At 62.4% G+C, this 113,220-nt stretch carries 107 protein-coding genes and 2 pseudogenes (2 of these 109 only partly in view); 57 read left to right on the top strand and 52 right to left on the bottom strand.

Going from position 1 to position 113,220, the window contains the following annotated elements; all coding sequences use genetic code 11:
* Nucleotides 1–518, bottom strand: partial view of an SURF1 family protein gene (locus IX761_RS05310; RefSeq protein ID WP_194788582.1) — the 5' portion only. Its footprint begins 226 nt before the window's first position; 518 of the gene's 744 nt are visible here — the first part of the coding sequence; it begins with the start codon at nt 516–518; its stop codon lies beyond the left edge, outside the window.
* A gap of 63 nt (nt 519–581) precedes the next feature.
* On the opposite strand from IX761_RS05310, the gene IX761_RS05315 reads away from it, so the two are divergent.
* Complete coding sequence (locus IX761_RS05315; protein WP_194788583.1) at nt 582–785, top strand: twin transmembrane helix small protein; 204 nt, start codon at nt 582–584, stop codon at nt 783–785.
* A 165-nt stretch (nt 786–950) separates the two neighbouring features.
* On the opposite strand, the gene IX761_RS05320 is transcribed toward IX761_RS05315, so the two are convergent.
* Genes IX761_RS05320 through coxB form a run of 4 tightly spaced genes read right to left on the bottom strand, consistent with a single transcriptional unit; the run spans nt 951 to nt 5,183 of the window.
* Nucleotides 951–1,838: a cytochrome c oxidase subunit 3 gene (locus IX761_RS05320; RefSeq protein ID WP_194788584.1), complete on the bottom strand. Its 888-nt coding sequence runs from the start codon at nt 1,836–1,838 to the stop codon at nt 951–953.
* 16 nt (nt 1,839–1,854) lie between these two features.
* Nucleotides 1,855–2,412: a cytochrome c oxidase assembly protein gene (locus IX761_RS05325; protein WP_194788585.1), complete on the bottom strand. Its 558-nt coding sequence runs from the start codon at nt 2,410–2,412 to the stop codon at nt 1,855–1,857.
* 10 nt (nt 2,413–2,422) lie between these two features.
* Nucleotides 2,423–4,012, bottom strand: coding sequence for a cytochrome c oxidase subunit I (ctaD, locus tag IX761_RS05330; protein WP_194788586.1), 1,590 nt, complete (start codon nt 4,010–4,012; stop codon nt 2,423–2,425).
* A 43-nt stretch (nt 4,013–4,055) separates the two neighbouring features.
* A complete protein-coding gene (coxB, locus tag IX761_RS05335; RefSeq protein WP_194788587.1) occupies nt 4,056–5,183 on the bottom strand; it encodes a cytochrome c oxidase subunit II in 1,128 nt (375 codons plus the stop codon).
* A gap of 382 nt (nt 5,184–5,565) precedes the next feature.
* Here coxB and IX761_RS05340 point away from each other — a divergent pair, with 382 nt between their 5' ends.
* Nucleotides 5,566–6,207: a hypothetical protein gene (locus tag IX761_RS05340; protein WP_194788588.1), complete on the top strand. Its 642-nt coding sequence runs from the start codon at nt 5,566–5,568 to the stop codon at nt 6,205–6,207.
* A gap of 133 nt (nt 6,208–6,340) precedes the next feature.
* Here the strand turns inward: IX761_RS05340 and IX761_RS05345 are convergent, their stop codons facing one another.
* From IX761_RS05345 to prlC, 5 genes are all read right to left on the bottom strand, one after another.
* A complete protein-coding gene (locus tag IX761_RS05345) occupies nt 6,341–7,876 on the bottom strand; it encodes a SulP family inorganic anion transporter (protein ID WP_194788589.1) in 1,536 nt (511 codons plus the stop codon).
* Nucleotides 7,877–8,064: 188 nt separating this feature from the next.
* A complete protein-coding gene (locus tag IX761_RS05350) occupies nt 8,065–8,784 on the bottom strand; it encodes a carbonic anhydrase (protein WP_194788590.1) in 720 nt (239 codons plus the stop codon).
* A 484-nt stretch (nt 8,785–9,268) separates the two neighbouring features.
* Nucleotides 9,269–10,324 carry a PA0069 family radical SAM protein gene (locus IX761_RS05355; RefSeq protein WP_228533252.1) on the bottom strand — a complete coding sequence of 352 codons (1,056 nt, stop codon included), beginning with the start codon at nt 10,322–10,324 and terminating at the stop codon, nt 9,269–9,271.
* A gap of 184 nt (nt 10,325–10,508) precedes the next feature.
* A complete protein-coding gene (locus IX761_RS05360; protein WP_194788591.1) occupies nt 10,509–10,793 on the bottom strand; it encodes a YheV family putative zinc ribbon protein in 285 nt (94 codons plus the stop codon).
* On the bottom strand, nt 10,790–12,841 hold the full coding sequence (gene prlC, locus IX761_RS05365; RefSeq protein WP_323744558.1) for an oligopeptidase A: 2,052 nt from the start codon (nt 12,839–12,841) through the stop codon (nt 10,790–10,792). Before prlC ends, IX761_RS05360 begins: the two co-directional genes overlap by 4 nt.
* Before the next feature lie 102 nt (nt 12,842–12,943).
* Between prlC and IX761_RS05370 the strand changes: the two genes are divergently transcribed.
* Nucleotides 12,944–13,492, top strand: a complete 549-nt coding sequence (locus tag IX761_RS05370) for a gamma carbonic anhydrase family protein (RefSeq protein ID WP_194788593.1) — start codon at nt 12,944–12,946, stop codon at nt 13,490–13,492.
* A 113-nt stretch (nt 13,493–13,605) separates the two neighbouring features.
* Nucleotides 13,606–14,253 carry an HAD family hydrolase gene (locus IX761_RS05375; RefSeq protein WP_194788594.1) on the top strand — a complete coding sequence of 216 codons (648 nt, stop codon included), beginning with the start codon at nt 13,606–13,608 and terminating at the stop codon, nt 14,251–14,253.
* 130 nt (nt 14,254–14,383) lie between these two features.
* Here IX761_RS05375 and IX761_RS05380 read toward each other — a convergent pair whose 3' ends face one another.
* Entirely contained in the window at nt 14,384–15,454 is a 1,071-nt protein-coding gene (locus tag IX761_RS05380) for an aminopeptidase (RefSeq protein ID WP_194788595.1), read from the bottom strand.
* An 88-nt stretch (nt 15,455–15,542) separates the two neighbouring features.
* Here IX761_RS05380 and IX761_RS05385 point away from each other — a divergent pair, with 88 nt between their 5' ends.
* Nucleotides 15,543–15,956, top strand: coding sequence for a hypothetical protein (locus tag IX761_RS05385; RefSeq protein ID WP_194788596.1), 414 nt, complete (start codon nt 15,543–15,545; stop codon nt 15,954–15,956).
* Between the two features lie 55 nt (nt 15,957–16,011).
* Complete coding sequence (locus tag IX761_RS05390; protein ID WP_194788597.1) at nt 16,012–16,425, top strand: hypothetical protein; 414 nt, start codon at nt 16,012–16,014, stop codon at nt 16,423–16,425.
* 140 nt (nt 16,426–16,565) lie between these two features.
* Here IX761_RS05390 and IX761_RS05395 read toward each other — a convergent pair whose 3' ends face one another.
* The gene (locus IX761_RS05395) at nt 16,566–16,799 is read right to left on the bottom strand and encodes a DUF1161 domain-containing protein (RefSeq protein ID WP_194788598.1); all 234 of its coding nucleotides are present in this window, start codon (nt 16,797–16,799) and stop codon (nt 16,566–16,568) included.
* A gap of 74 nt (nt 16,800–16,873) precedes the next feature.
* Nucleotides 16,874–17,299 (bottom strand): OsmC family protein, encoded by a 426-nt coding sequence (locus IX761_RS05400; RefSeq protein WP_194788599.1) that lies wholly within the window; start codon nt 17,297–17,299, stop codon nt 16,874–16,876.
* Nucleotides 17,300–17,450: 151 nt separating this feature from the next.
* Here IX761_RS05400 and IX761_RS05405 point away from each other — a divergent pair, with 151 nt between their 5' ends.
* A complete protein-coding gene (locus IX761_RS05405) occupies nt 17,451–18,455 on the top strand; it encodes an LLM class flavin-dependent oxidoreductase (RefSeq protein ID WP_194788600.1) in 1,005 nt (334 codons plus the stop codon).
* 64 nt (nt 18,456–18,519) lie between these two features.
* Here IX761_RS05405 and IX761_RS05410 read toward each other — a convergent pair whose 3' ends face one another.
* Both IX761_RS05410 and IX761_RS05415 read right to left on the bottom strand, forming a co-directional pair.
* Complete coding sequence (locus tag IX761_RS05410) at nt 18,520–18,741, bottom strand: DUF1161 domain-containing protein (protein WP_194788601.1); 222 nt, start codon at nt 18,739–18,741, stop codon at nt 18,520–18,522.
* Between the two features lie 101 nt (nt 18,742–18,842).
* Complete coding sequence (locus IX761_RS05415) at nt 18,843–19,058, bottom strand: dodecin (protein WP_012269893.1); 216 nt, start codon at nt 19,056–19,058, stop codon at nt 18,843–18,845.
* 152 nt (nt 19,059–19,210) lie between these two features.
* Here IX761_RS05415 and IX761_RS05420 point away from each other — a divergent pair, with 152 nt between their 5' ends.
* Complete coding sequence (locus IX761_RS05420; RefSeq protein WP_194788602.1) at nt 19,211–19,534, top strand: DUF883 family protein; 324 nt, start codon at nt 19,211–19,213, stop codon at nt 19,532–19,534.
* On the opposite strand, the gene IX761_RS05425 is transcribed toward IX761_RS05420, so the two are convergent.
* On the bottom strand, nt 19,531–20,427 hold the full coding sequence (locus IX761_RS05425; protein ID WP_194788603.1) for a LysR family transcriptional regulator: 897 nt from the start codon (nt 20,425–20,427) through the stop codon (nt 19,531–19,533). The genes IX761_RS05420 and IX761_RS05425 overlap by 4 nt on opposite strands.
* 224 nt (nt 20,428–20,651) lie before the next feature.
* Between IX761_RS05425 and trpB the strand changes: the two genes are divergently transcribed.
* Both trpB and trpA read left to right on the top strand, forming a co-directional pair.
* Entirely contained in the window at nt 20,652–21,869 is a 1,218-nt protein-coding gene (trpB, locus tag IX761_RS05430; RefSeq protein WP_194788604.1) for a tryptophan synthase subunit beta, read from the top strand.
* A complete protein-coding gene (gene trpA / locus IX761_RS05435) occupies nt 21,866–22,675 on the top strand; it encodes a tryptophan synthase subunit alpha (protein ID WP_194788605.1) in 810 nt (269 codons plus the stop codon). The genes trpB and trpA overlap by 4 nt, the downstream gene beginning before the upstream one ends.
* Nucleotides 22,676–22,766: 91 nt before the next feature.
* Here trpA and IX761_RS05440 read toward each other — a convergent pair whose 3' ends face one another.
* A complete protein-coding gene (locus tag IX761_RS05440; protein WP_194788606.1) occupies nt 22,767–23,099 on the bottom strand; it encodes a DOPA 4,5-dioxygenase family protein in 333 nt (110 codons plus the stop codon).
* A gap of 172 nt (nt 23,100–23,271) precedes the next feature.
* The gene (locus tag IX761_RS05445) at nt 23,272–24,171 is read right to left on the bottom strand and encodes a choline sulfate utilization transcriptional regulator (protein ID WP_194788607.1); all 900 of its coding nucleotides are present in this window, start codon (nt 24,169–24,171) and stop codon (nt 23,272–23,274) included.
* Nucleotides 24,172–24,280: 109 nt separating this feature from the next.
* On the opposite strand from IX761_RS05445, the gene betC reads away from it, so the two are divergent.
* The 3 genes from betC to IX761_RS05460 all read left to right on the top strand — a co-directional run bounded on the left by betC (nt 24,281) and on the right by IX761_RS05460 (nt 28,466).
* On the top strand, nt 24,281–25,798 hold the full coding sequence (betC, locus tag IX761_RS05450; protein WP_194788608.1) for a choline-sulfatase: 1,518 nt from the start codon (nt 24,281–24,283) through the stop codon (nt 25,796–25,798).
* A gap of 14 nt (nt 25,799–25,812) precedes the next feature.
* Entirely contained in the window at nt 25,813–26,736 is a 924-nt protein-coding gene (gene choX, locus IX761_RS05455; protein ID WP_194788609.1) for a choline ABC transporter substrate-binding protein, read from the top strand.
* 164 nt (nt 26,737–26,900) lie between these two features.
* Entirely contained in the window at nt 26,901–28,466 is a 1,566-nt protein-coding gene (locus IX761_RS05460; protein WP_194788610.1) for a SulP family inorganic anion transporter, read from the top strand.
* Between the two features lie 128 nt (nt 28,467–28,594).
* On the opposite strand, the gene aroE is transcribed toward IX761_RS05460, so the two are convergent.
* Both aroE and hemF read right to left on the bottom strand, forming a co-directional pair.
* Nucleotides 28,595–29,419 (bottom strand): shikimate dehydrogenase, encoded by an 825-nt coding sequence (gene aroE, locus IX761_RS05465; RefSeq protein ID WP_194788611.1) that lies wholly within the window; start codon nt 29,417–29,419, stop codon nt 28,595–28,597.
* A gap of 25 nt (nt 29,420–29,444) precedes the next feature.
* Nucleotides 29,445–30,356 (bottom strand): oxygen-dependent coproporphyrinogen oxidase, encoded by a 912-nt coding sequence (hemF, locus tag IX761_RS05470; protein WP_110994086.1) that lies wholly within the window; start codon nt 30,354–30,356, stop codon nt 29,445–29,447.
* Between the two features lie 132 nt (nt 30,357–30,488).
* Between hemF and IX761_RS05475 the strand changes: the two genes are divergently transcribed.
* Complete coding sequence (locus IX761_RS05475) at nt 30,489–31,466, top strand: NADPH:quinone reductase (RefSeq protein ID WP_194788612.1); 978 nt, start codon at nt 30,489–30,491, stop codon at nt 31,464–31,466.
* Nucleotides 31,467–31,628: 162 nt separating this feature from the next.
* Here the strand turns inward: IX761_RS05475 and IX761_RS05480 are convergent.
* The 4 genes and pseudogenes from IX761_RS05480 to dprA form a co-directional block, all read right to left on the bottom strand.
* A pseudogene (locus IX761_RS05480) lies at nt 31,629–31,817 on the bottom strand (hypothetical protein); the annotation flags it as partial.
* Between the two features lie 127 nt (nt 31,818–31,944).
* Nucleotides 31,945–32,256: a hypothetical protein gene (locus IX761_RS05485; protein WP_194788613.1), complete on the bottom strand. Its 312-nt coding sequence runs from the start codon at nt 32,254–32,256 to the stop codon at nt 31,945–31,947.
* A 435-nt stretch (nt 32,257–32,691) separates the two neighbouring features.
* Nucleotides 32,692–33,249 carry an L-threonylcarbamoyladenylate synthase gene (locus IX761_RS05490; protein WP_194788614.1) on the bottom strand — a complete coding sequence of 186 codons (558 nt, stop codon included), beginning with the start codon at nt 33,247–33,249 and terminating at the stop codon, nt 32,692–32,694.
* 39 nt (nt 33,250–33,288) lie between these two features.
* On the bottom strand, nt 33,289–34,386 hold the full coding sequence (gene dprA / locus IX761_RS05495; protein ID WP_194788615.1) for a DNA-processing protein DprA: 1,098 nt from the start codon (nt 34,384–34,386) through the stop codon (nt 33,289–33,291).
* A gap of 209 nt (nt 34,387–34,595) precedes the next feature.
* Between dprA and def the strand changes: the two genes are divergently transcribed.
* The 5 genes from def to IX761_RS05520 are packed head-to-tail and all read left to right on the top strand — an operon-like array spanning nt 34,596 to nt 39,123.
* Entirely contained in the window at nt 34,596–35,102 is a 507-nt protein-coding gene (gene def, locus IX761_RS05500; RefSeq protein ID WP_110994080.1) for a peptide deformylase, read from the top strand.
* Between the two features lie 60 nt (nt 35,103–35,162).
* A complete protein-coding gene (fmt, locus tag IX761_RS05505; protein ID WP_194788616.1) occupies nt 35,163–36,095 on the top strand; it encodes a methionyl-tRNA formyltransferase in 933 nt (310 codons plus the stop codon).
* On the top strand, nt 36,092–37,399 hold the full coding sequence (gene rsmB, locus IX761_RS05510; RefSeq protein WP_194788617.1) for a 16S rRNA (cytosine(967)-C(5))-methyltransferase RsmB: 1,308 nt from the start codon (nt 36,092–36,094) through the stop codon (nt 37,397–37,399). Before fmt ends, rsmB begins: the two co-directional genes overlap by 4 nt.
* 24 nt (nt 37,400–37,423) lie before the next feature.
* Complete coding sequence (gene trkA / locus IX761_RS05515; protein WP_194788618.1) at nt 37,424–38,797, top strand: Trk system potassium transporter TrkA; 1,374 nt, start codon at nt 37,424–37,426, stop codon at nt 38,795–38,797.
* 11 nt (nt 38,798–38,808) lie between these two features.
* Nucleotides 38,809–39,123, top strand: coding sequence for a tetratricopeptide repeat protein (locus tag IX761_RS05520; RefSeq protein WP_194788619.1), 315 nt, complete (start codon nt 38,809–38,811; stop codon nt 39,121–39,123).
* Nucleotides 39,124–39,284: 161 nt separating this feature from the next.
* Here IX761_RS05520 and IX761_RS05525 read toward each other — a convergent pair whose 3' ends face one another.
* A complete protein-coding gene (locus tag IX761_RS05525) occupies nt 39,285–40,172 on the bottom strand; it encodes a lysophospholipid acyltransferase (protein ID WP_194788620.1) in 888 nt (295 codons plus the stop codon).
* 41 nt (nt 40,173–40,213) lie between these two features.
* Nucleotides 40,214–40,765, bottom strand: coding sequence for a DNA-3-methyladenine glycosylase I (locus tag IX761_RS05530; RefSeq protein ID WP_194788621.1), 552 nt, complete (start codon nt 40,763–40,765; stop codon nt 40,214–40,216).
* Nucleotides 40,766–40,849: 84 nt separating this feature from the next.
* Here IX761_RS05530 and glyQ point away from each other — a divergent pair, with 84 nt between their 5' ends.
* The 4 genes from glyQ to IX761_RS05550 all read left to right on the top strand — a co-directional run bounded on the left by glyQ (nt 40,850) and on the right by IX761_RS05550 (nt 45,212).
* The gene (gene glyQ / locus IX761_RS05535; RefSeq protein WP_060507781.1) at nt 40,850–41,797 is read left to right on the top strand and encodes a glycine--tRNA ligase subunit alpha; all 948 of its coding nucleotides are present in this window, start codon (nt 40,850–40,852) and stop codon (nt 41,795–41,797) included.
* The gene (gene glyS, locus IX761_RS05540) at nt 41,794–43,845 is read left to right on the top strand and encodes a glycine--tRNA ligase subunit beta (protein ID WP_194788622.1); all 2,052 of its coding nucleotides are present in this window, start codon (nt 41,794–41,796) and stop codon (nt 43,843–43,845) included. Before glyQ ends, glyS begins: the two co-directional genes overlap by 4 nt.
* 3 nt (nt 43,846–43,848) lie before the next feature.
* Nucleotides 43,849–44,376: a D-glycero-beta-D-manno-heptose 1,7-bisphosphate 7-phosphatase gene (gmhB, locus tag IX761_RS05545; protein WP_194788623.1), complete on the top strand. Its 528-nt coding sequence runs from the start codon at nt 43,849–43,851 to the stop codon at nt 44,374–44,376.
* A 65-nt stretch (nt 44,377–44,441) separates the two neighbouring features.
* Nucleotides 44,442–45,212: a lysophospholipid acyltransferase family protein gene (locus tag IX761_RS05550; RefSeq protein WP_194788624.1), complete on the top strand. Its 771-nt coding sequence runs from the start codon at nt 44,442–44,444 to the stop codon at nt 45,210–45,212.
* A 362-nt stretch (nt 45,213–45,574) separates the two neighbouring features.
* Here IX761_RS05550 and IX761_RS05555 read toward each other — a convergent pair whose 3' ends face one another.
* On the bottom strand, nt 45,575–47,194 hold the full coding sequence (locus IX761_RS05555) for an MFS transporter (RefSeq protein ID WP_194788625.1): 1,620 nt from the start codon (nt 47,192–47,194) through the stop codon (nt 45,575–45,577).
* 97 nt (nt 47,195–47,291) lie between these two features.
* Nucleotides 47,292–48,941 (bottom strand): GMC family oxidoreductase, encoded by a 1,650-nt coding sequence (locus IX761_RS05560; RefSeq protein ID WP_194788626.1) that lies wholly within the window; start codon nt 48,939–48,941, stop codon nt 47,292–47,294.
* A gap of 297 nt (nt 48,942–49,238) precedes the next feature.
* Between IX761_RS05560 and IX761_RS05565 the strand changes: the two genes are divergently transcribed.
* Nucleotides 49,239–50,126, top strand: a complete 888-nt coding sequence (locus IX761_RS05565; RefSeq protein ID WP_194788627.1) for a LysR family transcriptional regulator — start codon at nt 49,239–49,241, stop codon at nt 50,124–50,126.
* Here the strand turns inward: IX761_RS05565 and IX761_RS05570 are convergent.
* The 3 genes from IX761_RS05570 to IX761_RS05580 all read right to left on the bottom strand — a co-directional run bounded on the left by IX761_RS05570 (nt 50,115) and on the right by IX761_RS05580 (nt 53,158).
* A complete protein-coding gene (locus tag IX761_RS05570) occupies nt 50,115–50,933 on the bottom strand; it encodes a sulfite exporter TauE/SafE family protein (RefSeq protein ID WP_194788628.1) in 819 nt (272 codons plus the stop codon). The genes IX761_RS05565 and IX761_RS05570 overlap by 12 nt on opposite strands.
* Complete coding sequence (locus tag IX761_RS05575; RefSeq protein WP_194788629.1) at nt 50,930–52,210, bottom strand: NAD(P)/FAD-dependent oxidoreductase; 1,281 nt, start codon at nt 52,208–52,210, stop codon at nt 50,930–50,932. The genes IX761_RS05570 and IX761_RS05575 overlap by 4 nt, the downstream gene beginning before the upstream one ends.
* A 63-nt stretch (nt 52,211–52,273) precedes the next feature.
* Entirely contained in the window at nt 52,274–53,158 is an 885-nt protein-coding gene (locus IX761_RS05580) for an MBL fold metallo-hydrolase (RefSeq protein WP_194788630.1), read from the bottom strand.
* 245 nt (nt 53,159–53,403) lie between these two features.
* Here IX761_RS05580 and IX761_RS05585 point away from each other — a divergent pair, with 245 nt between their 5' ends.
* Nucleotides 53,404–54,717, top strand: coding sequence for a sigma-54 interaction domain-containing protein (locus IX761_RS05585; RefSeq protein WP_194788631.1), 1,314 nt, complete (start codon nt 53,404–53,406; stop codon nt 54,715–54,717).
* Nucleotides 54,718–54,737: 20 nt separating this feature from the next.
* Here IX761_RS05585 and IX761_RS05590 read toward each other — a convergent pair whose 3' ends face one another.
* The 8 genes from IX761_RS05590 to dnaA form a co-directional block, all read right to left on the bottom strand.
* On the bottom strand, nt 54,738–55,550 hold the full coding sequence (locus tag IX761_RS05590; RefSeq protein ID WP_194788632.1) for a hypothetical protein: 813 nt from the start codon (nt 55,548–55,550) through the stop codon (nt 54,738–54,740).
* A 30-nt stretch (nt 55,551–55,580) separates the two neighbouring features.
* The gene (locus tag IX761_RS05595) at nt 55,581–57,176 is read right to left on the bottom strand and encodes an asparaginase domain-containing protein (RefSeq protein ID WP_194788633.1); all 1,596 of its coding nucleotides are present in this window, start codon (nt 57,174–57,176) and stop codon (nt 55,581–55,583) included.
* A gap of 22 nt (nt 57,177–57,198) precedes the next feature.
* Complete coding sequence (locus IX761_RS05600; protein WP_194788634.1) at nt 57,199–58,083, bottom strand: hypothetical protein; 885 nt, start codon at nt 58,081–58,083, stop codon at nt 57,199–57,201.
* Nucleotides 58,080–58,895, bottom strand: coding sequence for a hypothetical protein (locus tag IX761_RS05605; protein WP_194788635.1), 816 nt, complete (start codon nt 58,893–58,895; stop codon nt 58,080–58,082). The genes IX761_RS05600 and IX761_RS05605 overlap by 4 nt, the downstream gene beginning before the upstream one ends.
* A 406-nt stretch (nt 58,896–59,301) precedes the next feature.
* Nucleotides 59,302–61,722: a DNA topoisomerase (ATP-hydrolyzing) subunit B gene (gyrB, locus tag IX761_RS05610; protein WP_194788636.1), complete on the bottom strand. Its 2,421-nt coding sequence runs from the start codon at nt 61,720–61,722 to the stop codon at nt 59,302–59,304.
* A 4-nt stretch (nt 61,723–61,726) separates the two neighbouring features.
* Nucleotides 61,727–62,830 (bottom strand): DNA replication/repair protein RecF, encoded by a 1,104-nt coding sequence (recF, locus tag IX761_RS05615; RefSeq protein ID WP_194788637.1) that lies wholly within the window; start codon nt 62,828–62,830, stop codon nt 61,727–61,729.
* A gap of 14 nt (nt 62,831–62,844) precedes the next feature.
* Complete coding sequence (gene dnaN, locus IX761_RS05620; protein WP_194788638.1) at nt 62,845–63,948, bottom strand: DNA polymerase III subunit beta; 1,104 nt, start codon at nt 63,946–63,948, stop codon at nt 62,845–62,847.
* 40 nt (nt 63,949–63,988) lie between these two features.
* Nucleotides 63,989–65,521, bottom strand: coding sequence for a chromosomal replication initiator protein DnaA (dnaA, locus tag IX761_RS05625; protein WP_194788639.1), 1,533 nt, complete (start codon nt 65,519–65,521; stop codon nt 63,989–63,991).
* 584 nt (nt 65,522–66,105) lie between these two features.
* On the opposite strand from dnaA, the gene rpmH reads away from it, so the two are divergent.
* The 23 genes and pseudogenes from rpmH to IX761_RS05740 all read left to right on the top strand — a co-directional run.
* Nucleotides 66,106–66,240, top strand: a complete 135-nt coding sequence (gene rpmH / locus IX761_RS05630; RefSeq protein WP_003253163.1) for a 50S ribosomal protein L34 — start codon at nt 66,106–66,108, stop codon at nt 66,238–66,240.
* Nucleotides 66,241–66,253: 13 nt separating this feature from the next.
* Nucleotides 66,254–66,658: a ribonuclease P protein component gene (rnpA, locus tag IX761_RS05635; RefSeq protein ID WP_194788757.1), complete on the top strand. Its 405-nt coding sequence runs from the start codon at nt 66,254–66,256 to the stop codon at nt 66,656–66,658.
* Nucleotides 66,651–66,896 carry a membrane protein insertion efficiency factor YidD gene (gene yidD, locus IX761_RS05640; protein WP_011536514.1) on the top strand — a complete coding sequence of 82 codons (246 nt, stop codon included), beginning with the start codon at nt 66,651–66,653 and terminating at the stop codon, nt 66,894–66,896. The genes rnpA and yidD overlap by 8 nt, the downstream gene beginning before the upstream one ends.
* Nucleotides 66,897–66,898: 2 nt before the next feature.
* Nucleotides 66,899–68,584: a membrane protein insertase YidC gene (gene yidC / locus IX761_RS05645; protein ID WP_194788640.1), complete on the top strand. Its 1,686-nt coding sequence runs from the start codon at nt 66,899–66,901 to the stop codon at nt 68,582–68,584.
* 87 nt (nt 68,585–68,671) lie between these two features.
* Nucleotides 68,672–70,042 carry a tRNA uridine-5-carboxymethylaminomethyl(34) synthesis GTPase MnmE gene (gene mnmE / locus IX761_RS05650; RefSeq protein ID WP_194788641.1) on the top strand — a complete coding sequence of 457 codons (1,371 nt, stop codon included), beginning with the start codon at nt 68,672–68,674 and terminating at the stop codon, nt 70,040–70,042.
* 555 nt (nt 70,043–70,597) lie between these two features.
* Nucleotides 70,598–72,490, top strand: coding sequence for a tRNA uridine-5-carboxymethylaminomethyl(34) synthesis enzyme MnmG (gene mnmG / locus IX761_RS05655; RefSeq protein ID WP_194788642.1), 1,893 nt, complete (start codon nt 70,598–70,600; stop codon nt 72,488–72,490).
* Entirely contained in the window at nt 72,487–73,137 is a 651-nt protein-coding gene (gene rsmG / locus IX761_RS05660; protein WP_194788643.1) for a 16S rRNA (guanine(527)-N(7))-methyltransferase RsmG, read from the top strand. Before mnmG ends, rsmG begins: the two co-directional genes overlap by 4 nt.
* Nucleotides 73,138–73,155: 18 nt before the next feature.
* A complete protein-coding gene (locus IX761_RS05665; protein WP_028690024.1) occupies nt 73,156–73,947 on the top strand; it encodes a ParA family protein in 792 nt (263 codons plus the stop codon).
* 9 nt (nt 73,948–73,956) lie between these two features.
* Complete coding sequence (locus IX761_RS05670) at nt 73,957–74,829, top strand: ParB/RepB/Spo0J family partition protein (RefSeq protein ID WP_194788644.1); 873 nt, start codon at nt 73,957–73,959, stop codon at nt 74,827–74,829.
* A gap of 149 nt (nt 74,830–74,978) precedes the next feature.
* Nucleotides 74,979–75,386 (top strand): F0F1 ATP synthase subunit I, encoded by a 408-nt coding sequence (locus tag IX761_RS05675; RefSeq protein WP_194788645.1) that lies wholly within the window; start codon nt 74,979–74,981, stop codon nt 75,384–75,386.
* A 16-nt stretch (nt 75,387–75,402) separates the two neighbouring features.
* Nucleotides 75,403–76,272: a F0F1 ATP synthase subunit A gene (gene atpB / locus IX761_RS05680; RefSeq protein WP_194788646.1), complete on the top strand. Its 870-nt coding sequence runs from the start codon at nt 75,403–75,405 to the stop codon at nt 76,270–76,272.
* Nucleotides 76,273–76,416: 144 nt separating this feature from the next.
* Nucleotides 76,417–76,674: a F0F1 ATP synthase subunit C gene (atpE, locus tag IX761_RS05685; protein ID WP_194788647.1), complete on the top strand. Its 258-nt coding sequence runs from the start codon at nt 76,417–76,419 to the stop codon at nt 76,672–76,674.
* Nucleotides 76,675–76,731: 57 nt separating this feature from the next.
* On the top strand, nt 76,732–77,202 hold the full coding sequence (locus IX761_RS05690) for a F0F1 ATP synthase subunit B (RefSeq protein WP_194788648.1): 471 nt from the start codon (nt 76,732–76,734) through the stop codon (nt 77,200–77,202).
* A 12-nt stretch (nt 77,203–77,214) separates the two neighbouring features.
* Nucleotides 77,215–77,751 (top strand): F0F1 ATP synthase subunit delta, encoded by a 537-nt coding sequence (locus IX761_RS05695; protein WP_194788649.1) that lies wholly within the window; start codon nt 77,215–77,217, stop codon nt 77,749–77,751.
* 21 nt (nt 77,752–77,772) lie between these two features.
* Nucleotides 77,773–79,317 carry a F0F1 ATP synthase subunit alpha gene (gene atpA / locus IX761_RS05700; protein WP_194788650.1) on the top strand — a complete coding sequence of 515 codons (1,545 nt, stop codon included), beginning with the start codon at nt 77,773–77,775 and terminating at the stop codon, nt 79,315–79,317.
* A 48-nt stretch (nt 79,318–79,365) separates the two neighbouring features.
* On the top strand, nt 79,366–80,226 hold the full coding sequence (atpG, locus tag IX761_RS05705; protein ID WP_003253195.1) for a F0F1 ATP synthase subunit gamma: 861 nt from the start codon (nt 79,366–79,368) through the stop codon (nt 80,224–80,226).
* 27 nt (nt 80,227–80,253) lie between these two features.
* Nucleotides 80,254–81,630, top strand: coding sequence for a F0F1 ATP synthase subunit beta (atpD, locus tag IX761_RS05710; protein ID WP_016489910.1), 1,377 nt, complete (start codon nt 80,254–80,256; stop codon nt 81,628–81,630).
* A 44-nt stretch (nt 81,631–81,674) separates the two neighbouring features.
* Nucleotides 81,675–82,094: a F0F1 ATP synthase subunit epsilon gene (locus IX761_RS05715; protein ID WP_110994045.1), complete on the top strand. Its 420-nt coding sequence runs from the start codon at nt 81,675–81,677 to the stop codon at nt 82,092–82,094.
* 122 nt (nt 82,095–82,216) lie between these two features.
* On the top strand, nt 82,217–83,584 hold the full coding sequence (glmU, locus tag IX761_RS05720) for a bifunctional UDP-N-acetylglucosamine diphosphorylase/glucosamine-1-phosphate N-acetyltransferase GlmU (RefSeq protein ID WP_194788651.1): 1,368 nt from the start codon (nt 82,217–82,219) through the stop codon (nt 83,582–83,584).
* 228 nt (nt 83,585–83,812) lie between these two features.
* Nucleotides 83,813–84,580, top strand: a complete 768-nt coding sequence (locus tag IX761_RS05725) for a DeoR/GlpR family DNA-binding transcription regulator (protein WP_194788652.1) — start codon at nt 83,813–83,815, stop codon at nt 84,578–84,580.
* 12 nt (nt 84,581–84,592) lie between these two features.
* Nucleotides 84,593–86,428, top strand: a complete 1,836-nt coding sequence (gene glmS / locus IX761_RS05730) for a glutamine--fructose-6-phosphate transaminase (isomerizing) (protein WP_194788653.1) — start codon at nt 84,593–84,595, stop codon at nt 86,426–86,428.
* Nucleotides 86,429–87,024: 596 nt separating this feature from the next.
* Nucleotides 87,025–87,381, top strand: coding sequence for a type 1 fimbrial protein (locus tag IX761_RS05735; protein ID WP_194788654.1), 357 nt, complete (start codon nt 87,025–87,027; stop codon nt 87,379–87,381).
* Nucleotides 87,382–87,408: 27 nt separating this feature from the next.
* Nucleotides 87,409–87,519, top strand: a pseudogene (locus tag IX761_RS05740) (transposase); the annotation flags it as partial.
* Between the two features lie 43 nt (nt 87,520–87,562).
* On the opposite strand, the gene IX761_RS05745 reads toward IX761_RS05740, so the two are convergent.
* The 9 genes from IX761_RS05745 to IX761_RS05785 form a co-directional block, all read right to left on the bottom strand.
* Nucleotides 87,563–87,868 (bottom strand): hypothetical protein, encoded by a 306-nt coding sequence (locus tag IX761_RS05745; RefSeq protein WP_194788655.1) that lies wholly within the window; start codon nt 87,866–87,868, stop codon nt 87,563–87,565.
* Nucleotides 87,869–87,997: 129 nt separating this feature from the next.
* The gene (locus tag IX761_RS05750; RefSeq protein ID WP_194788656.1) at nt 87,998–90,478 is read right to left on the bottom strand and encodes a fimbria/pilus outer membrane usher protein; all 2,481 of its coding nucleotides are present in this window, start codon (nt 90,476–90,478) and stop codon (nt 87,998–88,000) included.
* Nucleotides 90,479–90,562: 84 nt separating this feature from the next.
* Nucleotides 90,563–91,312: a molecular chaperone gene (locus IX761_RS05755; RefSeq protein ID WP_194788657.1), complete on the bottom strand. Its 750-nt coding sequence runs from the start codon at nt 91,310–91,312 to the stop codon at nt 90,563–90,565.
* Nucleotides 91,313–91,384: 72 nt separating this feature from the next.
* The gene (locus tag IX761_RS05760) at nt 91,385–91,975 is read right to left on the bottom strand and encodes a fimbrial protein (protein ID WP_194788758.1); all 591 of its coding nucleotides are present in this window, start codon (nt 91,973–91,975) and stop codon (nt 91,385–91,387) included.
* Between the two features lie 105 nt (nt 91,976–92,080).
* The gene (locus IX761_RS05765; protein ID WP_194788658.1) at nt 92,081–92,728 is read right to left on the bottom strand and encodes a response regulator; all 648 of its coding nucleotides are present in this window, start codon (nt 92,726–92,728) and stop codon (nt 92,081–92,083) included.
* Between the two features lie 21 nt (nt 92,729–92,749).
* On the bottom strand, nt 92,750–95,917 hold the full coding sequence (locus tag IX761_RS05770) for a hybrid sensor histidine kinase/response regulator (RefSeq protein ID WP_194788659.1): 3,168 nt from the start codon (nt 95,915–95,917) through the stop codon (nt 92,750–92,752).
* Nucleotides 95,918–96,003: 86 nt separating this feature from the next.
* Nucleotides 96,004–97,191 carry an EAL domain-containing protein gene (locus IX761_RS05775; RefSeq protein WP_194788660.1) on the bottom strand — a complete coding sequence of 396 codons (1,188 nt, stop codon included), beginning with the start codon at nt 97,189–97,191 and terminating at the stop codon, nt 96,004–96,006.
* Nucleotides 97,178–99,991, bottom strand: a complete 2,814-nt coding sequence (locus tag IX761_RS05780) for an ATP-binding protein (protein WP_194788661.1) — start codon at nt 99,989–99,991, stop codon at nt 97,178–97,180. Before IX761_RS05780 ends, IX761_RS05775 begins: the two co-directional genes overlap by 14 nt.
* A 55-nt stretch (nt 99,992–100,046) precedes the next feature.
* Nucleotides 100,047–101,018 (bottom strand): fimbrial protein, encoded by a 972-nt coding sequence (locus IX761_RS05785; RefSeq protein ID WP_194788662.1) that lies wholly within the window; start codon nt 101,016–101,018, stop codon nt 100,047–100,049.
* A gap of 203 nt (nt 101,019–101,221) precedes the next feature.
* Here IX761_RS05785 and IX761_RS05790 point away from each other — a divergent pair, with 203 nt between their 5' ends.
* The 5 genes from IX761_RS05790 to hcnC all read left to right on the top strand — a co-directional run bounded on the left by IX761_RS05790 (nt 101,222) and on the right by hcnC (nt 105,160).
* Entirely contained in the window at nt 101,222–101,425 is a 204-nt protein-coding gene (locus IX761_RS05790) for an abortive infection family protein (protein WP_194788663.1), read from the top strand.
* A gap of 167 nt (nt 101,426–101,592) precedes the next feature.
* Nucleotides 101,593–102,063, top strand: a complete 471-nt coding sequence (locus tag IX761_RS05795) for a hypothetical protein (protein ID WP_194788664.1) — start codon at nt 101,593–101,595, stop codon at nt 102,061–102,063.
* Between the two features lie 138 nt (nt 102,064–102,201).
* Nucleotides 102,202–102,516: a cyanide-forming glycine dehydrogenase subunit HcnA gene (gene hcnA / locus IX761_RS05800; protein WP_194788665.1), complete on the top strand. Its 315-nt coding sequence runs from the start codon at nt 102,202–102,204 to the stop codon at nt 102,514–102,516.
* Nucleotides 102,513–103,907: a cyanide-forming glycine dehydrogenase subunit HcnB gene (hcnB, locus tag IX761_RS05805; protein ID WP_194788666.1), complete on the top strand. Its 1,395-nt coding sequence runs from the start codon at nt 102,513–102,515 to the stop codon at nt 103,905–103,907. Before hcnA ends, hcnB begins: the two co-directional genes overlap by 4 nt.
* A gap of 2 nt (nt 103,908–103,909) precedes the next feature.
* Entirely contained in the window at nt 103,910–105,160 is a 1,251-nt protein-coding gene (hcnC, locus tag IX761_RS05810) for a cyanide-forming glycine dehydrogenase subunit HcnC (RefSeq protein ID WP_194788667.1), read from the top strand.
* Nucleotides 105,161–105,293: 133 nt separating this feature from the next.
* On the opposite strand, the gene lpdA is transcribed toward hcnC, so the two are convergent.
* A complete protein-coding gene (gene lpdA, locus IX761_RS05815; RefSeq protein ID WP_194788668.1) occupies nt 105,294–106,694 on the bottom strand; it encodes a dihydrolipoyl dehydrogenase in 1,401 nt (466 codons plus the stop codon).
* Nucleotides 106,695–106,907: 213 nt separating this feature from the next.
* On the opposite strand from lpdA, the gene cfaB reads away from it, so the two are divergent.
* Entirely contained in the window at nt 106,908–108,095 is a 1,188-nt protein-coding gene (cfaB, locus tag IX761_RS05820) for a C17 cyclopropane fatty acid synthase CfaB (protein WP_194788669.1), read from the top strand.
* A 20-nt stretch (nt 108,096–108,115) separates the two neighbouring features.
* On the opposite strand, the gene cls is transcribed toward cfaB, so the two are convergent.
* Nucleotides 108,116–109,555, bottom strand: a complete 1,440-nt coding sequence (cls, locus tag IX761_RS05825) for a cardiolipin synthase (protein WP_194788670.1) — start codon at nt 109,553–109,555, stop codon at nt 108,116–108,118.
* A 129-nt stretch (nt 109,556–109,684) separates the two neighbouring features.
* Between cls and IX761_RS05830 the strand changes: the two genes are divergently transcribed.
* Entirely contained in the window at nt 109,685–110,212 is a 528-nt protein-coding gene (locus IX761_RS05830; RefSeq protein ID WP_194788671.1) for a DUF3617 domain-containing protein, read from the top strand.
* Between the two features lie 27 nt (nt 110,213–110,239).
* Here the strand turns inward: IX761_RS05830 and folE2 are convergent, their stop codons facing one another.
* Both folE2 and IX761_RS05840 read right to left on the bottom strand, forming a co-directional pair.
* Nucleotides 110,240–111,121: a GTP cyclohydrolase FolE2 gene (gene folE2 / locus IX761_RS05835; RefSeq protein WP_194788672.1), complete on the bottom strand. Its 882-nt coding sequence runs from the start codon at nt 111,119–111,121 to the stop codon at nt 110,240–110,242.
* A gap of 25 nt (nt 111,122–111,146) precedes the next feature.
* Nucleotides 111,147–111,524, bottom strand: coding sequence for a glutamine synthetase (locus IX761_RS05840; RefSeq protein ID WP_194788673.1), 378 nt, complete (start codon nt 111,522–111,524; stop codon nt 111,147–111,149).
* A 114-nt stretch (nt 111,525–111,638) separates the two neighbouring features.
* Here IX761_RS05840 and zigA point away from each other — a divergent pair, with 114 nt between their 5' ends.
* Both zigA and IX761_RS05850 read left to right on the top strand, forming a co-directional pair.
* Nucleotides 111,639–112,847, top strand: a complete 1,209-nt coding sequence (zigA, locus tag IX761_RS05845; RefSeq protein WP_194788674.1) for a zinc metallochaperone GTPase ZigA — start codon at nt 111,639–111,641, stop codon at nt 112,845–112,847.
* Nucleotides 112,844–113,220, top strand: the 5' portion of a protein-coding gene (locus IX761_RS05850; RefSeq protein ID WP_194788675.1) for a DUF1826 domain-containing protein. The gene runs 256 nt beyond the window's last position; only the first 377 of its 633 coding nucleotides appear in the window; it begins with the start codon at nt 112,844–112,846; the stop codon falls past the right edge of the window. Before zigA ends, IX761_RS05850 begins: the two co-directional genes overlap by 4 nt.

Here is a 113,220-nt window from a genome sequence, read left to right on the forward strand (position 1 = left end):
AGCTGCTGCCAGAGCGCGGCGGCATCCACTGCAGTCAGCAGGTGCGGCCACTGGCCGCCCGCGGGGTCGGGGTGAAGCTGGAAGGTCTTGCCTGGGGCCACATAGACCGAGGCATCCAGGGCCAGGGGCTGGTCGGGGGTGTCGAAACGTACTGGCACACGGCGGTCGGGCCAGGGCAGCCAGCCACGGTTGACCAGCAGCCACTGGCCGCTGGCCTGGTCGTGGAAGGGTTGCAGCAGCTCGACGCCAGCCTTGCCGTCGCGCATCTGGTTGTCCAGCAGCAGGCTGTGGCGGGGGTCGAAGCGCCCATAGAGGTGCACGCGGTAGAACGCCGGGTCGGCCAGTTGATCGAGCTGCGCGCTGGCCAGTGGCGCCTCCACCCGGCGCTCGGCGTAGCGTTCCATGAGCACACGCTTGTCATCGGCCCGCCCCAGTTGCCAGCAGCCGAGCGCGATCAAACCCGGCAGCAGCGCGAGCACCACCAGGGTCGGGATCCAGCCGGGGCGGAACGGCTTCACCGTGGCCCCGCAAGGTCGAACGCTATACTTGCACTCATCACCGCATCCCCCCGGAGTTTCGCCATGCTCAAGGCCGCGATTGTCCTGATGCTGCTGGCCACCGTTGCCAGCCTGTTCAGTGGCCTGGTGTTCCTGGTCAAGGACGACGACCAGTCGACCCGGCTGCTAAAAGCCCTCACCGTGCGCGTCACCCTGGCGGCCCTGACCATCGGGCTGGTGGCCTGGGGGTTCATCAGCGGACAGCTGGTTTCCCACGCGCCGTTCTAGCGTTATCACCGTCCTCTGTAGGAGCGGCCTTGTGTCGCGATGGGCTGCAAAGCAGCCCCAAAACAGGCGACATGGTTTATCTGAAATACCTCATTGCCTGACCTTGGGGCCGCTGCGCGCCCCATCGCGACACAAGGCCGCTCCTACAAAGGATCGCGCCGCCCGTCAAAGCACATACACAAAGATGAACAACCCCACCCACACCACATCGACGAAGTGCCAGTACCAGCTGGCCGCCTCGAAACCGAAGTGCTTGTCCGGGTTGAAATGCCCGCGCAGCACCCGGCAGAACATCACGATCAAGATCAGCGTGCCCATCGTCACGTGCGCACCGTGGAAGCCGGTGAGCATGAAGAACGTCGCCCCGTAGATGCCCGACCCCAGGGTCAGCCCCAGCTTGTTATAGGCCTCGTGGTACTCGTAGGCCTGCAACGCCAGGAACGCCAGCCCCAGCACGATGGTCAGCCCCAGCCACAGCTTCAGCGCCCCGCGATGCCCCTTGCGCAAGGCATGGTGGGCAATGGTCACGGTCACGCTGGAGCTCACCAGCAAAATGGTGTTCATCAGCGGCAGGTGCCACGGGTCGATGACCTCTTTAGGCGGCGGGAACAGCTTCGGGTCCGGCGTGTGCAGCAGCGGCCAGGCGAACTCGAAACTGGGCCAGAGCATGTGCGCCACGCCCTTGGCTCCTTCACCACCCAGCCACGGCCCGGCCAGCACGCGCACGTAGAACAGCGCGCCAAAGAAGGCCACGAAGAACATCACCTCGGAAAAGATGAACCAGCTCATGCCCCAACGGAACGAGCGATCCATCTGCGCGCTGTACAAGCCGGCATGGCTCTCCTTGATCACCGCGCCGAACCAGCCGAACAGCATGTACGCCAGGAACAACGCGCCGATGAAGAAGATCAGCGGCCCGTGGGAGTCCGGGTGCCCGGCCTTGAGGTCGTTGAACCAGGTGCCCAGGCCGAACACGGTGATGAACATGCCGATCGTGGCGATGATCGGCCATTTGCTCTGCGCCGGGACGTAGTAGTGCTCGTGGCTTGCCATGACGTATCTCCTTCCCTCAACGGGCGCCCTCGGTCGCGGCTTGGGCGACCGGGGGGTGGCGAGCGGTGATGTCGAACAGGGTGTAGGCCAGGGTCAGGTATTTCACCGAGTCCGGCAGGTCGCGGTCGACGATGAAGCGCACCGGCATCTCGATGCGCTCACCGGGCTGCAGCACCTGCTGGGTGAAGCAGAAGCACTCGGTCTTGTGGAAATACGCCGCCGCCTCGGCCGGGGTGATGCTGGGGATGGCCTGGGCGCTCATGGGGTGCTTGGTCGGGTTGCGGGCAATGAAGATCATCTGGTTCACCGCCCCCGGGTTGACCTCGATCTGGTCGGCGCTGGAGTGGAACTCCCAGCTCATGTCGCCGGCGTTGGTCGACATGAACTGCACCCGCACCGAGCGCGTTGGGTCGCTCACCTGCGTGCCCTCGTACTGCCCGCCGGTCTTGCCGTTGATGCCGAAGGCCTTGCACATCACGTCGTAGATCGGCACCAGGGCAAAGCCGAAAGCAAACATCACCACGGTCAGCATGACCAGGCGGGTGACCAGGCGTTTGAGCGACAGGCCGTCCATGGGCGGGCTCCTACTTCACTTCCGGCGGGGTTTGGAAGGTGTGATAGGGCGCCGGCGACGGGATCGACCACTCCAGCCCCTCGGCACCGTCCCACGGCTTGGCCGGTGCCGGCGCGCCGCCACGGATGCACTTGATGACGATGAACAGGAAGAAGATCTGCGTGGCGCCGAACATGAACGCACCGATCGACGAGACCATGTTGAAGTCGGCGAACTGCAGGTTGTAGTCGGGGATCCGCCGCGGCATGCCGGCAAGCCCGACGAAGTGCATGGGGAAGAAGGCCAGGTTCATGCCGATGAACGACAGCCAGAAGTGCAGCTTGCCCAGTGTTTCGTCGTACATGTGCCCGGTCCACTTGGGCAGCCAGTAGTAGGCCGAGGCGAAGATGCCGAAGATTGCGCCGGGCACCAGCACATAGTGGAAGTGCGCCACCACGAAGTAGGTGTCGTGGTACTGGAAGTCCGCCGGCGCAATGGCCAGCATCAACCCGGAGAAGCCGCCGATGGTGAACAGGATGACGAAGGCGATGGCGAACAGCATCGGCGTCTCGAAGGTCAGCGAGCCCTCCCACATGGTGCTGACCCAGTTGAACACCTTCACCCCGGTGGGCACGGCGATCAGCATGGTGGCATACATGAAGAACAGCTCGCCCACCACCGGGATGCCGACCACGAACATGTGGTGGGCCCAGACGATGAACGACAGGAAGGCGATCGCTCCGGTGGCGTAGACCATCGAGGTGTAGCCGAACAGCGGCTTGCGCGAGAACGCCGGGATGATCGAGCTGACCGCGCCGAACGCCGGCAGGATCATGATGTACACCTCGGGGTGGCCGAAGAACCAGAACACATGTTGGAACAGTACCGGGTCACCGCCACCGGCGGCGCTGAAGAAGCTGGTGCCGAAGTGGATGTCCATCAGCATCATGGTCACCACGCCGGCCAGCACCGGCATCACCGCGATCAGCAGGAACGCGGTGATCAACCAGGTCCAGACGAACAGCGGCATCTTCATCAGGGTCATGCCGGGGGCACGCAGGTTGAGGATGGTGGCGATCACGTTGATCGCGCCCATGATCGAGCTGATGCCCATCAGGTGGATGGCGAAGATGAAGAAGGTCACGCTGGCCGGGGCGTAGGTGGTCGACAGCGGGGCGTAGAAGGTCCAGCCGAAGTTCGGCCCGCCGCCCGGGCTGAACAGGGTCGAGACCAGCAGCAGGAAGGCCGCCGGCAGCAGCCAGAAGCTGAAGTTGTTCATCCGTGGCAGGGCCATGTCGGGGGCACCGACCATCAGCGGGATCATCCAGTTGGCCAGGCCGACGAACGCCGGCATCACCGCGCCGAACACCATGATCAGCCCGTGCATGGTGGTCATCTGGTTGAAGAACGCCGGCTCCACGATCTGCAAGCCCGGCTGGAACAACTCGGCGCGGATCACCATGGCGAACGAGCCGCCCAGCAGGAACATGGTGAAGGCGAACCACAGGTACATCGTGCCGATGTCCTTGTGGTTGGTGGTCAGCACCCAGCGCATCAGGCCCTTGGCCGGGCCGTGGGCGTGTTCATGGCCGTGGGCGTGGTCGTCGATCACTGCACTCATGTCCTGTCTCCTGCAATCCACTGACTGCCGCGAGTAACCCGGTTCATTGCGCTTCGGCCTGCTTGAGCGCCAGCACGTCCTTCGGCGTGACCATGTCGCCCTTGTTGTTGCCCCAGGCGTTGCGCTCGTAGGTGACCACGGCGGCGATATCGACTTCCGAGAGCTGCTTGCCAAACGCCGCCATCGCGGTGCCGGGCTTGCCGTGGAAGACGATGCTCAGGTGGCCTTCCTTCGGCCCGGTGGCGATCTTCGAGCCCTTGAGCGCCGGGAACATCGGCGGCAGGCCCTGGCCCTCGGCCTGGTGACAGGCCACGCAGGTGGTGTGGTAGACCTTGTCGCCACGCGCCACCAACTCGTCGAGGGTCCATTCCTTGCTGGTCAGCTCCTTGAGCTTGGCCGCCTCGGCCTTGCGCTCACCGAGCCAGGTGTCGTAGTCGGCCTTGGACTTCACCTCGACCACCACCGGCATGAAGCCGTGGTCCTTGCCGCACAATTCGGTGCACTGGCCGCGGTAGATGCCGGGTTTCTCGACACGGGTCCAGGCCTCGTTGACGAACCCGGGGATGGCGTCGCGCTTGACCGCGAAGGCCGGCACCCACCAGGAGTGGATCACGTCGGCGGCGGTCACCAGGAAACGCACCTTGGCACCCACCGGCAGCACCAGCGGCTGGTCGACTTCGAGCAGGTAGTGCTCGTCCTTGGGCGCCTTGTTGTGGATCTGGTCGGCGGGGGTGGCCAGGTTGCTGAAGAACTCGACGTCCTGGCCCAGGTACTTGTAGTGCCACTTCCACTGGTAGCCGGTGACCTGGATATCGATATCCGAGTCGGTGGCGTCATAGATGTCGATGAGGGTCTTGGTGGCCGGGATGGCCATGGCCACCAGGATCAGGAAGGGCACCACGGTCCAGAGGATTTCCACCCAGGTGTGCTCGTGGAAATGCGCGGGCTGCTGGCCGGTGGAGCGGCGGTGGATGACCATCGACCAGAACATCGCGCCGAACACCACGATGCCGATGATCACGCAGATCCAGAAGATGGTCATGTGCAGGTCGAACACGGCGTGGGAGACGTCCGTCGCCCCGGGTGCCATGTTCACCGTCCATGCCGCCTGTGCCTGACCAAACAGCGACCACAGCAGGAGGCCCATCCAGACATGTGGATGTCGCATCATTGCGGGTTCCCCTTCTCGTTCTTGTAGTCCCGGGAGGCGTGGACGACCTGCTACGACAAAGGAGGGAACGGTGGCCAAGACTGCCTGGCTTCGACGACCGAGCCCCCTGCTTAAGGCAGTCGGGCCTCATCAACGAATCACGTTTCACCGGGAGTATAGTCACCGACCAATGGCACGCAATGAACGCCATGAAATCACTTTCACGCAACCAAACGTTTGCGCTGAAAGCCGCATGGATACTGGCGCGGGACACAATGATGGCACATTGATATAGCTATTTTCCTACACGTGCCTCAGAGATATAACAAATGCGTCTTAGGCATTCTCGTAAGCAAGCTAACTTAGTGTCTTCCGTTTGTAACGCCTTGTCCCTGGAGTTGTCATGAACATCGCTGCTGTACGCGAGCAGATCGAAAATGCCCATCAACATGAGAGCCGCACAGGCCAACTGAAAGCCCGTCTGGAACAGCAACTGCCGCACCTGCATCCTTCGATCCAACTACCCCAGCAGGACGCCCAGGGTACCTTGGCGCGCTTCGTCGGCGCCTACATCAACGAAGTCCCGGAGCTGCTCGAAGCCGCACACAGCGTGGCGGTCGAGGCCGGTATCGAGTCGCAGATCAAACCGGTGCTGAAAATCGCCGAAGCCTATTTCCTGCAGCCGCCCAGCGTGATGGCCGGGCATGTCGGCCTGGACTGCCTGCTGGATGAAGCCTACCTGGCACACCGGCTGGTGGAGGAGGTCAACGACCTGTATATCCGCCACTTCCAGCAACCGCTGATTCCGGTGGATACCACGGTGGCCAACCTGATCGCCCATCAGCTGATTGGCGAGACGTTTGCCAACCAGCTGGATGAGGTGGTGCACCATTCGGTGGATGAGATGCTCAATGACGAGAGCTTTGCTGCGGAGTCGGTGGAGCTTTATCGCGACAAGTTGTCGAGCCCGGCGACGGGGGAGGCATGGAAACGCTGGCCGTGCCTGTCGCGCCAACTGGGCGTTGAGCTGGGCCAGTCGGCCTGAATTCAACATTGATGCAACCTGGGCCGGCCTCTTCGCGGGCAAGCCCGCTCCCACAGGTACAGCGTTGTCCTTGAGAACAGCGCCGTACCTGTGGGAGCGGGCTTGCCCGCGAAGAGGCCGCTACATACTCACGCTAAACCCCAACCCCCGCCGTAGTCCGCAACCTTCCCTCGACCCGCCGTTTCAACCGCCGCTGCTCCAGCACCAACCGCGTGCCCTTGGCCGCACTGCTGCGCCCCCAATCCTCCAGCAGTTCCAGGCAGGAATGGTCGATGTAGCTCAGGTTGCCCAGCGGCACGTGCAAGGTCGTCCCCTCCGGCACCGTATCGAGTACCTGGGTCAGCGCCGGTACCTTGAGGAAGGTCGCCGCCCCGCTCAGGCGCAGTTCCATGTGCCCCGGCTGATCCAGCGCCACCAGGTTGATCTTCAGCCGCGCCGCCTTCAGTGCCAGCTTCAGCAGCGTCAACGCAAAGCCCAGTAGCACGCCCGTCAGCAGGTCGGTGAAAACAATCGCCAGCGCGGTCGCGGCATAGGTGAACATCGGCATGCGCCCATAGCGGCTCAACCCGCGGAACGCTTTGAAGTCCACCAGTTTCACTCCGGTGTATACGAGCACGCCCGCCAGGCTGGCCACCGGGATCTGCTGCAGTATGCTGCTCAAGACAACGACGAAGGCCAGCAACCACACCCCATGCAAGATCGCCGACGCGCGGGTTTGCGCCCCAGCCTGCACGTTGGCCGAGCTGCGCACGATCACCCCGGTCATCGGCAACGCGCCGAGCACACCGCAGAGCATGTTGCCGATGCCCTGCGCCGACAGCTCACGGTCGAAATCCGAACGCTGGCCGCTGTGCATACGGTCTACGGCGGCAGCCGACAACAGGGTCTCGGCACTGGCGATGAAGGCCAGGGCGAAGGCCGCCACCAGCAGGGTCGGGTCGGCCAGCTTGAGCAGGTCGTCCGGGCGCAGCCAGTCGATGGCCTGGGACAGGTCCGACGGTACCTGCACGCGGTTGACCGGCAGCGCCAGCCACATGCTGATGGCGGTCATCGCCGCCACCCCCAGCAATGCGCCCGGGATGAAGCGCAGCCGCTGTGGGCGCAAGCGCTCCCAACCCCACATGATGGCAATCGTGCCCAGGCCCAGCGCGCCGGCCTGCCAGCCACTGCCCGCGCTTTCCAGCGGCAGCGCTGCGGCCAGCGTGGCCGGGAAGCCCAGCAAGTTATCCACACCCGACGGTTGCGGTGCGCTATCGAACATCACATGCACCTGGGACAGCACGATCAGCACACCGATGCCGGCGAGCATGCCGTACACCACCGCTGGCGCGGTCACCCGGAACCAGCAGCCCAGCTTCAATCGCCCGGCGAGCAACTGCAGCAGGCCCGCCAGCAGCAGGATGGGCCCGAGCATGGCCACGCCATGCTGGCGCACCAGCTCGAACACCAGCACCGCCAGGCCCGCCGCCGGGCCACTGACTTGCAGTGGCGAGCCGGCCAGAAAGCCCACCACGAGGCCGCCGATGATCCCGGTGATCAGCCCTTTGGCCGGTGGCATGCCGGAGGCGATGGCAATGCCCATGCACAAGGGCAGGGCCACCAGGAAAACCACCACTGAAGCGAGCAACTCGCGCGGCAATGCCGCTTTGATCTGTGTCTTGTTCACCATGACGCTCCTTTATCGATACACGGCCATTCCTCTGGCCGCGCGCACTGGGGACCCTGAATCGCGCGCAGGCGCGGGCCGCCAGCGGGTGTGCCGGCAAGGCGTTCAGGGGAATTCAAGGCAGGCGAAGGCCGCGCCGCACCCGTGGGGTGCAGCCGGCTATCAAGGTTTGTTCAGCGTGGTCGGGTCGCTTAGTAGCGGCCTCTCGGTGTAGCGCAAGGGATCGGCTGGCCTGCGGTCAGCGGCAGGAAGCGATCGCTGGCGGCATCGTAGGCTTCGATCTGGCTGGTCTCGATGTCGTACAGCCAGCCATGGATGTGCAGCTGGCCCGCGGCCAGGCGCGAGGCCACCGAAGGGTGGGTGCGCAGGTGATGCAGCTGGGCGATGACGTTTTCCTTGGTCACCAGTTGCATGCTTTCGTGCGGGGTGTCGCAGGAGCAGTTGTCTTCGACCACGGTCCGCGCCACTTCGGCGTGGCGCAGCCAGGCCGCGACGGTCGGCATCTTGTCCAGCGAGTGCGGGTTGAGCACCGCGCGCATGGCGCCACAGTCGGAGTGGCCGCAGACGATGATGTGGTGCACGCCCAGCGCCAGCACCGCGTATTCGATGGCACTGGAGACGCCACCGTTCATCTGCCCATACGGCGGCACCACGTTGCCGACGTTACGGGTAACGAACAGGTCGCCCGGCGAGCTCTGGGTGATCAGCTCGGGGACGATGCGCGAGTCGGCACAGGTGATGAACATCGCGCGGGGTTTCTGCGCGGTGGCCAGCTTCTTGAACAGCTCTTGCTGCTCGGGGAAAACCTCGGTGTGGAACCGCAGGAAGCCGTCGACGATATGCTTCAGGGCGGCATCGGCACTTTCGGTCGGTGCGGCCGGGACAACCTTGGATGGGTCCTTGATGGGCATGATTCATCCTCTTGACGGTTTGAAGGTAAGTTCCATGTTACCGGGGAAAGATTATGGCTATGCGGGGATTTAGATGACACGCACAGGCAATAGATCACAGTCGGGGTGGACTGGGGGCCTACGCTAGCGGAGAAAACTTAACTGAAACTTAATTTGGACGGCTCTAGAACGGGCGTTCCAGAGGTTTTAGGCGGGAGCTGGATAATAGCAAAAAAGCATCAGTTGCCAATAGCCATGACAGATTTTAGTACCTTGCATTAGCCACATTGGGGATAGCTGTGGGAGCAACTGTCTTGCACAGGTTTCTGTAGGAGCGGCCTTGTGTCGCGAAAGGGCCGCAAAGCGGCCCCGGCGATCTTGGGCGTACTCAAGAACCTGGGGGCGCTGCGCACCCCTTTCGCGACACAAGGCCGCTCCTACAGGGATCGCGCCAGGTTTTAAATTGTGAGCAAGACAGTTGCTCCTACAGCCATTGCGCAATGCGTCAGAACAACGCCATCTGCCCGCCCGGTGGGCAAAACGCCGTGCAATCGAGCGCCAGCTCCTCCCGTCCCTCGAACCCCAAGCGCCTCGCCGCCTTGCGAAACCGCTGCGCCAGCAGCTCGGCGAACACACCTTCACCGCGCATCCGCGCGCCAAACCGGCTGTCGTACAGCTCGCCGCCGCGGCTCTGGCGAATCAAGCTCAGCACATGGGCTGCGCGCTGTGGGTAGTGGTCCAGCAACCACTGTTCGAACAACGGCGCCACTTCCAGCGGTAGGCGCAGCATCATGTAGGCCGCGCTCTGGGCGCCGGCGTCCTTTGCCGCCTCCAGCAGGTGCTCCAGTTCACTGTCGTTGATCATCGGGATCATTGGCGAACACAGTACGCCCACCGGCACACCGGCCTCGCGCAGGACCCGAATCGCACGCAAACGCGCTTTCGGCGCCGCTGCCCGTGGTTCCAGCGTGCGCTTGAGCTCATCGTCGAGGGTGGTGAGGCTGATCATCACCCGTGCCAGGCGCTGGCTGGCCAGTTCGCTGATCAGGTCGAGATCACGCAGGATCAGCGAGCCCTTGGTGACGATGGTCACCGGGTGACGGTAGCGCAGCAGCACCTCCAACAGCCGCCGGGTGAGTTGCTGCTCACGCTCGATGGGCTGGTAGGGATCGGTGTTGGAGCCCAGGTTGATCGGTGCGCAGACGTAGCCCGGTTTGCTCAGCTGCTGTTCGAGCACCTCGGCGGCGTTGGTCTTGGCGATCAGCTTGGTTTCGAAGTCCAGGCCGGGGGAGAGGTCCCAATAGGCGTGGCTGGGGCGGGCGTAGCAGTAGATGCAGCCGTGCTCGCAGCCGCGGTAAGGATTGATGGAGCGGTCGAAGGGCAGGTCGGGGGAGGTGTTGCGGGCGATGATGGTCTTGGCCGTCTCGATGCGCACCTCGGTGCCTTGGGTGAGCGGGACTTCCTGGTACCAGCCGTCGTCCTCGGCCACCGAAATGCTCGGGGCGAAGCGGTTGTGGGGGTTGGCGGCGGTGCCACGGCCACGAAGAGGGGTTGGCTTCATGATGGAAAACCCGGATTACTGTATGCGCATACAGTAATCCGGGTTTTCCTTGAGCACCAGTGCCGTCAGGCGGATTGCAAAGGGCTGCTGCGCAGCCCATCGCCGGCAAGCCGGCTCCCACAGAAAAGCGCGATACCCTGTGGGAGCCGGCTTGCCGGCGATGGGCCGCAAAGCGGCCCCAGTCTCACTCAGGCTTCTTCAGCTTCGGATTGGGGAAGAACTGCACCGTCTGCACCTGCACTTTCACAGGCGCCGCCTTCGGTGCCAGGTGGTTGACCCGCGTACCGAGCTCAGTAGGTACCGACAACCCCTGTTCGTTCAGGGTATCGGTGAACCCGCAGCCCACGCACTCGCGGTGCGGCACGCCATCCACGCTCCACATCATCAGCTTGTCCATCTCGCTGCACGCCGGGCAGACTGCCCCGGCGATGAAGCGTCGCTTGGTTATGCTCACGGCTACCTCACTCATGCCGCTGCGTCCTCGCTCAGGCCGCAGTGGCGCAGCAGTGCATCGATGGAAGGCTCACGGCCACGGAAGTCGACGAACAGCACCATCGGCTCGCGGGAACCGCCCCGGGCCAGGATCGCCTCGCGAAACGCGCGGCCGGTCTCGGCATTGAGTACGCCTTCTTCTTCGAAACGCGAGAAGGCATCGGCCGACAGCACTTCGGCCCACTTGTAGCTGTAGTAACCCGCCGCGTAACCGCCCGCGAAGATGTGCGCGAAGCTGTTGGGGAAGCGGTTGTACGCTGGCGGGCGCATCACCGTGACTTCGTCGCGCACGCCTTCGAGCACCTGCAGCACGCTGCGGCCGTCGCCATGGGTAGCGTGCAGTTCGAAGTCGAACAGCGAGAACTCCAGCTGGCGCACCATCATCATGCCGGACTGGAAGTTCTTCGCCGCCAGCATCTTGTCCAGCAGGTCCTGGGGCAGCGGCTCGCCGGTCTCATAGTGGCCGGAGATCAGCGCCAGGCCCTCAGGCTCCCAGCACCAGTTCTCCATGAACTGGCTGGGCAGCTCCACCGCATCCCAGGCCACGCCGTTGATGCCGGATACGCCCGCATGCTCGATGCGGGTCAGCAGGTGGTGCAGGCCATGGCCGAACTCGTGGAACAGGGTGGTGACTTCGTCGTGGGTGAGCAACGCTGATTTGCCAGGCGTGGCCGGGGTGAAGTTGCACACCAGGTTGGCCACCGGGCTCTGCAGCGAGCCTGCTGCGGTGCGGCGATGATCGCGTGCGCCGTCCATCCAGGCACCGCCACGTTTGTTGGCGCGGGCGTAGAGGTCGAAGAAGAAGCGCCCGACGTGCTGGCCGTTCTCCTTGATCTCGAACAGGCGCACGTCCGGGTGCCAGCTGTCGAAGCCCTTGAGCTCGGTGATCTCGATGCCGTACAGGCGCTGGACGATGGCGAACAGGCCGGACAGCACCTTGTCGATCGGGAAGTAGGCGCGCAGGGTTTCCTGCGACACGCTGTAGCGCTGCTCACGCAGCTTCTCGCCGAAGTAGCCAGCGTCCCAGCTGGCCAGCTCCGGGGTGCCCTGTTCGGCGGCGTAGGCCTTGAGCTGCGCAAGGTCCTGGGCGGCGAACGGCTTGGAGCGCTTGGCCAGGTCGCGCAGGAAGCTCAGCACCTGGTCGCTGGACTCGGCCATCTTGGTGGCCAGGCTCAGCTCGGCGAAGTTCGCGTAGCCCAGCAGCTTGGCCAGCTCCTGGCGCAGGTCGAGGATCTGCTCCATCACCGGGCCGTTGTCGAACTGGCCGGCATTCGGGCCCTGGTCGGAGGCGCGGGTGCAGTAGGCGGCGTACAGCTCTTCGCGCAGGGCGCGGTCGCTGGCGTAGGTCATTACCGCGTAGTAGCTGGGGAACTCCAGGGTGATCAGCCAGCCGTCGAGGCCCTTGGCCTGGGCCGCGGCAGCCATCTGCGCCTTGGCCGAGTCGGTCAGGCCAGCCAGCGCGGCTTCGTCGGTGACGTGCTTGGTCCAGGCTTGCGTCGCATCGAGCAGCTGGTTGGAGAAGCGGCTGCCCAGCTCGCTGAGGGTGCTCTGCACTTCGGCGTAGCGCTGCTGCTGGTCGGCCGGCAGGTCGATACCCGACAGGCGGAAATCGCGCAGGGCGTGGTCGATGATGGTCTTTTGCGCCACATCGAAGCTCAACGCCTCAGGGCTGTTGGCCAGGGCTTGATAAGCGTCGAACAGGGCGCGGTTCTGGCCCAGCTCGGTGGAATAGGCGCTCAGCGCCGGCAGGCAGGACTCGTAGGCCTCACGCAGCTCCTGGCTGTTGCACACCGCGTTGAGGTGGCTGACCGGGCTCCAGGCGGCGCCCAGGCGGTCGTTGAGTTCATCCATGGCCAGCACCAGGCCGGCCCAGGTCGGGTTGTTGCCCTGCTTCTCGAGGATGTCGGCGATGGCCTTGCGGTTGTCGGCAAGGATCTGCTCGATCGCCGGCAGCACATGCTCGGCGCGGATGGCCGAGAAGGGCGGCAGATCATGGGACTGCAGCAGCGGGTTGTTCGCACTCACGGTTCGGGTACCTTGGCAGGAGAAACACGGGACCATCTTAATTACAATCGACGCCGACCGCAGCAGGCAGCCTGCCTATCGGCATTGCAGAGGAACACTATCATGGCCCTCCGGACGTTCCGGGAACACACGCCGAAAGTTGGACCGCGCGCCTTCGTCGACCGTTCGGCGGTGGTCATCGGCGACGTCGAGATCGGCGAAGACAGCTCGATCTGGCCGCTGACCGTGGTGCGCGGCGACATGCACCGCATCCGCATCGGCGCGCGCACCAGCGTGCAGGATGGCAGCGTGTTGCACATCACCCACGCCGGACCCTTCAACCCGGATGGTTTCCCGCTGATCATCGGCGACGAGGTGACCATCGGTCACAAAGTCATGCTGCACGGCTGTACCCTGGGCAACCGCATCCTGGTGGGCATGGGCAGCACCGTGATGGACGGCGCCATCGTCGAGGATGAAGTGATCATCGGCGCCGGCAGCCTGGTGCCGCCGGGCAAGCGCCTGGCCAGCGGCTACCTGTACATGGGCAGCCCGGTGAAACAGGTGCGGCTGCTGAGCGAGCAGGAGCACGCCTTCTTCGCCTACACCGCCGGCAACTACGTCAAGCTCAAGGACCAGCACCTGGCCGAAGGCTACGACCAACCGGAATGACCGCATCGCGGGGCAAGCCCGCTCCCACAGGCACCGCGAAACCCTGTGGGAGCGGCGGTTCGCCGCTGCGATTTACCCGCGAAGAAATGCACGACTTCAAGTGGAACCCTTACATGCACCAGCAGAACATCCTCTTCGACCTCGACGGCACCCTGACCGACCCACGCCTGGGCATCACCCGTTCGATCCAGTACGCCCTGGCCAAGCTGGGCATCGACGAGCCCGACCTCGCCCGCCTCGAACACTTCATCGGGCCACCCCTGCTGCAGGCGTTCATGCAGTTCTACAGCTTCGACGAGGTCAAGGCGTGGGACGCGGTGAATTTCTACCGTGAGCGTTTCAAGGTGACCGGTCTGTACGAGAACCTGGTGTTCGACGGCGTGCCGCAGCTGTTGCAGGCACTCAATGACCAGGGCCGAACGCTGTACATCGCCACCTCCAAACCCTGGGAGTTCGCCCGCGAGATCGCCCGGCACTTCGCCTTCGACCATCACTTCAAGGTGATCTATGGCAGCGAGCTGGACGGCACGCGCACCAACAAGGTCGAGTTGATCCGCCACCTGCTGGACGAGGAAGGACTCGACCCGGCGCAGACCTTGATGATCGGTGACCGCAAGCACGACCTGATCGGCGCGCGCAGCAATGGCTTGCAGGCGGTGGCGGTGGGGTATGGGTTCGGTAGCCGCGAGGAACTGGAAGCCGAGGCGCCGGCGTTCCATTTCGAAACTTTGGCCGAGATGCACCAAGCGTTCGTTCGCTGAAGATCTGGGGCCGCTTTGCGGCCCTTCGCGGGCAAGCCCGCTCCCACAAGTGTTGTGCCGCTGTTGAGGCCAGCGCCGTACCTGTGGGAGCGGGCTTGCCCGCGAAGGGCTGCAACGCAGCCCCAAAATCTCAAAGGCTGGCCATCAACCTTGCAAGCGCCGCCTTGCGCGCTTCGATCGGCAATCGTCCCAGCGCCTCAACCCGCTGATAAAACCGCAGCCAATCCCCACCAACCTCTTTGAACAGCTGCGAAAACGCCGGCACCCACTGGTCATACAGCCCGAACGGCAACAACTTCGCATTATTCATAGGCCCATACACCCAGGCATCGAAACGCCGATCCCCCGCCCAGTCCCACGCCTGCACCTCACGGTACTCGCGCCGCAACCGTTCGAACTCCGCCTGCTTGGCCACCCGCTTGCCCGCGTCATCCAACGGCCCGGCATAGATCGCCTGCAAACGCTCACGGCTGGCCAGCACCAGGCGGATGAACTGCTCGCGCTGTGCCGCCCCCACATCCTCCAGTGCAGCCAGGCCCCGCGCCGCGCGCCATTGCCGGGTGCCCTCCTGCTCGACGAACGAGGCGAACGACTCGTTGAACTCGGTATCGTCCTGCACATAGAAGCGCTGGTGCGCCAGCTCGTGGAAGATCACCGTGGCCAGACGCTCGTCGCCCCAGCCAACCATCGTCGACAGGATCGGGTCGTCGAACCAGCCCAGGGTGGAATAGGCCTCCACGCCCCCTACGTAGACATCCAGCCCATCCTGGCGCATCAGTGCCGCCGCACCTCGGGCCGCACCCTGCTGGTAATAGCCGCGATACGCCACGCAACCGGCGATGGGGAAGCAATGGGTGACCGGCTGCAACGACAGCTCCGGGGTGGCGAACACGTTCCACACCACATAGGGCCGACCCAGATCGGCGTAAAGCCGATAGCTGTGGTTGTCCGGCAACTTGAGCTGCTCACTGGCAAACACCCGCGCCTGCTCCGCAAAAGCCAGGCGCTGGCGTAACTGGGGGGTAGTGGCAGGGTCCGCGATCACCCGCTCCACTGGCTGGCGCGCCCACAACAACTGCCATTGACCCTCGGCCAACTGGCCGTAGTAGGCCACGCTGGAACAACCGCTCAGCAGAAGCCCCAATGCCACGGGAACAAAACGCCTGAAAACGCAGTCCAGAGCCCGACGGCTGCAGCGCATGAAAAGAAAAAGTCCAAACATCGAGGCTGTCTATCTCGCTCGTCGGCCGAATGCGACCAAGACTATCTTGCCAAGGGGAAGCTTCGCCATGCGTACTCAGTTTGCCGTCTGCGCGCTCATGCTGTTGTCCGGCTGCGCCACGTTGCCCAACCCAGACCCGAACCAGGCCTGGATCGACCTGGCGCCCGGTGACAACGACTCGCTGCATGCCGTCCAGGTGGACGAACGCGACTGGGCCGATACCCGCTTTTTCGAAGTACAGCCCGGCAACCACGAGCTCACCGTGCGCTACCAGTTCGCCGTGACACCGAGCAACATAGGCCCGGTAGACGAGCCGCTGTGGCGCGACTGCCAGCTCAACCTTACCTACAAGGACTTCGCCGCCGGCCAGCGCTACCAGATGCAAGCGGGCAGCATTGGCTTTCGCCCCTGGATCAAACTCTATGACCAGCAGCAAAAACTGATCGGCCTGGGTGAACCAGCAGGCTGCCAACGTACCTGAAGGCCCCGAACGGCGCTATGCTTGTAGCCTGTGAATCGCGAGCGGGAGTTTCACCATGCGCCAGCCCATGATGCTGATGGCCCTCAGTGCCCTGGGGGCTTGCGCCAGCCCCTTGCCCCCCGCCGACCCCGGCAAGGCCTGGATCGACATGTACACCATCACCCCCGGCCGCACCCTCATGGCCGACCGCCTCGACGGCAAGCGCCTCAACGATGGCCGCTACTTCCAAGTGACGCCGGGCAAGCACGAACTGGTGGTGCGTTTCGACTACGAGATCTATGCGAGCGGCTTCGGAACCGACCCCACCGAGCGAACCTGCTACCTCACCGTGCGCTACAACGACTTCAAGGCTGGCGAACGCTATCGCCTGGAAGCCCGAGCCCCGGCGATGCAGCCGCAGGTGCTGCTGTACGACGCCAGCCGCAAGGTGGTCGTTAACGAGCCGAGCAACGTGAGCTGCATTCCCTGATGATCCAAGGCTGGCTACGTCCTTGTAGGAGCGGGCTTGCCCCGCGAACACCGGCAAAGCCGGTGCCATGCACCACGTAGCCCGCCATCGCGGGGCAAGCCCGCTCCCACAGGATCGAGCGCAGCCTCGGTTATCGAGACCTACCGATCATTCTTCTGGTAAATGATCTTCTTCGTACCACCATCACAGCTGCCGACGACCATGTTCTGATCGCGGACATCACTGTTGGGCACGATCTCCAGCGTGTAGGAGGTCACCCCGCGCGCCTGGATCTTCGCTTCGATCTCGGCCTTCAGTTCTTCGCACGGCTTGGGTGCGGCCAGTGCGGCCGTGGCCAGCAGCGAGGCCAGCATGGCAATTGCGACGCGGATCATGGAGTACGGCTCCTGAAAGGGCAGGCGGGCTGCCGACGCTGTTTAGACTACCGCAAACCGCCGCCGTTGCGCGTTCAGGTCAACAAGGTGGCGTCCAGGCTGATGGTCGCGTTCAGTACCTTCGACACCGGGCACCCGGCCTTGGCCTTGTTGGCGATTTCCTGGAACTGCGCCTCGCTGGCACCCGGCACGCTGGCCTTGAGCGTCAGGTGAACCGCGGTGATGGCGAAGCCCTCGGCCTGCTTGTCCAGGCTGACCTCGGCCTGGGTGTCGATTCGTTCCGCGGTGAAGCCCGCCTCACCCAGCATCATCGACAAGGCCATCGAGAAACACCCGGCATGGGCCGCGCCGATCAGCTCTTCCGGGTTGGTCCCGGGTGAGCCTTCGAAGCGGGTGTTGAACCCGTAAGGCGCTTGCTTGAGCGCGCCGCTTTCAGTGGATAGCTGGCCTTTGCCGTCCTTCAGGCCACCTTGCCAGACCGCCGATGCTGTCTTCTTCATGTTGCCTCCTGGTCACAGGTTGGGTGTCTCTGGTTGTGAGGCCAGGCCCTACGCCAAGTTCAGATCAATCCACTGGCTGGCATTGAATCCTCCGAATATGCCCATACAGAGTCCCCAAGGCCCTTGGCCAACCACCTGCTGCGGAGGCTCCATGACGCACCTGTCCGACCTGAAGATTTCCACCCTCGACCTGGTGCCCGTGCGCGCCGACGGCGGCCCGGCGCAAGCACTGCGCAACTCGCTGGACCTGGCGCAGCATGTCGAGCGCTTCGGCTACAACCGCTTCTGGGTGGCCGAACACCACAACATGGACGGCATCGCCAGCTCGGCCACCGCCGTGCTGATCGGCTACCTGGCCGGCGGCACCTCGAGCATTCGCATCGGCTCCGGCGGGGTGATGCTGCCCAACCACGCGCCGCTGGTGATCGCCGAGCAGTTCGGCACCCTGGCCAGCCTGTACCCGGGCCGCATCGACCTGGGCCTGGGCCGCGCCCCCGGCTCCGACCAGATGACCGCCCGCGCCCTGCGCCGCGAGCGCTCTGGCAGCGCCGACGACTTCCCGGATGACGTCGAGGAGCTGTCGCGCTACCTCGGCCCGCGCACCGACGACCAGAAGGTCATCGCCGTGCCCGGCCACGACACCGAGGTGCCGATGTGGCTACTCGGCTCCAGCCTGTTCAGCGCCCAGCTGGCCGGCATGCGCGGCATGCCCTATGCATTCGCCTCGCACTTCGCGCCGCGCTACATGCACGAGGCGATCCGCATCTACCGCGACCATTTCAAGCCCTCGACCACTCTGGACAAGCCCTACGTGATGCTGGGCATTCCCATGGTCGTGGCCGAAACCGACGAAAAAGCCGAGTACCTGGCCACCTCGGTGTACCAGCGCATCCTGGCGTTGATCCGTGGCCAGAGCCTGATGCAGCGGCCACCGGTCGAGAGCATGAATGGCCTGTGGTTACCCCACGAGCGCGATGCGGTCAGCAGCTTCCTGGGCCTGGCGATGATCGGCAGCCCGCAGAAGGTACGGGCCAAGGTGGAGGTGCTGCTGGAGCAGACCGGGGCGGATGAGCTGATCTTTACCAGTGACCTGTATGAGCATGCAGACCGGATTCGGTCTTATGAATTGATGGCGCAGGCCTTGAAGGCCGAATAATCCATCGCGGGGCAAGTCGCAGCGGCGGTGCGCCGCTGCGACTTGCCCCGCGATTCGGGCCCGTTCAGCCTCGGCGATAGACGATTTCCTTGGCGCCACCTTCACAGGTACCCACCACCTTGCCCACCGGTTCGCCCTTGTTGACGATCTCCAGCGTATAACCCTTCACACCCTTGGCATCGAGCTTGGCAGCAATCTCTGCCTTGAGCTCCTCACACGGCTTGCCCGCCGCCATCGCCCCGCCGGCCACCACCATCAGGCCCACGGCCAGAATCAGTTTGTTCATCGATCGCGTTCCTTGTTCAGAGCAAAGACAGAAAGGGCGCGAAGCCTGCGCCCTGCACCCTTGTTACCCCTTTCGCCAGGTAAGCCTAGCTCAGCTTCGTTTCAGCTGTTGGCGATGCGGAAACCCACCTTCAGCGTCACTTGGAAATGCGCGGCCTTGTTGTCGCGGATATGCCCACGGGTGTCGACCACTTCGAACCATTCCAGGTGCTTGATGCTCTTGCCGGCTTCGGCCAGGGCATTGTTGATCGCGTCTTCGATGCTGGTGGGTGAAGACCCGACCAGTTCGATCTTCTTGTAGGTGTGATGATCGGTCATGAGCGCTCTCCTTGAGTGAAGTGTCAGTTGAGCCTAGCAGCGCAGGCCTGGTTTACCTGCGAACCGGGCCCGGTGCTGAAAGTTCGATCGCACTTTCGCCCGCCCGTGCAGTCGCAACCTGTACACCTCATCCACCGCGAAGGAGAGTCACCATGGCCCACAACTCGCTGCGCAAAGCGTCGCTGGAAAGCATGGAAGCCGAGATCGAGAGCCTGCTCAAGACCTTGGAGCACCTCAAACACGACGCCTCGGAAGAATCGCAGAAAACCATGAAGGCGCTGCGCGGCAGTGCCGAAAGCGCCCTCAAACACTCGCGCAGCCTGCTCAGCGATGCCTATGCGGATGTTAAAACCCGCACCCGCGAAACCAGCATCGCCACCCGTGACTATGCCCAGCAACACCCCTGGACCACCGCCGGTGTGGCCGTTGGTGCCCTTGGCCTGCTGGCCGCCTACCTGATGTGCCGCCGCAACTAACCCGCCTGCCGTTGCAGCTCCTGGCGCAGCCACTGCGCCAGTTGTTCGGCGCGCCCGTCATCGGCGCGCCGTGGTACCCACAGAGCCAAGGCCGCGCGGGTGGGTGAAAAGCCCCACGGCGCGGCCAGCCGCCCGGCCTTGAGGTCGTCCGCCACCAGTGGCTGTGGTGCGATAGCCACCCCCAGCCCGGCTACCGCTGCTTCCAGCAGGTAGTACAGGTGCTCGAAAGCCTGGCCGTAATTCAATGCTTCAGGCGCCAAGCCCTGCTGCTCTGCCCACGTCGGCCAAGCCTGCGGGCGCGAGGTGGTGTGGAGCACTGCCTCTCGTTGCAAAGCCACGGCTGGCGCGGCTTTCAAACGATCGAAGCCTTCGAAGTGCGGGCTCAGCACCGGACCGATTCGCTCCTCGGCGAGCACATGCACCTGCATGTCCGCCGGCCACGGTGGCTCGGCATACACCAGCAGGGCGTCCAGCCCCGGGCGCCGCGGATCGAGGTCGCCTTCACCCGCCGACAGGTGCAGGCGCAGCTCCGGCAGGTCCGCTTTCAAACGCCCGAGACGCGGGATGAACCAGCGCGCCAGCAGGCTGCCGGAGCAGCCGAGCACGAACGGCGCTTCGTCTGCCGTGCGCGAAAGCTCGGCACACACGCCGCGCAAGCGGTCGAACGCCTCGAAACTGGCATCGCGCAGGCGCACGCCGGCATCTGTGAGTTTGACGCCACGTCCGTCCTTGACGAACAGCGCTACCCCAAGGTGCTCTTCAAGCACCTTGATCTGCCGGCTGACCGCGCCGTGGGTCACATGCAGCGCTTCGGCGGCCTGGCTGACGCTGTTGAGCCGGGCCGTGGCCTCGAAGGCGCGCAAGGCGTTGAGGGGAGGGAGATCCTGGGCCATATGACTTGTGAGATTTCCTGACAGGTTTGCGCAATCTTATCGGTTTTCAGGGCGGCGTTGCATCGTTAGAGTAGAGCCTATCCACCGTGTTGGTTGCTTCGCGGGCAAGCCCGCTCCCACAGGTTCGGTACCAATTTCGGCATCTCGCCATTCCTGTGGGAGCGGGCTTGCCCGCGAATGAAGCCAACACGGTCTCAACCTCTGAATCGCCTATGGAGCGCCCCATGTCCCAGTCCCAATACCGCCCCGGCCCCGACGCCAACGGCCTGTTCGGCTCGTTCGGCGGCCGCTACGTGGCCGAAACCCTGATGCCGCTGGTGCTCGACCTTGCCCGCGAATACGAAGCCGCCAAGGCCGACCCCAAGTTCCTCGAAGACCTGGCCTACTTCCAGCGCGACTACATCGGCCGCCCCAACCCGCTGTACTTCGCCGAGCGCCTGACCGAGCACTGCGGCGGCGCCAAGATCTTCTTCAAGCGTGAAGAGCTCAACCACACCGGCGCGCACAAGGTGAACAACTGCATCGGCCAGGTGCTGCTGGCCAAGCGCATGGGCAAGAAGCGCCTGATCGCCGAGACCGGCGCCGGCATGCACGGCGTGGCCACCGCCACCGTCGCTGCCCGCTTCGGCCTGCCCTGCGTGATCTACATGGGCGCCACCGACATCGAGCGCCAGCAGGCCAACGTATTCCGCATGAAGCTCTTGGGCGCCGAAATCGTCCCGGTCACTGCCGGCACCGGCACCCTGAAAGACGCCATGAACGAAGCCCTGCGCGACTGGGTCACCAACGTCGACGACACCTTCTACCTGATCGGTACCGTGGCAGGTCCCCACCCGTACCCGGCGATGGTCCGCGACTTCCAGTCGATCATCGGCAAAGAGACCCGCGCCCAGTTGCAAGAGAAAGAAGGGCGCCTGCCCGACAGCCTGATCGCCTGCGTCGGCGGTGGCTCCAACGCCATGGGCCTGTTCCACGACTTCCTCGAAGATGAAAGCGTCAAGATCATCGGCGTCGAAGCCGGCGGCCACGGCGTGCACACCGACAAGCACGCGGCCAGCCTCAACGGCGGCGTACCAGGCGTGCTGCACGGCAACCGCACCTACCTGCTGCAGGACGCCGACGGCCAGATCACCGATGCCCACTCGATTTCCGCAGGCCTGGACTACCCCGGCATCGGCCCGGAGCACGCCTACCTGCACGAAGTGAAGCGCGTGGAATACGTCAGCATCACCGACGACGAAGCCCTCGACGCCTTCCACATCAGCTGCCGCCTGGAAGGCATCATCCCGGCGCTGGAAAGCTCCCACGCCCTGGCCGAGGCGATCAAGCGCGCCCCGACCCTGCCCAAGGACCACCTGATGGTGATCTGCCTGTCCGGTCGTGGCGACAAGGACATGCAAACCGTGATGAACCATATGGCTGCCCAGGAGAAACAGGCATGAGCCGTCTTGAACAACGTTTCGCCGAACTCAAGGCCGAAGGCCGCGCCGCCCTGGTCACCTTCGTCACCGCTGGCGACCCTGGCTACGACGCCTCGCTGAAGATCCTCAAGGGCCTGCCGGCCGCCGGCGCCGACGTGATCGAGCTGGGCATGCCGTTCACCGACCCGATGGCCGATGGCGTAGCCATCCAGCTCGCCACCCTGCGCGCCCTGGAAGCGGGCCAGACCCTGGCCAAGACCCTGCAGATGGTTCGCGAATTCCGCGTGGACAACCAGGCCACGCCGATCGTGCTGATGGGTTACTACAACCCGATCCACCGTTTTGGTGTGGACAAGTTCGTCGCCGAGGCGAAAGAGGCCGGCGTCGATGGCCTGATCATCGTCGACCTGCCACCGGAGCACGACGCCGAGCTGGCCACCCCGGCCCAGGCCGCGGGCATCGACTTCATCCGCCTGACCACCCCGACCACCGACGACGTGCGCCTGCCGCGCGTGTTGGAGCGCAGCTCCGGGTTCGTCTACTACGTGTCGGTGGCGGGTGTGACCGGTGCCGGTTCGGCGACCACCGAGCATGTGACCGAGGCCGTGGCCCGCCTGCGCCGGCATACCGACCTGCCGATCAGCGTTGGTTTTGGTATTCGTACGCCAGAGCAGGCTGCCGCCATCGCCCGCCTGGCCGACGGTGTGGTGGTGGGCTCGGCGCTGGTCGACAAGATCGCCCAGGCGAAGGATGCCGACCAGGCTGTGAATGACGTGCTGAGCCTGTGCTCGGCACTGGCTGAAGGGGTGCGCGCGGCCCGTAACTGAGAGCGAGGGCCTCGCCCTCGATCGCCGGCAAGCCGGCTCCCACAAGACCTGTGGGAGCCGGCTTGCCGGCGATAGGGCCCGTCAGAGCAACCTAGCCTTCAAAGATCGACAGATCCAGCGGCCTGATCGCCCCCATCCAGATCGCATGGTCGCGGTGATCCGCCAGTTCATCGCCGGTCTCCGGGTGCAGGAACACCACCAACCCCTTGCGATACAGCGCCAGCCACGGCAGCACCACCCCCACCACCTCCGGCCCGAATGCCAGCTGGCAGCTCCAGTCCGGGTGCGGCCCGACCGGCTTCTGGTGCATGCGCCCCATGGTCACGCCAAACAGCCGCGTTGCCTCTTCGCACAGCTCGCGGGCCTGCTCCATGGTCGACGCGTCGTAGTACACGTGGGCGTGGTAACCCTTGATCCTTTGCACGGTGGCTCCTGGTTGCGTTGAATACCTGAAGTCTACGCCATCCCTGTAGGAGCGGCCTTGTGTCGCGAAAGGGCTGCAACGCAGCCCCTGGGCTTCAGCGTTATCGCGAAGATTGCCGGGGCCGCTCTGCGGCCCTTTCGCGGCACAAGGCCGCTCCTACAGGCGACGCTTATCACTGGCTGCGCTCCTGCTCCAGCCAATCCACGAACCGCTCGATCAACGCCCCACGCCGCTTGCGCGGCGGCAGCACCACGTAATACCCGCGCTTCGAGCGTAAACTCCCCTCCAACGGCCGGCACAGCAAGCCTTGCTCGACCAGCCCGTCCACCAGATGCCCCCAGCCGATCGCCACCCCCTGGCCGGCAATCGCCGCCTGAATCAGCAGGGTGTAATTGTCGAACCGCAACTGCCCGGCCGGCGGCGGGCTGTCCACGCCAAACCCGCGAAAGACCCCCGCCCAGTCGAACCAGCGGCTGGCCTGCTCACCCCGCAAATGGAGCAAGGGCAATCGTTGCAAAGCCACGGCTGACAAGGGTTTGCCATGAATCAGCCGAGGGCTGCATACCGGGAAAACTTCCTCATCGAACAACCAGCGGCTCTCTCCCTGATGGAAGCGTCCATCACCGAACAACACCGCCACATCGATGTCCGGGCGCAGCATCGCCTGGCTGCGCTCGCCGGTCACCAGGCTCACGTCCACCTGTGGATAAGCCTCGTGGAAACGCTGCAAACGCGGCATCAACCAGAACGCCGCAAAGGCAAAGTCGGTAGCCACCTGCAGCACCTCGCGCTGGCCGCGCCCACTGGCTTGGGCAACGCCATCGTCCATCGCCTGCAAACCTTGATGCACCTGCTCGAACAACAGCAACCCCGCCTCGGTCAGCTCGATGCCCCGGTAGATCCGGTCGAACAACCGCGTGCCCAACTGCGCCTCCAGGCGCTTCATCTGCTGGCTGACCGCCGGCTGGGTGGTGCCCAATTCCACGGCGGCAGCGGTGAAGCTGCGCAGGCGGGCGGCGGCCTCGAACACGCGCAAGGTGTCGAGGGGCAGGTCGGCAAGGTGCTCAAACATAAGCTTGGCTTATCCCAGTCATTGCCCGGCATGGGCTTTACCCCTGTTATCCACAGCAGCATGCTGGATTGCAAGCGGTACCCATAACTCTCGACGATGGAAGGCACCCATGAAGCGACCCAACATCCTGTTCATCATGGCCGATCAGATGGCCGCGCCCTTGCTGCCGATCTACGCCCCATCGCCGATCAAGATGCCCCACCTGGCCCGCCTCGCCGAGCAGGCCGTAGTGTTCGACAGTGCCTATTGCAACAGCCCGCTGTGCGCGCCGTCGCGCTTCACCCTGGTCAGCGGCCAGTTGCCCAGCCGCATCGGCGCCTTTGACAACGCCGCCGACTTCCCCGCCGACGTACCCACCTACGCCCACTACCTGCGCCGCCTCGGCTACCGCACCGCGCTGTCGGGCAAGATGCACTTCTGCGGCCCGGACCAGTTGCACGGCTACGAAGAGCGGCTGACCAGCGACATCTACCCGGCCGACTACGGCTGGGCGGTGAACTGGGATGAACCGGACGTGCGCCCGAGCTGGTACCACAACATGTCCTCGGTGCTGCAGGCCGGGCCCTGCGTGCGCACCAACCAGCTGGATTTCGATGAAGAGGTGGTGTTCAAGACGCGCCAGTACCTCTACGACCATGTGCGCGAGGATGACGGCCGGCCGTTCTGCCTGACCGTCTCCATGACCCACCCCCACGACCCGTACACCATCCCCAGGCACTACTGGGATCTGTACGAGGCTGTGGATATCCCGCTGCCACGCGACGAAATCGCCCAAGGCCAGCAGGACCCCCACTCGCAACGCCTGCTCAAGGTCTACGACCTGTGGAACAAGCCGCTGCCCGTGGACAAGATCCGCGACGCCCGCCGCGCCTACTTCGGCGCCTGCAGCTACATCGACGACAACATCGGCAAGCTGCTGCAAACCCTCGAAGACTGCGGCCTGGCCGACGACACCCTGATCGTGTTCTCGGGCGACCACGGCGACATGCTTGGCGAGCGTGGGCTCTGGTACAAGATGCACTGGTTCGAGATGTCGGCGCGGGTACCGCTGTTGATCCATGCGCCCAAGCGCTTCGGGCCGGCCCGCGTAAGCGCCAGCGTGTCCACCTGCGACCTGCTGCCAACCCTGGTCGAACTGGCCGGCGGCGCTGTGGATAACCAGCTGCACCTGGACGGCCGTTCGCTGCTGGGCCACCTGCAAGGGCAGGGCGGGCATGACGAGGTGATTGGCGAATACATGGCCGAAGGCACGGTGGGCCCGCTGATGATGATCCGCCGAGGCCCCTACAAGTTCGTGTACAGCGAAGACGACCCATGGCTACTCTACGACCTGAGCCGCGACCCGCACGAGCGGGAGAACCTCACCGGCAGCCCGGACCACCAGGCGCTGCTGCAGGCATTTGCCGATGAAGCCAAACAGCGCTGGGACATCCCGGCCCTGCGTCAGCAGGTGCTGGCCAGCCAGCGGCGGCGCCGCCTGGTGGCCGAAGCGCTGGCCATCGGCAAGCTGAAAAGCTGGGACCACCAACCGCTGGTGGACGCCAGCCAACAGTACATGCGCAACCATATCGATCTCGACGACCTCGAGCGCAAGGCACGTTATCCACAGCCCGCACCCATGGATTGAGAAGAGAGGCCGCCATGCACAAGTTCTCCACCGCCGTGTTCGCCCTGGCCCTGAGCCTGGGCACGGCCCACGCCGCCGACAGCGACGCGCAATGCAGCACCGTGAAACTGGCCGACCCTGGCTGGAGCGATATCGCCAGCACCAACGCCGTGACCCGGCTGCTGCTGGAAAGCCTGGGTTACCAGGTGAAGATCGACAGCCTGGCCGTGCCGATCATCTACGGCGGCCTGAAGGATGGCCGGGTGGATGCTTTCCTCGGCAACTGGATGCCGGCGCAGCAGGGCTTCCATGACAAGTTCATCGCCAACGGCGATGTGCAGCAACTGGCGAAAAACCTCGAAGGCACTGAGTTCACCCTGGCAGTGCCCGACTATGTGTGGAACGCGGGCGTGAAGGACTTCGCCGACCTGCAAAAGCATGCCGAGCAGTTCGACAAGAAGCTCTACGGGATTGGCTCGGGCGCGCCGGCCAACTTGTCGCTCAAAGAAATCATCGACAAAAACGAGTTCGACCTGGGGCAGTGGAAGCTGGTCGAGTCCAGCGAGCAGGCGATGCTGGCGCAGGTGGACCGGGCGGTGAAGAAGGGGCAGTTCATTACCTTCCTGGGCTGGACCCCGCACCCGATGAACGTGAAGCTGAAGATGCATTACCTCACGGGTGGAGAGAAATGGTTCGGCAGCAAGGGCGATGTTTACACCCTGACGCGCAAAGGTTATCCACAAGCGTGCCCGAATGCGGCAAAGCTGCTGGGGAATTTGAAGTTCTCGCTGGAGATGGAGAACAGCATCATGGCCGAGGTTGTGGATAAGAAAGTGAGCTTCGATGAGGCGGCCAAGGCTTGGGTGAAGGCGCATCCGCAGCTGCTGGAAGGGTGGTTGGCTGGAGTGACCACTAAGGCCGGCGGTGGGGCCTCCGAAGCGGTGAAAGCCAAGCTCTGATGTTCATCTGTTAGGCTGCTGGGGCCGCGTTGCGGCCCTTTTGCGACACAAGGCCGCTCCTACAGGAGAGCGCGTGCCCCTTGTAGGAGCGGCCTTGTGCCGCGAAACGAGGGCGAAGCCCTCGCCTGCAATGTCGAATGTTGCTCGGATACCAGGACCGATAGATGCCTCGCCTTGCTTACCTGCTGCCCTTCCTCACCTGGCTCCCCCGCCAATCGGGCCGCAGCCTGCGCCAGGACCTGCTGGTGGGCCTGAGCGGCGCCATCCTTGCCCTGCCGCAGTCCATCGCCTACGCCCTGATCGCCGGCCTGCCCGCCGAATACGGCCTGTACGCCGCCATCGTCCCCGTGCTGATCGCCTGCCTGTGGGGCTCGTCCTGGCACCTGATCTGCGGCCCCACCGCCGCCATCTCCATCGTCCTCTACACCAGCATCAGCCCGCTGGCCGTGGCCGGCAGCGCCGACTACGTGACCCTGGTACTGCTGCTGACCTTCCTTGGCGGCATCTTCCAGTTGCTGCTGGGGCTGTTGCGCTTTGGTGCGCTGGTCAATTTCGTTTCCCACTCGGTAGTGCTGGGCTTCACCCTCGGCGCCGCCATCGTCATCGCCCTTGGGCAGCTGCCGAACCTGCTGGGGATGGACCTGCCGAGCCAGGCCACGGCGTTGAAGACCGTGCAGGACCTGGCCGGGCACATGGGCGAAGTGGATGTGCCATCGCTGGCCCTGGGGCTGGCCACGCTGGTCATCGGCATTGCCCTGAAACTGTGGCGCCCGCGCTGGCCAAGCCTGTTGATAAGCCTGCTGCTGGTCAGCGTGACGGCCTGGCTGCTGCCCGGCTACTTCGCCCATGTGCCCAGGGTGGCTGCGTTCACCGGGCAGCTCCCGCCGTTCAGCCCGCTGCCTCTGCTGGACGTGGAACTGATGCTGCGCCTGCTGCCCAGCGCTGTGGCGGTGGGCATGCTGGGGCTGGTCACCAGCCTGTCGATTGCCCGCTCGTTGTCGGCACGTTCGGAGCAACTGATCGACCCAGACCAGGAAATCCGCGCACAGGGCCTGTCGAATATCGGCGGCGCGTTTTTCTCCGGTTACCTGTCCGCAGGTTCCTTCACTCGCTCGGGCCTGAGCTACGACGCCGGTGCCCGCTCGCCGCTGGCCGGGGTGTTCTCGGCGCTCTGGGTGGCACTGTTCGCCGTGACTGGCGCTGGGCTGATCGCTCACCTGCCGATCCCGGCGATGGCGGGGAGCATCCTGCTGATCTGCTGGGGGCTGGTGGATTATCGCGGCATTCGCGCGCTGTTCCGGGTCAGCCGTTCGGAGTTCCTGGTGATGGCGCTCACCGCTGCCGCGACGTTGCTGCTGGAGCTGCAGACGGCGATTTATGCCGGGGTGCTGGCGTCGCTGTTCTTCTACCTCAAGCGCACGTCGCGGCCACGGGTGCAACAGAGCAGGGAAGGGGAGTCGGATGTGTTGCGAGTTGGCGGGTCAATCTTCTTTGGCGCGGCGCACTACCTGCAAGTGCGTTTGCAGCGCTGCCAGGGACCGCATGTGGTGATCGATGCGCGGCAGGTGAACTTCATCGATTACTCGGGTGTGGATATGTTGCACCGCGAGGCGCGGCGGCTGATGCGCAGTGGCGGGAGCCTGACGTTGCAGCGGGCAAGGCCGCAGGTGGTGGAGGAGTTGCAGAAGCTGGAAGGGGTTGAACTGTGCCCCATTCGATTTGAGGAATGATCTTCAGATCATGGGGCTGCTGCGCAGCCCTTTCGCGACACAAGGCCGCTCCTACAGGGGACCGCGATTTCCTGTAGGAGCGGCCTTGTGTCGCGAAAGGGCCGCAATGCGGCCCCAAAATCTCGAATTCAGCCGCGAGCTAGCTGCCGACGCAGCTCATCCAGCACCGGCCCGGTCTCAGGCCGAACCCCACGCCAAATGAAGAACGCCTCGGCCGCCTGCTCCGCCAGCATCCCCAACCCATCCAGCACCTTAGCCGCACCCAGCTTGCTCGCCCACTGGCAGAACGGCGTCGGCTCCTTGCCATACATCATGTCGTAGCAAACGGTACGCCCCGCCTCGACCAGGCTGTCGGCAATCGGCGGCAGCTCGCCCGCCAGGCTCGCCGAGGTGGCGTTGATGATCACGTCCACCGGCTCCTGCAACCAGGCAAAACCGCTGGCCACCACCGGCCCCAGCTCGTCGAACTCACGGGCCAGTTGCTCAGCCTTTTCTACGGTACGGTTGGCGATCACCAGTGACTGCGGCTTGTGCGCCAGGATCGGCTCCAGCACGCCACGCACCGCGCCACCGGCACCCAGGATGAGGATGCGCTTGCCGGCCAGCTCGACCCCGGCGTTGACGGTAAGGTCGCGCACAAGCCCGGCGCCATCGGTGTTGTCACCCTGCAGCGTGCCGTCGGCCAGCTTGCTCAAGGTGTTCACCGCGCCGGCACGCTGGGCACGCGGGGTGAGGCTGTCGCACAGGCGGTAGGCCTCTTCCTTGAACGGCACGGTGACGTTGGCGCCGCTGCCTTGCTTGAAGAAGCCCCGGGCGCAGTCGCTGAACTCGTCCAGCGGCGCCAGCAGGGTGGCGTACTCCAGGTCCTCGCCGGTCTGGTCGGCGAACAGGCGGTGGATCAGCGGCGACTTGCTGTGGCCGATGGGGTTACCGAAAACGACGTACTGGTCCATGGGTGATCCTCGGGTTTCCACAGGCTTACTGGGCGAGCCAGTCGCGGTCTTGCAGGAAGTACTCGGTCAGGCGTGCTTCTTCGCTGCCAGGCTCGGCTTTCCAGTCGTAGCCCCAACGCACTTGCGGCGGCAGCGACATGAGGATCGACTCGGTGCGGCCACCGGACTGCAGGCCGAACAGGGTGCCACGGTCGTAGACCAGGTTGAACTCCACATAACGACCCCGACGGTATTCCTGGAATTCACGCTGAGCCGGGGTGTACGGGGTGCCCTTGCGGCGCTGGACGATCGGCAGGTAAGCCTCGACGTAGGCGTCACCGATGGCGCGGATGAAGGCGAAGCAGGTGTCGAAGTCCCACTCGTTCAGGTCATCGAAGAACAGGCCGCCAATGCCGCGCGGCTCGCCACGGTGCTTGAGGTGGAAGTAGCGGTCGCACCAGGCCTTGTAGCGCGGGTACACGTCGGCGCCGAACGGCGCGCAGGCCTGCTCGGCCACGCGGTGCCAGTGCACGCAGTCTTCTTCGTTGCCGTAGTAGGGGGTCAGATCGAAGCCGCCACCGAACCACCACACGGCTTCTTCGCCTTCTTTTTCGGCGATGAAGAACCGCACGTTGGCGTGGGAGGTCGGCACATGCGGGTTGTGCGGGTGGATCACCAGCGACACGCCCAGCGCCTCGAAACCACGGCCCGCCAGCTCCGGGCGGTGGGCACTGGCCGACGGCGGCAGGCCGCTGCCGAACACGTGGGAGAAGTTCACGCCGCCTTTCTCGATCACCTTGCCATCGCCGATCACCCGCGTGCGACCGCCGCCGCCGGCATCGCGCACCCAGGCATCCTCGACGAAGCGGGCGCCGCCGTCTTCGTTCTCGAGGGCAGTGCAGATGCGGTCTTGCAGGTCGAGCAGGTAGGCTTTCACGGCCTCGGTGCGGCTGGTCATCGGGTCACCTGGAAGGAGCGGGGAAAATTCGCCGCGTAGCATACCACCGGCAAACCCCGCGCCGCAGTTGACGGCGATCAAGCAAAGGCGTCCGATAGAAAGCCTTTGCAGCCCGAATGACAGGAGTGTGTGATGGCCAAGCGTATCCAGTTCAGCCAGCATGGCGGCCCGGAAGTGTTGCAGCTGGTGGAGTTCGACCCGGCCCCGCCCGGCCCGCAGCAGGTGCGCGTGCGCAACCATGCGATCGGCCTGAACTTCATCGACACCTATTTCCGTGGCGGGTTGTATGCGCCACCGTCACTGCCTTCCGGGCTGGGTACCGAAGCGGCGGGGGTGGTCGAGGCGGTGGGCGAGGGGGTCAGCCGGATCAAGGTCGGCGACCGCGTGGCCTATGCCGGCGGGCCGCTGGGGGCTTACAGCGAGGTGCATACGCTGCCGGAGGCCAACCTGGTCAAGTTGCCCGAGGCGATCAGCTTCGAGCAGGCCGCGGCGGTGATGCTCAAGGGGCTGACCACGCAGTACCTGCTCAAGCAGACCTACGCCGTGCAGCCGGGGGATTTCGTGCTGTTCCATGCGGCTGCCGGTGGGGTGGGGTCTCTGGCTTGCCAATGGGCCAAGGCGCTGGGGGCCAAGCTGATCGGGACTGTCAGCTCCGCCGAGAAGGCTGAACGGGCCAAGGCGCTTGGGGCCTGGGCGACCATCGACTACAGCCGTGAAGACGTCGCCAAGCGCGTGCTGGAACTGACCGACGGTCAGAAATGCCCGGTGGTGTATGACGGCGTAGGGGCGGATACCTGGCTGACTTCGCTGGATTGCCTGAAGCCGCGTGGATTGATGGTCAGCTTTGGCAATGCCTCTGGCGCGGTGACCGGGGTGAACCTTGGCATCCTGTCGCAGAAGGGCTCGTTGTATGTCACCCGGCCGACGCTGGCGAGTTATGCCAACAACGCCGAGAACACCCAGGCCATGGCCGATGACCTGTTCGCGATGATCGCCAGTGGCAAGCTGGTGGTGGATATCCAGCAGCGGTATCCGTTGAGTGAGGCGGCCAAGGCGCAGAGTGAGTTGTCTGCGCGACGGACTGTCGGTTCGACTGTTCTTCTGCCTTGAGATCCTGGGGCTGCTGCGCAGCCCTTTCGCGACACAAGGCCGCTCCTACAGAGGATCGCGATCACCTGTAGGAGCGGCCTTGTGTCGCGAAAGGGGCGCGCAGCGGCCCCAGCAGACCCAAGTCAAACGCAAGTTCAAAACATAGCCCGCGATAGCGCCAACTTAGTCACTAGAACCTTGGTTCACTGGCGCCGACTCAATGCCCTCAAGCATCGCCTCCACCACCCCCTCCGCCATTTCCAACGAATGCAGGCTGGACCAGAACATCCCCCGCCCCTCGTCCCGCAGGTGGTCGAGCGCCTTGATGCCGGTGTCGTAGGCGCAGCGCAAGTAGAGCGCTACATGCACCNCAAGGCCGCTCCTACAGAGGATCGCGCTCACCTGTAGGAGCGGCCTTGTGTCGCGAAAGGGGCGCGCAGCGGCCCCAGCAGACCCAAGTCAAACGCAAGTTCAAAACATAGCCCGCGATAGCGCCAACTTAGTCACTAGAACCTTGGTTCACTGGCGCCGACTCAATGCCCTCAAGCATCGCCTCCACCACCCCCTCCGCCATTTCCAACGAATGCAGGCTGGACCAGAACATCCCCCGCCCCTCGTCCCGCAGGTGGTCGAGCGCCTTGATGCCGGTGTCGTAGGCGCAGCGCAGGTAGAGCGCTACATGCACCAGGGCGTCGTGTGGGGAGACGTCGGGGTTCACGGAAAAGAGGGGCGGATGACCGGCATCGCAGCGGCCGAAGGGGTGGGTGGAGGTATTGGGGAGAGGTGGATCGGGGACGATCTTTTTCATCATGAGATCTCGCATCTAGGCCGGCACGCATCCGTTACCACACGGATGGGTGGCAGCTGCATACGGGGTGGTAAACCGGGAGAGATCTCAAAACCCGGCAGGCACGAGGCCTCCCGCATGCAGCCACCATAGACTGCCAAGATCTCTCCCTGCTCGGGTTACCACACCCGATCGCCAAGTTATTCGGCGACGGTCTGGAGCCTAGAGGCAGGAGTTCCCACTGAGAAGGTAATGGCGGTCGACAGGCTGCGTAGGATATTTCTCTGAATTCGAGATGGGCAGCCTTGGGAATCAAAATCAGAAAATGCTGAAGCTAGCACGGACCCTGTGGGAGCTGGCTTGCCAGCGATAGGGCCAGTTCAGGCAATGAGGTTGCCCCTGCTGGCCTCATCGCTGGCAAGCCAGCTCCCACAAAGGTTGCTCACAGGGCTTGGGGTCTCACCCCGGACGAACGATCTCGCCGGTCGCCAAATCCCGAATCACACTCGGATTCTTCCGCCCCCCCAACGCCCCACCCAGCACCATGTCCAGCTGCTTGTGGAAATACTGCTCCACCCGCAACCGGCTCTTGGCCGCCGGGCGCCCAGCCGGGTTGCAGGACGTGGAAATCAACGGCCCGACCAACGCACACAGCTCCCGTACCTGTGGATGATCACTGACCCGCAGCGCCACGCTGTCATGCTGCCCGGTCACCCACTCGGGCAGCAGGTCCTGGTGCGGCACCAGCCAGGTGTTCGGCCCCGGCCAGGTGGCGGCCATGCGGTCGATCCAGTCCTGGGGGAAGTCTTCGAACAGGAAGTCGAACTGGTGAATGCTGTCGGCGACCAGGATCAGGCCTTTATCCACAGGCCGCGACTTGAGCGCCAGCAGGCGATACACCGCGTCTTCGTTCCATGGGTCGCAGCCCAGGCCCCAGACCGCTTCGGTTGGATAGGCGATCACCGCACCCGCCTTGATCTCACGCGCGGCTTGTTGCACACGCCAACTGCTCACCATTTGATATCTCTCCGCCTATAAGCCTTGGGCGCAGTGTACTTAGGCCGACCTTGCAAACCAACGCCCGGCTTCATTGCTGACCCGGCCCTCGAGCTCCAGCTCGGTGAGGCTGGCCAGCACCTGGGCCAACGGCTGGCCGCTGCTGTGTGCCAAGCCTTCGGTGGTGTGGGGCGCGGCGTGGAGCAAGGCCAGCAGCGGATGGTCGGATTTGCCCACAGGGGCAGCAGGCAGGTTCTGCCAACCGCGCAGGCTGTCGAGGATCTGTTCCACGCTCTCCACCAGTAGCGCGCCGTCGCGGATCAGCTGGTGGCAGCCCTTGGCGCCGGGGTGGTGGATGGAGCCGGGAATGGCATACACCTCGCGCCCTTGTTCGGCGGCAAGCCGGGCGGTGATCAACGAGCCGCTGGCAATGCTCGCCTCGACCACCAGCACACCCAGCGACAGCCCACTGATGATCCGGTTGCGCCGGGGGAAGTTGCCGGCCAACGGCCCGGCATCCAATGGGTACTCGGAAACCAGCGCGCTACCGCTGTCGAGCATCGCCCGGGCGAGGTCGCGGTGGCGCTGTGGATAAAGTTTTTGCAACCCCGTGCCGAGCACCCCGATGGTGTGCCCGCCGGCCTTCAGCGCGGCCCGATGAGCGGCACCGTCAACGCCCAGCGCCAGCCCGCTGGTGATAGTGAAGCCGGCTTGCGCCAGGCAACGCGAAAACGCACCTGCGGTATCCAGCGCCGGCGGTGAAGCACGCCTGCTGCCCACAATTGCCAACTGAGGGTGCTCCAGCAAAGCAGGGTCACCGGCGACGAACAGCAGCGGCGGCGGGTCGTCGATTTCACCCAGCAACGCGGGATACCCAGGCCCGTCCCACATCAGTAAATGCTGCCCCGAGCGCTCTAGCCAGGCCATTGCAGCCAATGCACCGTCGCGCACCTCGGGGCTGCGCCGGGCCTCGATACTGGCCGCCGACAGCCCCAATGCGCGCCAGGCACTGGCCGGCGCACTGAGTGCCGACGAGGCATTGCCAAAGGCTTCGATGAGGGTATGAAAACGCCGCAGGCCAGTGTCGGGCAGGCGATGCAGACGCAACCGCGCCTCCAGTTCGGCAGGTGGGCAAGGCGACGAACGGGGTGTAGTCATAAAGGATCATCCTTGATCGAAAAGGGGCCATCGGCGTGGCACAAGCTGTGGATAACTGTGTTGATAACGCTTTGAAAAGCTGTCCATCAAATCGGCAATAAGCCGCCCTTTCACACCCTAGCCGAGCTTTCACAGGTGCCTTGGCCACCTTTTCCCTTTATTATGTGTGCTCAGTTTTCAACCGACCGCACAGTGACTGCCTGACCCCTATGGCCATTTTGAACATTCTCGAATTCCCCGATCCGCGCCTGCGTACCATTGCCAAACCGGTAACGGTGTTCGACGACGCCCTGCGTCAGCTGATCGACGACATGTTCGAAACCATGTACGAGGCCCCGGGCATCGGCCTGGCGGCGACCCAGGTCAACGTGCACCAGCAGGTCGTGGTGATGGACCTGAGCGAAGACCGCAGCGAGCCGCGCGTGTTCATCAACCCCAGCGTCGAAGAGCTGACCCACGACATGGGCCAGTACCAGGAAGGCTGCCTGTCGGTGCCGGGCTTCTACGAAAACGTCGACCGCCCGCTGCGTGTCCGGGTCAAGGCCCAGGACCGCGACGGCAAGCCCTACGAGCTCGAAGCCGAAGGCCTGCTGGCGGTGTGCGTGCAGCACGAATTCGATCACCTCAACGGCAAGCTGTTCGTCGACTACCTGTCGCAGCTCAAACGTGACCGGATCAAGAAGAAGCTGGAAAAGCAGCACCGCCAGCAAGCCTGATCCCTCCCTTCCAGAAGGCTTGCTCCGGCAAGCCTTTTTCTTTTTTGCAGCGAGAACTCCATGCGCATCGTCTTTGCTGGCACCCCAGAGTTTGCCGCCGAACACCTCAAGGCCCTGCTCGACAGCCCGTACGAGATCGTGGCCGTCTACACCCAGCCGGACCGCCCAGCCGGCCGTGGCCAGAAGCTCATGCCGAGCGCGGTCAAGGCCCTGGCCGTGGCCCATGACATCCCGGTGTACCAGCCGCAGACCCTGCGCAATGCCGACGCCCAGGCCGAGCTTGCCGCGCTGAAGCCGGACCTGATGGTGGTGGTCGCCTACGGCCTGATCCTGCCGCAAGCGGTGCTGGATATTCCGCGCCTGGGTTGCATCAACAGCCACGCCTCGCTGCTGCCACGCTGGCGCGGTGCGGCGCCGATCCAGCGCGCCGTGGAGGCGGGTGACGCCGAGAGCGGCGTGACCGTGATGCGCATGGAAGCGGGCCTGGATACCGGCCCGATGCTGCTGAAAGTGGTCACGCCGATCAGCGCCGACGACACCGGCGGCAGCCTGCACGACCGCCTCGCCGAAATGGGCCCGCCTGCGGTGATCCAAGCCATCGCCGGCCTGGCCGACGGCAGCCTGCAAGGCGAAGTGCAGGACGATGCCCTGGCCACCTACGCACACAAGCTGAACAAAGACGAAGCGCGCATCGACTGGAGCCGCCCGGCGGTGGAGCTTGAGCGCCTGATCCGCGCCTTCAACCCTTGGCCTGTGTGCCACAGCACCCTGGACGGCGAAAGCGTGAAGGTGCTGGCCGCCAACTTGTCCACAGCCCAGGGCGCCCCGGGCGAAATCCTGTCGGCCAGCAAAGATGGCCTGGTAGTCGCCTGCGGTGACCAGGCCCTGAGCCTGACCCGCCTGCAACTGCCGGGTGGCAAAGCGCTGAACTTCGCTGACCTGTTCAACAGCCGTCGCGAGAAATTCGCCAACGGCAAGGTGCTCGGCCAATGAATCCACGCCTGGCTGCCGCCCGTGCCTTGGCCGCTGTGCTCAGCGGCAAGGCTTCGCTGAACAGCTCGTTGCCGGCGCAACTGGACAAGGTCGATGAGCGCGACCGTGGCCTGACCCAGGACCTGGCCTTCGGCACCGCCCGCTGGCAGCCGCGCCTGGACCTGCTGGCCGCGCAACTGCTGCAGAAGCCGTTCAAGGCCGCTGACGCCGATGTGCAGGCGCTGCTGCTGGTCGGCCTGTACCAGCTGTTCTACACCCGCATCCCGGCCCACGCCGCCATCGGCGAAACCGTCGGTTGTGCCGACAAGCTGAAGAAGCCGTGGGCCAAGGCCCTGCTCAATGCCGTGCTGCGCCGTGCCCAGCGCGAAGGCGAGGCACTGCTGGCCGGCATGGAGCGCGACCCGGTGGTGCGCACTGCCCACCCGCGCTGGCTGCAAAAGGCGCTCAAGGCCTTCTGGCCGGAGCAGTGGGAAGCCATCTGCGCCGCCAACAACGCCCACCCGCCGATGATCCTGCGCATCAACCGTCGCCATCACAGCCGCGACGCTTACCTCGCGCTGCTGGCCGAGGCCGGTATCGGCGCCAGCGCCTGCCAGTACAGCCGTGACGGCATTGTGCTGGCCGAAGCCTGTGATGTGCGCGGCCTGCCGGGCTTCGCCGAGGGTTGGGTCAGCGTGCAGGACGAAGCCGCGCAGTTGTCGGCCGACCTGCTGGAACTGGCCCCCGGCCAACGTGTGCTCGACGCCTGCTGCGCCCCGGGCGGCAAGACCTGCCACCTGCTCGAAGCCGAACCGGGCTTGGCGCACATGGTCGCCATCGACCTCGAGGCCAAGCGCCTGACCCGCGTGCGCGAGAACCTCGACCGCCTCAAGCTCGATGCCGAGCTGATCGCCTGCGATGCCCGCGACACCGCCAGCTGGTGGGACGGCAAGCAATTCCAACGCATCCTGCTCGACGCCCCCTGCTCGGCCACCGGCGTGATCCGCCGCCACCCGGACATCAAGTTGACCCGCCAGGCCGACGACATCCCGGCCCTGGCCGCGCTGCAAGGCGAGCTGCTCGATGCCCTGTGGCCGACCCTGGAAGTGGGCGGCATGCTGCTGTACGCCACCTGCTCCAGCCTGCCGACCGAGAACACCGAAGTGATCGACGCCTTCCTTGCACGCACCCCGGGTGCCCGCGAGCTGGACCTGGCCACCGAGGCCGGCCTGCGCCAGCCCCACGGCCGCCAGTTGCTGGCCCAGGAAGGCGGCCACGACGGTTTCTACTATGCCAAGCTGATCAAGATCGCCGCCTCGCGGTAAGCACAAGAACGTAGGGAGTAGTGGATGAAGATCATCATCCTCGGCGCAGGGCAGGTAGGCGGTACGCTGGCGGAACACCTGGCCAGCGAAGCCAACGACATTACCGTGGTCGACACCGACAGCGAGCGCCTGCGCGACCTGGGCGATCGCCTGGACATCCGCACCGTGCAGGGCCGCGCCTCGCTGCCGACGGTGCTGCGCCAGGCCGGCGCCGACGACGCCGACATGCTGGTGGCGGTGACCAACAGCGACGAGACCAACATGGTCGCCTGCCAGGTGGCCTACTCGCTGTTCCACACCCCGACCAAGATCGCCCGGGTACGCGAGTCGGCCTACCTCACCCGCGAAGAGCTGTTCGACAACGACCATATCCCGGTGGACGTGCTGATCAGCCCCGAGCAGGTGGTGACCAACTACATCAAGCGCCTGATCGAACACCCAGGCTCGCTGCAGGTGATCGACTTCGCCGAGGGCAAGGCCCAGCTGGTGGCGGTCAGGGCCTATTACGGCGGGCCGCTGGTGGGCCAGCAACTGCGCCAGATCCGCGCCCACATGCCCAACGTCGACACCCGCGTGGCGGCGATCTTCCGCCGCGACCGGCCGATCACGCCACGGGGCGACACGGTGATCGAGGCCGACGACGAGGTGTTCTTCATTGCCGCGAAGAAGGACATCCGCGCGGTGATGGGCGAGCTGCGCCGCATCGACGAGACCAACAAGCGTGTGGTGATCGCCGGTGGCGGGCAGATCGGCGAGCGCCTGGCCGAGGCCATCGAAAGCCGCTACCAGGTGAAGATCATCGAGATGAACCCGGCGCGCTGCCGGCACCTTTCCGACACCCTGGAAAGCACCGTGGTGCTGCAGGGCAGCGCCTCGGACAAGGACCTGATGCTGGAAGAGAACATCGCCGACGCCGACATTTTCCTGGCCCTGACCAACGACGACGAGGCCAACATCATGGCGTCGCTGCTGGCCAAGCGCCTGGGTGCGCGCAAGGTGATGACCATCATCAACAACCCGGCCTATGTCGACCTGGTGCAGGGCGGCGACATCGACATCGCCATCAGCCCGCAGCTGGCCACCATCGGCACGCTGCTGGCCCACGTGCGCCGCGGCGATATCGTCAGTGTGCACTCGTTGCGCCGTGGCGCGGCCGAGGCCATCGAGGCGGTAGCGCATGGTGATTCGAAGTCGAGCAAGGTGGTGGGCAAGGCCATCGAGGACATCGCCCTGCCGCCGGGCACCACCATCGGCGCGATCATCCGCGACGAGGAAGTGCTGATCGCCCACGACGACACGGTGATCGAGTCGGGCGACCATGTGATCCTGTTCGTTGTGGATAAAAAGCATATTCGGGACGTGGAGAAGCTGTTCCACGTGGGCTTGAGTTTCTTCTAAAGGAGCAGGGCATGCGCGAATCGCTGGAGAAGATGCTGGCCAAGGGTGTGGATAACCCGCTGCTGCGCTTTGGCCTGGGCAAGGCCTGGCTGGATGAAGGCAATGGCGCCGAGGCGGCGGTACACCTGGCCAGTTGCGTGAAGCAGGACCCCAAGTATTCGGCGGCGTGGAAGCTGCTGGGCAAGGCCTATCAGCTGCAGGGTGACCTGGCTGGGGCGCGCAAGGCCTGGGAGGAGGGGATCGAGGCGGCGCAGGCCCATGGGGACAAGCAGGCCGAGAAGGAGATGACGGTGTTTCTGAAGAAGTTGAACAAAACCTCAAGCTGACGCGGTCCCTTGTACACACCGCAATCCCTGTGGGAGCGGGCTTGCCCGCGAACACCGGCGCAGCCGGTGCCATGCACCGCGGTGCCTGCTTCGCGGGCAAGCCCGCTCCCACAAGGTTCCCTGCTATAGCAAGCAGAGCTGCTGGAAGAGCAGTGGATTTCTCAGTACCAACGCGCCTCACCGGCCGGGCGCTTCTTGAAGCGCTTCATGCTCCACATGTACTGGCTCGGGTACTCGCGCACATAACGCTCGACCACCTTGCTCATGGCCGCCGCCGATTCATTCACATCGGTGCTGTACATGGCCTCTGGCGCCGCTTCCAGGAACACCTTGAAGCCCGAACCATCCGGCAGGCGCAGGGCATGCAGGAACACCCCGACAGCCTTGCCACCGGCCAGCATGTTCGGCACGAACTTGCTGGTCAGCGCCTGGGTACCCAGGAACGGCACGAACACACCTGCCGACTCGGCCGGCTCCGGGTCGGCAGGAATCCCCACCTGGCCACCCCGGCGCACTTCCTTGATCACGCTGAGAATGCCTTCCTTGGTCGAAGGCGCCACGCGGTTGCCCATCTGCACCCGCTGCTCGCGCAGCAGATCATCCACCGCCTTCAGCTTCGGCGGGCGGTAGAAGATGATCGGTTTGCACTGGTTGCAATAGAAGTGGTTGAGCACTTCCCAGTTGCCCAGGTGGCTGGTGATGCCGACCACGCCCTTGCCCGAGGCCAGGGCCTGCTCCAGCACTTCCAGGCCGTGCACTTCCTTGACCAGGTCGAGCGAGCGTTGCGGCGGCCAGATCCAGGCACAGGCGCTTTCGACGAACGATTTGCCGATGTCTTTCAGCGCACGCCCCACCAGTTGCTCACGCTCGGCCGGGTCCATCTCCGGGAAGCACTTGGCCAGGTTGATGCGCACCACGTTGCGCGAGCCGTTGGGGACTTTCCACATCAGCCAGCCGATGCCGGCGCCAACGCGCTGCACAGCGCCCCAGGGCAACTTGGCGAACAGGCGCAGCACCCCGACCATCAGGGCGCCCTTGAACTTTTCCACAGGCGAATTCCTTATTTCAGCAAGGCGCGCATTGTAACCCCTCAGCGCAGCAAGGCGGCGTAGCGATCGCAATCGGTGGTGTGGTCCATGACCATGCCGGTGGCCTGCATGAAGGCGTAGCAGATGGTCGGGCCGACGAAGGTGAAGCCGGCTTTCTGCAACGCCTTGCTCATGGCCTTGGCTTCCTCGGTCACCGCCGGCACGTCGCCCCGGCCCTGGAAGTGGTTGATCTTCGGCTGGCCACCCACGAACGACCACAACCATGCTGCTGGGTTATCCACAGCCAGCCAGGCCAACGCATTGCGGCGAACGGCCTTGAGCTTGAGGCGGTTGCGGATGATGCCGGGGTCAAGCATCAGTTCTTCGATGCGCTCGTCGCTCAGCTGCGACAGTTGCACCGGATCGAAACCGTGCAGCACCTCGCGATAGCGCTCGCGTTTCTTCAATACCGTGATCCATGACAGGCCCGCCTGGAACCCTTCGAGCAAAAGCATCTCGAACAGCAACGCCGGATCGCGCTGCGGCGTTCCCCACTCCTGATCGTGGTAGGCCTGGTACAAGGGGTCGTCGGAACACCAAGAGCAGCGTGGCATAAGGCTCCAATTACGTAGAGGGCGAGGCGAATCGGGTTATACTCCCGCTCTTTACATCCGCATCCCCAGATACAGGTGAATTTCGTGAGCCAGCCTACGCCAGCCGTGCGTACCTTCCAAGACCTGATCCTCGCCCTGCAGAACTACTGGGCAGCTCAAGGTTGTGTGGTGCTTCAGCCCTACGATATGGAAGTAGGCGCCGGCACTTTCCATACCGCCACGTTCCTGCGCGCCGTCGGCCCGGAAACCTGGAACGCCGCCTACGTGCAGCCTAGCCGTCGCCCTGCCGACGGACGGTATGGCGAAAACCCCAACCGCCTGCAGCACTACTACCAGTTCCAAGTGGTGCTCAAGCCAAACCCGGCGAACTTCCAAGAGCTCTATCTTGGCTCGCTGAAGGCCATCGGCATCGACCCGCTGGTTCACGACATTCGCTTCGTCGAAGACAACTGGGAATCGCCAACCCTCGGCGCCTGGGGCCTGGGCTGGGAAATCTGGCTGAACGGCATGGAGGTGACCCAGTTCACCTACTTCCAGCAGGTCGGCGGCATCGAGTGCTACCCGGTCACCGGTGAAATCACCTACGGCCTGGAGCGCCTGGCCATGTACATCCAGGGCGTGGACTCGGTCTACGACCTGGTGTGGGCCGACGGCCCGTTCGGCAAGGTCACCTATGGCGACGTGTTCCACCAGAACGAAGTGGAGCAGTCGACCTACAACTTCGAGCACGCCAACGTCGAGAAGCTGTTCGAACTGTTCGATTTCTATGAAAGCGAAGCGAACCGCCTGATCAAGCTCGAGCTGCCGCTGCCGACCTATGAAATGGTCCTGAAGGCGTCGCACACCTTCAACCTGCTGGACGCCCGCCGCGCCATCTCGGTGACCGAGCGCCAGCGCTACATCCTGCGTGTACGCACGCTCGCCCGTGACGTGGCGCAAAGCTATCTGCAAGCCCGCGCACGCCTGGGCTTCCCGATGGCCACCCCTGAACTGCGTGACGAAGTGTTGGCTAAGCTGGAGGCTGCACAATGAGTGCTCAAGATTTCCTGGTTGAACTGGGCACCGAAGAGCTGCCACCCAAGGCCCTCGCCTCGCTGGGCGACGCCTTCCTGGCCGGCATAGAGAAAGGCCTGCAGGCCGCCGGCCTGAACTACACCGCCAAGCAGGTGTACGCCGCGCCGCGCCGCCTGGCCGTGCTGATTCGCCAGCTCGACGTGCAGCAGCCGGACCGCAGCATCAATATCGATGGCCCGCCCATGCAGGCGGCGTTCAAAGACGGCGAGCCGACCCAGGCCGCCCTGGGCTTTGCCAAGAAGTGCGGCGTGGAGCTGTCGGACATCGACCAGAGCGGCGCCAAGCTGCGTTTCTCCCAGCACATCCCGGGCAAGGCGACCGCCAGCCTGCTGCCGACCATCATCGAAGACTCGCTCAACGACCTGCCGATCCCCAAGCGCATGCGCTGGGGCGCCAGCCGTGAAGAGTTCGTGCGCCCAACTCAATGGCTGGTGATGCTGCTCGGCGACCAGGTCGTCGACTGCACCATCCTCGCCCAGAAGGCCGGCCGTGAATCCCGTGGCCACCGCTTCCACCACCCGGAAAACGTGGTGATCACCACCCCGGCCAACTACGTCGAAGACCTGCGCAAAGCCTACGTGCTGGCCGACTTCGCCGAGCGTCGCGAGCTGATCAGCAAGCGCACCGCGGAACTGGCCATGCAGCAGGAAGGCAGCGCGATCGTGCCGCCGGCGCTGCTGGACGAAGTGACCGCGCTGGTCGAGTGGCCAGTGCCGCTGGTGTGCTCGTTCGAGGAGCGTTTCCTCGAAGTGCCGCAGGAAGCCCTGATCACCACCATGCAGGACAACCAGAAGTACTTCTGCCTGCTGGACAGCGAAGGCAAGCTGCTGCCGCGCTTCATCACCGTGGCCAACGTCGAGAGCCGCGATCCCAAGCAGATCGTGCAGGGCAACGAAAAGGTCGTGCGCCCGCGCCTGACCGACGCCGAGTTCTTCTTCAAGCAGGACAAGAAGCAGCCGCTGGAAAGCTTCAACGAGCGCCTGAAGAACGTAGTGTTCCAGGCTCAGCTGGGCACCGTGTTCGAAAAGGCCGAGCGCGTCTCCAAGCTGGCCGCGTTCATTGCCCCGTACCTCGGTGGCAGCGCCGCCAACGCCGGCCGTGCCGGCCTGCTGTCCAAGTGCGACCTGGCCTCGGAAATGGTCGGTGAATTCCCGGAGATGCAAGGCATCGCCGGCTACTACTACGCCCTCAACGATGGCGAGCCTGAAGACGTCGCCCTGGCGCTGAACGAGCAGTACATGCCGCGCGGTGCCGGCGCCGAGCTGCCGCAGACCCTCACCGGTGCTGCCGTGGCCATCGCCGACAAGCTCGACACCCTGGTCGGCATCTTCGGCATCGGCATGCTGCCCACCGGCAGCAAGGACCCGTACGCCCTGCGCCGTGCCGCCCTGGGCGTGCTGCGCATCCTGATCGACAAGCAGCTGGACCTGGACCTGACCGTTGCGGTCGAGTTCGCGGTCAAGCAGTTCGGTGCCAAGGTCAAGGCCGCCGGCCTGTCCGAGCAGGTGCTGGAATTCATCTTCGACCGCCTGCGTGCGCGCTACGAGGACGAAGGTATCGACGTTGCCACCTACCTGTCGGTGCGTGCCCTGAAGCCGGGTTCCGCCCTGGACTTCGACCAGCGCGTACAGGCCGTGCAGGCGTTCCGCAAGCTGCCGGAAGCCGCGGCCCTGGCTGCGGCGAACAAGCGTGTGTCGAACCTGCTGAGCAAGGCCGAAGGCGCCATCGCCGAACAGGTCGAACCCAAGTACTTCGACAACGCCAACGAGTTCTCGCTGTACTCGGCCATCCAGCAGGCCGACCAGGCCGTGCAACCGATGGCGGCCGCGCGTCAGTACAACGAAGCGCTGGCCCGCCTGGCCGCCCTGCGCGACCCGGTCGACGCCTTCTTCGAGGCGGTGCTGGTCAACGCCGAGGACGCCAAGGTGCGCGCCAACCGTTATGCCCTGCTCAGCCGCCTGCGCGGTCTGTTCCTGGGCGTGGCCGACATTTCTCTGCTGGGGTAAGCCTTGAAACTGCTGATTCTCGATCGTGACGGGGTGATCAATCACGACTCCGACGCCTACATCAAGTCGCTGGAGGAGTGGGTCCCCATTCCCGGCTCGATCGAGGCCATCGCGCAGTTGAGCAAGGCCGGCTGGACGGTGGCCGTGGCCACCAACCAGTCCGGCATTGCCCGCGGCTATTACTCGCCGGCAACCCTCGAGGCCATGCACGCGCGCCTGCGCGCGCTGGTGGCCGAGCAGGGGGGCGAGGTCGGTTACATCGTGCATTGCCCGCATGGGCCGGATGAGGGCTGCGAATGCCGCAAGCCCAAGCCCGGCATGCTGCGGGCGATTGCCGAGCACTACCAGGTGCCGCTGACCGGCGTGTGGTTCGTCGGTGACAGCAAAGGTGACCTGGAGGCGGCGCTGGCCGTCGATGCACAACCGGTGTTGGTGAAAACCGGCAAGGGCGAGAGGACCCTGGACAAAGGGGTTCCGGAAACTACGCTGATTTTCGACGATCTGGCAGCTATCGCCAGAAAAATTATTTAAATGAGTGCGCCAGGACCGGCGCACTTTTCATCAGGCGGGCACGCCCCGCAACGGTACTTGCCACTATGTCGATCCTGCAGGCGATCAGAATCTTTCTTTTTTACCTGCTGTTGGGCACCAGTTCGCTGCTGTGGTGCTCGCTGAGCTTCTTCGTCGCGCCTTTCCTGCCGTTCGCCAAGCGCTACAAGTTCATCAACGTGTACTGGTGCCGCTGCGCGCTGTTCCTGGTGCGCACGATCCTGGGCATCGACTACAAGATCACCGGCGCCGAGAACGTGCCGAAAGTGCCCTGCGTGATCCTGTCGAACCACCAGAGCACCTGGGAAACATTCCTGCTCTCCGCGTACTTCTCGCCGCTGAGCCAGGTGCTCAAGCGCGAGCTGCTGTACGTGCCGTTCTTCGGATGGGCCATGGCCATGCTGCGGCCGATCGCCATCGACCGGAAGAATCCGAAAGAGGCCCTGCGCCAAGTCGCCAGCCAAGGTGACGAGCTGCTCAAGCAGGGCACCTGGGTGCTGATCTTCCCCGAAGGCACCCGCGTGCCTCACGGCCAGATCGGCAAGTTCTCCCGCGGCGGCACGGCGCTGGCGGTGAACGCCGGCCTGCCGGTACTGCCGATTGCTCACAACGCCGGCAAGTTCTGGCCGCGTGAGGGCTGGGGCAAGCGCCCGGGCACCATCGAGGTGGTGATCGGTGAACCGATGTATGCAGTGGGCACCGGGCCACGCGCCATTGCCGAGCTCAACGACCGTGCCCAGGGCTGGAACGAAGCCACCCAGCGGGCCATGGGTTCGCTGCCGCCGGTGGCTGAAAACCCTGAGCAGCAGCCGGCCTGACGATCTGTGGATAACTTGTTAGCAAGTTTTGCATGAGTCGCCTGAAATAATCGCTAAGTTATTGAATTAGCTGTTTATTTCTCTGTATGACGTTTTTCTGAAAATCGTGCATAAGTTTTTTCGCGCTATAAAAAAACCGGCTTTTACGCCGGTTTTTTTGTGCTTGAATGTTCATTGATCCATCGCTGCGGTCCGAAGCTTGCACATCCTCTGTAGGAGCGGCCTTGTGCCGCGAAAGGGCTGCGCAGCAGCCCCCGATATTGGCGGCGCCTCATAACTCGCGGGGCCGCTTTGCGGCCCTTTCGCGGCACAAGGCCGCTCCTACAGAGCTCGTGCAAACCCTGCAGAGCGGCCCCAAGCCATCAGACCTTATCGATATCCACATCCTTGGTTTCTTTCAGGCAGAAAATGCCCACTACCAGGCTCACCCCGGTGATTAACACCGGGTACCACAGCCCATAGAAGATATCCCCGGTATACACCACCAACGCGAACGACACCGTCGGCAGGAAGCCACCGAACCAGCCGTTGCCGATGTGGTAGGGCAGGGACATCGAGGTGTAGCGGATACGTGTAGGGAACAGCTCGACCATCACCGCCGCCAGTGGCCCGTAGGTCATGGTGGCGATCAGGATCATGGCGACGATCAGCACCACCACCATCACCTGGTTCACCTGGGCGGGGTCGGCCTTGGCTGGGTAGCCGGCCGCCTCGATGGCGCTGCGCATGGCCGCTTCGTCGAAACCGTTGATGGTCTTGTCGCCGATGCTCACCGACACGTCGCTACCCGTGGCTGCAACCGAGCTGTAGGGCAGGCCCTGCTTGACCAGGAAGGTCTTGACCTTGTCGCACGGGCTGTCGAAACGCGCCTTGCCCACCGGGTCGAACTGGAAGGTGCAGCCCTGCGGGTTGGCGCTGACCACGATGGGTGCTTGACGGCTGGCGGCATCGATCTGCGGGTTGGCGTAATGGCTCAGCGCCTTGAACATCGGGAAGTAGCAGACCGTAGCCAGCAGCAGCCCGATCATCAGGATCGGCTTGCGCCCGACGCGGTCCGACAGCCAGCCGAAGAACACGAAGAACGGCGCGCCGATAATCACACTGATGATCAACAGGGTGTTGGCTTGTGCCGGGTCCATCTTGAGCATCTGGGTCATGAAGAACAGCACGTAGAACTGCGCGGTATAGAAGGTCACCGCTTGCCCGGCGTTGATGCTGAACAGCGCAGTGAGCACCACCTTGAGGTTGGGCCACGAGGTGAACGACTCACGGATCGGCGACTTGCTCACCTTGCCCTGGGCCTTCATTTTCACGAAGGCCGGCGACTCGTGCATGCTCATGCGGATCCAGGTGGAGATCGCCAGAAGGAAGATCGACAGCAGGAACGGCAGGCGCCAGCCCCAGGTTTCGAACTGATCGCCGCTGATGTAGCGGCTGGCCAGCACCACGGTCAGCGACAGCAAAAGGCCAAGGGTAGCGGTGGATTGGATGAAACCCGTGTGGAAACCGCGCTTGCCGTGGGGTGCATGCTCGGCCACATAGGTGGCGGCGCCGCCGTACTCACCGCCCAGGGCCAGGCCCTGGAGCATGCGCAGGATCACCAGGATGATCGGTGCGGCGATGCCGATACTGGCGTAGGTGGGCAGCAGGCCGACCGCGAAGGTCGACAGGCCCATCAGCACGATGGTCACCAGGAAGGTGTACTTGCGCCCGATCATGTCACCCAACCGGCCGAACACCAGGGCGCCAAACGGCCGCACCAGGAAGCCGGCGGCGAAGGCCATCAGGGCGAAGATGAAGGCGGTGGTGTCGTTGACCCCAGCGAAGAACTGCTTGCTGATGACCGCGGCCAGTGCGCCATAGAGAAAAAAGTCATACCACTCGAACACCGTCCCGAGGGATGACGCGAAAATGATCTTGCGTTCTTCACGACCACTGGAGCTGCTGGCAGCCGCCCCCTGTTCCTGGATGTAATCCGACATCGTTGCTGTCCTCGGCCCGAAGGCCACAGTGATTATTCTTGTTGTTCCACTGTCGACGGCCTGCGACCACGCGCCGTCGCTGTTGCACACACCCGGGTCAGGGCGTCGGTATCGCGCTGGTGTCGTTGAGGTTGGTCTGGGTGTGAGCCCCCTTGAGGATCAGTTGCGCCGCCTTCTCGGCGATCATCAACGTGGGTGAACAGGTATTGCCGGAGACGATCTGCGGCATGATCGAAGCGTCGGCCACGCGCAGGCCGGGAATGCCGTGCACACGCAGCTGGTTATCCACAACGTCCAGTGCGCCATTGCCCATGCGGCAGGTGCCCACCGGGTGGAAGATGGTGGTGCCGATCTGGCCGGCGGCCTGATGCAAGTCTTCTTCGCTCTGCAGGGCCGGGCCCGGCAGGTATTCGCGAGGGTCGAAAGCGGCCAGGGCAGGGGCCTGGACGATGCGCCGGGTCATACGAATAGCGTCTGCCGCCACTTGCAGGTCTTCGGGCGCACTGAGGTAGTTGGGGTCGATCAAGGGGGCGGCGCTCATGTCCGCCGAGCGGATATCGATACGCCCACGGCTGACCGGGCGCAGGTTGCACACCGAGGCGGTGAAGGCCGGGAAGCGATGCAGCGGCTCGCCGAAGCGCTCCAGCGACAGCGGCTGCACGTGGTATTGCAGGTTGGCGGTGGCCTGCTCCGGGCTGGAACGGACGAACGCGCCCAGTTGGCTCGGTGCCATGGCCAGCGGGCCACTGCGGTCATAGGCGTAGCGCAGGCCCATGCCCAGTTTGCCCCACAGGCTGTTGGCCATCTGGTTGAGGGTGCGGGTGTTGTGGATCTGGTAGATCAGCCGCAGTTGCAGGTGATCCTGCAGGTTACCGCCGACGCCAGGCATATCGTGGCGCACAGCGATGCCCAGCCCTTCGAGGAGCTTGCGCGGGCCGATGCCTGAGCGCTGGAGGATGCCGGGGGAGCCTACGGAGCCGGCGCAGAGAATGATTTCGCGGCGCGCCGCAAACTCATGCCATGCACCTTGCCAGCGCGCCTTCACCGCCCGAGCGCGGGTGTTGTTGAGCAGCACCTGGTCGACCTCGACGCCGGTCAGCACCGTCAGGTTGGGCCGTTTGAGGATGGGCTTGAGAAAGGCTTTGGCCGAGTTCCAGCGCACACCGCTACGCTGGTTGACCTGAAAGTATCCACAGCCTGCGTTGTCGCCAGTGTTGAAGTCATCGACCTTGGCGATGCCACTCTGCTCGGCGGCGTCACGGAAGGCATCGAGAATCGGCCAACTGTAGCGCTGCTGCTCGACCCGCCATTCGCCATCGCCGCCATGGCTGTCGCTGGCGCCGGCGAAGTGGTTTTCGCTTTGCTTGAACAACGGCAGCACGTCCTTCCATGCCCAGCCGTCGTTGCCAAGGTCTGCCCAGCGGTCGTAGTCGGCGGCCTGGCCGCGCATGTAGATCATGCCGTTGATCGAGGAACAACCGCCGAGCACCTTGCCCCGTGGATAACCCAGGGCGCGGCTGTTCAGGCCGGGCTGGGCCTCGGTCTTGAAGCACCAGTCGGTGCGTGGGTTGCCGATGCAGTAGAGGTAACCGACAGGGATGTGAATCCAGGGATAGTTGTCGCGCCCACCGGCTTCGAGCAGCAGGACGCGGCAGGCAGGGTCGGCGGACAGACGGTTGGCCAGCAGGCAACCGGCGGGCCCGGCACCCACGACCACGTAGTCGTAGACAGAATCGGCTGATGGCATGTGCAACCTCGCGCCTGATTATTATTCTTGTCCCGGTCCATCTTATTGATTAATTTCGCCGAGGAAACACGAGATTTTGCGCAGCCGCTGTGCGTTTTAGCACAGCAATCAATGCCACAGCACGAATCCCTGTAGGAGCGGCCTCGTGTCGCGATGGGGCGCGAAGCGGCCCTGATAATGCAGACGCGGTCTACCTGAAACACCGCGTGCATCATTTGGGGCCGCTGCGCGCCCCATCACGACACAAGGCCGCTCCTACACAAGATTTCGCGGCGTCTGAAATGCACAGGGATCAGCATGTTCGACTGGAACGATCTGCGGTTTTTCCTCGAGTTGCAGCGCAGCGGCCGGCTGCTCACCGCCGCCAAGCGCCTCAACACCACCCACAGCACCGTGGCCCGGCATATCGAGAGCATCGAAAAAAGCCTGGGCACCGCGCTGTTCGTCCAGCACGCCCAGGGCTACGACCTCACCCCCTCCGGCCAGGCCCTGCTCAAGCACGCCGAGGCCATGGAAAACGTCGCGCTGCTGGCGCAGGAAGAAATCACCCAGGCCATCACCCCGCTGGGCAAGGTGCGCCTGGGGGTGACCGAAGGCATCGGCATCATGTTCTTCACCCCGCGGATGAACGCCTTGTTCGAGCGCTACCCGGGGCTGGAAGTTGAGCTGGTGGCGGTGCCGCGCTTTGTCAGCATCCTCAACCGCGAAGCCGAGATCAGCATTCACCTGGAGCGCCCCAACGCCGACCTGCTGATCACCCGCAAGCTCACCGACTACCGCCTGGCGCTGTACGCCAGCCAGGCGTATCTGGACCGCGCACCGCCGCTACGCAACCGCGAGGACCTGGCCCGGCACAGCTGGATCGGCTACGTCGACGACCTGCTGTTCAGCCAGGAACTGCTGTTCCTCAACAGTTTTTGCCGTTCGCCCAACGTGGCCTTCCGCAGCACCAGCGTGATCGCCCAGCAGCATGCCGCCCAGGCCGGGCTGGGCATTGCCGTGCTGCCCAACTACATGGCCCGCCACGACCCGAAGCTGGTGCGCGTGCTGCCCAGCGAAACCATCCAGCGCAGCTACTGGATCTGTACCCGCCGCGAACTGCACAAGTCGGTGCGCCTGCGGGTGGTGTGGGATTACCTGTTGGCGCTGTGCGCCGCCGAGCAGGATGAACTGCTAGCCGAGTAGCGCCTTGCCGGCCAGCAGCACGGCGGCGCTGATACCGGCCACGGCAAACAGTTGTTGCAGGCGTGGCCCGGCGATGCGGGCGGCCAGCGGGCGCGCCAGCAGCAGGCCGATGACCGCGCCGATGGCGAAGGGCGCCCCCACCTGCCAGTGCATCACGCCGGCCACGCTGGCGCTCACCACGCTACCGGTGGACACCAGGGCGATCACCGCCAGCGAGGTGGCGACGATGCTTTTCATGCGCAGGTTGGTGTAGCGGTTCAAGGCCGGGATGATCACGAAGCCACCGCCCACGCCCAGCAGGCCGGACAGCAACCCCGACATCAAGCCGGTAAAGGCCAGCGCCCGCGCGCAGGGCAGGGTCCAGCGCAAGCGCCCCTGCAAGGGGTTGAGCACGCAGGGCTCGATGAAACGATGGGCGTCATTGGCATCGCCGCGCAGTTGGCTGGCCGCCTTGCGCCAGATGCGCAGGCAGGCGTAGACCAGCACCCCGGCGAACACCAGCGCCAACGGTGTATTGGGCAATTGATGGGCGAGCATCAGGCCGAAGGGCGCGGCGACGATGCCAATCAGTGCGATGAATAGCGCAGCGCGATAACGTACCAAGCCTTCGCGCAAGCCGAGCACGGCGCCTACTGCCGCGGCCATGCCCACGGCCAGCAAACCGATCGGCGCCGCCTCGACCATGCTCAGGCCCAACCCGAACACCAGCAGCGGCACGGCGAGGATGCCGCCACCGGCGCCGGTCAGCGCCAGCACCGCGCCAATGATTGCGCCCAGCCCTGCACCCAACAGCTGATGTTCGATCACTGCTGTGCCTCGACCACCAGCGGCTGTGGCCTGGCCATCCATTCACGGCCCTTGAGCATCGCCTTCCAGTACAGCGGCGGCAGGATCCGAGCCTTGAGCAGCCAGGCCAGGCGGGTGGGCTGGCGCCCGTCGAGCAGCCAACGGGGGAAGCTCGGCGCCAGCTTGCCGCCATAGGTGAACTCGGCGAGCACGATCTTGCCACGCTCCACGGTCAACGGGCAGGAGCCATAGCCGTCGTACTGCGCCAGGCTCGACAGGCGACCAAGCGCCACCAGCACGTTGTTGGCCACCACCGGCGCCTGCTTGCGCGCGGCGGCGGCGGTCTTGGCGTTGCTGGTGTTGGCCACGTCGCCCAGGGCGTGGATATTGCCGAACTGGCGGTGGCGCAGGGTGTGCGGTTCGACATCCACCCAGCCGGCGGCGTCGGCCAATGGGCTGGTGCGGATGAAGTCGGGCGCCACTTGCGGCGGCACCACATGCAGCATGTCGAAGGCTTCGACGCGGGTTTCGCTGCTGCCGTCGGGCAGTGTGCGGACGAACGTGGCGCGCTTGTTCGGGCCGTCCACCGCCGTGAGGCGCTGCTGGTAGTTGAGGTCGATGCCGTACTTGTCGATGTAGCTCATCAAGGCGGGCACGTAGTCTGGCACGCCGAACAGCACGGCGCCCGCGTTGAAGAAGCTGGCCCTGACATTGCCCAGTTGGCCGTTGCGCAACCAGTGATCGCAGGACAGGTACAGGGCCTTCTGCGGCGCACCCGCGCATTTGATCGGCATCGGTGGCTGGGTGAACAAGGCGCGGCCTTGCTTGAGGTTCTGCACCAGCTCCCAGGTGTAGGGCGCCAGGTCGTAGCGGTAGTTGGAGGTGACGCCGTTACGGCCGAGGGTGTCGCTCAAACCCTCGATGGCCTTCCAGTCGAGCTTGAGGCCTGGGCAGACCACCAGCTGTTCATAACTGACGGCGCGGCCATCCTCGAGCAGGACCAGTTGCCCCTGGGGATCGAAGCCTTCCACCCGCGCCTTGATCCAGCGCACACCACGGGGCAGGGTCGCGGCCATGGTCTGGGCGGTGCTCGGTGCCTTGAACACCCCGGCGCCGACCATGGTCCAGCCGGGCTGATAGTAGTGCACCTCGGCAGGGTCGATCAGGGCGATATCCAGCGACGGGTCACGGGCGATCAGGCTGGACGCGGTGGCGATACCGGCGGCGCCAGCGCCGACGATCACCACCTTGTGGTGGTCGGCACGGGAGGTATCGGCAGGGGACTGCAGGGCAGGCATGGCGGTGTTCCTTGAAATCTAGTTAGGGTGGCGCCCCATCGCCGGCTTGCCGGCGATAGCAATCTAAAGCTTGTTGAGCGGGATCTTCAGGTAGCTCACGCCGTTTGCTTCCGGCTCAGGGAACTGCCCGCTGCGCATGTTGATCTGCACCGACGGCAGGATCAGCACGGGCATGTCGAGGGTCTTGTCGCGGGCTTCGCGCATCTGGACGAAGCTGTCCTCGCTGACGCCTTCCTTAATGTGAATGTTGTGAGCGCGTTGCTCGGCCACCGTGGTGACGTAGCAAAGCTCGCGGCCACCCGGCAGGTAGTCGTGGCACATGAACAGCCGGGTCTGGTCGGGGAAGGCCAGCAAGCGGCGGATCGACTGGTACAGGGTACGCGCGCTGGCGCCGGGGAAGTCGCAACGGGCGGTGCCGTAGTCCGGGGTGAATAGCGTGTCGCCAACGAACACGGCGATCTCGCCCGCATCCTGAACCATGTAGCTGATGCAGGCCGGCGTATGCCCGGGGGTGTGCAAGGCGCGGGCGTGCAGGTTGCCGATTCGGAAACCTTCTTCATCCTCGAACAGCACGTCGAACTGGCTGCCGTCCCGAGCGAAACCGGGCTCGGCGTTAAACAGCGTGCCGAAGACTTTCTGTACCTGGGTGATCTGCGCGCCGATGGCGATACTGCCGCCGAGTTCTTTCTTGAGGTACGCCGCGGCGGACAGGTGATCGGCATGCACATGGGTATCCAGGATCCACTGCACCTTGGCGCCCAACTCATTCACGCGGGCAATCAGCTGGTCCGCCGAAGCGGTGCAGGTACGCCCGGACTTGGGGTCGTAGTCCAGCACGCTATCGATCAGCGCGCACTGGCGCGTCTCGCCGTCCATCACCAGGTAACTGAGGGTCGAGGTCGCTTTGTCGAAGAACGCTTCGACGTGAAGGTTGTTGCCGATGATCATTGCACTCTCCAGTTATCCACCGGGCCTCCTTGAAGGCTTAGGCAGTACCGCGTGCTTTATCAAGATGCATGCCATGCCTTTCTGATGGACGCAGCCCCTGTAGGCGCGGCCTTGTGCCGCGACAGAGCCGCGCAACGGCCCCCTCCAACGCCGTAGAAGTGACAGTTCCTGGCAGTCGACTGTCAGCCAATGGCAGTGATTGGCAGTCCTTGCTACCCTCGCCAGGTCTTTCACCTGGTGCCGTCATGCTTGCCGCTTCCCATCCCGCGATCCTCGCGCTGGTGTCCTACCTCGAACACGATGTGCTGCCCAGCATCGTCCTCGACACCGACTACAACATCCTCGCCGCCAACGCCGCCTACCGTCGCCAGTTCGGCCACGCCGAGCAGGCCCCCGTGGGCCAGAAGTGCCACCGCGTGTCCCACCACTACGCCGTGCCCTGCGACCAGGCCGGCGAACATTGCCCGCTGCGCAAGTCGCTGGACAGCAAGGTGCCCGAGCGCGTGCTGCACATCCACCACACCCCACGCGGGCCTGAACATGTGGATGTCGAGCTGCGGCCGATCCTCGACGACCAGGGCAGGGTGGTCGCTTTCGTCGAACGGTTGAGCAGCGTGACCCTGGCCTCGGCGCAACCGCAGCAGCAGGGGTTGGTTGGCCGGGCACCGGCTTTCAAGGCAGCGGTCGCCAGCTTGCAGCGCGCAGCGCCAGCGCAGATTCCGGTATTGCTGCAGGGCGAATCCGGCACGGGTAAAGAGTTGTTCGCCCGCGCCTTGCACCTGGGCAGCCCTCGAGCCAATGGCCCGTTGGTGGTGGTGGACTGCACCGGGCTGACCGAGTCGTTGTTCGAGAGCGAGCTGTTCGGTTACGAGAAGGGTGCCTTCACCGGTGCCACCCAGCGCAAAATCGGCCTGGCCGAAGCAGCCCACGGCGGCACGCTGTTCCTCGACGAGATCGGTGAAGTGCCGTTGGCCATGCAGGTGAAGCTGCTGCGCCTGATCGAGTCCGGCAGCTTCCGCCCGGTGGGCAGCACGCGCACGGTTCATTCTGACTTCCGCCTGATCTCGGCCACCCACAAGCCACTCAGGGAAATGGCCAACGTCGGTAGCTTCCGTGAAGACCTGTACTACCGGATCAGTGGCTTCCCGATACGCCTGCCGGCGTTGCGCGAGCGTATCGATGACCTGCCACTGCTGATCGAAAGCCTGTTGGCGCGCATGGCTGGCAAGGCGGCGCCCGAGATCGACGGCCAAGCCCTGCAGCGTCTGGCACTGTACGGATTCCCGGGTAACATCCGCGAGCTGCGCAACATCCTCGAACGCGCACGGCTATTTGCCGATGAAGGGGTGATCCGCCTGGAGCATCTACCTGAGGAGATGCACGACACGCCATCGAGCTTGCCCGGTGAGCGCCGGCCACGGGCACGCCGCCAGCTCGGCGAGCTGGCCGAAGCCTTGAACCGTTTCGAAGGGTCGCGCAGCGAACTGGCGCAGCACCTGGGCATGAGCGAACGTACCCTGTACCGCCGCCTGAAGGCGCTGGGCATCCAGGACACCTGAATGCCCGGCACCGATGAAGGTCAGATGATGTTCACGCCCTGCTCAGGCACGAACATGAAGCAGTAGAAGTCGTACTCGGCTACCAGCTCGCGGGAGTCGCTGGAGGACACCGGCCCTTGGTTGACGGTCCAGTTGGCGACCATCGGGTTGCTGATCGGATTGCCGGCGAAGTCGAAATTGGTGACCTGGTCGCCACCGTCCTTCTGCGACCACGAATCGCAGCTACCGGAGGAATTGTCGCAGCGTGCCCAGTGGTAGTCGCCCGGCCAGTTGGCATCACCGGCCGGGGAGACCATCAGCGCCACGAAGTGACCTCCCAGGTAGCCCGCGCCGACGCCGCCAGGGTTGGTGCCTTGCTTGCTCGACTTGAACTCCATCAGTTCCTTCAGGTTACGCCCGGCCATCTGCAAGCCATCTTTCACCGCATAGCCGCTGACCAATGCGCCCAACTCGTCTTTCGACTTCTTGAAGTCGGCGGCAGTCAGCAGGTAGCCGCTCTGGCGCCCGGGCTGCGGGAAGGTGTTGGGGGTGATGTTGCAGCCGTAGGCGTAGCAGTTGTTGTTGGGCTGGAACTTGTACGACATGAAGTTGCCCTGGCAGTCGCCTGCCGGGTCATAGCGGCCCGCCGCCTCACCGACCACCGTGTCGGCGTACTGCGGCACACCGATGGTCTCCTGCTGCGGATAGACGATCTTCACCTGCACCACCTTCGGTGCGATGTATTGCTCCCCGGGCGCCGCCGCCAGGGCGGCGGCGCCGACGATGAGCTGGTGGAACTGATCCTGCGGGGCGACCATGCCACTGAGCTTGAATTGCCGTTTGAATGCAGACATCGCTCGATCCTCTCGTAAGGTGTGATTGCGTCAGGCAGTCGGGTACAAGGTGGCGGTGATGGTGTCCGCCGAGTAATTGAGCACTTGCAGCTTCAGCGTGCTCGCCGACGGTGAGCCGGCGTTGTAACGGCCGCTGATCAGCAGCCGTGAAGAAGCGCCATCCGCCTCACCGGTGTTGGTCGCCCACAGCGCCTGGTTGTCGCGGCCGTAGAACACCAGGTTGCCGTCGTCCTGCATCACCAGGCGGCCGGGCAGGGCGCTGCTGGCGGGGGCGCTGGGCAATTGCCAGAGCGGCGTGGTGGTGCTGGCACCGAGCAGTAGCGGGCCACGTTGCGGGTCGTTGAGCAGCCGGGCGCTGCCATCCAGGGCGCTGATCGCCTGGCCCGGCAGCAGCGTGGTGTTGCTGCGGCTGTCGAGCTGATTGACGCTGTGCATCTCGCCGACCAGGTTGGTCTGGAACAGGCTCTGCACCTGGTCGCGGCTCCAGCCATTGGCTTTGGCCTGGGCCATCAAAATCATCAGCTTGGCCAACGCGGCCATGGGGGTCATGTCCGCGGGCGCCAGCGCACCCACCTGTGGCAACCACGCACCGGCGGCGTAGGCACTGTTGTTGACGGTGCCGGCGATCACCTGGGTGCAGTCGACGATGTTCACCCCCTGCTCGTTGGCCATGGCCAACGCTTGGTAGATCGCGCCCTGCTGCGGGTTGTCCGGGTTGCCGGAAGGGAAGTTGCCCTCGCCGTAGGACTCGAGAATGATCCCGCTGGCCCCGGCAGCCACCACTGCTTTGATCAGGTCGGCCATGAACGAGGTGGCCGGCGATTGGCTGTAACGCGCCGGGAAGGCATTGAGCTGCATGACCGGGAAGCTGTCGATTGCGCTGGTGGTCACGGCCAGGGTCGCTTGTTGGGCGGCCAGCACCTCGGCGTTGTCCAGGCTGACACTGACATGCACCGGCCCCGGCAACCACTGGGCATTGAACAGCGAGAGCTCGACGCCGTATTCGGCCAGCGCAGGGTAGTTGGGCGAGTGGAAGGCGTCGAACTCGCTGGCGTTGGTCTTCACCGCCCGGTTGCCCCGGTAGAGGTGATTCTGGAAATACACGCCCACTTCCGGGATGCCGCTCTGGGCCAGGGCGACGGCACCGCAGACATTCTGGAAGGCGTCGGTGTTGAAGTTCAGCGACAGGTCGGTGCTGCCATTGGCCTCGTAGTACAGCGGCATCTGCGAGCCGGTGATGATCACCGGCTTGCTCAGCACGGCAGTGCCGACGCCACGGCTGTCGAAACTGTTGAGCAGCAGCGACAGCGCGGTACCGCTGAAGTCCATGCTGTCGGTACCGTGCAGCACGACGAAGCCGTCGTAGCGCGCATAGTTGTCGAGGATGCCCTTGGCCATGATGCACCAGTCGCTCGGCTGCAAGTTGGTGCTGTCGAGGGTCTGGGTGCTGGACTCGGGGAAGGTGACCGACGTCAGGTAGTCGACCTGCAGGTCGGGAAACTGCTGGCGCAGGATCGGGTCGATCAACTGCTGGCTGGCCTGGGCAAAGCGCTGGGCCGTCATTGGTGCCAGAGGGTTACCGACACAACTGATGGTACCGCCGGTATTGATGACTGCAATTTTCATGAGCGTGCGTCCTCTGCTCGGCTCAACGGCTCAGCAACACCTTGCGCAGGCGTGCGAAGGAAGGTGGGGTGGTCTTGCGCAGGTGCAGCTCGCTGAGGCTCACCACGGGTGCCATGGCGATGGCGAAGGCGGCGCCCAGCTTGAGCTGGTCGGAGAACCATGGGGCCTCGTAGGCCGGGGTGGTCGACCAGTTCTGGCGAATCTCTTCGCTCTCCAGGTTGACGATGTTGGTGAAGGCGCTGCCGGGATCGCTGGCATCCTTGCGGAACTGGAGGGCAATGGACGACAGCTCCACCAGCTCCTGGTGGGTGAAGGGCAGGGCGGCGTCGCGGATCTGCCGGGGCGGTTGTTCCTGGCGGCGCATGATGCAGTAGACGGTCTGCCCACCGCAGCTGGGGTCACGCTGGAACAATTGCAGGGTGAAGGGCTGGTTGCCGGCGACAGCCAGGTTGCCGCCGTCGAACGCCAAGCCGAATTCACCTCGGTTGTGCTCGCGTGGATCACCCTGCAGCAATGACAGCTCAGCGGTGGTCACCTTGCCACCGAGGTTATCGACGCAGGTTTGCAGTTGAGCGGCGTTCTGCTTGGAGGTGTCGTTGTCGGGCGGGTTGGCGCCCTGGGCGTAGATGCGATAGCTGTCGGCGGCCTGGGCCGCGACGATATCGAAGAACGAGCTGATGCAGGCGGGGCTGTCCAGGTGCGCCAAAGTTACCGTCGTGCGAGCACCATGGCTGGCAACGACGGCGGTGATGATGCAAGAAGTGGCACTGTCCGAGTAGCAGATCAGCGGCTGGCCTTGGCGCAGTTCGAAAGTCTGGTAGTTGCCTTGGTCCACATAATGGAAGCCCTCTGTAGGCGGCAGTACCGATGGGTTGTCGTTGAGGGCGAAGATCACTTCGATGCTCATAGCTGGCCTCCGAAAATGCGCAGTGGGTTGGTGCGTGGGTTGCCGTTGACCTGATACTCACACACGGCCTCGTTACGGCTGGCGGTAAATACTGCAGTGGCCTGGGTGTGGAACTCGGTGCCGAGGTAGTCCGTCTCGCGGCAGATCGACAGCTCGGTGCGGCCGTAGTACTGGTCGCTCAACAACGCCTTCACACCGTTGGCCGTCGGGTCGGCCTGGAGGATTCTTTCTGCCCGGTCGAGGCGCAGGTAGGTGCTGTGGTTGGCGGGATAGTTCACCGAGTCCGGTTGCAGGCGGAAGTTGTTGGTCGAGGCGAAGAAACCATCGGTACGAACGATCTGCCGTACCGACACCTGGTTGAACGGGTTGGGCATGTACTCGATGAAGATCGCCACTTGCTGTGTTTGCTGGGCGTCGGCCCAGCCGCTGACCAGGGCGATATCGGGGGCGGGGAAGGGCTTGCCGTCGCCCATGTTTTGGTAGAAGTTCACCAGGCTCTGCGCCGCCTCCTTGGCAGTGCCATGATTCTTCACCGTGCCCTCGTAGGCCTGGAACAGCGCCGAGACCTGTTCACCGCTGGCGTAGTAGTTGGCGGCGGTGGTGGTATAGGCATCCGCAGCGACGAAGGCGACGCCCTGGCTGTTGAAGCCCGCCCAGATCCCAGCGCTGCCCTGACGGGTCATGGCCAGGTAAGAGCCACCCTGGCTGCCGGGGCGTACCTCGGGCTCATTGAAGTGCGTGACGGGTATCAGGTCGCACTGCTTGAAGGTGGTGATCTTGCCGCCGTTGAACACGGCTCCAATGGTGCACATGGCTACTGCTCCTCGTTGCGTCGAGTGGAACAACAGGATCCGGCCGGGCAAGCGCAGGGGCTGCCGACCAGGACTGAAAGCCGGGGAGGTGCGAGTGAGGGAGGTCATCGACACGGCGTGGCCAGGTCGAGAAGGCGGCGAAATGCCGGGGAGCGCGGTCCTGCGCAAGTGATGGCATGTTGATGACTTCCGTTTCAGGTGTGCTCAGCCTAGTTGGCTTTGCGGGCTTTGCCAGCGCATCGGCGCGCCCATGTCGCGTTAATTTTTCACAGTTAAACAGAGTGAATAACGGCAATTTCCACAGGTGCTAAAAGGACGTTCCACGTGGAACATGTAGCGTTCGATAGGCATAAAAAAGGCCAACCCTAGGGTTGGCCTTTTCAGCTTTCGATACAGCGTGGCTGGATCAGAAGTCCAGGTTGGCCACCGACAGCGCGTTGCTTTCGATGAAGTCACGACGTGGCTCAACTGCGTCACCCATGAGGGTGTTGAACAGCTGGTCAGCGGCGATGGCGTCCTCGATGGTCACCTTCAGCATGCGGCGCACGGTCGGGTCCATGGTGGTTTCCCACAGCTGGTCCGGGTTCATCTCACCCAGCCCTTTGTATCGCTGGATGGTGTGGCGCTTGGTGCTTTCGTTCATCAGCCAGTCGAGGGCTTCCTTGAACTCGGTGACCGCCTTGCGACGTTCGCCGCGCTGAACGTAGGCACCTTCACCCAGCAGGGTACCGAGCTTGGCGCCCAGGTTGACGACCGAACGGTAGTCGTTGCTGCCGAAGAACTCGCGGTTGAAGGTGACGTAGCTGGCCAGGCCGTGGGAGGTGACTTCCACTTCCGGCAGCCAGATATTGCGCTCCTTGTCTTCGCGCAAGCTGGCCGCGTAGGTCAGGCCGGACTTCTGGCAGTTGTTCAAGCGCTCCTGGAACTTGACCAGCCAGGCTTGCATGGTGGCGTGGTCGGCCAGTTGCTCCTGGGTCACTTCCGGCAGGTAGATGAAGTGCTCGGTCAGCTCCTGCGGGTACAGGCGCGACAAGCGCTTGAGGGTCTTCATCACCGCGCGGAATTCGTTCACCAGGGCTTCGAGCTGAACACCCGAAACGGCTGGCGCCGACTCGTCCAGGTGCAGGCTGGCATCTTCGAGGGCCGACTGGGTCATGTACTCTTCCATGGCGTCGTCGTCCTTGATGTACTGCTCCTGCTTGCCCTTCTTCACTTTGTACAGCGGCGGCTGGGCGATATAGATGTAGCCACGCTCGACCAGCTCCGGCAGTTGACGGAAGAAGAAGGTCAGCAGCAGGGTACGGATGTGCGAACCGTCGACGTCAGCATCGGTCATGATGATGATGTTGTGATAGCGCAGCTTCTCGATGTTGTACTCTTCGCGGCCAATGCCACAGCCCAGGGCGGTGATCAGCGTGCCGACTTCCTGCGAGGAGATCATCTTGTCGAAGCGTGCTTTCTCGACGTTGAGGATCTTGCCCTTCAGCGGCAGGATCGCCTGGGTGCGACGGTTGCGGCCTTGCTTGGCCGAACCACCGGCGGAGTCACCCTCCACCAGGTACAGTTCGGAGAGGGCGGGGTCCTTCTCCTGGCAGTCGGCCAGTTTGCCCGGCAGGCCGGCGATGTCCAACGCACCTTTGCGGCGGGTCATCTCACGGGCTTTACGCGCGGCTTCACGGGCACGGGCAGCGTCGATCATCTTGCCGACCACGGCCTTGGCTTCGTTGGGGTTCTCCAACAGGAAGTCGGCGAAGTACTTGTTCATCTCCTGTTCCACGGCGGTCTTCACCTCCGAGGAAACCAGCTTGTCCTTGGTCTGCGAGCTGAACTTGGGGTCCGGTACCTTGACCGAGATGATTGCGGTCAAACCTTCACGGGCGTCGTCACCAGTGGTAGCAACCTTGTTCTTCTTGGCCAGGCCTTCCTGCTCGATGTAGCTGTTGAGGCTACGGGTCAGCGAGGAACGGAAGCCGACCAGGTGAGTACCACCGTCGCGCTGCGGGATGTTGTTGGTGAAGCACAGCAGGTTTTCGTTGAAGCTGTCGTTCCACTGCAGGGCGACTTCGACACCCACGCCATCGTCGCGTTGTACGTTGAAGTGGAACACCTGGGAGTTGACCGGGGTCTTGTTGGTGTTCAGGTATTCAACGAACGCGCGCAGGCCACCTTCGTATTTGAAGAACTCTTCCTTGCCGCTGCGCTCGTCCTTCAGCAGGATACCGACGCCGGAGTTCAGGAACGACAGTTCGCGAATACGCTTGGCGAGGATGTCCCAGCTGAAGTGGATGTTCTTGAAGGTTTCAGCCGAAGGCTTGAAGTGGATGTGGGTACCGGTGGTTTCGCTTTCACCCACAACGGCCATCGGTGCCTGTGGCACACCATGGACGTAGGTTTGCTCCCAGATCTTGCCGCTGCGGCGAACGGTGAGTACCAGTTGTTCGGACAGGGCGTTCACCACGGACACACCTACACCGTGCAGGCCGCCGGATACCTTGTAGGAGTTGTCGTCGAACTTACCGCCGGCGTGCAGCACAGTCATGATGACCTCGGCTGCCGAAACGCCTTCTTCTTTGTGCACATCGACCGGGATGCCACGGCCGTTGTCGCGGACGCTGATGGACTCGTCCGGGTGGATGATGACGGTGATGTCATCGCAGTGTCCGGCCAGGGCTTCGTCGATCGAGTTGTCGACCACTTCGAAGACCATGTGGTGCAGGCCGCTGCCGTCATCGGTGTCGCCAATGTACATGCCGGGACGTTTGCGTACGGCATCAAGCCCTTTCAGCACCTTGATGCTGGAGGAGTCGTACGTTTGATTTTCGCTCATGCCTTCACTCCCGATGGTCGTGGGTCTGGGTGATACGGCCCTGTTCCACGTGGAACAAAGCGACTGGCGTTTCCGTTTGCCAGCCTTCCCTCAGAAATTCGTGGTCTACACAGGTGATGAACACCTGGCAGTTCAATTCTTCAAGCAAGCGGCACAGGGCGCGGCGATGCTGTTCGTCCAACTCGGACGGCAAGTCATCTACCAGATAAATACACTGACCGCGACGAACCTGGCTGACCAGATGCCCCTGGGCAATCCGCAGGGCACAGACCACCAGCTTCTGCTGCCCCCGCGAGAGAATGTCAGCGGCGTTGTTCGCGCCCAATCGAAGGCGCAGATCAGCACGCTGTGGCCCAGCTTGCGTGTGGCCCATCTGCTGATCGCGAAGGAGAGAGGTAGCGAGGACTTCGTTGAGTTCCCGGTCCTTGTCCCAGCCGCGGTAGTAGCTCAGGGTCAACCCGTCCAGCTCGACCAGTTCGCTCAGGGTTCGCTCGAAGACGGGCTTCAAGGCCTTGATGTAATTGCGACGGTATTCATCTATTTCCGCACCGGCGAGACACAACTCCCGATCCCAGGCGGCTTGCGAAACGGCGTCAAGTGTACCATGCCGCAGCCATGAGTTCCGCTGCCGCAGGGCCTTCTGCAGCCGCTGCCAGGTTGCCATGAAGCGGGGTTCCACGTGGAACACACCCCAGTCGAGGAACTGTCGCCGTACTTTGGGCGCGCCTTCTAGCAACCTGAAACTGTCCGGGTTGATCAGTTGCAGCGGTAGCATCTCGGCCAGCTGTGCGGCACTGCGCGCATTCTGCCCATCGATGCGAATGGTGAAATCCCCCTGGCGCTCCCGTGAAACCCCCAGGTTGCTGGTACCGCCTTCGGCAAGTTCCACCTGGCCAAACACCGTGCACGTGGCTTGCTCGTACTGAATGACAGGGTTCAACCGGGTGCTGCGGAACGAACGAGCCAGGCCTAACAGGTGAACAGCTTCGAGCACACTGGTCTTGCCGCTGCCGTTGGCGCCATAGAGGATGTTGATGCGGGGGGAGGGTGAGAGAGTCACCGGGTGCAGGTTGCGCACCGCGGTGACCGAAAGACGTAGAAGGGACATGTGCCTACTACGGTTTACAGACGCATCGGCATGACAACGTAGGCAGAGTCGTCATTGCCAGCTTCCTGCAGCAGGGCACTGCTGTTGGAATCCGACAGGATCAGGCGAACCTGTTCGGTGGTCATGACACCCAGCACGTCCAGCAGGTAGCTGACGTTGAAGCCAATCTCCAACGAGCTGCCGTTGTAGTCGACGCTGATTTCTTCTTCCGCCTCTTCCTGTTCCGGGTTGTTGGCCTGGATCTTCAACTGGCCGGCGGCCAATTGCAGGCGAATACCACGGTACTTCTCGTTGGACAGAATCGCGGTACGGCTGAAGGCTTCGCGCAGGGCCTGGCGGTCGCCGATCACCAACTTGTCGCCGCCTTTGGGCAGCACGCGCTCGTAGTCCGGGAACTTGCCATCCACCAGCTTGGAGGTGAAGGTGAATTCACCAGTGGTTGCGCGGATGTGGTGTTGACCCAGAACGATACTGACCATGCCTTCCGGGTCGGTGAGCAGGCGCGCCAGCTCGAGGATACCTTTGCGCGGCACGATGACCTGGTGGCGATCAGCCTGGCCGATCGGCGCCTGCATGGCACACAGGGCCAGGCGGTGACCGTCGGTGGCGACAGCGCGCAGGGTGTCGGTGGATACTTCCAGCAGCATGCCGTTGAGGTAATAACGCACGTCCTGCTGGGCCATGGCGAAGCTGGTGCGCTCGATCAGGCGGCGCAGTTTGCTCTGCTCCAGGTTGCAGGTCAGCGAACCCGGGCCTTCTTCCACGGTGGGGAAGTCGTTGGCCGGCAGTGTGGACAGGGTGAAGCGGCTACGGCCGGCCTTGACCAGCAGCTTTTGCTCGTCGACCTTGATGTCGATCAGCACGTCGCTGGGCAGGCTCTTGCAGATGTCCATCAGCTTGCGCGCCGGGACGGTGATCTCGCCCGGTTCGGCCGGCTCTTCCAGCTGAACGCGGCCAACCAGTTCGACTTCCAGGTCGGTACCGGTCAACGACAGTTGCTGGCCTTGCACAACCAGCAATACGTTGGACAGGACCGGCAAGGTCTGGCGGCGCTCGACGACGCCTGCGACCAGTTGCAGGGGTTTCAACAGGGCTTCGCGTTGAATGGTGAAATGCATGGTCTAGTCCCTTGCCTTCAATTAGCTGCGCAGACGGCCATCAGGTCGTCAGCGTGCGCAGCAGGTTCTTGTAGTCCTCGCGGATGTCCGCGTCGGATTCCTTCAATTCGTTGATCTTGCGGCAGGCGTGCAGCACGGTGGTGTGGTCGCGGCCGCCAAACATGTCGCCGATCTCCGGCAAGCTGTGGTTGGTCAGCTCTTTCGACAGCGCCATGGCCACCTGGCGCGGGCGCGCGACGGAACGCGAGCGGCGCTTGGACAACAGATCGGAGATTTTGATCTTGTAGTACTCGGCCACGGTGCGCTGGATGTTATCCACACTGACCAGCTTGTCCTGCAACGCCAACAGATCCTTGAGCGATTCGCGGATCAGTTCGATGGTGATGTCGCGGCCCATGAAGTGCGAGTGAGCGATCACCCGCTTCAGGGCACCTTCGAGTTCACGCACGTTGGAGCGAATACGCTGGGCGATGAAGAACGCCGCATCGTGCGGCAGCTCGACCTTGGCCTGGTCGGCCTTCTTCATCAGGATCGCCACGCGGGTTTCCAGCTCCGGTGGCTCGACGGCGACCGTGAGGCCCCAGCCAAAGCGCGACTTAAGGCGCTCCTCCAGCCCTTCGATCTCTTTCGGGTAGCGGTCACTGGTGAGAATCACCTGCTGACCACCCTCGAGCAGGGCGTTGAAGGTGTGGAAAAACTCTTCCTGCGAACGCTCCTTGCGGGCGAAGAACTGAATGTCGTCGATCAGCAGTGCATCGACCGAGCGATAGAAGCGCTTGAACTCGTTGATCGCGTTCAGCTGCAACGCCTTGACCATGTCGGCGACAAAACGCTCGGAATGCAGGTACACAACCTTGGCATTCGGGTTCTTCTTGAGCAGGTGGTTACCCACAGCGTGCATCAAGTGGGTCTTACCCAGGCCAACACCGCCATAAAGGAAGAGTGGGTTGTAGCCATGCTTGGGGTTGTCGGCCACCTGCCAGGCCGCAGCGCGGGCCAGCTGGTTGGACTTACCTTCGACGAACGTTTCGAACGTGAACGTACGGTTGAGGTAGCTGGTGTGCTTGAGCGCACCTTCTACCTGGACGGTGCGTTGTTCGGTACGGCCGCTGCTGGCGGGTGCAGGGCTGGCCTCGGCCATGCTGTCGAAACTGTCACGGGACGAGGGTTCTTCGACCTCGCTCGCGTTCGGCTCGATAACAGGCGCGGCAACCGGCTCGCTGGGCAGGACGATCTGTGCAACCTGCTGGGGGCTGGCCTGTTGCGCCATGCTCGCGGCGACAGCAGCGCTGACCGGCGCATTGGGTGCGGCACGTGGCGCTGAACTGCGACGGCTGCCGATCAGCAGGGAGAGCGCAGGAGCCATGCCGTTGCCTTGTTCACCCAACAGCTCCAGCAGGCGGCCCAGGTACTTTTCATTGACCCAATCGAGCACGAAGCGGTTGGGCGCATAGACGCGCAACTCGTCGCCTTCGGCTTCGACCTGTAGCGGACGGATCCAGGTGTTGAATTGCTGGGCAGGCAGTTCATCGCGCAGAAGCTCCACGCACTGCTGCCAAAGTTCCACTGACACGGATATCCCCTGAGTTGAAAGCCGGATGAGGCAAAAACAAACCGCCATTGTACCGGGCGGGCGACCAGTTATCCACATAAGAGGGCGTGCACAACCCTGTCGATCACGCCAAAAAACGACCAAAACACCTTCCGACCACTGCGAATAAGCCCTGTGGATAAATGCATATGAGGGCTATGCACAACCCTGGGTTCTGAGCTGTGGATAAATCAGCTGTGGATAACAGGCCTTTTCGTTCACAGCTTGTCCGCAGCCCCAGCACAGAGAGAACACCCGTTACCGACAAGGTTATGAATCTCTGTACACGACGATTTTATTGACCTTGAGGTGGTTATCCACAGAAGGTTATCCACTTAAGATCTATAAGTTCTTCAGAAAAGCTTTTTATATCCCTCTTTCTTTTTTTCATGTTGAGCTTCCGTTGGTGATCCTCTCAAGCCCTGCATGACCTCGGCCTGGAAAATCGCCATCCATAAGGAAAGGTTGGTTGGAAATTGACCTATTGCCTTGCTTTCTCTAGAATCGCCGGTCTCTTAAAAAGGGGGCCATCCCGGCCCGTCGTCGACAAACCCAGGTAACACGCCATGAAACGTACTTTCCAACCGAGCACCATCAAGCGCGCCCGCACCCACGGTTTCCGTGCCCGTATGGCCACCAAGAACGGCCGTGCTGTTCTGTCGCGTCGTCGCGCCAAAGGCCGTAAGCGTCTGGCCATTTGATTTTCCGGCACAGGTGGTGAGTCAGGACTTCAGTCGGGAAAAGCGACTGCTTACACCCCGGCATTTCAAAGCGGTCTTCGACTCCCCAACCGGCAAGGTTCCAGGGAAAAACCTGCTTATCCTTGCCCGCGAGAACGGCCTCGATCATCCACGCCTCGGCCTGGTGATCGGCAAGAAGAGCGTCAAGCTCGCCGTTCAGCGCAATCGCCTGAAACGCCTGATGCGCGATTCGTTCCGCCTGAACCAGCAGTTGTTGGCGGGTTTGGATATCGTGATCGTCGCGCGCAAGGGGTTGGGCGAAGTAGAAAACCCAGAATTGCACCAACATTTTGGCAAGCTCTGGAAGCGACTGGCTCGCAGTCGGCCCTCTCCAGCGGTCAATGCCGATCCCGCAGGGGTAGACAGTCACGATGCGTAAACTGGCCCTCGTTCCGATCCAGTTCTACCGTTACGCCATCAGTCCCCTGATGGCCAGTCACTGTCGTTTCTATCCCAGCTGTTCCTGTTACGCATACGAAGCCATCGAAAACCATGGCCTCTTGCGTGGTGGGTGGCTGGCCGTTCGTCGCCTGGGGCGTTGTCATCCGTGGAACGACGGCGGTTTCGATCCCGTTCCTCCCGCTCCTTCCTCCCGAACTTCTTCGATAGCCGAGTAATCATGGATATTAAACGCACGATCCTGATCGTCGCCCTGGCAATCGTGTCCTACGTCATGGTCCTCAAGTGGAACCAGGACTACGGCCAGGCTGCCCTGCCGACTCAGAATACTGCTGCCAGCACTGCCAACGCGTCCCTGCCGGACAGCGTGCCCGCCAGCACCAACGGCGCGAACGCCGATTTGCCGAGCGTCAATGCGCAAGCCGGTACCACCGCATTGGCGCCAGCGCCGGCGGCGGTCAGCAAGGATCTGATCCGGATCAAGACCGACGTCCTGAACCTGGCTATCGACCCGGTGGGTGGCGACATCGTCCAGCTCACCCTGCCACAGTACCCACGCCGCCAGGATCACCCTGAGATCCCGTTCCAGCTGTTCGACAACGGTGGTGAACGTGTCTACCTGGCACAAAGCGGCCTGATCGGCGCCGATGGCCCGGACCGCGCCAGCGGTCGCCCGCTGTATGCCACCGAACAGAAGAACTACCAGCTGGCCGACGGCCAGGAGCAACTGGTGGTCGACCTGAAGTTCAGCGAAAACGGCGTCAACTACATCAAGCGCTTCAGCTTCAAACGCGGCGAGTACGACCTGACCGTCAGCTACCTGATCGACAACCAGAGCGCCACCGCCTGGAGCGGCAACATGTTTGCCCAGCTCAAGCGTGACGCCAGCTCCGATCCATCGTCGAGCACCGCCACCGGCACCGCCACTTACCTGGGCGCCGCCCTGTGGACAGCTTCCGAGCCGTACAAGAAAGTGTCGATGAAGGACATGGACAAAGGCGGTTTGCAAGAAAATGTGTCCGGTGGCTGGGTTGCCTGGCTGCAACACTACTTCGTGACTGCGTGGATCCCTGCCAAGGGTGACAACAACGCCGTCCAGACCCGCAAGGACAGCCAGGGCAACTACATCATCGGCTACACCGGCCCGGCGATCAGCGTGCCAGCCGGTGGCAAGGTCGAAACCAGTGCCATGCTGTATGCTGGCCCGAAGATCCAGTCCAAGCTCAAGGAATTGTCCCCAGGCCTGGAACTGACCGTCGACTACGGCTTCCTGTGGTTCATCGCCCAGCCGATCTTCTGGCTGCTGCAACATATCCACAGCCTGCTGGGTAACTGGGGCTGGTCGATCATCGTCCTGACCATGCTGATCAAGGGCCTGTTCTTCCCGCTCTCGGCTGCCAGCTACCGCTCGATGGCGCGCATGCGTGCCGTGGCGCCGAAGCTCGCCCAGCTCAAGGAACGCTTCGGCGACGATCGCCAGAAGATGTCCCAGGCGATGATGGAGCTGTACAAGAAAGAGAAGATCAACCCGCTGGGCGGCTGCCTGCCGATCCTGGTGCAGATGCCGGTGTTCCTGGCCCTGTACTGGGTACTGCTGGAAAGCGTCGAAATGCGCCAGGCCCCATGGCTGCTGTGGATTACCGACCTGTCGATCAAGGATCCGTTCTTCATCCTGCCGATCATCATGGGCGCCACCATGTTCATCCAGCAGCGCCTGAACCCGACGCCGCCGGATCCGATGCAGGCGAAGGTCATGAAAATGATGCCGATCATCTTCACCTTCTTCTTCCTGTGGTTCCCGGCCGGCCTGGTGCTGTACTGGGTTGTGAACAACTGCCTGTCGATCAGCCAGCAGTGGTACATCACCCGCCGTATCGAAGCTGCGGCCAAGAACGCAGCGGCTTGACGGGCAACTTGATTTGCCTGTGAATAAAAACGCCCCCTAGTGGGGCGTTTTTGCTATCTGACGATTTCGTTGTAGAGGCTTTCGAGCATGAACACTGTGCGTGAAACCATTGCTGCCATTGCCACGGCCCAGGGCCGCGGTGGCGTAGGCATTGTCCGCCTGTCGGGGCCGCTGGCCAGCCAGGCCGGGCACGTCATCACTGGCCGGGCGCTGACCCCGCGACACGCTCATTACGGCCCGTTCCGCGATGCCGATGGCCTGGTCCTGGACGAAGGCATCGCGCTGTTCTTCCCGGGGCCCAATTCGTTCACCGGGGAAGATGTGCTGGAGCTGCAGGGCCATGGTGGCCCGGTGGTGATGGACATGCTGCTGCAGCGTTGCCTGCAACTGGGCTGCCGGTTGGCGCGCCCAGGTGAGTTCAGCGAGCGCGCCTTCCTCAACGACAAGCTCGACCTGGCCCAGGCCGAAGCCATCGCCGACCTGATCGAGGCCAGTTCGACCCAAGCGGCACGCAATGCCCTGCGCTCGCTGCAAGGGGCGTTCTCCAAGCGTGTGCATGGTTTGACCGAGGCGCTGATCGCCTTACGGATCTACGTCGAAGCCGCCATCGACTTCCCTGAGGAGGAGATTGATTTCCTTGCCGATGGCAACGTGCTGAGGATGCTCGACGAGGTGCGCAACGAGTTGTCCACAGTGCAGCGCGAAGCCGGGCAAGGTGCCTTGCTGCGCGACGGCATGACCGTGGTCATCGCTGGCCGCCCCAACGCCGGCAAATCCAGCCTGCTCAACCAGCTGGCTGGCCGTGAAGCGGCGATTGTCACGGATATCGCCGGCACCACCCGGGACATCCTGCGTGAACATATCCACATCGATGGCATGCCACTGCATGTGGTCGACACTGCGGGCTTGCGCGATACCGACGACCATGTGGAAAAGATTGGTGTTGAACGGGCCTTGAAGGCGATCGGCGAGGCCGATCGGGTGCTGCTGGTGGTCGACTCCACCGCGCCGGAAGCCAGCGATCCGTTCGCCCTGTGGCCGGAGTTCCTCGATCAGCGCCCGGACGTATCCAAGGTCACCCTGATTCGTAACAAGGCGGATTTGAGCGGTGAAGTGGTCGGTATGGAGCACAGCGACGATGGCCACGTGACCATCACCCTCAGCGCCCGGGACAGCGACATGGGCCTGGACCTGCTGCGCGATCACCTCAAGGCCTGCATGGGTTATGAACAGACCGCCGAAAGCAGTTTCAGTGCCCGTCGTCGGCACCTGGAGGCCCTGCGCCAGGCCAGTACGCACCTGGAACACGGTCGCGCCCAGCTGACGCTTGCTGGTGCCGGTGAGTTGTTGGCCGAAGACCTGCGCCAGGCCCAGCAAGCATTAGGGGAGATTACCGGCGCGTTCAGCTCGGATGACCTGCTGGGGCGGATCTTCTCGAGCTTCTGCATCGGTAAGTAATCCACAGCCAGGCATCATCCAAGGCCGCTCCCTGCTGGAGCGGCTTTTTTTTGCCTGCAATTCGCACTTCTGTGGGAGCGGGCTTGCCCGCGATCACCGGTCAAGCAGGTGCCATGCAGTGATGCGTTTCTCAGGACTGGGAGTTTAATCAACAGGTAAAAACCTGCGGGCAGGAGCCCTGTGGAAAACCAGGCTTTAGCTCCGTTGATAAGCCGCGTTTTTTTCTGAGGACAACCCCGCCTGTGGGTAAGCAGCAGTTTAATCCACAGGCTAAAGGGCGTTATCCAGAACCCTCAGGCCTACTCCAACACAGGGTTATGAATCGCTGTAGAACCCAGCACTATTGGGCTACAGGTAGTTATCCACATGTGGATAGGCCCCTAAGAATAAACATAAAAACAAAGCTTTTATAAATTTTTCTCTTTTGTTTACTTTTGCCTGCCACTCATCCACAGCCTGGTCAAATTTTGCTCAGAAGGTTTCTTTGAAGCGAGGTAAGTCCCTATACTTGTCGGCTTACCTTCTCTATTCGCAAAAACAGGCACGAGGTGCGTGGTGGATTTCCCTTCCCGTTTTGAAGTGATCGTCATCGGCGGCGGCCATGCCGGTACCGAGGCTGCGCTTGCGTCTGCACGCATGGGTGTGAAAACCCTGCTGCTGACCCACAACGTGGAAACCCTCGGTCACATGAGTTGCAACCCGGCCATCGGCGGCATCGGCAAGAGCCACCTGGTCAAGGAAATCGATGCGCTCGGCGGCGCCATGGCGCTGGCCACCGACAAGAGCGGCATCCAGTTCCGCGTATTGAACAACCGCAAGGGCCCGGCCGTGCGCGCCACCCGTGCGCAGGCGGACCGCGCCATCTACAAGGCGGTGGTGCGCGAGATCCTGGAAAACCAGCCGAACCTGTGGATATTCCAGCAGTCCTGCGACGACCTGATCGTCGAGCAGGACCAGGTCAAAGGCGTGGTGACGCAAATGGGCCTGCGGTTCTTCGCAGACTCCGTGGTACTGACCAGCGGCACCTTCCTCGGCGGCCTTATCCACATTGGTCTGCAGAACTACTCCGGCGGCCGTGCCGGCGATCCACCCGCCAATGCCCTGGCCAACCGCATGCGTGAACTGCCGCTGCGCGTCGGCCGCCTGAAGACCGGCACGCCACCGCGTATCGACGGCCGTTCGGTGGACTTCTCGGTAATGACCGAGCAACCGGGCGATACCCCGATCCCGGTGATGTCGTTCATGGGCAATGCGCAGATGCATCCGCGCCAGGTGAGCTGCTTCATCACCCACACCAACGCGCGCACCCACGAAATCATCGCCTCGAACCTCGACCGTTCGCCGATGTACTCGGGCGTGATCGAAGGCATCGGCCCACGCTATTGCCCATCGATCGAAGACAAGATCCATCGCTTCGCCGACAAGGAAAGCCACCAGGTGTTCATCGAGCCGGAAGGCCTGACCACCCACGAGCTCTACCCCAACGGCATCTCGACTTCGCTGCCGTTCGACGTGCAGTTGGAGATCGTCCGCTCGATCCGCGGTATGGAAAACGCCCACATCGTTCGCCCGGGCTACGCCATCGAGTACGACTACTTCGACCCCCGCGACCTGAAATACAGCCTCGAAACCAAGGTCATCGGTGGCCTGTTCTTCGCCGGCCAGATCAACGGCACCACCGGTTACGAAGAAGCCGGCGCCCAGGGCCTGCTGGCCGGGACCAACGCCGCGTTGCGCGCCCAAGGCCGCGAAAGCTGGTGTCCGCGCCGTGACGAGGCTTACATCGGCGTGTTGGTCGACGACCTGATCACCCTGGGTACCCAGGAGCCGTACCGCATGTTCACCTCGCGCGCCGAGTACCGGCTGATCCTGCGCGAAGACAACGCCGACCTGCGTCTGACCGAGAAGGGCCGCGAGCTGGGCCTGATCGACGATGACCGCTGGGCCGCGTTCTGCGCCAAGCGCGAAGGCATCGAGCGTGAAGAACAGCGCCTGAAGAGCACCTGGGTACGCCCGGGCACACCACAAGGCCAGGCCATTGTGGATAAGTTCGGTACACCGCTGGCACACGAATACAGCCTGTTGAACCTGCTTGCCCGCCCGGAAGTCGACTACGCTGGGCTGATCGAGGCGACCGGCGGTGAGGTGATCGATCCACAGGTCGCCGAGCAGCTTGAGATCAAGACCAAATACGCCGGTTACATCGACCGTCAGCAGGAAGAGATCGCCCGTCTGCGTGCCAGCGAAGACACGCGCCTGCCTGTGGATATCGACTACACCACGATTTCCGGCCTGTCGAAGGAGATCCAGGGCAAGCTCGAACAGACCCGCCCTGAGACCTTGGGCCAGGCTTCGCGCATCCCGGGCGTTACCCCGGCGGCGATTTCCCTGTTGCTGATTCACTTGAAAAAACGCGGCGCTGGCCGCGAATTGGAGCAAAGCGCTTGAGTTCCCCGGTCACCCCGCAACATGCCGAAGAGTTGTCCACAGGTGCGCGCCAGCTCGGTGTCGAGCTGAACGCGCAGCAGCACGAGTTGCTGCTGGGCTACCTGGCCCTGTTGATCAAATGGAACAAGGCCTACAACCTGACCGCCGTGCGCGACCCGGACGAAATGGTCTCGCGCCACCTGCTCGATAGTCTCAGCGTCATGCCGTTCATCCCCGCCGACACCCAACGTTGGCTGGATGTCGGCAGCGGCGGCGGCATGCCCGGCATCCCGCTGGCGATCCTGCACCCGCACAAGCAGGTGACGGTGCTCGACAGCAATGGCAAGAAAACCCGCTTCCTGACGCAAGTGAAGATGGAACTGAAACTGGACAACCTCACGGTTATCCACAGCCGTGTCGAAGAGGTGCAGCCCGAGCAGCCGTTCTGCGGGATCATCTCCCGTGCGTTCAGCAGCATGGAGAATTTCACCAACTGGACCCGCCACCTGGGTGACGCCCGCACGCAATGGCTTGCAATGAAGGGGCTGCATCCTGCCGATGAACTGGTAGCATTGCCCGCAGACTTCACAGTGGAAAGCGAGCAGGCCCTGACCGTTCCAGGTTGCCAGGGCCAGCGCCATCTGCTGATACTGCGCCGCAAGGCATGACTGGGAACACACGCAACAATGGCTAAGGTATTCGCAATCGCGAACCAGAAAGGTGGTGTGGGCAAGACCACCACCTGCATCAATCTCGCCGCATCGCTGGCCGCGACCAAGCGTCGTGTGCTGCTGATCGACCTCGATCCACAGGGCAACGCCACCATGGGCAGCGGTGTGGATAAACACGAGCTCGAGCACTCGGTGTACGACCTGCTGATCGGGGAATGCGACCTGGCCCAGGCCATGCACTATTCCGAGCACGGCAACTTCCAGCTGCTACCGGCCAACCGCGACCTCACCGCGGCGGAAGTGGTGCTGCTGGAGATGCAGATGAAGGAGAGCCGCCTGCGCAACGCACTGGCGCCGATCCGCGAGAACTACGACTACATCCTCATCGACTGCCCACCGTCGCTGTCGATGCTGACGCTCAACGCCCTGGTCGCCTCCGACGGCGTGATCATCCCCATGCAGTGCGAGTACTACGCACTGGAAGGTTTGAGCGACCTTGTGGATAACATCAAGCGCATCGCCGCCCGGTTGAACCCTGAGTTGAAGATCGAAGGCTTGCTGCGGACCATGTACGACCCGCGCCTGAGCCTGAACAACGATGTTTCGGCCCAGCTCAAGGAGCACTTCGGCGACCAGCTGTACGACACCGTGATCCCGCGCAACATCCGCCTGGCCGAGGCCCCCAGCTTCGGCATGCCGGCGTTGGCCTACGACAAGCAGTCCCGTGGCGCGCTGGCCTACCTGGCACTGGCCGGGGAACTGGTACGCCGTCAGCGTCGTCCATCACGCACTGCACAAACAACTTAAGGAATCCGCATGGCCATCAAGAAACGCGGTCTCGGACGTGGGTTGGATGCACTGCTCAGTGGTCCTTCCGTCAGCGCGCTCGAAGCGCAGGCTGTCAAGATCGACCAGAAGGAACTGCAACAGCTGCCGGTCGAGCTGATCCAGCGCGGCAAGTACCAGCCGCGGCGCGACATGGATCCCGAGGCGCTGGAGGAACTGGCGCACTCGATCCGCACTCACGGTGTCATGCAGCCGATCGTGGTCCGCCCGATCGGCGACAACCGCTACGAGATCATTGCCGGTGAGCGCCGCTGGCGGGCCACGCAGCAGGCTGGTTTGGACACCGTCCCGGCCATGGTCCGCAAAGTGCCCGACGAAGCCGCCATCGCCATGGCGTTGATCGAGAACATCCAGCGCGAAGACCTCAACCCGCTGGAAGAGGCGCTTGCGTTGCAGCGCCTGCAGCAGGAGTTCGAGCTCACCCAGCAGCAGGTGGCCGATGCCGTCGGCAAGTCGCGGGTGACCGTGGCCAACCTGTTGCGCCTGATCTCGTTGCCCGAGGCGATCAAGACCATGCTCGCCCACGGCGATCTGGAGATGGGCCACGCCCGCGCGCTGCTCGGCCTCGAGGAGGCTCGCCAGGAAGAGGGGGCGCGTCATGTTGTCGCACGTGGCCTTACCGTGCGCCAAACCGAAGCACTGGTGCGCCAGTGGCTCAGCGGCAAACCTGAGCCGGTAGAAGCGAGCAAACCTGATCCGGATATCGCGCGCCTCGAACAGCGTCTGGCAGAGCGCCTGGGCTCGGCGGTGCAAATTCGCCATGGCAACAAGGGCAAGGGCCAGCTGGTTATTCGTTACAACTCGCTTGACGAGTTGCAAGGCGTCCTTGCTCACATCCGCTGAAACAATTCCCGTTGTAGCGTGCAGTCGGAAATCACTACCCAAGAGTTGAATAGGGGTTAATCCACCCCTATACTCTGCGCGCATTTTGTCGGCACAAATTATGCCAAGTCATTACTGACTAGGCGGTCGACTTTCGAGGAGCAGTTGTGATGGAAATCCGCACGCCAAACCGCCTGCCTTTCCATCGCTGGGCGGTTTTTCCGGTACTGCTGGCTCAGTTTGTTGTGCTGCTGCTGGCAACACTGGTGTTGTGGCAGTGGAAAGGGGTGGTCAGTGGATATTCAGGCCTTTGCGGAGGTTTGATTGCCTGGCTGCCCAATGTGTATTTCGCCTGGAAGGCTTTTCGCTTCAGCGGAGCTCGGGCGGCGCAGGCCATCGTCAAGTCGTTCTACGCAGGCGAGGCAGGCAAGATGATTTTGACGGCAGTGCTGTTTGCACTGACCTTCGCAGGAGTGAAGCCACTGGCGCCGCTGGCAGTATTCGGCGTCTTCGTGCTGACCCTTATGGTCAGCTGGTTCGCGCCCCTGCTGATGAATAAAAGACTTTCGAGACCTTAGGGCGTTTGAGGCAACCATGGCAGAAGAAACCGCTTCGGGTTATATCCAGCACCACTTGCAGAACCTGACCTACGGTCAACTACCAGACGGCAGCTGGGGCTTGGCCCATTCGGCTGCAGAAGCCAAGGCAATGGGCTTCTGGGCGTTCCACCTGGACACCCTGGGCTGGTCCGTTGCGATGGGTCTGATCTTCCTGTTCATCTTCCGCATGGCGGCCAAGAAAGCCACCTCCGGCCAGCCTGGCGGTCTGCAGAACTTCGTCGAAGTGATGGTGGACTTCGTTCATGGCAGCGTGAAGGACTCGTTCCACGGTCGCAGCGCGGTGATCGCCCCGCTGGCGCTGACCATCTTCGTCTGGGTGTTCCTGATGAACGCCATCGACCTGGTACCGGTCGACTGGCTGCCATGGGCTGCACAGAAGCTGTCGGGCAACGAGCACATCTTCTTCCGCGCCGTGCCGACCACTGACCCGAATGCGACTCTGGGCATGGCCTTCAGCGTGTTCGCACTGATCATCTTCTACAGCATCAAGGTCAAGGGCATCGGTGGCTTCATCGGCGAGCTCACCCTGCACCCGTTCGGCAGCAAGAACATCTTTGTTCAGGCCCTGCTGATCCCGGTGAACTTCCTGCTTGAATTCGTCACCCTGATCGCCAAGCCGATCTCGCTGGCACTGCGTCTGTTCGGCAACATGTACGCCGGCGAACTGGTGTTCATCCTGATCGCCGTGATGTTCGGTTCCGGCCTGCTGTGGCTGGCCGGCCTGGGTGTGGTGCTGCAATGGGCGTGGGCGGTGTTCCACATCCTGATCATCACCCTGCAAGCCTTCATCTTCATGATGCTGACCATCGTCTACCTGTCGATGGCGCACGAAGATAACCATTAAGACCGCCTGGCGTGTCTGATAGCCTTCCCCGCCAGCGCGGGGGGAGGGCTTAAAAAGTCCGCAAGGGCATGCTGTACCAAACGATTTGTTTTACCGCTTCAAACTAAAAACCTAACCAATACGACGTAAAAGTCGGGAGGAAAGATGGAAACTGTAGTTGGTCTGACCGCTATCGCTGTTGCTCTGCTGATCGGCCTGGGTGCTCTGGGTACCGCCATTGGTTTCGGCCTGCTGGGCGGCAAGTTCCTGGAAGGCGCTGCTCGCCAGCCAGAAATGGTTCCAATGCTGCAGGTCAAAATGTTCATCGTTGCCGGTCTGCTCGACGCCGTCACCATGATCGGTGTTGGTATCGCTCTGTTCTTCACCTTCGCGAATCCCTTTGTTGCTCAGATCGCTGGCTAATCACTCGTTTCAACGAGTTGATGAGCGTGATGGACAAAGACCGAGCGAGGTGTTGGCGTGAACATTAATGCAACCCTGATTGGCCAAACCGTTGCCTTCCTGATTTTTGTCGTTTTCTGCATGAAGTACGTATGGCCTCCGGTCATCACTGCCCTGCAAGAGCGTCAAAAGAAGATCGCTGACGGCTTGGACGCTGCCAACCGCGCAGCTCGCGACCTGGAGCTGGCCCAAGAGAAAGCGGGTCAGCAACTGCGTGAAGCAAAAGCACAGGCAGCCGAAATCATTGAGCAAAGCAAGAAACGCGCTGCTCAGCTTGTCGAGGAAGCCCGTGAACAGGCCCGCGTCGAAGCTGACCGTGTGAAGGCTCAGGCTCAAGCCGAGATCGAACAGGAACTGAACAGCGTCAAAGACGCCCTGCGTGCCCAAGTGGGTGCCCTGGCCGTTGGCGGTGCTGAAAAGATCCTTGGCGCCACAATCGATCAAAACGCGCATGCGGAGCTGGTTAACAAACTGGCCGCTGAAATTTAAGCGAGGGCGATCATGGCAGAACTGACCACGTTGGCCCGACCTTACGCTAAGGCTGCCTTCGAGCACGCCCAGGCCCATCAGCAACTGGCCAATTGGTCAGCCATGCTCGGCCTGGCTGCTGCGGTGTCGCAAGACGACACCATGCAGCGCGTGCTCAAGGCCCCGCAACTGACTAGCGCAGACAAGGCCGCCGCATTCATTGAAGTGTGCGGTGACAAGTTTGACGCCCAGGCACAGAATTTCATTCATGTTGCCGCGGAAAACGAACGTCTCCTGCTTCTGCCGGAGATTTCGACTCTGTTCGACCTGTACAAGGCCGAGCAAGAGAAATCCGTGGACGTGGAAGTCACCAGTGCTTTTGCGTTGAACCAAGAACAGCAAGACAAACTCGCCAAGGTTCTCAGTGCACGGTTAGGCCAGGAAGTGCGCCTGCACGCGTCGGAGGATGCCAGCCTGATCGGCGGCGTCGTCATCCGCGCCGGCGACCTGGTAATCGATGGCTCGGTTCGCGGCAAGATCGCGAAGCTGGCTGAAGCATTGAAATCTTGAGTTTGAAGGGGCAGCAGAGCAATGCAGCAACTCAATCCTTCCGAAATTAGTGAAATCATCAAGGGCCGCATCGAAAACCTCGATGTTGCCTCTCAAGCCCGTAACGAAGGTACCGTCGTTTCGGTTTCCGACGGTATCGTGCGGATCCACGGTCTGGCCGACGTCATGTACGGCGAAATGATCGAGTTCCCGGGCAGCGTCTTCGGCATGGCCCTGAACCTGGAGCAAGACTCCGTAGGTGCAGTGATCCTGGGTGCCTATGACACCCTCGCCGAAGGCATGAGCGCCAAGTGCACCGGCCGCATCCTGGAAGTTCCGGTTGGTAAGGAACTGCTGGGTCGCGTCGTTGACGCACTGGGCAACCCGATCGACGGTAAAGGTCCTCTGGGCAACACCCAGACCGACGCCGTTGAGAAAGTGGCCCCAGGCGTGATCTGGCGTAAGTCGGTAGACCAGCCTGTACAGACTGGCTACAAGTCCGTCGACGCCATGATCCCTGTCGGCCGTGGCCAGCGCGAGCTGATCATCGGTGACCGTCAGATCGGCAAGACCGCCATGGCCATCGACGCCATCATCAACCAGAAAGACTCCGGTATTTTCTGTGTTTATGTTGCAGTCGGCCAAAAGCGTTCCACCGTTGCCAACATCGTTCGCAAGCTGGAAGAAGCCGGCGCCCTGGCCAACACCATCGTGGTCGTTGCCAGTGCTTCGGAATCCGCCGCACTGCAGTTCCTGGCGCCATACGCCGGCTGCACCATGGGCGAGTTCTTCCGTGACCGCGGTGAAGACGCCCTGATCGTCTACGATGACCTGTCCAAGCAGGCCGTTGCCTACCGTCAGATCTCCCTGCTGCTGCGCCGTCCACCAGGACGTGAAGCGTACCCAGGCGACGTGTTCTATCTCCACTCCCGTCTGCTGGAGCGTGCATCGCGCGTTTCGGAAGAGTACGTCGAGAAGTTCACCAACGGTGCAGTCACCGGCAAAACCGGTTCCCTGACCGCTCTGCCGATCATCGAAACCCAGGCTGGCGACGTTTCCGCGTTCGTTCCGACCAACGTGATCTCGATCACCGACGGTCAGATCTTCCTGGAATCGGCCATGTTCAACTCGGGCATCCGCCCTGCAGTGAACGCCGGTGTTTCGGTATCCCGCGTAGGTGGTGCCGCTCAGACCAAGATCATCAAGAAACTGTCCGGTGGTATCCGTACCGCTCTGGCTCAGTACCGTGAACTGGCTGCATTCGCCCAGTTCGCTTCCGATCTGGACGAAGCGACCCGCAAGCAGCTGGAGCATGGTCAGCGCGTAACCGAGCTGATGAAGCAGAAGCAGTACGCGCCAATGTCGATCGCCGACATGGCCCTGTCGCTGTACGCCGCTGAGCGTGGTTTCCTGACTGACGTAGAAGTCTCCAAGGTCGGCAGCTTCGAGCAAGCGCTGATCGCCTTCTTCAACCGTGATCACGCCGAACTGATGGCGAAGATCAACGTGAAGGGTGACTTCAACGACGAAATCGATGCTGGCATGAAAGCCGGTATCGAGAAGTTCAAGGCCACCCAGACCTGGTAAGCCGCAGCGGGGGCTCCGGCCCCCGCTTGCTAACCTGATAGGTGATACATGGCAGGCGCAAAAGAGATTCGCAGTAAGATTGCGAGCATCAAAAGCACGCAAAAAATTACCAGCGCCATGGAGAAAGTGGCGGTCAGCAAGATGCGCAAGGCACAAATGCGCATGGCTGCTAGCCGTCCTTACGCGGAGCGTATCCGCCAGGTGATCGGTCATCTGGCCAACGCCAACCCGGAATACCGCCACCCGTTCATGATCGAGCGCCCTGTAAAGCGCGCCGGTTATATCGTGGTGAGCAGTGACCGTGGTCTGTGCGGTGGCTTGAACACCAACCTGTTCAAGGCCCTGGTCAAGGACATGAGCGCAAACCGCGAACAGGGCGTGGAAATCGACCTGTGCGTGATCGGCAGCAAGGGTGCGACTTTCTTCCGCATCTTTGGCGGCAACGTCGTAGCCGCGATCAGCCACTTGGGCGAAGAGCCATCGATCAACGATCTGATCGGCTCCGTCAAAGTGATGCTGGACGCCTACCTGGACGGCCGTATCGATCGCCTTTCGGTGGTTTCGAACAAGTTCATCAATACCATGACCCAAAAACCAACGGTCGAGCAATTGGTACCGTTGGTGGCAACCCCGGATCAGGATCTCAAGCACCACTGGGATTACCTGTACGAACCCGACGCAAAAGAGCTGCTGGACGGCTTGATGGTGCGTTACGTGGAGTCGCAGGTATACCAGGCGGTGGTCGAGAACAACGCTGCTGAACAAGCGGCCCGGATGATCGCCATGAAGAACGCCACAGACAACGCCGGTGATTTGATCAAAGAGCTTCAGTTGATCTACAACAAGGCGCGTCAGGCTGCGATCACCCAGGAGATCTCGGAAATCGTCGGCGGCGCTGCCGCGGTTTAACGGTTCAAAAATTCAGAGGATCCAGCTATGAGTAGCGGACGTATCGTTCAAATCATCGGCGCCGTCATCGACGTGGAATTCCCACGTGACGTCGTGCCGAGTGTTTACAACGCGCTGAAAGTACAAGGCGCGGAAACCACCCTGGAAGTTCAGCAGCAGCTGGGCGACGGCGTGGTTCGTACCATTGCGATGGGCTCGACCGAAGGCCTGAAGCGCGGTCTGGATGTCGTCGACACCGGTGCTGCCATTTCCGTTCCTGTTGGTAAGGCCACTCTGGGCCGTATCATGGACGTTCTGGGCAACCCGATCGACGAAGCCGGCCCGATCGGCGAAGAAGAGCGTCGCGGTATCCACCAGCCAGCGCCTTCGTTCGCTGACCAGGCAGGCGGCAACGACCTGCTGGAAACCGGCATCAAGGTTATCGACCTGGTTTGCCCGTTTGCCAAGGGTGGTAAGGTTGGTCTGTTCGGTGGTGCCGGTGTCGGCAAGACCGTAAACATGATGGAACTGATCCGTAACATCGCCATGGAACACAGCGGTTACTCCGTGTTCGCTGGTGTGGGTGAGCGTACTCGTGAGGGTAACGACTTCTACCACGAGATGAAGGACTCCAACGTTCTCGACAAGGTAGCGCTGGTCTACGGTCAGATGAACGAGCCACCAGGAAACCGTCTGCGCGTAGCGCTGACCGGCCTGACCATGGCTGAGAAGTTCCGTGACGAAGGTAACGACGTTCTGCTGTTCGTCGACAACATCTATCGTTACACCCTGGCCGGTACCGAAGTATCCGCACTGCTGGGCCGTATGCCTTCGGCAGTAGGTTACCAGCCGACCCTGGCTGAAGAGATGGGCGTGCTGCAAGAGCGCATCACTTCCACTAAAGAAGGCTCGATCACCTCCGTCCAGGCCGTATACGTACCTGCGGACGACCTGACCGACCCGTCGCCAGCGACCACCTTCGCCCACTTGGACGCCACCGTCGTACTGTCCCGTGACATCGCCTCGCTGGGTATCTACCCTGCGGTCGACCCACTGGACTCGACTTCGCGCCAGCTGGACCCGAACGTGATTGGCAACGAGCACTACGACACCGCTCGTGGCGTTCAGTATGTTCTGCAGCGCTACAAAGAGCTGAAAGACATCATCGCCATCCTGGGTATGGACGAACTGTCCGAGACCGACAAGCAACTGGTAGCCCGCGCTCGTAAGATCCAGCGCTTCCTGTCGCAGCCGTTCTTCGTGGCCGAAGTCTTCACCGGCTCGCCAGGCAAGTACGTTTCGCTCAAGGACACCATCGCTGGCTTCAGCGGCATCCTCAAAGGTGACTACGACCACCTGCCAGAACAAGCGTTCTACATGGTCGGCAGCATCGACGAAGCGATCGAGAAAGCCAAGAAACTGTAATCCCGGCGCCCCGCAAGGGGCGCTAATCAGGTTGAGGCAAGCAGATGGCTATGACAGTCCATTGCGACATCGTCAGCGCGGAAGGAGAGATCTTCTCCGGCCTGGTCGAGATGGTAGTTGCGCACGGTAACCTGGGTGATCTTGGTATCGCTCCGGGCCACGCGCCGCTGATCACCAATCTCAAGCCTGGTCCGATCACGCTGACCAAGCAGGGTGGCACTCAAGAGGTGTTCTACATCTCCGGTGGCTTCCTCGAAGTGCAGCCGAACATGGTCAAGGTTCTCGCCGACACCGTGCAGCGCGCTGCCGACCTGGACGAAGCTCAGGCTCAGGAAGCCCTCAAGGCTGCTGAGAACGCGCTGAACACTAAAGGCTCGGACTTCGACTACGGCGCTGCTGCCGCACGTCTGGCCGAGGCTGCAGCTCAGCTGCGTACTGTCCAGCAAATGCGCAAAGGCAAGTAATCCGGCCCGGCCGCTTACTTCCGCTGCGATTGAGTTAAAGGGTAGCCTCGGCTACCCTTTTTCTTTTTCAGAATTTCCCCTCTTCGGTCGCATCCCCGACCGCCCAGGATTGGTAGCCAGTCATGTCCCTCGATATCGTCATTCTCGCCGCAGGCCAAGGCACCCGCATGCGTTCGGCGCTGCCCAAGGTGCTGCACCCTGTGGCCGGTAACTCCATGCTCGGCCATGTTATCCACAGCGCGCGCCAGCTGAAGCCCCAGGGCATCCATGTGGTTATCGGCCATGGCGCGGAGCTGGTGCGCGAACGTCTGGCTGCCGACGATCTGAATTTCGTCATGCAGGACAAGCAGCTGGGCACCGGCCATGCGGTAGCCCAGGCACTGCCGGCAATCACTGCCGATACGGTGCTGGTGCTGTATGGCGATGTACCGCTGATCGAAGTGGAAACCCTGCAGCGCCTGCTGGCCAAGGTCAGTGCCAGCCAGCTGGGCCTGCTCACTGTGAATCTGGCCGACCCTACCGGCTATGGCCGTATCGTGCGCGACGCCGCCGGCCAGGTGACCGCCATCGTCGAGCACAAGGACGCCAGCGAAGCGCAGAAGGCGATCAAGGAAGGCAACACCGGCATCCTGGCCATGCCTGCTGCGCGCCTGGCGGATTGGATGGGCCGGCTCTCCAACAACAATGCCCAGGGTGAGTACTACCTCACCGACGTGATCGCCATGGCCGTCGCCGATGGCTTGGTGATCGCTACCGAGCAGCCGCACGACCCGATGGAAGTGCAGGGCGCCAACGACCGTCGTCAGCTGTCGGAGCTTGAGCGCCACTATCAGCTGCGTGCAGGCCGTCGCCTGATGGCCGAAGGCGTCACGCTGCGCGACCCTGCGCGTTTCGATGTGCGTGGTGAAGTGACCGTCGGTCGTGATGTGCTGATCGATATCAACGTCATTCTCGAAGGCAAGGTGGTCATCGAGGACGATGTGCAGATTGGCCCGAACTGCGTGATCAAGGACAGCACCCTGCGCAAGGGTGTAGTGATCAAGGCCAACAGTCATCTGGACGGTGCAGTGATGGGCGAGGGCAGCGATGCTGGCCCGTTCGCTCGCCTGCGCCCAGGCAGTGTGCTGGACGCCAAAGCCCATGTGGGTAACTTCGTCGAACTCAAGAACGCCCACCTGGGCGAGGGTGCCAAGGCTGGCCACCTGACCTACCTGGGCGATGCCGAAATCGGCGCGCGCAGCAACATCGGTGCCGGCACCATCACCTGCAACTACGATGGCGCCAACAAGTTCCGTACGGTGATGGGCGAGGACGTGTTCATCGGTTCCAACAACTCGCTGGTGGCGCCTGTGGAAATCCAGGCCGGTGCTACCACCGCAGCCGGTTCGACCATCACCCAGACCGTCGAGGCCGGGCAGCTGGGCGTGGCCCGGGCCCGCCAGCGCAACATCGAAGGCTGGAAGCGGCCAGAGAAGATCAAGAAGAGCTGAGTTATCCACAGCGCTGTTTGCACAGGCCGGCTTATGTGAATAAGTCGGCTTTTTTGTGGCTGTGCATGTGGGAGCGGCTTTAGCCGCGAAACAGGCGCCGCGGTGAATGGCACCGGCTTTGCCGGTGTTCGCGGCTGAAGCCGCTCCTACAGGGTAACCACTTGACTAAATCGCTCTCTTAGGTTTTGATTGCGCTACTTAACTTTCGAATCGAAACTTAAAACAGCCATGTCGAAACGTAACACCCCCCAGCGTCGCCACAATATCCTGGCTTTGCTCGCCGAGCAGGGCGAGGTGAGCGTCGACGCCTTGGCCAAGCGTTTCGAAACCTCGGAAGTGACCATCCGCAAGGACCTCGCCGCCCTGGAAGCTAACGGCCTGCTGTTGCGACGTTACGGTGGTGCCGTGACCATGCCCCAGGAGTTGCTGGCGGATACGGTACAGCCGGTGTCGCAGTACAAGCAGGCCATCGCTCGCGCCGCGGTCGAACGCATCCGTGAACACGCGCGCATCATCATCGACAGTGGCAGCACCACGGCAGCCATGATTCCTCAGCTCGGGCGCCAGCCTGGCCTGGTGGTGATGACCAACTCGCTCAACGTGGCTCGCGCCATCAGCGAGCAGGAGCACGAACCGGTGCTGCTGATGACCGGCGGCACCTGGGACCCGCATTCGGAGTCGTTCCAGGGCCAGGTCGCAGAGCAGGTACTACGCTCATACGATTTCGACCAGCTGTTCATCGGCGCCGACGGCATCGACCTGGAACGTGGCACTACCACCTTCAACGAACTGCTGGGCCTGAGCCGAGTCATGGCCGAAGTCGCCCGCGAAGTGATCGTGATGGTCGAGTCGGACAAGGTGGGGCGCAAGATCCCCAACCTCGAGCTGCCCTGGGGCAGCGTCAATACCCTCATTACCGATGATCGCCTGCCCGCCGAGGTACGCGACCGCATTCAAGCCCGCGGCATCAACCTGATCTGCGCCGCTATCAGCTAGGAGCAACAACTCATGTGTGGAATCGTTGGTGCCGTTGCCGAGCGCAATATCACAGCCATCCTCATCGAAGGCCTCAAGCGCCTGGAATATCGCGGTTATGACAGTGCCGGCCTGGCCGTCTTCAGCCAGCAGGGCGGCCTTGAACGTCGTCGTCGTATCGGCAAGGTCAGTGAACTTGAAGCCGCCGTTGCCGCCGAGCCCCTGGCCGGCCAGCTGGGCATTGCCCACACCCGCTGGGCGACCCATGGTGCGCCGACCGAGGGCAATGCCCACCCGCACTTCTCGGGCCACGACGTGGCGGTGGTGCACAACGGCATCATCGAGAACCACGAGGCCCTGCGTGAAGAGCTCAAGGGCCTGGGCTACGTATTCACTTCGCAAACCGATACCGAAGTGATCGTTCACCTCATCCACCATGTACTCAAGACTGTTCCGGAGCTGGCCGACGCGGTCAAGGCCGTGGTCAAGCGCCTGCACGGCGCCTACGGCCTGGCCGTGATCAGCGCCGCTCAGCCTGACCGCCTGGTTGCCGCGCGCAGTGGCAGCCCGCTGGTGATTGGCCTGGGCCATGGTGAGAACTTCCTGGCCTCCGACCAGCTGGCCCTGCGCCAGGTCACCGACCGCTTCATGTACCTGGAAGAAGGCGATATCGCTGAAATCCGCCGTGAGCAGGTTCAGGTCTGGAACCAGGCCGGCCAGCCGGTGCAACGCGAGACCGTGCAGTACCACGAAGGCGCCGAAGCCGCAGAGAAGGGCAACTACCGCCACTTCATGCTCAAGGAAATCCATGAGCAGCCTGCCGTCGTGCAGCGCACCCTCGAGGGCCGTCTGGGCAACGACCATGTCCTGGTGCAGGCCTTCGGCCCGCAGGCTGCCGAGTTGTTCGCCAAGGTGCGCAACGTGCAGATCGTCGCCTGCGGTACCAGCTACCACGCCGGCATGGTCGCCCGTTATTGGCTCGAAGAACTGGCTGGCATTCCCTGCCAGGTGGAAGTGGCCAGCGAGTTCCGCTACCGCAAGGTGGTGGTGCAGCAGGACACCCTGTTCGTTTCGATTTCCCAGTCCGGCGAAACCGCCGATACCCTGGCCGCGCTGCGCAACGCCAAGGAGCTGGGCTTCCTCGGCAGCCTGGCGATCTGCAACAAGGGCATCAGCTCGCTGGTACGTGAATCCGACCTCACCCTGCTGACCCTGGCCGGGCCGGAAATCGGCGTCGCCTCCACCAAGGCCTTCACCACCCAGTTGGTCTCGCTGATGCTGCTGACCCTGGCCCTGGGCAACGTGCGCGGCACGCTGGAGGCTGGTGTCGAGGCCGAGCTGGTCGAAGAGCTGCGCCGCCTGCCGGCACGCCTGAGCGAAGCGCTGGCGATGGACCGTGTGGTCGAGAAGATTGCCGAACTGTTCGCCGACAAGCACCACACCCTGTTCCTCGGCCGCGGTGCCCAGTACCCGGTGGCGATGGAAGGCGCGCTCAAGCTCAAGGAGATCTCCTACATCCACGCCGAAGCCTATCCGGCCGGCGAGCTCAAGCATGGCCCGCTGGCGTTGGTCGACGATGACATGCCGGTGGTCACCGTGGCGCCGAACAACGAACTGCTGGAAAAGCTCAAGTCCAACCTGCAGGAAGTGCGTGCCCGTGGCGGCGAGCTGGTGGTGTTCGCCGACGAGCACGCCGGCATGAGCAATGGCGAGGGCACCCACGTGATCAAGGTGCCGCACATCCACGATGCGCTGGCGCCGATCCTCTACACCATCCCGCTGCAGCTGCTGTCTTATTACGTCGCCGTGCTCAAGGGCACCGATGTCGACCAGCCGCGTAACCTGGCCAAGTCGGTGACGGTGGAGTAAGCCTTCCGGCGATGTGCTGGTCTGATGGATTCTGAGAATTAAAACTGTCGCACCGCAACAAAAATTGTCGCTGACGGAGGGGGCCTTAACCGGCTCCCTTCTTCGTTGCGCTCACCGCAACCCTGTGTCGACGCTCATCCATGCCTCTCCAAATCCAATCCGATGAATCGCTCACGTCATACGTGCGCCGTAACCTGCACCTAAGCTGGCACATCGACGTTCCGCCCCCTGTTCACTCTACCAATCCGTGGCACCTTAGGCTCTGTACGAAAAGCCTTGATACTCGGTGATGCTGCGTTGAAAACAGCCTGGTGCGCCAGCCCGGTCGGAATGCTCATTTACAACCCGTAAAGTCGAACGCGACTCCGACCGTTCCTCGGCTGTTTTCGCCTTGCCTGACCTTCGTCTCAAGACTTTACGTACAGACCCTAGAAATCGCTGAAGAGAGAAAGTCGGCAGACTGGACAAACACTACTGCCGGAACTTCTATGAGTGGTGCGCGCTTCCTCTACCCGCAGACTTCCCGGCGTCGAAGAGCGCTCAAGTTCTGCCCGTCCATGACGACGTAGTGCTTACCATTGCGAGGATTGTCAGTCATGAAGATTCTGCCAGCCGTTATCAGCCTGAGTTTCGTCCTGAGCAGTGCCTGCTGGGCGGCGACCCCCGTTACGCAAGGAGTCATCCGGTTCGAGGGGCGAATAGTCGAACAGTCCTGTGCTACAGGCACGGACGAGGCTGAAAGCATCCGGTTGAACAACTGCCCTGCCTCCATGCGTGCTACGTTGCTTGAAGCACGTAACATCGACTCATCGAGTGCGGCGTCCAGCATCAAGGTCCAGCTGCTCTCCGACAGCAATCATGGCCGTTACTACGATCAGCAATACCGACTTGTCGACGTCGCAGGTTCGCCGGTCAAGGCCGGTAACTTCCTAATCACGATGAGCGTCCCTTGAGTCTTACGATCTGGCCGTATGACTATACGATTGATGCTCGATGGCGTGCCATGGGTGCTCTGTTCGGGTGCTGCATGGGGCCATAAGCCTGAGCGCTTCGGCCCACGGTCAACGATGTATCAACGGTTTAGGGGCTGGTAAAATCAGGAGGCGAGAATGCTCCCGTTCGATGAATTAGCCGTTAGATAATTGAGCTGATAAAAGAACCCTCGCATAACGTTTGAGAGGCCAGTTTTCCAGAAAGTTTGCGAAGTATTTCAGCTTCACTCTGCAGCAAACTGATAATTCCTAGGACGCTACTGGCTTCAGTGGCGGTAAGCTTGCGCAAGATACTTAACAGGTCTGCGGCGCAGCTTTCGTTCACCGACGCCGATTCGATCAGTTTTAACTGAAAGTTCTGAATGTCGCGAAGAGTACTCATAAATATGTCCTTCTTTGAGGCGTATTGATAGGTGCTGACCATCATCGGGAGCGGCTTCAGTGTCATGTGTAAAACCACCTATCAATGCAATTCGGGTCGAACTCCAAAGCTGTGCCGCCATCCACTGATCTCGCCCTAGGGCAACCTTTGGATGTCCAGAGCACGGACTTACCGTAAGCAACTGCTCGTAATCCGTTATGGACTGCATACCAGCGAAACACGCTCATAGTTCAGCGCCTTATTGCGTTCCGACAACGCATAAGGCGCCTCACAACGCTGGCCCTGCCAGTTGATGATGAGCGTGCCGGTATCTGCTTCGACCAGCGCCAGTGCCTTGCCACCAGGGTCAGAGATCGCCAACTGCTTGCCGTTACCGTCCTCGAGCGACGCTCCAAACGGAATCGGCCGTTGCCGGCTATCGAACAATGCAAACTGCACGCGCCGTCCGGTCTTGCTGACGTAGCGTGCCAGGACCACGGCACCCCGTCGGGGCACCACTTGCTGGGTCGCATTTTCGATCTCGATATCGCCGCCCAAATCACGGGTGTCCAGGTTGATCCAGTTCACCCGGTAAGGCTGCGCGTTGGGTACCACGGCGAAGCCATTACTGGCGGTTTTGGCTCCGGAGTAGCTGCCGATCTTGACCCCCGCCACGCCTTCGACCTGTGCCAGTGCGAACGTTTCGCCCACGGTTTGTCCCAGATTGATCCCGCCGGCATGGCCCACGACCGAACCTGCCAGGTTAAGGCTCTGCGAGTTGTATCCGCGTCCCTGGCTGTAGCCAGCACTGACGTCCACCACCGAGGTGCGGGTGCTTAAGTTCACCGAACCGCTGCCGCCACCGCTGCGGCTGTTGCCGCCTTGCACCGAGTAGTAGGTGTCGCTGTCTTCCGATAGGTAGCCATTGATGCCCACCTGGGTGCTGTCTTCAGCTTTCTGCGTGCTGGTGGAAACAAAGGCTCGCGGTGCACGAGGTTTGGAACCCAGCGGGAATGACACGGACAGGTTGAACAGCGTGTCATTGTTCGAGGGTCCATAGTTGCCGACATCCTTGGAATAGGTGGCGCTGAGGTTGTAACTGACAGCGCCCCAATAGTTGCTGTAACCCGCCGACAGACTCTGCGAACCGCCGCGCCCCCAGTAACGCTGGTCGCTGGCGTTGATGTAGACACTGCCAAATTCCTGATTGCGGCCCAGACTCTGGTTGACGGTCAGGTCGGTGCGAGTTTTCGAGTTGCCGGTTCGTTTCTGACCGTCGAGACTCAGTTCCTCTACATGCTCGGTGAGGGTGCGATAGCCCTCGGTCGAGTAACGGTAGGCGGCGAGAGTGAAGTTGGTGTCTGTGCCGGTGAACGTCTTGGCATACAGCGCGCGCATGCTATTACCGGTCACCGCCTGACCGAAGGTACGACTGCTGGAATGGGTAAGGTCAAGCGAGACCGCGCCAATCGATGTGTTGCGGCCTGCGCCCACAGACAACGCCTTGAAGTCCGGTGTCGCCTGCATGCCGACTATCCCTGAGAGGTTACTGCTGATGCCATACGCCAGCGTGCTGCTAAGAAACTGCGGTGACGGCTGATCATCGCTGTTGCTGTTGTAGCGGCCGGCCGAGACGCTATATTTCAGCTGGCCCTGCCGCACCATGATCGGCAGGCTGGAAAACGCCTGCATGCTTACCCGGCGCCGACCATCGGCTTCGATGATCGTTACTTCCAAGTCACCATTGGAGCCACTGGGGTAGATGTCGCTGATCTCGAACGGCCCCGGCGGCACGTTGGCGGTGTAGAGCATGTAGTTGTTTTGGCGAATCTCCACGGTGGCACTGGACTGCGCAATGCCGCGAATGATCGGCGCATAGCCGCGCTCGCTGTCGGCGCGCATACCATCGTCAGACGCCAATTTCAGACCACGATAACGTACGCTGTCGAACAGGTCGGCATCCGAAAAAATATCGCCGGCACTGAACTGGCCTTTCAGGGCGGTCACGTCGTGCTGCAGGTAGCTGCGATTGCTTTTGAAGGTGCTGGGACGGCCGGTGCTGCTGTTGAAGTTCGATTCGTTACGCAACCGCCAGGCGCCAAGGTTGATACCGTTGCGCAAGCCAACGTTGTTGGACAGGGTGTTTTCAGCCTGGGTGCTGTTGCGACTGCTGCTCAACTGATAGTTGATGAACGCTGCGGATACGCCTTCATCCCACAAGGCCGGGTCGACATAACCGCGCCGACCGCGTTCCATGGCGCTTTGCGGCACGCTGACCATCAGGCGCAGGCGTGGAACGTCGTATCGCACGCTCGCGTGATCGATCAAGGCGGGCAGATCCAGGCAGGCATCAGACTCATCGCCGATCAGTTTTCCGGCGGCTTGCAATTTGCCGGTGTCGACCCCCAATTGCTGCACCATCTCCACGGTCAGGCAGGCTTCGACCTTGCCCGTGCCGGGGTGGCGGCGGAAGTCGATATCGCGACGGCCGACCAAGGTTTCGTTGCCGTAGAGATCCACCCGATAAATACCGGGCAGCACGCGACTGGAGGCGAGTAGTGATTGCAAGTCCACAGAGGACGGCGCGCCTTGCAGAAACGATGTATTGAACTGTTCATCGCTATCCGCCAGGCAGATACTGCTGGAAACCAGGGCAATCGAAAACGGCGCCCATCCGTCGCGCTTGAGTAAAAACATGCAGGAACCCTATATCACCTCCGATACGTACTAGCGGAGCGAAGAGAAATACAGTGACAGTGCGGCTGTGGTAGCGGCAGGAAGTTATGGCGCTTCTTTATTCAAGCTGGCGCGAGTGTCGACATTTATGGGGAGTTTTGCAGCATAACGGTCTTGGGCACCATAGTCATTAATACTGCTAAATAACAGGCGTGCGGTGTTGGTGTTGTGAAGTTGCTTTAGGCTGAACTTTTTCTGTTCACCTGGGGCGATCATCATCGAATCAAAAGGGTGTTCGCTGATTGCGCCGGACTGCAGGGTGATATCGGCAATCGACACGTGATACTGCCCCGGGTTGTTCACCAGCAGAATGGGCTTGCCGGCGTGCTCTGCCAGGCGCCAGGTCAATTCGCTCGGTGCCAGATAAGCATTGTTTTTCAGCCCGACCGGGCGGAAGAACACTTTGATTCGCTGGCGCACGGCGAGCTGCAATGTGTTTTTGGTTTTGGAAGCCCGGGGGATTTCCTGCACGTTGAGCCACACCACCGACTCACGGTCGGTCGGCATGCCCGTGCCTTCGTAAATCACCCGTAGGATCTGCTGCTCGTCACCGCTGACGCGCACCAGTGGCGGCGTGACGGCAAACGGTACAGCAGCGGTTTCGCTGGCATCGGTGTCGATCCACGACTGGATCAACACATCTTCACCGCTATTACGCACGGTGATACCGGCTTCCTTATGCTGGCCGTCGAAAACTAGACGCGTGCTGCTCAAGGAAATGCCGGCCATGGCCTGATTGACAACGAGCAGGCCCAGAAGCCCAGCGCAAAAGGACAATGAGAGACGATAAAACATAAGGGGTACCGCGCAATTGAATGAGGGTGCAGGGCCGATCGACCCCGCACCGGGCTTGAGTGTTCGCGCGGATTATTCGTATTGCAGCGTGAACGGCAGGGTAGCGTCGCCGCGACCTGCAACGGCCAGCTTTGGATCGACGGTGGTCACATAAGCCGCGGAGAATTTCAGCGTGGTGTTGCTGTCTTGCAGGGTGTTTTCGATTCTCGCGGTGCTTGGCGAGCTCAGGTCAATGACCGCGCCATTGGCGTCAAGCAAGGCAATACCAATGCCTTTTGCAGCTCCCAAGCCGTCGATCAGGCGCAACACTTTTGTGCCGGGTTCAATGCCCGATCCATTACCCTTGGTGGGTTCAAGGATCATCGCGACTTTGGTGCCGGCGTTGCAATTGATCTTCATGTCGAAGTTCTCGACGCTCAGCGTACCGTTGCCTTTAGGTGCGGTAGCTGTGCCCATGTCTTTGATCGACACTTCGCCCATGTTGACGGAAATATTTTTGTTCTTCCCAGCACCCTCAACTGAGCAGGCATCGTTGTTGATGGTGCCAGTGAAGTTGATGGTACCGCTGCCTGCTTTGGTTGGCGTCTCCGGCTCGGCTGCCAATGCGGTGCCGGCAGCAGCAATGATTGAAAGGGCGAGAAGTGTGCGAGATATTTTTTTCATTTTGTTTACCATGTTGACGGGGTAAAACAACACGATAAAGTGCTCACTTCTAATGAGGAATCAGACGATTCCTAAAGCCTCCCTAATGTTTTTCAACTTTTATATTTATTTGAACAGGTTGCGCTCTATGCAATAAGTCAATAAGTCTTGGTCGCTATGGACTTCAAGTTTGCGCATGGCCGATATCTTCTGCGTGCTGATGGTTTTCGTACTTCTGTTCAATCCCCGTGCGATCTCACTGACGCCCAATCCCGAGACAAACAAGCGCAATATCTCGTGCTCTTTGGGTGACAGTCGGGTAAAGCGTTCGTCCAAATCTGCGCCGTCGACCACTACTGAAGTCGGCGGTGGTTCGTAACCGCGTACTGGGTTGCCCCGGGCAATGGCCATGAGCGCCGTTTCGATTTCATTATGCAACTGATTTTTCTGAATGATGCCTAGCACTCCAAGTTCTTGCAGGCGCGTCAGGATCAGGGGGTTGGAAATCATGGTCAGCACCAGCAACCGGACAGTAGGGTGAATCCGCGTCAGGTATTCCACCAGTTTCAAGCCATCGCCATAGATTGAGTCGCCAGGCATATTGAAGTCGGTGATGACCAGATCTACCTGCCGGGTTTCGAGCAGGTTGATCAGTTCGCTGGAGCAAACGGCTTCGCCCACAACGCGAAAGCGTTTGTCACGCTCAACCAGCTCACGTACCCCCACTAGTACGATGGGATGGTCATCGGCGATGACAACGTTGAAGGTTTCCATGGTTGAATTTCCAGAATGAAATTATTCAAGGGTATCCAGCAAGTCTTGCAGTCGAGACAGGTTCTGGCGGACCTCCAGGTCCAGAGCGCTGGTCACGGCCATGCCGTTCAAGCGGCATTCCAGATCGACAAATGCCGTGGCCATGGCTTCGACCTGCACCGCGCCTAGTGCACCCGCCATACTGTGCAGTTGCTGGGCTACACGCGTAGCGTCAGCGTTATCCAGCGCCGCCAGCGTGGCGGACACGTCCTGGCGCAGAGTCGTGACAAACAGTTCGCGCATTTTCGGTGAAAGCTTTATCGGCGCGGCGATGGCCGCGGGCAAGTCGATTTTGCAGTGTTTTTCAAGGTGCTCGCGCAGGGTAGCGAGGTTGAGCGGCTTGACCATCCAGGCATTCATGCCGACGGCGGCGCAGCGTTCGCCTTCTTCGCGCAGGGCGTTGGCGGTGACACCGATGATTGGCAACGCCGGATCCTGTTTGCGCAATGCGGCCGCCAGTTGGTAACCGTTCATGATCGGCATGTTGACATCGGTTAGCAGCAGGTCGAAGCGTCCGGGAGACCACTGCGCCAGGGCCTGTTCGCCATTGGCCGCGACAGTCACCGAGCAGCCCAGCACCTCCAGTTGCTCCTTGATGATGGCCGAATTGATTACGTTGTCTTCGGCCACCAGCACCTGCAGATTCAAGCACCGGGTCTTTTCCGACGGCAACGGATGATTGTCGGTGCTGGTGCCGTGTCGGGCCGTGTAGATGGCCCAGGCGATCGCACGGACATTGTCTGCGTTGACCTCTCGGTCGGCACCGCGTCGCTGCGACGGGGTGGGCCCGTCCGGTGTGGCAATGATCCTGGTACCAGGCCAGGGTGAGGTGTGGGAGGGAGGGGGAAACTCCACCAGAAGCGCAGATGGCTCTGGCGTGTCGACCTTCGCCAGGCTGCACTCGAGGCCAAAGCGGGTGAGCCAGCCCATGAGGTGTTGTGCCTGCTCAGCGACTTGTGCGCGCACATATACGGCAGGAGCACCGGGGCTGAATACGGGGCAGTCGGCCAACTCGCCGGGCACGCACTCCAGCCCGAGTTGCAGAGTGAAACTGCTGCCCAGCCCGGGTTCGCTGACCACGTCCAACTGACCCGCCATCAATTCGCACAACCATCTGCAAATGGCCAGACCGAGGCCGGCACCGGCCTGATCGGTAGCGTTGTTGACCTGATAGAAAGGGGCGAACAGTTGTTGTTGCTGTGCCTGGGAAATCCCCATCCCCGAGTCGCTGACCTGCCACTGCATGTTGACTCGGCTGTTGATGCTGTCCAGCACCCGTACCCTGAGTACGACGCGGCCATTGTCGGTGAATTTGATCGCATTGCTCAGCAGGTTGTTGAGGATCTGGCGAATCCGCAGCGGGTCACCGCGCACCCGGTCCGGTAGTGTCGCGTCAATGCAGGCATAGAGTTGCAGACCCTTGGATCGGGCTAAGGCGCTATAGCCGCGCACGGTGTCTTCAGTCAGTTCCAGCGGGCAGAAATCCTGAAGCTCCAGGGTCATCTGCCCGGCTTCGATTTTCGATACATCCAGCACATCGCTGATCAGTTGGAACAACGTGGCGGAGGATCGCTGGATGGTGTGCAGGTAATCCTGCTGGCGCGGGGCGAGCGGCGTCAGTTCAAGCAGTTCCAGAGTGCCCAGCACGCCATAAAGGGGGGTGCGGATCTCATGACTCATGGTGGCGAGGAACCGGCTCTTGGCCTGATTCGCCGAGTCGGCGGCCTGGCGCGCCTCCTCCAGTGTCAACGCGTCCTCGACATGCCGGGTCACGTCATGCAACGCACACAGCCAGGCGTCCTGACCCTGGTAACGGGTAGGTACAAAGGCGACGTGCAAGTGACGCCCGCCAATTTCGACATCAGCGTGGCCGGACTCGGTACGCGATATGAGCAAACGCATCAACTGGCTGTTGTCATGCCATTGTTGGGCACGCTGGTTTTCGAGCAGCACGTGGTGGTCGCTACGACGGATCACGCACAGGCCGGTCGGTGCCGTATCGATCACCGTGCGACTGAACGCGTCGCTTTCGGCGATGCTGGCGTGTGCGCTCTGTGCAGGCAGAATGACCCGCGTTCGGTACCAGCGATTGATGGCGCGACTGCAGCCAAGAATCGTCAGCACCAGCGCGATCAGGCACAGCAATGGCCATAGCGCGTAATCGAGAAAGCTCTGCACACTGATGACGTAGATTGCCGTCCAGTGGTCCTCACCGGGGGTGATCAGTTTGAACACCAGTCCGTCACGGTTGAAATTCACCCCATCGTGCAGCGTCTGGCCGGGATTCAAGGTTCCAGTCAGGGTTACACCACCGGGTGTGATCAAGGTGAAGTTGTCGTAGATCGACGACTGCATCAGTCGCTCGATGTTATTGACCTGGGACAGATTCAGCAGCGAGGCCAGTATCACCCAGGTATCGGCGCCTTCGACGCTCAACGCGCTCCTGGGCAGGTTGATACGCACATAGGCCATTAGGGTCGGCGTGTTCTTGTTGTCTCGGGCGGATGAATAGGGTTCCCAATGCACTTGAGGATCGCGCGCAGGCGAGTTGTGCTCGCGCATGCGCCTGTTCATTTGGGTCATTGCCTGGACCAACTCGCCGATCTGCATCGCGTTCGCACCACGCAGACGCCCGGCGGCGGGCACGGCCATATCAAAGTTGTCGGGACCGTTGATCAAGATGACTTGGGGCGACTGATAATGTGACGCTGACCAGAACGCACTGTAGAAAGCAGCTAGGTAAGAGCCGAGCGCGAAGATTCTAGGGTATTGATCGACTGCGATTTTGTCCGGATTGATCTTCAGGCTGTAGGGAAGCGAAAACGGCAGGCTACGACCTTCATAAATGTTCGGTCCTTCATCGGGCAGAGCTTTTTGAAAGGGCATTGGCAGCGTACTTGTGGGCATCGGCTCGTCCTTGCTGCTTTCAAGGGCGATTTCGCGCAGGAACGTCTCCTGTTCGCGGACATTTTCCATCAGCGCGGCGAAATGAAATTGCAAGGTATCGTGCCGCTGTTCAATCATGCGGATCACCCCTACGTAGCTGATGCCGAGCAACAGCAATACAAGGGCGGTCAGCACCAGCAGGCCCTTGTTCAGCCGCGATGAGCTGCTGGCAAGTTTTTCCAGGACGGTGTCGGGATGCGGCATCAGCGTGCCTGGATCGCAGTGATGGGAAAGTCTTTGAACACGGTGACCTCGATAGCAAGTGACGTTCGTCAACACCGGCCTGCAGGTCAATAAACATTCGCCGGCCCGTCATGGGCCAGCAATTGCTGGAACTGATTCGAAGACACGGCGTGAGAGATCAGGAAACCCTGAACCTGAGTGCAGTCGATTTTACGTAACAGAGCAAGTTCTTGTGCGGTTTCCACACCTTCCGCCACCACGGTCAATCCCAACTGCCGCCCCAGGCTGACAATGCTGGTCAGGGCCTGGGCCAGCTCCTCGTTGGCATTGCAGCCTTGCACCAGTGCGCGGTCGATCTTCAATTCGGTGAAGGGCGCCGAGACCAGGTTCATGTAGGAACTGTAGCCCTTGCCGAAATCGTCCTGGGACAGCTCGAACCCTTTGATCCGTAAGCGGCAGGCACCGGCGTAGAAGTTGCTGATGTCATCGGGTACCGAGCACTCCATCAACTCGAAGCAGATGCGTGCCGGCAAACCTTGATGGGCCAGCACGAACGCGAGGATGCGATCGGGCAGGTCGTGGCTGTTGAGCAAGTGCGTGGGCAGGTTGATCGAAACCGGAATGTCATAGCCTTGCTGGCGCCAGACAATTTGGGCGGCAATCGATTGTTCCAGCACCCGCCACAACAATTGTTCTTCGAGGCCGCAGGCGATTAGCGCCGGCAGGAATACGCCGGGCAGCAGTGTGCCGTGCTCGGGATGAATCCAGCGAACCAGTGCTTCGGCGGCTACGATCCGGCCATTGTTCAGGGCTTTCTTGGGCTGGAACCAGGCTTGCATTTCGCCGTTGTCCAGCGCCTGCAGAATGCTTTGGCAGTCGATGCCCTCGCGGGTCTCGGCCGGTGCAGTCTGACGCAGCGCCTGCAATTGATCGATCAGGCAGCGCAGTGCTGCCGTGCTCACCGGCTTGGAAATCAGTCCGATCACCTTCACCTGCAGGTTGCTTGCCACTAGGCTGGCGCCCATCAACATACGGCGTGAGGCCGCACTCATGATTGCCAGCGCGGGACGCGAGCGTAGTGCGGCGAGCCCCTGAATGAACTGCACGCCGTCCATGCCCGGCATCAGCAGATCGGTGAGTACCAAGTCGAAGTCGCGTTTTTTCAGGCAGGCCAGTGCTGCTTCGCCGTCTCTGGCGCAAACGACATTGAATTCGCCCAGTTCGTTGAACAGGTTCTGCAAGTACAGGTGCTGGAAAGGGTGGTCTTCGACAATCAAAATGCTACAGGGCTTCATGAGCAACTCGTGCGTAGGGAGCCAGGACAGCGAACAAGGCTCGTAGCGTAAAGGGTTTGACCAGGCAGTGATTCATGCCGGCGGCCAGGCACAGGGCGTCCTCACCGCGCATCGCGTTGGCGGTGGCGCCGATGATCGGGAGGGTGCAGCCCTGACGTCGCAGAGTCTTGGCCAGTTCGTAGCCATTTAGTCGGGGCATGTTGACGTCAGTCAGAACGATGTCGAACGCACGCTCACGCCAGAGCGACAACGCTTCCTCGCCATCGCCGGATAACGTCACTGTGCAGCCCAGTTCCTCCAGCTGATCGCGCAAGATCAGCTGGTTGATTACGTTGTCTTCCGCCACCAGGATATGCAGGCGCAATGGCCGCACAGTGTAGGGTTCGTGTGGTTCCGTGCGCTGTGCAACCGGGCCGCCCTGAGCCAGGCGAACCGCGAGCTGAATTGCGGCCAGATCGTTCAGATTGACCTTCCAGCCAACACCGTCGAACTGTGGCTCGTGGGCACCGTCGCCGCTGGCCAATACTCGCAGTCCTTGCCATGTGGGTCTCGAAGGTTGTTCGAAGAGCGTGGGATAGAGTTCCAGCATCACAGCCGTCGTGTCAGTTTCCAGGGCGTCGGGTGCGCCGATCTGCGGTCGGGCACCCCAGCGGCGCAGCCAGCCGCTGATGCTGTCGGCCAGTTCTCTGATGGGCGAGACCACATAAACGATATCCGGTGCCAAGGCTGACAAGGCTGCAGGCGATACATTGCTGGGGCGCTGCTCCAGCGGCACACTCAGGGCAAAACTGCTGCCCAACCCCGCCTCGCTGACCATTCGCAGGGTGCCGTTCATCAAGTGTGTTAGCCGCTGGCAAATGGGCAGGCCCAGGCCGGTGCCCGCCACCACGTTGGTGTTGCCTTCGGACTGGTAGAACGGTTCGAAAATGAAGGTCTGTTCGTCATGGGCGATGCCTTTGCCGGTGTCCGAGACTTGCCATTGCAGGCACACGCGTTCGCCTTCGCGACGCAGCAGTTTGACCCTCAGTACCACACGCCCGGAATCGGTGAACTTGACCGCGTTGTTCAACAGATTGTTAAGGATCTGCCGCACTCGGCTGGCATCCCCCCTCAAGCAATCCGGCAGTTGTGGGTCGAGGCATGCATACAGTTGCAAGCCTTTATTCTGCGCCGCTGCCGCGTAACCCTGCACTACCTCTTGCACCAGGGTCATGGGGCAGAACTCGCTCAACTCCAGGGCCAGTTGTCCGGCCTCGATCTTCGACACATCCAGCACGTCGCAGATCAGTTGCAGCAGCGTGGCGGACGAGCCCTCGATGGCTTGCAGGTAACTCTTCTGTCGACTATCCAGTTGCGTGCGTGCAAGCAATTCCAGCGTACCGAGCACGCCGTAGAGCGGTGTACGGATTTCGTGGCTCATGGTCGCGAGGAACAAGGTCTTGGCATCATTGGCGGCGTCTGCCGATCGGCGGGCCTGCTCCAGCGCCTCTTCGATTTGTCGTCGTGCACTGATGTCGCTGAATGCGCACAGCAGCACGTCCTCGCCTTTGTAGCGGGTGGGCGCACAACTCAGGTAAAGGTGGCGACCATCGGCGGTCTCAAAGTCATCTGTCAGGAACGGCTCTGTAGCGTCGAAGGCGTCGCGGATCCATCCGGTACCTAGTTGCGCGCGGCATTCGCCCAGCCATTGGCGGGCAAGGGTGTTTTCCAGCACCACCTGGCCATCGGTACGTCGCAGTACGCAGAGCGCCACCGGGGCGGTCTGGATCACGTCGCGGCTGAACAATTCGCTCTCCACCAATGCCTGGATCCGATGAATCGCCGGGTTGATGAAGCGGTGTTCCAGGCGCCGGGTCAGCACGCATACCAGGCCGCTACTCATCAAGCAGAACAGCAGCGCCCCAAGCATTTGTGGCCACAGCGCCGACAGCACCTCCAGCAAATCGATGGAGTAGGTGAGTTGCCAGTCCGATGATTTCAGTTGCTTGCGCAGCACCAGTTGCTCGGGCCACCAGCCGGTTCCAACAAAACCGAAAAAGTCCTGTTGCCGCAGGAGCGGCAGATCCTGTCCGGGCGGCGGTTTCAGACTGTTGCTGAAAAGTGCTCTGCCCTGGGCGTTGAACATGGTGAACTCGCCTGCACTGTGGTCGCTCAAGGCGCTGGAGACTTCACGGTCGTCCATTTCCAGGCCGAGCCAGCCGGAGTCAATGTCGCGCTCGTCCAGCCGAATGAAAATGTACAACTGCGAGTGCCCGTCAACGGCGTGGGTAAGCCAGAGTTCTTGCAGGGCGCCGGTGTTGTGATGTTTGAGGGCTTGCAGTTGATCCAGCATGGCCTGGGAAACGTCACCGACCACCGGCGTTGCGTTAAACAGGCGCAAGACTTGGGCCTGTGAATCGCTGCTGACGTAGATCAGGTTCAATTGCCTGGCCGTGAGGTAATCGCGCATGCGCCGGGTCAGCCAGATACTCCATTGTGGGCCCGGCGTATGCCCCAGCAGCAGGCGTATTTCTTCATCGGAGACCGGAGCCTCGATTTCGACCTTGCGCGTGGCCGACAGGCTCAGGCTTTCGAGCAGTGCTTCGCGGGATGTAAAAAAGGTGTGCGCTTCGGCGATGGCGCTGCTCATGTAGCTGCGACGTTGGGAGACTTCGTTGTTGAAGTGAGACAGCAGGAAGCTGTACACGCCGCCGAGTATGCCCATCAGCAGTACGACAGCAAAAATGCGCAACAGGCGACGCGCGGCATGGGGCGTGGACAGGACGGGGCTGATCTGATGGAGGTAGTTCTTTAATCTCATCCCGGCAATGTAGGGACGGCCGGATACCGGGAAAATCAGACGATCCTTAGATTGGTTACAGGTAGTTAACGATGAAGGTGACTTCGGTGTTGGCGCTGCCGGCCTTGAGCTCCTCTGTCGTCAGACGGTAGTACGAAGCTGACAAGGGAATCTTGAAGTCGGTGCCAGTGGTTGTGAACGCATCAAATGGGTAAGTCGCATCCAGAGCGATCGGTTGCCCAGCATCATTGAGCAACTGCAGGCCGACGCCTTTCGCGGTGGAACTGTCGTTGAGCGCGACGATGCCTTTTGCGGCGTCGATGACCGGGGTGTTGGCTTTGAGCGAGTAAGTGACTTTCTTGATACCGGTCTGGCACTGGTTCAAGCCAATGTTGAACGGCACCTTTCGAGGTGTGGGGCCAGCGTCGCGAAACTCATGGAGTTTATAGTCATCACCCATGGCCACCGGCACGGACGGCGTCTGGCACGAAGCGGCATTCAACACGATGGGGTTGCTTAGATTGAATTTTGTCAGGATCAGATCATCGTCTTGCAAGGCGCCCAGGGCGCCTGCATCGACCTTGACCTGCGATGTCAGTTCGCCGCTCTTGACGATTTCCAAGCGCATACTGCCGGGCGAGAAGCCCCAGTAGGCGCTCGGCACGATGGTGAGCAACGACTGCTGGTAGCGATTCAGCGCGTCTATCCAGATGCGGTACGACAGCCCGGACTTGCCCAAGGGGAAGATACTTACCACGCTGGAGACGCTGCCCAGCCTAGGATCGAGCAGCACACCGAATTGTGAAGGCAGCGTGCACCCCCAGCCGTGCCCGGTGCTTTGCAGGGTGTCTTGGTAGACCACCGTTCCATTGGGTGTGTCAGCAGGAATCGTTAGGCTGGTGTTGGCCAGGCTGGCGCCGAAGTTAAGGGTTTCTGTGCTCGAACCAGCACGGAATGTGCAGCTGCCGGCCATGGCCTGCGGGGCGCACGTCAGCAATGTTGCCGAGACGAGGGTGAGCAGCGGGTACTGAAGTTTTAAATGCTTCATGAAGAGGGCTATACGTAGGGGCCAAAGGGCACGGTAACGTAAGCGCGGTGCCCACCGACGGACATCAGGCGATTCCTAAAAGCCTCTCTTCCTATAGTGTGATATGGCTTGTTGAACCCTATTGTGGTCGAAATTCTCGTATGGCTTCTTTCGGCCAAGCGATACGGCGCTTAGGAATGGAGTGCTGTTAATCAGGCATAGTTATGTCGGTCAGTGGCACGATCACATTTCAGTTTTTGTTTCACACATCATTGTTGAAAAATCGCCTCAGCGATGCGCACGGAAAGGGTAAAAATGATGCGACGGCATCACCCTGGCACGCCGAACTGGCCGTAAACCTAGTTGGCTCCATGGCAATGTTTCTGCTTACGACGTGGACGTCACCGTCAGGGCAAGAGCTGCGTTAAAAAACAGATCAAAGCCTCGTCAGTGCTGGTTGCGACAGTTTTAATTCTCTAGCGCACATGCGTAGATCTGCATTTCAGCCCTTTGCGACAGTTTTAATTCTCAATTACCATTCATAGCCAGCCCTTGGTCCGCCAGGGGCTTTTTCATTCTCAGGATGAGATAACGCATGTTGATGAAACTGGCCCCGAAAAGGCCGCGCAGTATGCGCAAGTTCTACTTTTCGATTGGCGCAACACTGGTGATCCTGCTGCTCGGGCGCTACTTCTCGCTCATGGCCCAAGAGCGCAGGGCTGTTCAGCAGGCGCAGTTTGTCGAAGACCTGTTGCAGATGAACAGCCTGCTACCCAGGCAGGTCGATGCAGTGACCACGCTCAAGAAGATCGAACTCATCTACGGCGACACCTTCGTCTATCGCTACCGAGTCGATCTGGCGTCCAGCAGCCTGCCGTGGGAGCGCAGGGCGAAGATGCAGGACCGAGCACAGGTGAAGCTGGAGGCGCTGGCTTGCAAGGAGCCGAAGGTGCTCGATGCGATGCGCAGGTTCGGTTTCCGGCAATGGCATCAGTACGTTGGCGACGATGATGGAACGTTGTTCTACATAGACCTGTATCCCGCCAAGCTGAACTGCTCGACCTGATCGTCAGGTTTTGAGACCTCGATTGCACGCCTGCCATTACAGGAATTTTCTGTCGCCTCAATCAGGCATGGATCAATGTTTTCCCTTGGTGTTTGCCCTAACGTCCTGCGACCCATCAGTCATCAAGGACGACAATAAATGCAAACCTTGCAACGAAAGCACGATATCCAGCCATTGGAAGGCGCTGAAATGACCCTGTTGGTCAATGGCCTGCCCGCCGTGGCCAGTGCCGGGGAGACCGTCCTCAGTGTGCTCAACGCCATTGGCCTGCGCCAGCTGGCGCGCAATGACCATGACCAGCTCAGCGGTGCCTTCTGCGGCATGGGCGTGTGCCACTGTTGCCTGGTGCAGATCGATGGCCGGCCCAAGCGCCGAGCCTGCCAGACCGTGGTCCAGCCCGGCATGCGCATCGAAACCGAAGTGAACCGGGTACAAGCGGAGGGCCGCCCATGAGCCTGCGTCCGGTAATCGTCGGGGCCGGCTCGGCGGGCATGGGCGCGGCCATCGAGCTGGCCGAGCACGGCGTCGACTGCCTGATGTTCGATGAAGCCTCGCGCCCGGGCGGTGTCGTTTATCGCGGCCCGCTGCGTGCTGGGGTCGACCTCGGTTATCTCGGGCCGCGCTATGCCAAGGCCCTGAACACGCTGCACGAGGATTTCGCCGCCAGTGCCGAGCATATCGACCTGCGCCTGGGCCACCGGGTGGTAGGTGGCGATGACCAGCGCCTGATGGTGCTCGATGCAGATGAGCAGCTCCACGAAATCGACTACTCACACCTGTTGCTGGCTGCAGGCTGCCACGAGCGCAACGTGCCGTTCCCTGGCTGGACCCTGCCGGGGGTGATCATGCTGGGCGGTTTGCAGTTGCAGATCAAGAGCGGCGTGGTCAAGCCGCTGGGCAGCACCCTGATCGCCGGCACCGGGCCTTTGTTGCCGCTGGTGGCCTGCCAGCTGCACGCCGCCGGGGCCAAGGTTGCCGGAGTATATGAAGCCTGCGCGTTCAACCGCATCGCCAAGCAAAGCCTGGCGCTGATGAACAAGCCACAGTTGTTCCTCGATGGCCTGAGTATGCTCGCCTACATGAAGCTCAATGGCATCCCCATGCACTATGGCTGGGGGGTGGTCGGCGCCACCGGCGAAGGTGAACTGCAAGAAGTCAGCGTCGCCCCCTATACCCAGGACTGGAAGCCGGACATGACCCGTGTCCAGCGCGAGCAAGTGCGCACCCTGGCGGTGGGCTACGGCTTCATCCCACGTACCCAGCTCAGCCAGCAACTGGGGCTTGAGCACGGTTTCAGCGAGGACGGCTACCTGCGCGCCGAGTGCAATGTATGGCAGCAGAGCAGCCGTGCGAGCGTGCACCTGGCCGGCGACATGGCGGGTATTCGCGGTGGCGAGGCGGCGATGCTGACCGGGCGTATCGCCGCAGTGTCGATGCTGCTGCAGATGGGCAAGCTCAACCACGAGCAAGCCATCGAACGGCGCGAGCTGTACCTGGGCAAGCTGGCAGCGATCAAGCGCTTCCGCGCCGGGGTGGAGCGCTACACCGCACGCGGCGCGGCGCAGGTCGAACTGCCGCAGGCCGACACGGTGATCTGCCGTTGCGAGCACGTCACCCGTGAGCAGATCGACCTGGCCCTGGAGCAGGGCGTCGAAGACATGGCCAGCCTGAAGATGCGCACCCGGGTGAGCATGGGCGACTGCCAGGGCCGCATGTGCGTCGGCTACTGCAGCGATCGCCTGCGCGATGCCACCGGGCGCCAGGACGTGGGCTGGCTGCGCCCGCGCTTCCCGGTGGACCCGATCCCGTTTTCCGCATTCGCCCACCTGGGCACGGAGGCCTGAACATGACCAAGCACTACGACATCATCATTGCCGGCGGTGGCGTGATCGGCGCGTCCTGCGCCTACCAGCTGTCCAAGCGCAACAACCTCAAGATCGCCCTGATCGACTGCAAGCGCCCGGGCAACGCCACGCGCGCCTCGGCCGGCGGCCTGTGGGCCATCGGCGAGTCGGTGGGGCTGGGCTGCGGGGTGATCTTCTTTCGCATGATGTCCTCGCTCAGCAAGCGCGAGGCCAATGGCGCGGCGGTGGTGGTCGATTCGAGCACGCCGCACATCCTGCCCGAATGCTTCTTCGACTTCGCCTTGCAGTCCAACGCGCTTTATCCACAGCTGCACCAGGAGCTGATCGAGCGCCACGGCATGGATTTCAAGTTCGAGCACACCGGGCTCAAGTACATCATCCAGGATGAAGAAGACCAGCTGTACGCCGAGCACATCGTCAAACAGATCCCACACCTGGCCGACCAGGTGCGCTGGCTCGACCGCGATGCGCTGCGCGCCTCGGAGCCGGCGGTGACGCTCAAGGCCCATGGCGCGCTGGAGTTTCTCTGCGATCATCAGGTCAGCCCGTTCCGCCTGGGCGATGCGTTCATGGAGGCGGCGCGGCAGAACGGCGTCGACCTGTACCCGAACGTGAACATCACCGGCGTGCTGCACGAAGGTTCGCGCATCAAGGGGGTGCGCACCGCCGAAGCGGGCGAATTCCATTGCGGTACGTTGATCAACGCCGCTGGCGCCTGGGCGGCCGAGTTGAGCGAGTGGGCGACCGGGCAGAGTATCCCGGTCAAGCCGGTCAAGGGCCAGATCGTGCTGACCGAGCGTCTGCCCAAGCTGCTCGACGGCTGCATCACCACCAGCGATTGCTACATGGCGCAGAAAGACAACGGCGAGATCCTGATCGGCAGTACCACGGAAGAGAAGGGCTTCGATGTGAGCAACACCTTCCCGGAGATCAGTGGGCTGGTGCAGGGCGCGATCCGTTGCGTGCCGGAGCTGGCGCAGGTCAACCTCAAGCGCACCTGGGCCGGGCTACGTCCGGGGTCGCCGGATGAGCTGCCGATCCTCGGGCCTGTGGATAATGTCGAGGGGTATTTCAATGCCTGTGGACATTTCCGTACTGGCATCCTCACCTCGGCAATTACCGGAGTGCTGCTGGACAAGGTTGTCCACAACGAGGCGTTGCCGCTGGATATCACGCCATTCCTGGCGTCGCGGTTCGAAGAGGGTGTGGACAAAAAAGTCGCGCACGGCTGATAGAGTGCCGGGGTCGCTGCGCGACCCTTTCGCGGCACAAGGCCGCTCCTACAGAAGACCTATTTCTCTGTAGGAGCGGCCTTGCCGGGGCGCCGGACCGGCCGGAAAGGGCTGCGTAGCAGCCCCTGTGAGATCAGATCTGCATCGCCATCCCATCCACATTCATCGCCGCCTGGCGCAGGGCCTCGGAGCGGGTCGGGTGCGGGTGGCAGGTGAGGGCGATGTCTTCGGCCGAGGCCGAGAACTCCATGGCCACGCAGAACTCGCCAATCATCTCGCTGACGCTTGGCCCCACCAGGTGCACACCCAGTACCTCGTCGGTGTTGGCGTCGGCGAGCACCTTGGCGAAGCCTTCGGTCTCATGGTTGATCTTGGCGCGGCTGTTGGCGGTGAAGGGGAACTTGCCGACTTTGTAGGCGCGGCCTTCGGCCTTCAGCTGCTCTTCGGTCTTGCCGACGCTGGCCAGCTCTGGACGGGTATAGATGACGCCCGGGATCAGGTTGTAGTTCACTTCGTGCGGCTTGCCGTGGATGCGCTCGATGCAGGCCACTGCTTCGTCTTCGGCCTTGTGCGCCAGCATCGGGCCGGAGGTGACATCACCAATCACCCAGATGCCCGGCACTGCACTGCGGTGGTGGTCGTTGGCGAGCATGCCGCGCTTGTCGGTTTCCAGCCCCACGCTTTCCAGGTTCAGGCCCTGGGTGTACGGACGACGGCCGATGGCCACCAGCACGTAGTCGGCTTGCAGGGTTTGCGCCTCGCCACCAGCGGCCGGCTCAAGCGTCAGGCTCACGCCATCGGCCGAGGCCGTGGCTTGAGTGACCTTGCTGCCGAGCTTGAAGGCCATGCCTTGCTTGGCCAGGGCCTTCTGCAGGGTCTTGGCAGTTTCTTCGTCGGTGCCCGGGCAGATACGGTCCAGGTACTCGATCACCGTCACCTCGGCACCCAGGCGGCGCCATACCGAACCCAGCTCCAGGCCGATCACGCCGGCGCCGATGACGACCAGGTGCTTGGGCACCTGGGGCAGCGCCAGGGCACCGGTGGAGTCGATGATGCGCTGGTTGTCGATGGTCACGCCCGGCAGCGGGGTAGGTTCGGAGCCGGTGGCGATGACAATGTCCTTGGCCTGCAAGGTGCTCTCGCTGCCGTCCTCGGCCTTGACCACCACCTTGCCGACGCCGTCCAGGCGGCCCCAGCCCTTGACCCAGTCGACCTTGTTCTTGCGGAACAGGTACTCGATGCCCTTGGTCAGGCCGGTCACGCTTTCGTCCTTCTGCTTCATCATCTGCGCCAGGTTCAGGCTCGGCTTGACCTCGATGCCCAGGTGCGCGAACTCGTCACCGCTGGCCGCCTCGAACAGCTCGGAGGCATGCAGCAGCGCCTTGGATGGCATGCAGCCGACGTTCAGGCAGGTGCCACCGAGGGTCGAACGGCCTTCGACACAAGCTACGCTCATGCCCAGCTGGCCAGCCCGGATCGCCGCGTTATAGCCGCCGGGGCCGCCGCCGATGATCACCACGTCATAGGATTTCATGGGTTTGTCACTCCAAGGGTGGGGGAAGCGAAGAGGGGCATAAGGTTAGTCTGCGCGCAGCAGATTGTATACAATCCGCTGTGCTAACCGCGTCAGATAGTTCTAGACCATGGTCGTGCTTAACGGAAACTTCGCACGAATGAACTACCCTCATGCGGTGACGTCCACAGGTTTAGGCGTGGCGTCCCGTACAGATGAAAGGGAGGGTCATGAATGCTTGCGCAACTTCCACCGGTATTGCAGAGCCTGGACATACCTTTGCGCATCAAGCTGTGGGACGGCAATCAGTTCGATCTGGGGCCGAGCCCGCAGGTCACGATCGTGGTCAAGGATCCCCAGCTGATCAACCAGCTTACCCACCCAAACCTCGAAGCACTGGGGTCGGCCTTCGTCGAAGGCCAGCTGGAGCTCGAAGGCGATATCGGTGAAGTGATCCGGGTGTGCGACGAGCTCGGCGACGCGCTGCTCAGCGATGAAGACGACGTACTGCCCCAGCGTACCGCTCACGATAAAGACACCGACGCCGAAGCCATCTCCTATCACTACGACCTGTCCAACGACTTCTACCAGTTGTGGCTGGACCCGGACATGGTCTACTCGTGCGCCTATTTCAAAGAGCCGGACAACACCCTGGCCCAGGCCCAGCAGGACAAGTTCGACCACCTGTGCCGCAAGCTGCGTTTGCAGGCGGGCGACCACCTGCTGGATGTCGGCTGCGGCTGGGGTGGGCTGGCGCGTTTCGCCGCCCGTGAATATGGCGCCAAGGTGTTCGGCATCACCCTGAGCAAGGAGCAGCTCAAGCTGGGCCGGCAGCGGGTCATGGAGGAGGGGCTGGGCGACAAGGTCGAGCTGCAGATCCTCGACTACCGCGACCTGCCCCAGGACGGCCGATTCGACAAGGTGGTCAGTGTCGGCATGTTCGAGCACGTCGGCCATGCCAACCTCGAGCTCTACTGCCGCAAATTGTTTGGCGCGGTGCGCGAGGGTGGCCTGGTGATGAACCATGGCATCACCGCCAAGCATGTGGACGGTCGCCCGGTCGGTCGTGGCGCGGGTGATTTCATCGACCGCTATGTGTTCCCACACGGCGAGTTGCCGCATATCTCGATGATCACCGCGCGCATCTGCGAGGCCGGGCTCGAGGTGGTGGACGTGGAGAGCCTGCGCCTGCACTACGCCAAGACCCTCAACCACTGGAGCGAGAACCTGGAGAACCAGCTGCACCGCGCTGCCGCGCTGGTGCCGGAAAAGACCCTGCGCATCTGGCGCCTTTACCTGGCCGGCTGTGCCTATGCCTTCACCAAGGGCTGGATCAACCTGCACCAGATTCTTGCCGTGAAACCTTACGCCGATGGCCACCATGACCTGCCCTGGACGCGTGAGGACCTCTATCGCGGATAGGTGTGCGGCACGCCGCCGCGCTACAGGATCGGTGAAATCAGCCGCGCGATGCGCATCCCCAGTTGTTGCAGGCGATGCGTGTCCCGGCTGTCTTCCGCAGTGATCTCCCTGGCCTGATCGAAATCCCGCTCGAGCATCTGTTCGACCTGGTCGGCGAAGGCACGGTCCACGGTCAGCAAGGTGATCTCGAAGTTCAGGCGGAACGAGCGGTTGTCGAGGTTGGCGCTGCCGATGGCGCTGATCTCATCGTCCACCAGTACCACCTTCTGGTGCAGGAACCCTGGCTGGTAGCGGAACATCCGCACCCCTGCACGAACCGCTTCGAAGGCGAACAGGCTGGAGGCCGCATAGACGATGCGGTGGTCGGGGCGCGAGGGGATGAGGATGCGTACATCAACACCACGCAGCACCGCCAGGCGCAGGGCGGCGAAGATCGCTTCGTCGGGGATGAAGTAGGGGCTGGTGATCCATACGCGGCGGGTAGCCGAGTGAATCGCCTCGAGGAAGAACAAGGCGCAGGTTTCCTGCGGGTCGGCCGGGCCGCTGGCGAGCGCTTGGCACAGCACACCATCTTCGGGGTAGGCATCGGGGAGGATCAGCGGCGGCAGTTGGCGCGTGGCCCAGAACCAGTCCTCGGCGAACGACTCTTGCAGGCAGGCCAGTACCGGGCCGCTGACCTGCACATGGGTGTCGCGCCAGGGTGACAGGCGAGGGTGGCCACCCAGGTATTCGTCGCCCACGTTATGCCCGCCGAGAAAGCCCAGCAGCCCATCCACCACCACGATCTTGCGGTGATTGCGGAAGTTGACCTGGAATCGGTTGAACAGGCCACGGCGTGTGGCAAATGCCTGGATCTGCACGCCCCCGTCGCGCAGCACCTGGCTGTAGCTGGCGGGTAGCGCATGGCTGCCGACACGGTCATAGAGCACGAACACCCGCACGCCTTCGGCGGCCTTGCGCAGCAGCAGTTGCTGGAGCTGCCGGCCGAGTGTGTCGTCATGGATGATGAAGAACTGCACCAGCACCGTGTCACGGGCATTGTCGATGGCGGCGAAGATCGCCCGGAAGGTGGCGGCGCCGTCGATCAGCAGCTTCACTTCGTTGTTGGCCAGGCATGGCATGCGCCCCAGCTTGGGCATGGCGCGCAGGGCGGCATAGCTGTCGGACTCTCGCGCAGTCAGTGCCTCTTCCACCCAAGGGCGCCAGTTGAGGTTGGCCATGGCCACATGCATCTCCTGGTTGGCCTGGCGGCGGGCCTGGATATAGGCATAGAACGAGCGGGCGCCAAAGATGAGGTAGGGGATGAGTGCGAAGTAGGGGATGAAGAACAACGGCATAGCCCAGGCGATCGCACCCTGGGCGGTACGGACGGTGAACACCGCGTGCAGCGCCGCGATGATGCCGAGCAGGTGAATCAGGCCGAGCACGTAACCGAAGAAGTAGGGGCTGTGGTAATCCATACGCATCCTGCTTTCAGAGAGCACTGCCGCTAACAGACCACGTTCGTGGGGGGCGCTGCAACCTGTAAGGGAAAATGACGTCTAACGGCACAGTCCGGCCAGAGCCGGTATTACGAGGAGCTTCGATCCATGAATATTCGTCTGCCACTGCTTGCCCTGGTCGTGGGCCTGGGTAGCCCGTTGGTTCACGCGCAGATGCTGCAACCCGGCTTGTGGGAACTGACCACCAGCAACATGCAAGTGGATGGCAAACCGCTGCCCGATATGCAGTTCATGCTCGGCCAACTGAAGAACCTGCCGCCGGAGCAGCGGGCGATGATGGAGGGGGTGTTGGCCAAGCAAGGCATCAGCGTCGGTGGCAAGGGTGTGCGTTCGTGCCTGACCCCGGAGCAGGTGCAGACCAATGACATTCCCCTGCAAGACCCGCAGTCCGGCTGCACCCAGAAGATTACCGATCGCACGGGCAATGTCTGGAAGTTCCAGTTCAGCTGCCCGAAAGCCCAGGGGCAAGGGCAGGCCACGTTCCTCAGTGACAAGGAGTTCCTGACCAAGGTGAACGGCACCTTCAATGCCTCCGGTGTGCAGCAACAGGGCAGCATGGATACCCGGGCGGTATGGCTGGGCAGTGACTGTGGAACGGTCAAGCCGCGCAGCTGACGGGGGCTTGACCGCGATATCTTCGCTTCACCAGCGGTATCGGCTGACGGCCACCGCATCGTGGGCATGCAGGCTCTCTGCATGTTCCACGCGCAGATTGAACCCTTCCACCCAAGCCAACTGGCGCAACGCCACGTGCAGGCGCCGGGCAGCATCCTCGCAGAACATCAGGTTCTGGCCGTTGGCCAAGGCGAAGGCCTGTTCATCGGCACGTTTCACGGCTGTCTGCACCGCGGTGCCCAAAGCCGCCTCCGCCTTGTCGATCAGGTCCGACAGTTGCAGCTCACGCCCCGAAAGCCGCACCTGAAGCTTGGCCGTGCTCCGCTGGCTATGCGGTGTTGCAACGATGCCTTCACTGCTGCCAAGCCATTGGCGGATGCGGTCTCGGTTCAGTGGCTGGTCAGCGAATTCCTCGTCGAAGCGTTCCTGGATCAATTGCCTGGCGAGCGCCGCAGAGCATGGGCAAGTCGAGGAGTAGGGAATGTGCACCGATAGTTCCACGTGGAACATTTCATTTTCCAGCTTGGCATCGAGGCTAACCGGATAGCGCTTCCAGCCCGCCAGCGGGCTGACCAGGGCGGCACGCTTGAGCAGGTGGTCGAAACTCAGCCGCAGATAAGCACTGTTGGACAACCCGGTGTGGCTGGCCAGGAAGCGTTCGAGCGTTTGCAACAGCAGTGCTGGTGACAGAGGCTGGTGCTCCAGTGCCTCCAGCGCCAGGTACAGGCGCGACATATGAATGCCGCGAGAGGCGCCATCGCCCAGGTTCACGCCGGCGTCGGCATAGGCTGTCACGCTTTGCCCGTCCAGGAGCAGCGGTAAGGCGATGCCACACATGCCGACCCAGTCCAGCGGCATGGCCTGTTGGCTGCTCTGTGCGGCGACGTCGGGGAGGTTGAGGCTGGTCATGGCGTAGTCCTGGGTTGGGTGGTGTTCATCGGCAGCCGCCGATGAGGCTGCAATGCAGGTTGAAACGTTGGCCGCTGGAACTGGAGACGCGGTTGATGGTGGTCCAGCCGATGCGCCGGCTATAGCCGACCCAGGCCTCGCCATCGCTGGCCAGCCCGGTAAAGAAGGTCAGTGCCCCGTAGCGGCTGTTGGTCTGTGCCCACAGGCGCTTGCTCGCCACTTCATAGCCACGCAGGTAAAAGCTGCTGCCTTCGGTGCGCACGCTGTAGTAGTTGCCTTTGCTGTCCTGGCAGGCGAGCAACGTTGCGCTGCGCGTGCACAGCGCCAGATCGGTGCGGGGCATGGCCAGCAGTGGCACTGGCAGGGCGGCCAGCAGCAACGCCGCGAGGCAGGGCAATTTCATGACGAGTGTTCTCCTGGCGACCGTTCGGGCGATACGGCTTGGCGAAATTGTATTGTTATACTATAACATCGCGCAATGCATCGCTTCGAATGCGCCCGCCCGATGAGGTCCGTCATGCCCAACCGTCTTCCTGTCACCGTGCTGTCCGGCTTTCTGGGGGCCGGCAAGAGCACACTGCTCAACCACATCCTGCGTAACCGCGACGGTTTGCGTGTCGCCGTGATCGTCAACGACATGAGCGAAATCAACATCGACGCCAGTGAAGTGCAGCGCAATGTCAGCCTCAACCGTGCCGAAGAAAAGCTGGTGGAAATGAGCAATGGTTGCATCTGCTGCACCCTGCGCGAAGACCTGCTGGAAGAGGTCGCTCGGCTGGCACGGGAGGGCCGTTTCGATTACCTGCTGATCGAGTCCACCGGTATCTCCGAGCCGCTGCCGGTGGCCGAGACGTTTACCTTCCGTGATGAGCAGGGCCGCAGCCTGTCGGACATGGCGCGGCTGGACACCATGGTGACGGTGGTCGATGGCCTGAACTTCCTGCGTGACTACCAGGCAGCCGACAGCCTCGCCAGCCGCGGCGAAACGCTGGGTGAAGAGGACGAGCGCTCGATCAGCGATCTGCTGATCGAGCAGGTGGAGTTCGCCGATGTGCTGCTGTTGAGCAAGATCGACCTGATCAGCCAGCATCAGCGTGAAGAGTTGATCGCCATTCTGCGCAGCCTCAACGCCCGTGCGCAGATCGTGCCGATGGTGATGGGCCAGGTTGCCCTGTCACGCATCCTCGACACCGGGCTGTTCGACTTTGACCAGGCAGCCCAGGCGCCGGGCTGGCTGCAGGAACTGCGCGGCGAACACGTGCCGGAAACCGAGGAGTACGGTATCGCCACGACCACCTGGCAGGCGCGCCGACCCTTTCATCCACAACGCTTTTTCGACTTTATCCACACACCGTGGCGCAACGGGCGCCTGCTGCGTTCCAAGGGCTTCTTCTGGCTGGCCAGCAAGTACCAGGAGGCCGGCAGTTGGTCGCAGGCCGGGGGCATGATGCGCCATGGCCTGGCGGGGCGCTGGTGGCGTTTTGTGCCGCGCGAGCAGTGGCCGCAGGATGAGGAGAACACTGCGGCGATCCTCAAACAGTGGTCGGCGGAAACCGGTGATTGCCGGCAAGAGCTGGTATTCATCGGGCAGAACATCGACTTCGCACAGTTATCCACAGCACTGGATGCCTGTTTGTTGAGTGATGAAGAGATTGCGCAGGGACCCGAGGCCTGGCTGCGTTTGCCGGACCCTTTCGGCCCTTGGGTCGAGGGGGAGGCGGCATGATGCCGACGCGGCGGGTTGTGGATATCTGCCAGGTGTTCGGGCCGACGCCACAGGCATTGACCGATATCCTGCACGATGGCGTCAATCTGGCGGTGTGGCAGCGGCAGTTGCCGGCGCAGGTGGAAGACTTTGCTGCGCTGGTGCTTAGCCTGGGGCAGATGCTGACGGACGAGCGGGTGATCGAGGTGGATGAGCAGCGGGCACCCGAGCTCAACGGCTTGCTCAGGGAAGCGGCTGACCTGTATGGCTACGAAGGTTTCGTTGCTGATGTTTCCTGGTTGGTGGCGGCTTTCACCTGCCTGTTGGGGGCTCGGCGGGTTGGCTTGCGCTTGCGTGTGCTGGACGGTGCGATGTGCCCGCGCTTTCATGTCGA

The sequence above is a fragment of the Pseudomonas sp. UFMG81 genome, assembly GCF_015354575.1.
Classification (GTDB): Bacteria; Pseudomonadota; Gammaproteobacteria; order Pseudomonadales; family Pseudomonadaceae; genus Aquipseudomonas.

Bases quoted from the DNA above. Each gene is read 5' to 3' on its own strand.
- IX761_RS05315 (WP_194788583.1), top strand. From the start codon at position 582: ATGCTCAAGGCCGCGATTGTCCTGATGCTGCTGGCCACCGTTGCCAGC.
- IX761_RS05320 (WP_194788584.1), bottom strand. From the start codon at position 1,838: ATGGCAAGCCACGAGCACTACTACGTCCCGGCGCAGAGCAAATGGCCG.
- IX761_RS05325 (WP_194788585.1), bottom strand. From the start codon at position 2,412: ATGGACGGCCTGTCGCTCAAACGCCTGGTCACCCGCCTGGTCATGCTG.
- ctaD (WP_194788586.1), bottom strand. From the start codon at position 4,012: ATGAGTGCAGTGATCGACGACCACGCCCACGGCCATGAACACGCCCAC.
- coxB (WP_194788587.1), bottom strand. From the start codon at position 5,183: ATGATGCGACATCCACATGTCTGGATGGGCCTCCTGCTGTGGTCGCTG.
- IX761_RS05340 (WP_194788588.1), top strand. From the start codon at position 5,566: ATGAACATCGCTGCTGTACGCGAGCAGATCGAAAATGCCCATCAACAT.
- IX761_RS05345 (WP_194788589.1), bottom strand. From the start codon at position 7,876: ATGGTGAACAAGACACAGATCAAAGCGGCATTGCCGCGCGAGTTGCTC.
- IX761_RS05350 (WP_194788590.1), bottom strand. From the start codon at position 8,784: ATGCCCATCAAGGACCCATCCAAGGTTGTCCCGGCCGCACCGACCGAA.
- IX761_RS05355 (WP_228533252.1), bottom strand. From the start codon at position 10,324: ATGAAGCCAACCCCTCTTCGTGGCCGTGGCACCGCCGCCAACCCCCAC.
- IX761_RS05360 (WP_194788591.1), bottom strand. From the start codon at position 10,793: ATGAGTGAGGTAGCCGTGAGCATAACCAAGCGACGCTTCATCGCCGGG.
- IX761_RS05370 (WP_194788593.1), top strand. From the start codon at position 12,944: ATGGCCCTCCGGACGTTCCGGGAACACACGCCGAAAGTTGGACCGCGC.
- IX761_RS05375 (WP_194788594.1), top strand. From the start codon at position 13,606: ATGCACCAGCAGAACATCCTCTTCGACCTCGACGGCACCCTGACCGAC.
- IX761_RS05380 (WP_194788595.1), bottom strand. From the start codon at position 15,454: ATGCGCTGCAGCCGTCGGGCTCTGGACTGCGTTTTCAGGCGTTTTGTT.
- IX761_RS05385 (WP_194788596.1), top strand. From the start codon at position 15,543: ATGCGTACTCAGTTTGCCGTCTGCGCGCTCATGCTGTTGTCCGGCTGC.
- IX761_RS05390 (WP_194788597.1), top strand. From the start codon at position 16,012: ATGCGCCAGCCCATGATGCTGATGGCCCTCAGTGCCCTGGGGGCTTGC.
- IX761_RS05395 (WP_194788598.1), bottom strand. From the start codon at position 16,799: ATGATCCGCGTCGCAATTGCCATGCTGGCCTCGCTGCTGGCCACGGCC.
- IX761_RS05400 (WP_194788599.1), bottom strand. From the start codon at position 17,299: ATGAAGAAGACAGCATCGGCGGTCTGGCAAGGTGGCCTGAAGGACGGC.
- IX761_RS05405 (WP_194788600.1), top strand. From the start codon at position 17,451: ATGACGCACCTGTCCGACCTGAAGATTTCCACCCTCGACCTGGTGCCC.
- IX761_RS05410 (WP_194788601.1), bottom strand. From the start codon at position 18,741: ATGAACAAACTGATTCTGGCCGTGGGCCTGATGGTGGTGGCCGGCGGG.
- IX761_RS05415 (WP_012269893.1), bottom strand. From the start codon at position 19,058: ATGACCGATCATCACACCTACAAGAAGATCGAACTGGTCGGGTCTTCA.
- IX761_RS05420 (WP_194788602.1), top strand. From the start codon at position 19,211: ATGGCCCACAACTCGCTGCGCAAAGCGTCGCTGGAAAGCATGGAAGCC.
- IX761_RS05425 (WP_194788603.1), bottom strand. From the start codon at position 20,427: ATGGCCCAGGATCTCCCTCCCCTCAACGCCTTGCGCGCCTTCGAGGCC.
- trpB (WP_194788604.1), top strand. From the start codon at position 20,652: ATGTCCCAGTCCCAATACCGCCCCGGCCCCGACGCCAACGGCCTGTTC.
- trpA (WP_194788605.1), top strand. From the start codon at position 21,866: ATGAGCCGTCTTGAACAACGTTTCGCCGAACTCAAGGCCGAAGGCCGC.
- IX761_RS05445 (WP_194788607.1), bottom strand. From the start codon at position 24,171: ATGTTTGAGCACCTTGCCGACCTGCCCCTCGACACCTTGCGCGTGTTC.
- betC (WP_194788608.1), top strand. From the start codon at position 24,281: ATGAAGCGACCCAACATCCTGTTCATCATGGCCGATCAGATGGCCGCG.
- choX (WP_194788609.1), top strand. From the start codon at position 25,813: ATGCACAAGTTCTCCACCGCCGTGTTCGCCCTGGCCCTGAGCCTGGGC.
- IX761_RS05460 (WP_194788610.1), top strand. From the start codon at position 26,901: ATGCCTCGCCTTGCTTACCTGCTGCCCTTCCTCACCTGGCTCCCCCGC.
- aroE (WP_194788611.1), bottom strand. From the start codon at position 29,419: ATGGACCAGTACGTCGTTTTCGGTAACCCCATCGGCCACAGCAAGTCG.
- hemF (WP_110994086.1), bottom strand. From the start codon at position 30,356: ATGACCAGCCGCACCGAGGCCGTGAAAGCCTACCTGCTCGACCTGCAA.
- IX761_RS05475 (WP_194788612.1), top strand. From the start codon at position 30,489: ATGGCCAAGCGTATCCAGTTCAGCCAGCATGGCGGCCCGGAAGTGTTG.
- IX761_RS05485 (WP_194788613.1), bottom strand. From the start codon at position 32,256: ATGATGAAAAAGATCGTCCCCGATCCACCTCTCCCCAATACCTCCACC.
- IX761_RS05490 (WP_194788614.1), bottom strand. From the start codon at position 33,249: ATGGTGAGCAGTTGGCGTGTGCAACAAGCCGCGCGTGAGATCAAGGCG.
- dprA (WP_194788615.1), bottom strand. From the start codon at position 34,386: ATGACTACACCCCGTTCGTCGCCTTGCCCACCTGCCGAACTGGAGGCG.
- def (WP_110994080.1), top strand. From the start codon at position 34,596: ATGGCCATTTTGAACATTCTCGAATTCCCCGATCCGCGCCTGCGTACC.
- fmt (WP_194788616.1), top strand. From the start codon at position 35,163: ATGCGCATCGTCTTTGCTGGCACCCCAGAGTTTGCCGCCGAACACCTC.
- rsmB (WP_194788617.1), top strand. From the start codon at position 36,092: ATGAATCCACGCCTGGCTGCCGCCCGTGCCTTGGCCGCTGTGCTCAGC.
- trkA (WP_194788618.1), top strand. From the start codon at position 37,424: ATGAAGATCATCATCCTCGGCGCAGGGCAGGTAGGCGGTACGCTGGCG.
- IX761_RS05520 (WP_194788619.1), top strand. From the start codon at position 38,809: ATGCGCGAATCGCTGGAGAAGATGCTGGCCAAGGGTGTGGATAACCCG.
- IX761_RS05530 (WP_194788621.1), bottom strand. From the start codon at position 40,765: ATGCCACGCTGCTCTTGGTGTTCCGACGACCCCTTGTACCAGGCCTAC.
- glyS (WP_194788622.1), top strand. From the start codon at position 41,794: ATGAGTGCTCAAGATTTCCTGGTTGAACTGGGCACCGAAGAGCTGCCA.
- IX761_RS05550 (WP_194788624.1), top strand. From the start codon at position 44,442: ATGTCGATCCTGCAGGCGATCAGAATCTTTCTTTTTTACCTGCTGTTG.
- IX761_RS05555 (WP_194788625.1), bottom strand. From the start codon at position 47,194: ATGTCGGATTACATCCAGGAACAGGGGGCGGCTGCCAGCAGCTCCAGT.
- IX761_RS05560 (WP_194788626.1), bottom strand. From the start codon at position 48,941: ATGCCATCAGCCGATTCTGTCTACGACTACGTGGTCGTGGGTGCCGGG.
- IX761_RS05565 (WP_194788627.1), top strand. From the start codon at position 49,239: ATGTTCGACTGGAACGATCTGCGGTTTTTCCTCGAGTTGCAGCGCAGC.
- IX761_RS05575 (WP_194788629.1), bottom strand. From the start codon at position 52,210: ATGCCTGCCCTGCAGTCCCCTGCCGATACCTCCCGTGCCGACCACCAC.
- IX761_RS05580 (WP_194788630.1), bottom strand. From the start codon at position 53,158: ATGATCATCGGCAACAACCTTCACGTCGAAGCGTTCTTCGACAAAGCG.
- IX761_RS05585 (WP_194788631.1), top strand. From the start codon at position 53,404: ATGCTTGCCGCTTCCCATCCCGCGATCCTCGCGCTGGTGTCCTACCTC.
- IX761_RS05590 (WP_194788632.1), bottom strand. From the start codon at position 55,550: ATGTCTGCATTCAAACGGCAATTCAAGCTCAGTGGCATGGTCGCCCCG.
- IX761_RS05595 (WP_194788633.1), bottom strand. From the start codon at position 57,176: ATGAAAATTGCAGTCATCAATACCGGCGGTACCATCAGTTGTGTCGGT.
- IX761_RS05600 (WP_194788634.1), bottom strand. From the start codon at position 58,083: ATGAGCATCGAAGTGATCTTCGCCCTCAACGACAACCCATCGGTACTG.
- IX761_RS05605 (WP_194788635.1), bottom strand. From the start codon at position 58,895: ATGTGCACCATTGGAGCCGTGTTCAACGGCGGCAAGATCACCACCTTC.
- gyrB (WP_194788636.1), bottom strand. From the start codon at position 61,722: ATGAGCGAAAATCAAACGTACGACTCCTCCAGCATCAAGGTGCTGAAA.
- recF (WP_194788637.1), bottom strand. From the start codon at position 62,830: ATGTCCCTTCTACGTCTTTCGGTCACCGCGGTGCGCAACCTGCACCCG.
- dnaN (WP_194788638.1), bottom strand. From the start codon at position 63,948: ATGCATTTCACCATTCAACGCGAAGCCCTGTTGAAACCCCTGCAACTG.
- rpmH (WP_003253163.1), top strand. From the start codon at position 66,106: ATGAAACGTACTTTCCAACCGAGCACCATCAAGCGCGCCCGCACCCAC.
- yidD (WP_011536514.1), top strand. From the start codon at position 66,651: ATGCGTAAACTGGCCCTCGTTCCGATCCAGTTCTACCGTTACGCCATC.
- yidC (WP_194788640.1), top strand. From the start codon at position 66,899: ATGGATATTAAACGCACGATCCTGATCGTCGCCCTGGCAATCGTGTCC.
- mnmE (WP_194788641.1), top strand. From the start codon at position 68,672: ATGAACACTGTGCGTGAAACCATTGCTGCCATTGCCACGGCCCAGGGC.
- IX761_RS05665 (WP_028690024.1), top strand. From the start codon at position 73,156: ATGGCTAAGGTATTCGCAATCGCGAACCAGAAAGGTGGTGTGGGCAAG.
- IX761_RS05670 (WP_194788644.1), top strand. From the start codon at position 73,957: ATGGCCATCAAGAAACGCGGTCTCGGACGTGGGTTGGATGCACTGCTC.
- IX761_RS05675 (WP_194788645.1), top strand. From the start codon at position 74,979: ATGGAAATCCGCACGCCAAACCGCCTGCCTTTCCATCGCTGGGCGGTT.
- atpB (WP_194788646.1), top strand. From the start codon at position 75,403: ATGGCAGAAGAAACCGCTTCGGGTTATATCCAGCACCACTTGCAGAAC.
- atpE (WP_194788647.1), top strand. From the start codon at position 76,417: ATGGAAACTGTAGTTGGTCTGACCGCTATCGCTGTTGCTCTGCTGATC.
- IX761_RS05695 (WP_194788649.1), top strand. From the start codon at position 77,215: ATGGCAGAACTGACCACGTTGGCCCGACCTTACGCTAAGGCTGCCTTC.
- atpA (WP_194788650.1), top strand. From the start codon at position 77,773: ATGCAGCAACTCAATCCTTCCGAAATTAGTGAAATCATCAAGGGCCGC.
- atpG (WP_003253195.1), top strand. From the start codon at position 79,366: ATGGCAGGCGCAAAAGAGATTCGCAGTAAGATTGCGAGCATCAAAAGC.
- atpD (WP_016489910.1), top strand. From the start codon at position 80,254: ATGAGTAGCGGACGTATCGTTCAAATCATCGGCGCCGTCATCGACGTG.
- IX761_RS05715 (WP_110994045.1), top strand. From the start codon at position 81,675: ATGGCTATGACAGTCCATTGCGACATCGTCAGCGCGGAAGGAGAGATC.
- glmU (WP_194788651.1), top strand. From the start codon at position 82,217: ATGTCCCTCGATATCGTCATTCTCGCCGCAGGCCAAGGCACCCGCATG.
- IX761_RS05725 (WP_194788652.1), top strand. From the start codon at position 83,813: ATGTCGAAACGTAACACCCCCCAGCGTCGCCACAATATCCTGGCTTTG.
- glmS (WP_194788653.1), top strand. From the start codon at position 84,593: ATGTGTGGAATCGTTGGTGCCGTTGCCGAGCGCAATATCACAGCCATC.
- IX761_RS05735 (WP_194788654.1), top strand. From the start codon at position 87,025: ATGAAGATTCTGCCAGCCGTTATCAGCCTGAGTTTCGTCCTGAGCAGT.
- IX761_RS05745 (WP_194788655.1), bottom strand. From the start codon at position 87,868: ATGACACTGAAGCCGCTCCCGATGATGGTCAGCACCTATCAATACGCC.
- IX761_RS05750 (WP_194788656.1), bottom strand. From the start codon at position 90,478: ATGTTTTTACTCAAGCGCGACGGATGGGCGCCGTTTTCGATTGCCCTG.
- IX761_RS05755 (WP_194788657.1), bottom strand. From the start codon at position 91,312: ATGTTTTATCGTCTCTCATTGTCCTTTTGCGCTGGGCTTCTGGGCCTG.
- IX761_RS05760 (WP_194788758.1), bottom strand. From the start codon at position 91,975: ATGAAAAAAATATCTCGCACACTTCTCGCCCTTTCAATCATTGCTGCT.
- IX761_RS05765 (WP_194788658.1), bottom strand. From the start codon at position 92,728: ATGGAAACCTTCAACGTTGTCATCGCCGATGACCATCCCATCGTACTA.
- IX761_RS05770 (WP_194788659.1), bottom strand. From the start codon at position 95,917: ATGCCGCATCCCGACACCGTCCTGGAAAAACTTGCCAGCAGCTCATCG.
- IX761_RS05775 (WP_194788660.1), bottom strand. From the start codon at position 97,191: ATGAAGCCCTGTAGCATTTTGATTGTCGAAGACCACCCTTTCCAGCAC.
- IX761_RS05780 (WP_194788661.1), bottom strand. From the start codon at position 99,991: ATGAGATTAAAGAACTACCTCCATCAGATCAGCCCCGTCCTGTCCACG.
- IX761_RS05785 (WP_194788662.1), bottom strand. From the start codon at position 101,018: ATGAAGCATTTAAAACTTCAGTACCCGCTGCTCACCCTCGTCTCGGCA.
- IX761_RS05790 (WP_194788663.1), top strand. From the start codon at position 101,222: ATGTCGGTCAGTGGCACGATCACATTTCAGTTTTTGTTTCACACATCA.
- IX761_RS05795 (WP_194788664.1), top strand. From the start codon at position 101,593: ATGTTGATGAAACTGGCCCCGAAAAGGCCGCGCAGTATGCGCAAGTTC.
- hcnA (WP_194788665.1), top strand. From the start codon at position 102,202: ATGCAAACCTTGCAACGAAAGCACGATATCCAGCCATTGGAAGGCGCT.
- hcnB (WP_194788666.1), top strand. From the start codon at position 102,513: ATGAGCCTGCGTCCGGTAATCGTCGGGGCCGGCTCGGCGGGCATGGGC.
- hcnC (WP_194788667.1), top strand. From the start codon at position 103,910: ATGACCAAGCACTACGACATCATCATTGCCGGCGGTGGCGTGATCGGC.
- lpdA (WP_194788668.1), bottom strand. From the start codon at position 106,694: ATGAAATCCTATGACGTGGTGATCATCGGCGGCGGCCCCGGCGGCTAT.
- cfaB (WP_194788669.1), top strand. From the start codon at position 106,908: ATGCTTGCGCAACTTCCACCGGTATTGCAGAGCCTGGACATACCTTTG.
- cls (WP_194788670.1), bottom strand. From the start codon at position 109,555: ATGGATTACCACAGCCCCTACTTCTTCGGTTACGTGCTCGGCCTGATT.
- IX761_RS05830 (WP_194788671.1), top strand. From the start codon at position 109,685: ATGAATATTCGTCTGCCACTGCTTGCCCTGGTCGTGGGCCTGGGTAGC.
- folE2 (WP_194788672.1), bottom strand. From the start codon at position 111,121: ATGACCAGCCTCAACCTCCCCGACGTCGCCGCACAGAGCAGCCAACAG.
- IX761_RS05840 (WP_194788673.1), bottom strand. From the start codon at position 111,524: ATGAAATTGCCCTGCCTCGCGGCGTTGCTGCTGGCCGCCCTGCCAGTG.
- zigA (WP_194788674.1), top strand. From the start codon at position 111,639: ATGCCCAACCGTCTTCCTGTCACCGTGCTGTCCGGCTTTCTGGGGGCC.